Raw genomic sequence first — 89,368 nt, forward strand, 5'->3', positions numbered from 1 at the left:
GCCACGCTCGCCACCCAGGACCCCGAGGCGGCGGTGGCCGAATTACGAAGGGCCGTCGTTGATCTCGGACTGGTGGGCGCCCTCATCAACGGCCACACCCATGGCCGCTACCTGGACGACCCCGCCTATGGGGCGCTGTTCGACACCGCTGAGACGCTCGGTGTCCCGCTCTATCTGCATCCGACCACCCCGCACCCGGCGGTGATGGACGCCTGGTTCGCGCCGTACGTCGACCAGGGTCTGCACCTGGCGTCGTGGGGGTTCGCCGTCGAAGCGGGGACGCACGCGCTGCGGCTGATCTACTCGGGGCTGTTCGACCGCCACCCGAACCTGCAGATGATCCTCGGCCATCTCGGAGAGATGTTGCCGTTCACCGCTTTTCGCACCGATCGGTACTACGGGCTGGGCGGCTCGGGCGGCCACTTGCAGAAGCTGCCGTCGGAGTACCTGCGGAACAACTTCTACTTCACCACGAGCGGCAACTTCTCGCCTCCGGCCATGGCGTGCACGTTGTCGGTCATGGGCACCGACCGCGTCATGTTCTCGGTGGATTACCCGATGGACGACAATGTCGATGGGGCGAACTTCCTGGCGTCGTATCCGATGGACGAGCCGGACCGGCGCAAGGTGGGCTACGAGAATGCGTTGCGGCTCTTCGGAGATCGCATCCCGGCAATCGGCGGCTAGAGCGCGCGGCCCATCCAGCTCAGGTTGAGCGACCTGCCCACCTGGTTGAGTTGGCTGATGGCCTCCTCGATCCGCCGCCGCGGCACCTCGACCCGCCATTCCGGCATCCGGCCGGTCAGCTGCAAGGTTTCCGGACTGAAGCTGACGGACGTCGGCGTGAGTTCGCGGGGCAGCTTCGGCAGCTGAATCCGGTAGGCGGGCACGCGATTCGGCAGGTGCCACCGGGCTTTGCGCAGCGCGACCATCCTCGGTTTGATCAACAACGTCGACCCGTCGATGGTCGCGTCGACCTCGAGGTGACCGATGTCAGGCTTTCGGGCCCAACGGATTTGAGCGACGCCACCGGCGTCGATCTGGCCGAGCAGCCGCGGCGCGGCACGACCCGGCAGCGACGACGCCTTGTCGATCATCTCGTCGAGCGCCGTGGTGGACATTTCGATGGTCAGGTCGAGCGGTGCCGCAACCAGCACCGGCGTGTTGCTGGGTTTGATGTGCACGTTGTGCAGGAAGGCAGTGGCCTTGTCGAATTGCCATCCGTTCCAAACGATGTCGGACGCCGAGATGGAGACGTCGCCCAGTTGCCCGACCGACAGACTGCGCATGTCGAGATCGGCGTCGATCGCGGTGACCGTCAGCGTCATCTCGCCGGACTTGAGCTTGACGGTCATCCGGCGGCCGACGAGCTGCTTGCGCAACGTGTCGAACAGGCTCTTGTAGGCCCCGGCCGGCCCGCTGGTGAGCGCACTGCCCGCGGTCGATGACCAGAAGGACGACAGCGCGTCCAGCGGCTTGAACGCATCCCAGTTGGGGAGCGAGTCCCAGCTCGGAAACGAGTCCCAGGACGGGAACGGTCCGGAGTTCGCCATGATCAATCATCGCTACTGCGTCAACCGTCGGGACGTCGTGTGTGCCGCTCACCGGGATACCGGACTAGGCGGTGCCCAGCGACTCCCGGAAGCGACGGCCCAGAATTCCGCGCGCCGCGCGGGTCCAGGTGAACCCGACGTGCCCGGCGTTGACCCAGCGCACATGGTCGGCGTGCCACGAATCAGCCAGTGCCTCAGACTGTTCCACCGGGATCAGCCGATCCGCCCTGGCGATGAACAGCGTCCGGTCCCGTGGCGCGACGACCGTCGGCAGCGCCAATGGGGACACCACCTGGAAGACGGTCCGGGCGTCGTCGGACGCGATGACGTCCCGGTACTCTTCGGGCGGCCCGTGGTGGGTCAGCAGGGCCAACGGATCGGCGAACGGCAGCGCCGCGGCCACCGCGTCGAAGCGTTCCAGCCCGGCCAGCACGGTGGACAGGTAGCCACCGAGTGAAACGCCATAGAGGCCCACCGGGGCATCGGTGGTGCTGCGAATCCAGCTCACCAATCGGCGGACATCCCACACCGCCTGGGTGATGCCGTGCAGCATCGAGGTCAGATCCAGCGACAGCAGCTGTCCGTCGGCGGACTCGCGCCGAGGCCCGTGTAGCGGCGAAATCGGAAGTGCCACATTGTATCCGAGCTTGTGGTGCAGGTAGTTGGCCCAGAGTACGTTCAGGTCGAAACGTGACGACCCCATCCCGAAGCCATGCAGGATGACGACCCACGGGGCGGGGGAGTCGGGGCGGCGCAGCAGCCGGACCGTGACGGTGTCGTTGCGGTCATTGCCGGGCCAGCGGCCCGCGCCCAGTTCGAATGACCGGACGTCGAATTCCGATGTGAAGGACATCGACTCGTGGCGCAGCGGTCCGTTGTGGGTGCTCCAGTGCAGGACGTCGGCGTCGTTCAGCTTCGGCGGAGTGCGGTGGTACTTCGATGGTTTGGAGACCCAGCCGCGCCTCTTGAACATGGCCGCGGCCTTGTCCAAGTCGGCGGCGAGCCGTTCCGGAGCGGCTTCTGTCGGCAGCTTCGGCTGGCGCAGGCGCATGACGGCGAGCACGGCTTCGTCGATGGCGATGTGCGGGGCCACGGCCATGCGCTCGTTGATGTCCATGCACTCCGGACGGCTCACCATGGGCGGCTCGGGCAACTCATCGTTCCTCAGTCGGGCAGACACCATTGTCTCCTTGCTTGAAGTCGTCCCGCCCGCAGATGCGCGCCGATGGCCATCGGCGCGCACCCGCGTTGAGCTCAAACACACTGTCCTGACGGACGATTGGCTGGTCACCTGTTCAGTTATTGACCCATCACGTACTTGACGGTGGGGCCGGTGGTCCAGCCGCCGTCGACCGCGATCTCGGCGCCGGTGACGTACGAGGCAGCGCGGGAGAGCAGGTAGGTCACGACGCCGGCGATCTCGTCGGCCTCGCCGACGCGACCCATCGGGGTGTTGGGGTAGTTGCCCTCGCCCTGCTGGATGCCGACAGCAGCCGTCATCGGCGTGTAGGTCATGCCGGGGTGCACGGAGTTGACTCGGATCCGGTCGGTGCCCAGTTCGACAGCGGCGATCTTGCTGAGGCCACGCACCGCCCACTTGGAGGCGCCGTAGCCGGCGGTCAGGGCCAGGCCCATCAGGCCGGCGGCCGACGAGATGTTGACGATGGAACCGCCGCCGGCAGCACGCATCGGTGCGATGACGGCCTGGATGCCGTTGAAGACACCGACCAGGTTGACGTCGAGCACGGTGCGGAAGTGATCCAGGGGCTCGTGCTCGATGAATTGGCCGGTGGAGATGCCCGCGTTGTTGACCAGACCGGTGATCTTGCCGAACTCGGCGACCGTCAGTGCGACGGCGGCGTCCCACTGGGCGCGGTCGGTGACGTCGAGGTGCGCGTACCGGGCCGCGTCCCCGAGTTCGGTGGCCAGTTGCTTGCCCTCGTCGTCGAGGACGTCAGCGATGACGACCTTGCCGCCGCCGGCCGCGATGTGCCGGGCCATCGATGCACCGAGACCGCGTGAGCCACCGGTGACGATCGCCACCACGTCCGACAAGCTATCCGAATCTGCCATCGCAGCAACTTCCTTTCGACGTCGTCAGGGCGCGGATCGCTGTCGCGTCCGCCCTCGTGTGAAGGCAATCACATCTATTCGGCGCTGCCGGACGAACTCCCACCCGGTGGGACTGCGGCGTCTGCTTTTTGCTTGGCGGCCGGGGCGTCCTTCTTCGGTGCGGGCTCCACCCAGCCGGATGCGGCGAGCAGCCGGTCGAGTTCGGCCTTGGCGCCCTCGAGGATCTCCCACGGGTCTTCGACGAGGTCCGGATCAGCCTGAATACCGACGTCGACGTTGCCGCCGTAGCTGAAGACGGTGACGTTGATGCCCATGCCGACGGTGAGCGGACCGACCGGCACGATGTGCTCGATCTTGGCGCCGGCCATGTACAGCTGAAGCGGCGGGCCGGGCACGTTCGAGACGATGAGGTTGCTGGCCAGCGGCAGCTTGTCCTCGAGCTTGGCGGCGCGGAAACCCTTGAACACCAGGTTCAGCAGCACCGGCGGCGCAAAGTCGGTGAGGCCGATGGACTGGCCGGCCTGCAGGTCCTCGGCCAGGGCCTTGGCGCTGTTCATGCCGTTGTGGATGGCGGACAGCCGCTCGACCGGATCGTCCACGTCGGTGCACATCGAGGCGATCATGGTGTGCACGTGGTTACCGGGGGTTTCGTCGCCCGCGTCGCGCGTCGACATCGGCACGGTCGCCAGGACCGGGGTCTCGGGCAGTGCGTCGCGCTTGGTCAGGTAGGTGCGCAGTGCGCCGGCCACGACGCTCAGGATCACGTCGTTGACCTTGACGCCGAGCCCGTTCTTGACGTGTTTGATGTGGGCCATCGGCAGCGACGTGTACGCGAAGCTGCGGTGCGAGCTGAGCGCGCCGTTGAAGCTGGTCTTGGGGGCACTCATCGGGCGTGGCGGCGGATCGTCGCGCCGCAGGTGGCTGATGGTGGTCACCGCGTTGCGGACGGTCTGGCCCAGGTACTGGACGACCTTCGGCGGCGTGCTCGCAGCGGTCAGCGCGCCCTTGGCGAACAGTTCGAGGCTTGAGTGGCGCGTCTGCTCGCCCTCGTTGGGCAGGTCCACAATCGGCTTCGTGGCGTCCGGCGTCACGTCGCACAGGACCGACGACAGGCCCGCGCCGGACACACCGTCGACGATGGAGTGGTGGGTCTTGGCGATGAAGGCGACGCGGCCGCCTTCGAGGCCCTCGACGAACCAGCTCTCCCACAGCGGCTGGTTGCGGTTGAGCTGACGGGCCAGGATCTCGCCGACGACATCGGCGAGCTCTTTCTCGCCACCGGGAGCGGGGAGTGCCGCGCGGTGGATGTGGTAGTCGAGCTTGAACGCGGGATCGTCGACCCACACGGGCCGGTCCAGGCCCAGCGGAACCTCTTGGATCCGGCGCCGGAACGACGGCAGGTAGGGCAGGCGGCGATCCAGGTGAGCGCGGAGGTGCTCGAAGTCGAATCCCGGCGCGTCGCTGGGGTCCAGAATCATCAACCCCAGCGTGTGCTGAGGCCATTCGGTGCCCTCCATGGACAAGAACATGGCATCCATGCCGGACAAGCGCTTCACCGAAAACTCCCCTCGATATACCACGGACGTGTGGCGGCAATAACGTATCGACACGCGAGGGCTTTACGATTGCTACTTCCCAGTCAGCGAGATTGAAATTCGGCGCCTATCAGCGGTTCTCCGCTATTCAGCGGGTCGCTACCAAGTGAACTGAGTTAGTTGTTGCACTTTTCCTGCAATTGTCGAACAGACGTAAAACTGTCGCATTCGTGTGAAGAACGACAGCTTTATGTCTGTTCGCGAGAAAAGTCATGAATGCGCTTTCGCGAGGGTGATGCTCTGCTCGAACTGGAATATATTTTCCGGGTCGTACTTGGCCTTGATGGCGCGCAGCCGGTCGACATTGGCTCCCCAATACGCATATTCCCAGTCGGGCATCCCGGCGTTTGGGACATTGGTGTAGGCGCCGGTTATGAAGGGCTGCAAGGCTTCTCCGAACTTGGCGATCCAGGTCAGGCAGGTCGCCGTCAGTGGGTCAACGGATGCGGGAATGTCGCCGCGAACGCCCCACCCCGCGCCGGGTTCGGCGTAGAAGAGGGCGTTGCGGTGAGCGTAGGCCGCGCCGCCGCGTGGCTCGCTGATAGTGACTGCGCCACCCAGCGCATTGGTGAAATAGTTGCAGGTGGAGGTGGGCGCAGCCGCCATGTAGGTGCCGATGACCTGCACGGCCTCGGGCGGAAAAGGCTGAGAGATGAACTGTGACAAGAACTTCCAATTCGCGGCTTCGTCTTCGGCGGGTATCTGAAAGCCGGCGTACGTGCCGGCCCAATCCGCGGCCGTCGCCTCGACGCGGGGTGTGCCCACAGACAGGATCGGCGCCAGGATCTGCAGCGCCTCGGTCTCCGAACCGGACACGAGGACGCCGATCATCGAAATCTGGTCACGCAGGATCTCCAATTGAGTGGTGAGGCGATGATCCAGGAATGGTGCGCAGTGTTGCCATGCCTGGAAAACCGCCGGCAGGTCGTCGAGTCCGGACCACTTGGCGACGATGTAAATGGTCTGTGCCAGTGGATGAATCGCGTAGGTCAGTGACGTCACGATGCCGAAATTGCCGTTGCCGGCGCCCCGGAGGGCCCACAACAGATCCGGGTTGGAGTTCAGGTCGGCGGTAACCGACTCGGCGCCGCCGGTACCTGAGGCGACGACGACCTCAGCGGCGACCAGGTTGTCGCACGCCATCCCGAAGGCCCGGGTGAGTAGCCCGAAGCCGCCGCCGAGCGTCGCGCCGACCAGCCCGACGGTGCCCTCGGTTCCGGTCGCGGTGGCGAAGCCGGCCTCGCCCAGTGCGGCGACCGTCTCGGACTGATTGAGACCGGCGCCGACCGTGGCGGTCCTGGCCGCGGCGTCGACGGTCACCGACTTGATCTCGCTGACGTCGATCACCAGACCGTCGTCGACGGTGGACCAACCTTCGAGGCAGTGCCGTCCGCTGCGCGCGCGGACCGGCACACCGTGGTGGCGTGCCCACGCCAAAGCGTTGACGACATCTGTTGTTTCCCTGGCAAATACGATGGCCGCGGGCCGGTTGGTGTAGAGCAGATTGTATCCGGCGCACGCTGTGGCGTATTCGGCGTCATCCGCGCACACCACCCGTCCGGTGAGCGTCCCAGGTCGGGACGATAACGGGATCATCGGTCGGCCGCTGCCACGGCGAATTCGTCGATACCGGGCTCGGTGTCGAGCACCTCGCGATTGAAGACCAATATCTTGACGAAGTATCCGAGGCCGACGGCGATGAGGCCGAGCACGATGAAGCTGGGTACCCGCGCGGATTCGGGTGTCACGAGAACGAAGAGTGCGAAGACCACCCAGATCAGTGCGACGGCGGCGACGGGCAGTTCGAAGCGGCCCAGCCCGAACCCACCTTCCTTGTGTTCCAGACGTTTCCGGACGGCGAGGTACAGCACGACGATGGCTCCGTAGATCAGCGCCGGCAGGATCGTCGACGCAATGATCAGCTGGATGAGAGCCCCGCCGCGCAAGGTCACCATCAGCACCACCCCGACGATCAGAATCAGCAGGGTCGCGGGAACCGGTGTCTGGGTGCGTGGATTGACCCGGCGCATCAGCGCGTGGGCGGGGAAGCGGTCGTCACGTGCCATCGCGAAAACCTGCCTCGAGCACGCCGCCATCACCACCATGCCGGCACCGAACATGGCAAAGGCAATGCCGGCCAACAGGATTCGTTCGGTGAAGGATCCGAGCTGCTCGCGGACGATCATGGCCACCGGCGCACCACTGTGGCTCACCGCGCCGACGTCCTTGATCGCGATGGTCAGGGCGATGAGGAAGACCAGACCGGCCACACCCGCCGCAACGACCGACGCCACGATGGCGCGCGGCACGCTCCGGAACGGATCCTTGGCCTCCTCGGCCAGGTTCGCGGCCGAGTCGAAACCGACAAGCGTGGTGAGCCCCATGACCATGCCGGCCATCAACCCGCCGCCGACCGCGAAGTAGTCGGGGGAAGACGACGCGATTCCACGGCTGGTCAGGTTGTCGACATTGCTGTCGCCGGTGACGGCCATGACGATCCCCAGCGCGACCACGATCAGCACGATGATGGCGAGCTCCAGCCCCACCGCGCCGGAGGTGATCAGGCCGAGCAGGCGAGTGGAGGCGATGACCAGGATCGTCTGTGCGATCAACACCGCCACCGTGATCACCCGTGCGGTGTCTTCGCTGGCGGACATGCCGAGTAGCGGCATGACGGCCTGGCTGGCCAACGCGTTGTCCACGGCCACCACCGCTATCGCGAGGTACCAGAACGACAGCCAGCCGAACAACCAGCCGACTTTTGGATTGGCCAACCGCGACGCCCACTGATACGACGATCCGCTGAGCGCGATGCGGGCGGCGAACTGTGCGACCACGAGGGCCACCAGAGTCTGTCCGACGGCGACCAGCACCCACAGCCAGATGCCCACTGGGCCCGAAGTACTGAGGAGGTCGTCGTAGGTGCCGAATATGCCGACCGCCACCGACATGAAGGCGAACGAGACCGCGAAGACCTGAAAGCCGCCGAGGGTCCGTTTCAGCTCTGGTGTGTATCCGCAGTCGACACATTCTTCGTCGGCTGCGGTCTGGACCGCTAGTCGCTCGGTTGTCATGGCTTGCCCCTTCCGTGGCGCCGGCCGTAATTGTCGCCCTCGTCAACCTTGGATGTCGGGAAACCGCAGATGTCGGCAGGTATTGCCGGTCGTCGGTGGCGCGCGTCCCGCTGGCCGGCATCTCGATCGGCATCACGTTTCGTGATATCGGGTAGCCAATCCGTGACGAATCTTTGACCGAAATATTGACGCGCCGTACGGATTTCGGCGTTCGTCGGCCCATACCATGACGGAGTTCAACCATGCGGCCAGCGCACGAAGGGGTCGGATAGATGCGGGTGTTTGTACACGGTGTCCTTGCCGTGGTCGTGGTCGCCACGACCACCACTGGCGGCGCGCTCGGTATCGAGACGGCAGGCATTCGACTGCCACTGGGCTCGATCATCGAGTCGACGCAGCCGACGCAGGGCGTTCCGGTGGGCGTCGCACACCCGATCGTGGTGACGTTCAAGCGGCCGATCACCAACCGTGCGGCCGCCGAGCTGGCGCTGGACGTGACATCGACACCCGCGATGACGGGCAAGTTCGAATGGCTGGATAACAAAGTGGTGCAATGGGTTCCAGACGGTTTCTGGCCCGCGCACAGCACGATCAAGTTGACGGTCGGCGGTCAGCCGATGGCGTTGACGACGGGCCCGGCGGTCATCGGGACGGCTCACGTCGCCGATCACACCTTCACCGTCACGATCGACGGTCAGACTCCGCCGGACATGCCGGCGCCGCACCATCTTCCGCATCTCGGCGAGTCGGGCGTGCTGTTGGCGACCATGGGTCGGCCGGAGTACGAGACACCGCCGGGCAAGTACACCGTCTTGGCGAAAGACCGCAATGTACTTATGGATTCGAGCAGCGTTGGCATTCCCGTCGATCATCCGGACGGGTACATGACGGAGGTCGAGTTCGCGGTACGGATCAGCCAACGCGGGCTGTTCGTGCATTCGGCGCCCTGGGCCGTCGAGTCGATGGGCTTCGAGAACGTCAGCCACGGTTGTATTGGTTTGGCGCCCGCGGGAGCCGAGTGGTACTTCAACACCGTCAACGTCGGCGATCCCGTCATCATCGAGCCATAGCCTGCGCCGCAGGACAATTCGCGTTCTCGCGCCGCGTTGACCCTGAGGCCGCGGCGGTCGTCGCTCGCACAAGTGCGCCCTGAGTACAGGGTCACTAGGTGTGGGCTGCCGCCGTCGGTTGACCCTGAGGCCACGGCGGTCGTCACTCGCACAAGTTCGCCCTCAGTACAGGGTCAACGTGGGGTGACTGTTGACCTTGAGTCCACGGTGCTCGTCACTCGCACAAGTTCACCCTGAATACAGGGTCAACCCCCACAACGCACGAAGCACCCGAGCCGCGAGGGCTCGGGTGCTTCGGTGAAAGCGGTTGTGCAGCTAGATGATTCAGTTCTGCGGGCCCGGCTGGGTCGGCAGGTTCGGGGTCGGGCCGCCGGCGTCGACGGGACGTAGGGTGCGGGCTTCCTTGCCGTCGGCGATGCCGCCCATGTCCATCGGGATCGCGGCGGGAGCCGCGGCGATCGGGATCGGGGCGCCGAGCGGCAAGCCGGCGGGGATGGGCGGCACGACCGGAGGCACGCCTACCGGGACCGGCGGGACCACCGCAGGAACCGGCGGGACCGCGGCCGGGACCACCGGAGCGGCGGCCAGGGGGCCGATGATGCCCGACGATTCGACGGCGGGGGCGGCGCAGGGCGCGGCAGCTGCTGCCGCGGCGGGTGCCCCGGCTGCAGGCGCTGCGGCGCCCGTGTCGCACGCGTATCCGCCAGTCTTGAGTGGGACTGCCGCTGCAGTCGGGCTCACGGCCACGGCGGCAGCGCACACACCGGCGCTGGCAACTACTTTCACAGCGATTCGACCAAAGCTGATCATCACCGGCGTCTCCTTGAACGTGCCCTTAAATTACCAGCGCCGAAAATTTGCGCAGCTGAACCGTAGGGCACCGCGGGAGGCCGGTTCAAGACATGTTCTCAATCGGATGCGCGCTCGACATGGGACTGAGCTGCGACCGTGACCGCACCGTTTCAATCGCCTCAAAGTCCTCACAGAAAGGTCTCAGAGGGTAACGGGTTGGTACTGGAACCCGTTGTGGCGCCAGCAAACTCGGCGCCATGCCGAGTGAGGAAGTTACCGGGCGTCGGAGCTGTCGGCCAAGAGCCTGGTCAACTCGTCGTCGGCACGTCGCTCGACGAGGAGCGGTACGAAGTCCCGAATCGTGCTGCCGGCGAACTGCTCGCGCGCGCCGTCGATGACGGTAGTCACGCGAGCCGGAGGCAGGTCCGCAAACTTGGCCGTCAGGCGGCTCTCAATTTCGTTGAATACCTGTTCTTCAGTCTTGGCGGACACGCCGTCGATCCTTCTCGGCGGCGTTGACAGCTGTCAACGCAGATGGGGTGACGTGTAGGCGAACTAACAACTACGGGTGACGTGTGAGCCGCAGGAAATGTCGACGATGCCCCTACGGTTGTGAAGGGCGGCGGGCCGTTGGGTCCCGCCCTTCACCTGACTCATGCGGCGCCGGGAGGCCAGCATCAACAGTCTGCAGATCACCGAAGCGGAGCGACGGTGGTTCGGCGTGCGGCCGGAGTCGGAACGCGGTCCGGGGCACGACATTCCGCTGCAATAGCTATCGCTGTCGCAGCGCCCCGATGCCCTCATCCAGGGCGGCCTCCAGATAGGTGAGGTCGCCGGTGGCGAGCATGATCCCGACGCCGCCCTGGATGCCGGCCAGCAGCGCGGCCGCCGCGCGCTCGGGGTCGACGGTGCCGGCGATCTTCTCCTGCTGCTGCATTGCCGTGATGCCGGCGGCGATGGCGCCCCGCCACGAGTCGATCAGTTCGGTGGTGACGGCCTGCGCGCCGCTACTGGTGCGTCCGATCTCGGACATCAGCACGGCGATCGGGCAGTTCTGGCCCTGTCGGCGGTACCGCTCGACCACGATGTCCCGCCAGCGTTGCCAGGCGGCCCACGAGGTGAGCGAGCTCAGGTGGGGCTGCTGGTCGTCGAGTACCCGCTGCGATTCGAGGGTTGCGACAGCGAGCAGCAGCTGGTCTTTGCCGTGCGGAAAGTAATGGAAAATCTGGCTTTTCGAGGTTCGGGTACGTGCCATCACGTCTTCGATGGTGGTCTGCGCGACACCGCGTTCCCGGATTTCGGCTGCGGCGCCGTCGACGATCCGGGCACGGGTGGCCTGTCCCTTGGCCGTCAGTTTTTGGACTTGCAGGTCCATTTTGTCCCGTGCAGCATGTGGACTCATGAGTCCAGAACATACGCGATTGTCCGGCCGCACAGCACTTGTCACGGGTTCCACCGGAGGACTCGGAACGGCCATCGCACGCAGGCTGGCCGAGGAAGGCGCACATGTCGTGGTCAGCGGCCGGAACGCGGAGCGCGGTGCTCAGCTGGTGACGGCTATCCGTGCTTCCGGCGGCGAGGCGTCGTTCGTCGCGGCAGACCTGGCGGGTGGCGACGACGCGATCCGCGACCTCGCTGAACGCGCCACGGAGGCGGTGGGTGGGCGCCTTGACATCCTGGTGAACAACGCCGCCACGCTGCTGATGCCGACCCCGACCGGTGACATCGTGCCTGCAGTGCTGCGAGAGGCGTTCGAGGTCAACGTCTTTGCGCCATTCCTGCTCACCGGTGTGATCGCCCCGGCAATGGTGCGTGCTGGTGGCGGTGCCGTGGTGAACATCGGATCGATCACCGGGCTGCGTGGGGCGAGCGGGTCGGCGATCTACAACTCCAACAAGGCGGCGATCCATTCGCTCACCACATCCTGGGCCGACGAGTACGGACCGTTCGGGGTGCGGGTCAACGCGGTGGCCCCGGGGCCGATCGCAACCGAGCGGCAACAGGAGTTCGCAGACCACATCAAACCGGTGCTGGACCGGTTGCCCTCTCGGCGGATGAGCACACCGGAGGAGGTCGCCGCATCGGTGGCGTTCCTGGCCAGTGATGACGCCGCCAACATCCACGGCGCCGTCCTCAGTGTCGACGGTGGGTGGGCGGCCGTCTGACGCAACGCCGTGACCAGACCTCATCTCTGAAATCGATGTCAGCCATCAAAATCTATCGTTGGACACGATACGCATCAGCGGGTGAGATAGGTGCCGTGCGCCGCGGTGGTGAATCGTGGGCGGCCTACCGAGACGCTCTGGAAGGAACGACGAACCGTGAACGGCTTCAGCAGAAGACAGTTCGGCTTGATGGCGACGGCAGCGGTCGGCGCCGCGTCGCTGGCGGCCTGTGGGTCGTCGTCCGAGCAGCCGGCGGCCGTGAAGACGACGCCGCCGCCCGCACCGGAGCACAACCTGAATGCGGTCAAGCAGGTTCGCGCCGGCGACCTGAACGTCGGATACGTCGAAGCGGGGCCGGCAGACGGTCGGCCGGTCATCCTGCTGCATGGCTGGCCCTACGACATCCACAGCTACGCAGACGTTTCCGCGCTCCTGGCGGATCAGGGCTTCCGGGTGATCGTGCCGTATCTGCGCGGCTTCGGATCGACCCGCTTCCTGGCAGATGCGACGGTCCGGAACGGGCAGCAAGCTGCGCTGGCCGCGGACGTCATTGCCCTGATGGACGCGCTGAACATCCCGCGGGCGATCCTCGGCGGCTTCGACTGGGGCGGGCGGTCGGCGAATGCCGTTGCCGCGCTGTGGCCGCAGCGGGTCGCAGGTCTGGTTGCGGTCAGCGGGTACATCGTGGTCAATCGCGCGGCCAACCTGCAGCCGCTGGAGCCGCAGGCCGAGCTGGGGTGGTGGTACCAGTACTACTTCTCCACGCCGCGCGGTGAACTCGGCTACCGCAAGAACACCAAGGAGTTCAATCGCCTGATCTGGGAGAAGGCCTCACCGTTGTGGCACTTCACCGACGCCACCTACGGACTGAGCGCCGGGTCGTTCGACAACCCGGACCACGTCGCCATCGTGATCCACAACTACCGCTGGCGGCTCAGCCTGGCAGAGGGTGAAAGTCGTTACGACGCAGACGAACAACGCCTGCAGACCAAACCGCTGATCCATGTCCCCACCATCACGATCGGCAGCGACTTCGACGGTGCGGCGAAAGACGGCGCGGGATATCGCCCGATGTACACCGCGGCGTACGAGCACCGTGTCCTCGACGGCATCGGTCACAACGTGCCGCAGGAGGCGCCTACGCAATTCGCGAATGCCGTCATCGACGTCAGCCGGATGTAGTCGGCTGACGTCGGAATGACCGCCGTTCAAAGCAATTGACTGAAAGGAGCAAGACCGGATGGCGATCGTCGACGCAGTGGAAGCCCGATCGGCGCAGCTCGCGCCTGGGCCGAGTGGTTGGCTCACCGGCTGGCGGCTGACCTGGACGCTCGTGTTACTGATTGCCGTTGGCACGACCGCGGTTGCGGTTGTGGCGGGCGGCGTTGCCGGAGCCAACGAAGGCATCCGGATCACGGCACGCACCTCAGCGGTGCTGTTCCTTCTGGCGTTCACGGCGTCATCTGCATATCGGCTGTGGCCCAATAATTTCACCAGATGGGTGCGGACGAATCGACGCTATCTCGGCGTCGGCTTCGCGGGTTCTCATTTGGTCCACGCCGGGTTCATCGTCGCGTCTGTGGTACTGAGCAGCGAGCGGTTCAAAGCGGGTGTCGAGCGCACCCCGCACGCCGTCTATGCCCTCGACACCGTCGCCTACGGATTTCTCATCGCGATGACGGTGACCTCGTTCGACCGTATCGCCAAGCGGATGCAGTATGCGACCTGGCGGAGGCTGCACGTCACCGGAAACTATGTCATCTGGCTGACATTCTTCGTCGCGTACTGGCGTCGCGGGATCACCTACCCGCTGTTCTACGGACCGTTCTTGTTGATCATCCTGGCGGCCTTGGTGATTCGCGCCGTCGGCAAGTCCAGGCGCGCGTCGGTGCCTACTTCGCCAGGCTCCGGCTGATCACCAACCGCTGAATCTGGTTGGTGCCCTCGAAGATCTGCATGATCTTGGCTTCGCGCATGAAGCGCTCCACGCGGTAATCGCGGGTGTAGCCGGCACCGCCGAATACCTGGACCGCGTCGGTGGTGACCTTCATGGCAGCGTCGGTGGCGACCAGTTTGGCCACCGAGGCGTTGCGCGAGTACGGCAGCCCGGCATCGCGTCGGCGGGCGGCATCGAGGTAGGTGGCCCGTGCAGAGTCAACTGCCGCAGCCATGTCGGCGAGCAGGAAGCCGAGGCCCTGGTGATCGATGATCTTGCGGCCAAACGTCGTTCGTTCCTGGGCGTAGGCCACCGCCTGATCCAGCGCGGACTGGGCCAGGCCGACGGCGACCGCGGCGACACCGAGCCGGCCGGAATCGAGCGCGCTGAAAGCGATCGGCAGGCCCTGGCCTTCGGCGCCGATCAGGCGCTCGGCGGGCAGGAAAGCATCGTCGTAGTGCGCGGAGGTGGTGGGGACCGCGTGCAGGCCCATTTTTTCCTCAGGCCGGCCGAAGGACAGTCCCGGCGTGTCCTTCGGCACCAGGAAGCACGAGATGCCTTGGGAGCCTTCACCTGTGCGGGCGAACAGGGTGTAGAAGTCGGCCAAGCCGCCGTGCGTGATCCACGCTTTCGAGCCGGTGATGCGGTAGCCGTCGTCGGACCGGACGGCCTTGCAGGCCAGCGCCGCGGCGTCGGAACCGGCCTGCGGTTCGGACAGGCTGTAGGCACCGACCAGGGTGCCGCTCAGCATCTCCGGCAACCAACGCTGCCGCTGCTCGTCGGTGCCGAACGTCATCAACGGATGGCACGACAGGCTGTGCACACTGACCGCGATGGCCACCGAAGCCCACCGCGCCGCGAGCTCCTCGAGCACCTGGAGGTAGACCTCGTATGGCTGGCCTCCGCCGCCCCACTCCTCGGGGTACGGCAAGCTCAGCAGCCCGGCCTCGCCCAGCGTGGGGAACACCCCGTCGGGGTACGTCTCGTCCTTCTCGTGCTGGTCGACGATGGGGTCCAGCACCTTGTCGGCGATGTCGCGGGTGAGTTCGATGAGCGCGTGGGCTTCGTCGTTGGGCAAGAGGCGATCAACAGGCACCGGATACTCCACTAATACGTCAGGCAGTACTGAATTACCTCACACAGTACTGTTTGAGTAGTACTGAGTAAAGGGTCCGCAGTACTATGCCGTTGTGAGCGCGCGCACGTCCCCGGCATTCGGCACCCGCCGACGCACCGAGCTGTTCGACGCCCTGATCACGCTGTTCCTCGACGAGGGATTCGCGCACCTCACGCTCGACGACATTGCCGGGCGGCTGCGGTGCTCGAAGTCGACGCTGTACACCCTGGCCGGCAGCAAGGAACAGTTGGTCAGCGCCGCCACCGTGCAGTTCTTTCGCCAGGCGACCGACGAGGTGGAGCGACTCGTGGCCGGAGTCGATGGCGCCCGGGCCCGGATCACGGCCTATCTGTCGGCGGTCGGGACGGTGCTGGACGCCGCGTCCGACCAGTTCATGGCGGACCTCGACGCCTTCGCCCCAGCTCGCAGCGTCTACGAGAAGAACACCCAGATCGCCGCCGGCCGGGTGCAGGAGATGATCGCCGAAGGCGTCGAGAGCGGCGAATTTCGCGATGTCCACGCAGCTTTCGCCGCCGACTTGGCGTCGACCATGATGGTGCGCATCCAGCAGCGCCGGGTCCGCGAGAGTACCGGACTCGACGATGCCAGCGCGTATCGCGAGCTGGCCGCGATTCTCACGGCGGGGATCAATGCCTGACGCGTCGGCTTCAGCGTCACTGGCCGACAACTGGTTGATTGCAACTCGATAAGCACGGCCCAATAGCCCCATCAAGATCAGTAGCCTCGTGCGGTGGACCGCAGAACCGCTCTCAAGGTGCCGCTGCTGCTGGCAGCGGGTTCTGCCATGGCCGGATTCTCCGGACCGGCCCTGGCGTCTGCGGCCGGGGCCCGCTGGACGCCCGAGCGGGCCAACAGCTGGTACCAGGGGCAGGGCTGGCTGGTCGGGGGGAACTACATCACCTCCACCGCGGTCAATCAGTTGGAGATGTTCCAGTCGGGTACCTATGACCCCGGCCGGATCAACGCCGAGCTGGGTGCCGCCCGCTGGTTCGGGTTCAACACCGTCCGCGTCTTCCTGCACGATCTGCTGTGGGCGCAGGACCCGCAGGGCTTCTCGCAGCGGTTGACGCAATTCGTCAGCATCGCCTCGAGCAACGGCATCAAGCCGCTGTTCGTGTTCTTCGACTCGTGCTGGGACCCGCATCCAAAACTCGGCGTGCAGCGGGCCCCGACACCGGGCGTCCACAACTCGGGATGGGTGCAGAGCCCGGGCGCCGACCGGATCGGTGATCCGAATTACCGTGCCGTACTGCAGAACTACGTCACCGGTGTGCTGAACCTGTTCCGCAACGACAACCGCGTGCTCGGCTGGGATCTGTGGAACGAGCCCGACAACCCGGCCGCGGTCTATCGCAAGGTCGAGCGCAGCGACAAGATGAAGCTCGTCGCCGACTTGCTACCGCAGGTGTTCGCCTGGGCGCGAGCCGTCGACCCCGTGCAGCCGCTGACAAGTGGTGTGTGGCAAGGCAGTTGGGCCAACCCTGCGCAGCGCAGCGCCATCGCGTCGATCCAGCTGGACAACTCGGACATCGTCTCGTTCCACAGCTACGCCAAGCCGGCCGACTTCTCGGCCCGGATCGATGAGCTCGCGCCGATGGGCCGGCCCATCCTGTGCACCGAGTACCTGGCTCGCAATCAGGGCAGCACCGTCGAGGGTATTTTGCCAATTGCCAAGCAGCGCAACGTCGGTGCGTACAGCTGGGGGCTCGTGGCAGGCAAGACCCAGACCTACTTCCCATGGGATTCGTGGGACCACCCGTACCCGTCGGAGCCCAAGACCTGGTTCAGCGACCTGCTCTACCCCAACGGGCGGGCTTTCCGGGACAGTGAGGTCCTCACCGTCCGCAAGCTGACTGGGGCGCCCGGCCAGACCTAGTTCCTCATGCGATTTCGGCGTGATTCGTAGCGGCGAACGTTACGAATCACGCCGAAATCACCGGTCAGTGGGCCAGCAGCAGGATCAACTGGGCCTGTAGCTCACCGAACAGGAAGCCGAGGGTGGCGCCGAGCACGACGACGATCCACTCGTCATCTTTGAACGCCGGCCGCAGCAGGTTCTCGAACGACAGGGAATCCAGCAGCATCATCTTGGTCACCATGACGTTCTCCAGATCGAGGCGATCCCGCATGTATCCCTCGATGTAGGTGGACGTTTCAGGCAGCTTGTCGATGATCGAATCGGTGATCTGCTTCTTCATGTCCACGTACTGGCGGCCGCCGACGGACTTGATGATCTTGCCGGTGAAGCCCATCTGGGTGTCGATGGTCGCGCTGATCTCGGTGGAGATCATGTCGAAGAACCGGTCCGACGACGGACCGTTCAGCATGCTTTCCATGATGGCCTGGGGCGTGAAGATCTCCCGGGCCATGAGCGCCGCGTAGCCCTCGACGACCTGCGCGCGCTCGCGCTGGAAGACGCCCTGCCATTTGATGCCGAGGAAGACGTTCTTGCGCTCCAGTGGGCGGAAGATCATTTGCAGCGCAACGTAGTCGGTCAGACCACCGGTCAGTAGGCCGAACAGCGGCAGGGACCAGTGCCAGTTGGTGATGCCGAACACCACGGCCTGGACCAGACCGATCAGGAAGCCGAAGAGCAGGCCGGACATGATGAGGAACTTGAACGCCGGCTTGCCGATGTCCTGGAACACCGTGTTGAGCGTGACCTTGTCGCGCACCAGGTTGGTGACGACCATGTGCTTGATGTCGAAGATCTGGTCGACCTGGCCGCGCAGCTTGTCGAACATCGCGGCCATGGCCGTCGGGATGCGCTTCTCGACGTTCTTGACTACGACGTCCTTGAGTTGGTCGGGCGTAGCGCGCCAGACCTGCGGCTGGAACGACATCATGATGGTGTCGACCATCTCCGCCGACGTCTGCCGCAGTGGTTCGGCGAGTTCCTTGATCAGCTCGTTCGGATCGATCTTGTCGAACATCTCCTCGGGTTTGAGAATCTCCGAGGTCAGCGAATCCACCGCTACCGCAGCCATTTTCGGCGCGCGCTTGGGGATCTGGCCCTGCCAGCCGAGGTAGGGCGGGATGCCCTTGAATTCGACGGGATAGAACATCATCTTCAGGGCCATGATCTTGGTGATCCAGCCGACGAACGCCGCGCCCAGCGGGATGGTGACGTACACCCACCAGGGGTAGGCGAACGCGTTCGCCATGAGATTCTCCACCTGGCTGTCTCCCATCAGTCGCGTCCAGCGAGTAGCTGGACTACGTTAACCGGCGACTACGTGCGAGAAGACTAACGGGCACGTCAGATCCTCGGGCGCGGGATCGCGTATTTTGTTAACCCCGCTCGAACCGCCTGATAATTCGGTATTGCGTGCGGAAACTGCGCACAGAAACAGTCCGCTGTTCGCCGCTGAGTGCGGCGAAACAGCGGACGATTTCGCGGCGTGGCCTAGAGGTCGAAGACCGTCGACCCGTTTGCGGTGGAGTAGTCGATGTAGATCCGGTTGTGCAGGAACGGCATTGCGCCGGTGTTCATCAACTCGGCGTTGTAGGCGTCGGAGGTCACCACCGGTGTGTACGACGACGTGGTCTTGTACGAGTACAGCAGCGTGCCGTTGCTGTCGTAGACCGAGATGACGGTGCCGACGGGCACGGTGCTGCCCATGATCGTCGACGGCAGGGTGCCGGTGACGCCGCCGGAGTCGATCAGCAGGTTGATCGGCGTCTTCGACCCGTTGTTGATGCTGACGGAACCGATCACGTTCGGTGAACCCGACGTGGTGACGCGGGCCGGCAGCGGGTTGGGGCCGAAGGTCAGCGTCTTGGCGGCCTCGTCGATGTAGATGCCGTTCTTCAGTGCGCCGGGCAGGCCGGTGGTGACCAGCCCGGGGCCGGGGCCCACCGCGTTGGTGCCGACACCCAGGACACCCACGACGCCGTTGTTCTTCAGGAAGTTGGCGAACGCGGCCTGCTGCGTCGGGTCGGTGATGACGTCGACCGAGACGGGCGCCGTGACGATGCCGCTGCCGAAGTTCACCGTGGTGTTGTAGGTGTTGTAGTTGTAGGTCAGGCCGCCGCTGTAGGCGCCGGTGCCGGTACCCACCGAGTTGCCGAGGCCGGTCTGGCCGACGTTCTTGGCGTTGACCACCAGGCCGGACGATCCGGTGTCCACCAGCACCTTGATGCTCGGCCCGCCGTTCACCGAGATGGTGACGATCGGCTCGACGCCCGCGTACATGGACAGCGGGACCGAGGCGTAGATGCGGGCGTTGGTGGTGGCGTCGACGATGACGGCCTTGATGTCGCGATTCGCGGCCCAGTAACGCGCTGTCTTCAGCGCGGTCACGGCCTTGCCGACCAGCGCCTCGTTGTCCTTGAGTGCCTTCAGGGCTGTCGTATTGGTGGGATCTGCCGCGTAGGCGTCCATGAGGGTCTGCTGGTTCGCCTGGTACGTCGTGAGATAGGTGGCCGCCATCCTCAACTCGTACCGCGAGTACCCGTTGACCCAACTGGTGCCGAGGAGGGTGCGCGCCTGCGCGATCTCCGTCAGCGCGGTGTCGATGTACTCGTCCGCGGTTACGGTCTGGCCCGGCTGCCACGTCTCGGTGGGTGCCGGCGTGAGAGTCGCTGCGGCACTCGTCTTTTCCGTGGTGGTGGCCAGGGCGGGGGTAATGCCCAGCAGCTTGCTCACGGTCTTGGTCGTGCCGACCACGGCCCCGGCCAAGGACTCCTCGGTGGCCAGGGTGGCGGCGCCGAGTGCCTGGCCGACGGCGGCGAGCACCGAGAGCAGTCCGGACACGTTCGCGGGGATGGTCGGTGCCGCGACGCTGCTCAACGCCTTGGTGCTGGGAATGGAAGTGATTGTGGCCGAGGGCGTTTCGGCTGCGGCGACGGTGACGTGCGGGGTGCTGGGTGCTGTTGCTTCCGGTGCCGAAGCGGCGGCCGGCGTCACCGAGCTCGGCGCGTCCTTGGCCGCGGTGTCCGTGGTCGGCTTCACCGCGGCCGCGGTCTTCAGCGGATTCTTCGTCGACGGGGTGTTGGCTACTGCCTGGGCGGCGGCCGACGGGAGCTTCGCGACGGTCCCGGCATTGGGGGCGGTCGTCGACCGGCCGTTGTTCTCGGCCTTCGTGCGGCGATTGCGCGCCGGCTTCGCATCGTTGTCGGAATCCGCCGATGCGTCAGCCGAAGCATCGGTGTCCGAGGCGGCCTTGGTGTCCGACGCCGCCTTGGGGGACGTCGCGTCGGCCGCGGCAGCGGCGTCCTTCTTCTTGTTCTTGGTGTTCTTCTGCGCAGGTGGCTTCTTGGGCTGCGCCGGAGCTGACGAGGACGACGAGGAGTCCGAATCGGTGGACGGGGTGGCGCTTGCGACCGCCGCGCTCCCCAGCAGTGCCGCGCTGACGCCGACAGCGGCGACTCCCGTGCCCAGCCACGTCGATACGGCTAACTTCCGCGGCTGCGAACGACGGTGCGCACCAGGCATTTCGGATCCTCCAGAGTCACGCCGCGCGGCCTTCTGACCCCGGCAGATCAACCGCTGCTGCGGCATTACCGCATAGCAGTGTGGCAGACCGGCGTCGTGCCGCAGTACTACAGAAAATTAACAGTTGTGAACGACTGCCGCAGCGCTTCTGGCAAAGAATTTTGTTAACGCCGTCAATATTGTAAGGCGGCGGACAACGGGGATCCGCCGCCGGTAGGTAGTGCCGACTCGCTCTGTAGCTGTGCGCTGGATGAGAGGACTCCGGCAAATCGCCCACGGGTTACCATCCCTCGACGTAAATTTGCCTTGAGCGGTGACTTTCGTGTCGCACCGATGGCACTTTCGAGGGGGTTTCAGTGGCTGGACGGATCGGCAGACTCGGGCGCGGCTTAGCGCACCGGATGTTGACCGTGTTGATTCCGCTGGCGGTGTTCGGCGCGTATGCACTGCAGCCCGTGCAGCCCGTCTCGCATACCGCGGTGACGCCGACAGCGGAGATTGTTTCGGCGCCGTCGACCATCGGGATGGCTGACTCCAGCCTGTATGGGATGTCGCGGCAAGACATCGACACGACTTTGGACATGCTGCAAGCCATGGGAGTGGAGAACGTCCGGGTCTACATCCCCTGGGTGTACACACAGCCGCTGCCGAATCAGTACAACTGGGCGCCGATCGACGACATCATGAATGCGGCGAAGGCTCGCAACATGGGTGTCCTCGCGATGGTCAACAGCACGCCGGTGTGGGCCGGGACGGCAGGGAACTTCCCTGGGGCGAAGACGCCTGACCCGGTCGCCTACGCGAATTTCATGACTCAGGTCGCCACCCGCTACGGCAAGACCATCTCGGCGTACGAGGTGTGGAACGAGGTCAACTGCGTCTGCTTCTACGACCCGATCTCGCCGGCCAGCTATGCCCAACTGCTGCAGGCTGCCTACCCGGCCATCAAAGCGGCCGACCCCACGGCGACGGTCATCGCAGCCGGGCTCGGCAGCGTCTTCACCGTGAACGGAATCACCATGAACCCGGTGGATTACGTGAACGCGATGTACGCCGCCGGCGCCAAAGGCTTCTTCGACGCCCTCGCGTTCCATCCGTACCAGGAGACGTTGAAATTCTCCGACGGTGAGGGTGTGCCACTCTCGCCGCTCACCCAGATTCAGAAGATCTACGACCTCATGGCGGCGAACGGCGACGGGGCTTTGAAGATCTGGATCACCGAGTACGGCGTGCCGACCGATCACGTCAGCGAACAGACGCAAGCCGACTTCATCAAGAACCTCATCGAGACCTGGCAGACGATGTCCTTCGGCGGGCCGCTCTTCATCTACACCACCCGTGACGACCAGCCCGGCAGCGGCAAGTTCGGCGTCTTCTATGCGGACTGGATCCCCAAACAAGCCGCCTTCGTCATCGCGCAGGAGATCCTGCGGCTCAATGGTGTCGGAGGTGTTGAGGGCATCCTGGCCCGGGTGTTGGCCGGAGTGCGGCTGGCGATCGGGGCGGTTGTGGACGTGGCCGTCAACATTGGCCAAGCAGTGGTGAAAGTCGTCGACGCCGCGTGGAATGCGTTTGTCGACGTCACCAAGGCGGTGACGCAAGCCCTGGTCAACACGGTCAAATGGGTCACCAACGCCGTCGTGCAGGGCGTGAAATGGGTTGCGAACACTGCGGTCGACGTGACGAAGGCTGTGGTCGCCGGTATCTCGAACGTGATCAAGAAGATCGGCGACATCATTCGTCCGTCGGCATCGGTCGCCGCAGTGAACCCGACGGCAGCGCTGAAGGCAGTGGCAGCCATGAAAGAGGTTGCGACGGAGCTGGATTCGCCGAAGGCCACCGCGGCCACCAAGTCCGCAGCCGCCCAGGCCGACCTCAAGGTTGCGCCGGGCAAGGGAACCGGGGTGAAGGACGCCGGCAGTCAGGATGCCGTGAAGGTGCCGGCCGCAGAGCCTGCCAAGGAACCTGCCAAGGAGCCGACGAAAGAACCGGCGACCGAGCCTGAGGTGAAGCCCGCGGACGCGAAGAACCCGGCGAGCGGGGAACCCGAGGCGAAGACGCCTGACGCCAAGGACGCGGTCAAGCCGGAGTCCGAAGGCAAAAAGCCTGCGGGTCAAAAGGATTCGAAGGATCCGACGTCTGACGCGCCGAAGGGCGACAAGGGCGCGAAGCCCGGCCAGCACAAGGGCGGCGACGACAAGGCGGCGAACAGCGCGGCGTCCGGCGACAGTCCGAAGGGCAAGGCGCCGAAGTCGCCGTCGAAGCCGAAGTCCAAGCCAAAGCCGGCGAAGACCGCGGCGGCCACGGGCGAAACTGCGCAGGGCGCCAAAGCCGACCAGAACTGAGCTACTGCGGGGCCACACACAGTAGGTTTTGGCTCAGGGCGATTCAATCCGGGTGAACCGAAGCAATTGCGTTGAGTCGACCTGCATCTTCGGTTATTGACGACGTCACATGCGACTTCTTTTGCGTTGACAGCAAACTGGTGCCTTCCTAACGTCCGGGCCAAGCTCTACGAAAATTGGCACTGGGAGGCAGCTTGTGGCGCAAACGCTTCAGTCGTCTCCGCGCGCCTCCGCGGCCTGGGCGCGTCCCGCTGTGGCGGTTGGCGATTTCATCGTCCTGACCGGCGAGACGTTCGCCGCGATGCTGCGTCCGCCATATGCCTGGCGTGAGCTGATCGAGCAGATCTGGTTCGTCGCCAGGGTCTCCGTCGTCCCGACGGTCGTGCTGTCGATTCCGTACACGGTGCTGATCGTCTTCACGCTCAACATCGTGCTGATCGAGGTAGGTGCCGGCGACCTGTCCGGTGCCGGCGCCGCGCTGGCCTCGGTGACGCAGGTGGGGCCGGTGGTCACCGCGATCGTCGTGGCCGGTGCCGGTTCGACCGCGATGTGTGCCGACCTTGGCGCGCGCACCATCCGGGAAGAGATCGACGCCATGAAAGTCATTGGTGTCAACCCGATTCCGGCATTGGTCGTGCCGCGCGTCCTGGCCGCGACGTTCGTTGCGGCGATGCTCTATTCGATGGTCGCCGTCGTCGGCCTGGCCGGCAGCTACTTCTTCGTCGTCTATATCCAGCACGTGACCCCCGGCGCGTTCATCGCGGGGATGACCCTGCTGACGGGCCTGCCCCAGGTGATCGTCTCCCTGGTAAAGGCGTTGCTGTTCGGTCTGTCGGCCGGCCTGATCGCGTGCTACAAGGGGCTTTCGGTCGGTGGCGGCCCGACCGCGGTGGGCAACGCGGTCAACGAGACCGTCGTCTTCTCCTTCATGGCGCTCTTCCTCATCAATATCCTGGCAACCGCGTTCGGCGTGAAAGTCGCGCCATGACAACCGATGTGGATGTCGACCGCCCATCTCAGCTCAGCGAACTGGCGGGCCAGGCGATCGCGGCGACCCGTCGGCTGGGGGAGCAGACGGCCTTCTACGGCAGCGCGCTGGCCGCCACAGGGGACGCCGTCCGGCGGTATCCGGGCGAGGTGCTGCGGCTGATCGCCGTCATGGGTATGGGTACCGGGGCCCTTGCCGTCATCGGCGGCACCGTGGTCATCGTCGGGTTCCTCACCTTGTCCACCGGCGCGTTGATCGCCGTCCAGGGCTACAACACCCTGTCCAACGTCGGTATCGAAGCCCTCACCGGCTTTTTGGGCGCCTTCCTGAACGTGCGCTTCATCGCGCCGGCCACCGCCGGGGTGGCACTCGCCGCCACGATCGGCGCCGGTGCGACGGCACAACTGGGCGCCATGCGCATCAATGAGGAGATCGACGCCCTGGAAGTGATGGGCATCCGGGTCGTCACGTACCTGGCCGCGACCCGGATCGTCGCCGGTGTGGTGGCGGTCGTCCCGATCTACACCGTCGCGGTGCTGATGTCGTTCCTGGCCACGCGCTTCGGGACCACAATCATCTACGGCCAGTCGCGCGGCGTCTACGACCACTACTTCACGACGTTCCTGCACCCGAACGACCTGGCATGGTCGTTCTTCGAGGCACTGGCCATGGCCGCCGCGGTGATGGCGGTGCACACCTACTACGGCTTCACCGCCACCGGTGGGCCGGCCGGTGTCGGCGAGGCCGTCGGCCGCGCGGTACGCACCTCGATCACCGCGGGCGTCTTCATCCTGCTGACCATCACGCTGTCCGTCTACGGGCAGTCCGGCAACTTCCACCTGGCGGGCTGAACCGAATGGCGAAGGGCGCTAACGGAACTCGGCGTGAACAGATCGACCCGATCTGGTGGGCGCCGGTGCTGGTGATCGTGGTCGTGGTGATGACCACGATGACGTGGCTGCTGTTCTCCGGCTCGCTGCGGGGATTCGTGCCGTTGACCCTGGTTTCGGATCGGGCCGGTCTGGTGATGGAAGACGGTGCGAAGGTGAAACTGCGGGGCGTGCAGATCGGCGAAGTGGAATCGATCGGCAGCCGCACCGACACTGCGGGACACGTACTTTCGAGCCTGAAACTGCGGATGGACCCCGGTCCCTTCGCGCAGCTGCCCAGCAACGTCGAAGCGCAGATCAGGTCCAGCACCGCGTTCGGCGCCAAGTATGTCGAACTCAACGTGCCCCCGACCGGTCCAAGCGGAGGCCACCTTCGGTCAGGTGCAGTGCTGCAGTCGCGGAATGTGACCGTCGAGGTCAACACGGTGTTCGAGAACCTGCAGTCGGTGGTCCAGGTGATCGACCCGACGAAGCTCAACTCGGTGCTCTCGGCGGTGGCCGAATCATTGCGCGGCAAAGGCGACGTCATCGGACAAGCCATCACCGACGCGAACCAGGTACTGCTGGCGGTGAATCCGCGCATGGAAACGGTACGCCGGGACTGGCAGTTGTTCGGCCAGACCGCGCAGGCGTATTCGACTGCGGCGCAGGACATCGTGTCCACCCTGGACTCGTTCTCGACGACCGCCACCACCATCGCGGGGCAGTCGAAAGAACTCGACGGACTCCTGTTGTCCGCCGTCGGATTCTCCCGCTCGGGCATCGACACCATCGGCGCGAACCAGACCAACCTGGTGCTGGCGACGAACCTGCTGAGGCCGACCACCGCGCTGCTCGACAAGTACTCGCCGACCTACACCTGCTTGTTCCAGGGCGCCCAGTGGTTCCTGGACCACGGCGGTCGGTATGCCATGGGCGGCAACGGGAAATCGGTGATCATGGATGCCGCGCTGCTGGCCGGTGCCGACCCCTACCGTTTCCCCGACAACCTGCCGGTCGTCAATGCCAGCGGCGGACCGGGCGGCAAACCGAGCTGCGGTTCGCTGCCCGACGTCAGCAAGAACTTCCCGGTCAAGTATCTGGTGACCGACACCGGTTTCGGTGACGGATTGGATATGCGGCCCAACCCGGGCATCGGATTCCCTGGCTTCGCCAACTACTTCCCGGTGACCAAACCACAACCGGAGCCGCCGCGAATCCGGTACCCCGGTGGCCCGGCGCCAGGGCTGCCAGGGGTTGAGATGGGTGAACCCCAACCCGATTCGGGGTCACCGTGAGAAGCCGCATCCGCGGGACCGTCACCCGCGTCGTGATCTTCACCCTGGTCAGCCTGCTCTTCATGTTCGGCCTGCTGACGGTGTTCGGGCAGTTCCGATTCGATTCGCGCGCCACCTACCAGGCGGTGTTCACCAACGTCTCGGGTCTGAAGGGCGGCAACTTCGTTCGCATCGCCGGCGTCGAGGTCGGGAAGGTCAAGAGCCTCGCCCTGCACAAGGATGGCACCGTCACCATCGACTTCGCCGTCGACCGGCAGCTGACCCTGACTGAGGGCACCACGGCGACGATCCGCTACGAGAACCTGATCGGCGACCGCTACCTGTCGCTCGACGAAGGCCCAGGGTCGGTGCGGAAACTCCTTCCGGGCCAGACGATCCCGTTGTCCCGGACCGCGCCAGCCTTGGATGTCGACGCGCTCATCGGAGGCTTCCGGCCACTGTTCCGTGCACTCGATCCGGACCAGGTCAACGCGCTGAGCGGCGAACTGCTTCGGGTGTTCCAGGGCCAGGGCGGCACCATCTCGTCGGTGCTGGCCCAGACCTCGGCGCTGACAACGACATTGGCCGGTCGGGATCAGCTCATCGGTGAGGTCATCACCAACCTCAACACCGTGGTGGGCACCTTCGCCGCCCGCGACACTCAGTTCGCCGACGGCTTGGACAAACTCTCGCAACTCGTCCAGGGCCTGGCCGAACGCAAGTCCGACATCGCCACCGGGGTCGCCAACATCAACGCGGCGACAAAATCAGTGGCAGATCTGCTGACCGCGGCTCGTGAACCCATCAAACAGACTGTGCAACAGACAGATCGGGTGTCGGGGCAGATCATGGCGGACCACGACTACGTCGACGACCTGGTGAGGACGCTGCCCGACGCATACCAGATCCTCTCGCGCAACGGGCTGTACGGCGACTACTTCGGCTTCTACCTCTGCGACGCGCTGCTCAAGCTCAACGGCAAAGGCGGACAACCCGTGTACGTCAAGGTCGCCGGCCAGGATTCCGGGCGGTGCACACCGAAATGACGCGAAAAAGGTTCAACATCAAGCCACTAGCCGAACGCAACCGGTTGGCGGTCGGTGCGACCGGCATCGTGTTGATCGTCGCCATCGTCGCCGCCGCATTCAGCTACGACAAGATCCCGTTCATCAAGGGGACGTCCGACTATCAGGCGTACTTCGCCGATGCCGGCGGCATCAAGACAGGCAGCGACGTACGGGTGTCGGGACTCGGGGTCGGGCGCGTCTCGGGAATCCATCTGGAGGGCGCCAAGGTTCTGGTCGATTTCACGGTGCGTGACGGCGTCGAACTCGGCGACCGCACCGAGGCCGCGATCAAGACCGAAACAGTGCTCGGTACCAAGGTGCTGGAGCTGACACCCCGGGGCGACCGAAACCTGGCCGGTCCCATCCCGATTGAACGCACCACGTCGCCGTACGATCTGCCCGCTGCGCTGGGTGACCTGACCACCACGATCAGTGGCCTGGACACCACCCAGCTGTCGTCGGCGCTCAAGACGCTGGCGCAGACCTTCCAGAACACCCCGCCCGATCTGAAACTGGCGTTGGAGGGCGTGGCGCGCTTCTCCGACACCCTCGGCACCCGCGATGCGAAGCTGCGCCGGCTACTCGCCGATGCCAACAAGGTCACCGGGGTGCTGGCGAAGCGCAGCGACCAGATCGCACGACTGGTGGTGAACACGGACGCGCTGCTGAGCGAGATTCTGTCGCAACGCAACTCGGTCGAGACGCTGATGGTCAATGTCAGCGCGGCCACCCAGCAGCTGTCCGGTCTGGTCAAAGACAATCGGACGCAACTCAAACCCGCCGTCGACAAGCTCAACGGCGTACTGGGCATCCTCGACAACCGCAAGAAGGAACTGCAACGCACGCTGTACCTGCTCCGCCGGTACGCAATGTCGTTCGGCGAAGTGCTGGGTGCGGGACCGTTCTTCAAAGCGTCACTGGTCAACCTGTTCCCGGGACAATTCGATCAGCCGTTCGTCGACGCGGCGTTCTCCGACCTGGGACTAGACCCGAATGTGCTGCTGCCGTCGCAACTGACCGAGCCCGGCGCCGGCCAGCCCGGTATCCCGCCCCTGCCGACGCCCTACCCACGCACCGGTCAAGGGGGACCGCCGAATCTGTTTCTGCCCGATGCGATCACCGGCAATCCGGGAGATCCGCGCTACCCGTATCGCGAGCCGTTGCCCGCACCCGCGCCGGGTGGTCCGCCGCCCGGACCGCCGGCGCTGGCCCCGGCTCCCGGTGAGGTGCCCGCACCGACCGTCCCGCCGCCCACCCCGCTGCCGCCGTCGAGCCATTCGCCCAGCGGTTCACCGGGCGTGGTTTCGGACCCGGTCTCCCCGGTGGGAGGGCGGTGACGATGGCAGTCGACCTCGGTACGAAAGAACCTCGCGGACGCGGGATTTGGCGGATCGCCATCGCAGTGAGTCTCGCTGTGACGCTGACCGTCGCGGTCACCGGACTGGCCCGATCCTGGTGGGTCACCGCCACGACGAGCACCTACGTGGCGTACTTCGCGAACACCAACGGCCTGTACACCGGCGACGACATCCGGATTCTGGGCGTCACCGTCGGCACAGTCGAAAAGATCGAACCGCAGCCGCGTGCCGCCAAGGTCACTTTCTCGGTGGACTCGCAATACGCACTGCCCGCCGACGTCCGCGCCGCAATCTTGTCGCCGTCACTGGTCAGCGCTCGGGCGATCCAGTTGGTGCCCGCCTACACCAGCGGCCCGAAGCTCGCCGCGGGGTCCACCATCGCATTGGATCGCACCGTGGTGCCGGTGGAGTGGGACGACTTCCGCCAGCAACTCGAGAAGCTGACGGATTCGCTGCAACCGACCAGCCCCGGCGGTCCCAGTACGGTAGGCGAATTCATCAACAGCGCCGCGGACAACCTGCGTGGCCAGGGAGACACCGCACGCGACACCGTGATCAAGCTGTCCCGCGCGATGTCGGCGCTCGGCGACCACAGCACCGACATCTTCAGTACCGTCCGCAATCTGCAGATGCTGGTGTCCGCACTGTCGTCGAGCAGCGACCTGCTCGCGGACTTCAACACCAACATGGCCGCCATCACCACCGCGTTGTCGAGTACGCCGAACAACATCGCCGACGCGACACGCAATCTGGACACCGCGGTCAAGGATCTGCGCGGGTTCATCGCGGAGAACCGGGAGGCGCTCGGGACCACCTTCGACCACCTGGGCGCGATCACCACGGCACTCAACGACAGCCGCACGGACCTCAAACAGGTCCTGCACATCACGCCGACGGTGTTCCAGAACTTCACCAACATCTACGACCCCGCGCAGAGCGCCATCACCGGCATCCTGGCGCCGGTCAACTTCGCCGACACCGTGCAATTCCTCTGTGGCGCAATCCAGTCCGCGGCGCGGGAGAACTTCGCTCAGTCGGCCAAGCTGTGCGTGCAGTATCTGGCGCCGATCATCAAGAACCGGCAGTACAACTTCCTGCCGATCGGCGGGAACCCGTTCGTCGGTGCAACTGCCCGGCCCAACGAAGTCACCTACAGCGAGCCGCGGCTGCGACCAGGCGGGGCTCCGCCCCAAGAGGCCCCGACGCCGGGTCCGCTGCCGGCAGAGGCGCCCGCGCCCGCGGCCGCGCCGACCGACCCGAGCCAGGGACTGGCCGGCCTCATGGTGCCGCCGCAAGGGACACAGCCATGAAGCGACTCGTGACCGTGATGCTCATCCTCGTCAGCGTGCTGGTGCTGCCGGGATGCCAATGGCGGGGCCTGAATTCACTGACGCTGCCCGGCACCGTCGGCGACGGACCGGGCTCGTATGTGATCCAAGCGCAGTTGCCCGACGTCGTGGTGATCCAGCAGAACACCCGGGTGCGGGTCGGCGACGTCAACGTCGGCAACGTCACCAAGATCGAGGTGCAGGACTGGCACGCGCTGGTCACCATGCGGATCGACGGAGATGTCCACCTGCCCGCCAACACCACCGCGAAGGTCGGGCAGACCAGCCTGCTCGGTTCGATGCACATCGAGCTCAGCCCGCCCACCAACGAGCCGCCGCAGGGACAGCTGACAAGCGGCGCGGTGATCCCATTGTCCAGGGCCGCAACGTATCCCACCACAGAGCAGGCCCTCGCGTCGGCGTCGATCCTGCTCAACGGTGGCGGGTTGGCTCAACTCCAGGAGATCAACCAGACCTTCGCGAAAGCGTTGGCCGGGCGTGAGAACGACATGCGCAGCCTGCTGACCCAGCTCGACACGTTCATCGCCCGGCTCAACGCCCAGACCGACGACATCATCTCTGCCACAGAGAGTCTGAACTCCCTGGTCGGCCAGGTCGCGGCGAACCAGCACACCGTCGACAAGGCGCTGACCACCATCCCGCAGGCATTGGCCGTGCTGGCCGAGCAGCGCGCGAACCTCGCCAACGCGATCGACGCCGTCGGACGGTTCGGCGCTGTTGCCTCGTCGACCGTGACGCAGACCAAGGAGAGCCTGGTCGCGAATCTGCGGAGCATGGTGCCCGTGCTGCGGTCGTTGGCCGATTCAGGGCCCGCGCTGACCAAGGGACTGGACTTCCTGTCGACCTACCCGTGGGTGAAGAGCAATCTGGGCAACTGGTTCCGGGGCGACTTCGCCAACATCACGATGGTCATCGACCTGACTTTGAGCAGGCTCGACAGCAGCCTGTTCACCGGAACCCGGTGGGAAGGCAACCTCACCGAACTGGAGATGCAGTGGGGCCGCACCATCGGTCAGATGCCCAGTCCATACACCGCGGGTAATCCACTGATCGCTCCCTACCACTTCGGGGGGTACTGACATGTTGCGTCTGCGCTTGTCCCGCACCGTCTGGACCCAGCTGGCGATCCTCGGTGCCGTCACCGTAGTTGCGTGCAGCGTCATGGCATTCGGGTTCGTGCACGTGCCGACGTTGCTCGGGTACGGCCGCTACACGGTGACCGTCGAACTGCCCGAATCGGGTGGCCTGTATCCGACATCGGTGGTCACCTACCGCGGCACCGAGATCGGCCGGGTCAGCGCGGTCGATGTCACCGCGGGCGGCGTCCGCGTCGAGCTGAACCTCGACTCGTCGATCAAGGTGCCTGCGGACGTGTCGGCCGCGGTCCACAGCCGCTCGGCCGTCGGCGAGCAGTTCGTCGAATTGATCCCTGCGGCAGGCCAATCCGGCAGTGGAGCGGAACTGCGTAGCGGCGCGACCATCCCGGTCGCGAAGGTACGAATTCCGCCCGACATCGGCAACCTGCTCGATGCCACCAACCGGGCGTTGGAAGCCATCCCGCAGGACAATCTGCGTACTGTCGTCGACGAAGCCGACAAGGCGGTCAGCGGGCTCGGGCCCGAGTTGTCGCGCATCGTCAACGGCTCGACGGCGCTGGCCATCGAGGCCGGCAAGAACGTCGGCCCGATCACGCAGCTGATCGACCAAAGCCCCGCGGTGCTGAACTCCCAAGTGCAGACCGCGGATTCGATCGCGACCTGGGCGCAGCGGCTGGCCTCGATCACGGGCCAGTTCAAAGCTCAGAACGTCGCATTCGCCGAACTGCTGAAGCTGGGGCAACCGACCCTGGACGAGGGCCGGGCCCTGTTCGACAGGTTCGCCCCCGCGCTACCGCTGTTGCTGGCCAACATGGTGAGCCTGGGTGACATCGCGATCACCTATCGGCACGACATCGAGCAACTGCTGGTGTTGTTCCCGCAGGGCACCGCGCTGATGTCGGCGATCGCCGTCGCCGACTCGGACCTCAAGACGCCCTACCGAGGCATCTATCTGGACTTCAAACTGAACATGAACCTGCCGCCACCGTGCAACACCGGGTTCCTGCCGATCAAACAGCAGCGGATACCCAGCGAGGTGGACTACCCGGAGCGGCCGGCCGGTGAGCTGTACTGCCGGGTGCCGCAGGATTCTGATCTGAATGTTCGCGGCGTGCGGAACATTCCGTGCGAGAACAACCCCGCCAAGCGGTCACCGACAGTTGAACTCTGCGAGAGCAACGAGCCGTACGTGCCCCTCAACGACGGTTACGTCTGGAAGGGCGACCCCAACGCCACCCTGACGGGTCAGGGGGTTCCGCAGTACGCACCGGGCACCGATCCACGGCAGCGTCCCGGTGCTCCGCCCGGACCGGCACCACCGGTGGCCTTCGTGCCCTATGACCCCGCGACCGGCGGGTACGTGGGTCCGGACGGCAAGCCGTACACCGACTCAGACCTGGCCGCCACCACGAAAGGCAAGACATGGCAGAGCATGCTGACGCCGAACAACTAGACGCAATTGCCGATCTCAGCGACACAGTCGACGAGACGGAAGTAGCGGCCAAATCGTCCTTGCGGCAACGGTTGCCGCGTATCTCACCCGTGGTTGCGGTCGGGCTGACGCTGGTGGTCGCCGTCGGTGCCCTGGTGGGCTGGCTGGGTTTGCGCGCTCACCAGGCGCAGGAGGGGCAAGCGCTGAAGAACTTGTACGTGCAGACCGCGCGCCAGGCAGCACTGAACCTGACCACGATCAGCTACACCGAGGCGGACACCGACATCCGGCGAATTCTCGATTCATCCACCGGTGCGTTCCGGGAGGACTTTCAGCGTCGGTCGGAGCCGTTCGTCGCCGTGGTGAAACAGGCCCGATCGAAATCCGAGGGCACAGTCACCGAGGCCGGCCTGGAGTCGGCGACCGGTGATGGCGCACAGGTGCTTCTCGCGGTATCGGTGCGAACGTCGTTGGCCGAGGCGCCGGCCGGACCACCGCGAAACTGGCGCATGCGGATCAGTGTCGCGAAAGACGGTGCCGGCGCGAGGATCTCCAACGTCCAGTTCGTGTCGTGAGACACCGGACGATCAGGGCAACGTGAAGGACAGATCATGACAGTGGACATCGAAGAACGCCCCGTATCGGTCGAGGCGGCCGAAGTCGTCGAGGCCGAACCTGCGGTAGTGCAGAGTGATTCGGGGAAACCGTGGGCGCGGTGGGTTGGGGTTGCGCTGGCGGCCGTGGCAATGCTCCTCGCCGTCGGTGCGGGATACCTGAAATGGCAGGATGATTCGGTGCGGCTGGCGCAGACCGCGGCCACCGAGTCGGTGCGGGTGGCCAGCGAGGGCACCATCGCGATGCTGTCCTACCGCCCGGACACCGTCGACACGGAACTCAAGGCCGCTGCTGACCGCCTGACGGGAGGCTTCCGCGGCGAGTACACGAAGCTGGTTGACACCGTCGTGGCCCCTGGGGCCAAGCAGAAGCACATCTCGGCGGTAGCGACGGTGCCTGATGCCGCGTCGGTTTCGGCTACCGAAAATCATGCGGTGGCACTGGTTTTCGTGAACCAGACCACCACCATCGGCAATGATGCTCCCACCGGTTCGACGTCGACCGTGCGGGTGACTCTCGACAAGGTGCACGATCGATGGCTGATTTCGCAGTTCGACCCGGTGTGATCCCCGGGATTCTGGTCGTGGTCGCCGCCGGATTCGGGTGGACGGCGCCGTCGGCCCTTGCCGATCCGGTGACGTACGTCAACAGCGTGAACGCGCGACCCGGCTTCAACTTCCCGAGCGGCGAGGCCGCCATCGTCTACGGGCGCGGCGTGTGCGACAAGATCTCCGCGGGCCGTAGCTATGCGCAGATCATCGGTGACATCAAGGTCGACGTCACGGGCGGCGACGAAGGCCAAGCCAATTACCTTGTCGGACAGGTTGCCAACGAACTGTGCCCCGAACTGATCGGGCCGCTGCGCGATTCCGCGGCCAACTACCGGCCAGGGGCACAGTGAGTACCCGGTTGGCCGGGGTGATCCTGGCGGTCTTCGCGTTCGGCGCCGCGCTGCCTGCGGTGGCCCACGCCGACAACTCCCGCCTGAACAACAGCGTGGTCGCGAACGTCTTCACGATTCAGCACCAGGCCGGGTGCACGAACGATGTCGCGGTCAGCCCGCAGCTGCGGCTCGCGGCGGAGTGGCACGCCAACGACGTGCTGAACAACCGCGACCTGGACGGTGACCTCGGCTCAGACGGGTCGACCCCGCAGACGCGGGCCCAGGCTGCTGGCTTCCGGGGCAAGGTGTTTCAGACGGTGGCGATCAACCGGTCGATCGCCATCAACAACCTGGACGTGCTCAACCAGTGGTACTACGACCCGCCGACCTACGCGATCATGGCCAACTGCGCCAACACGGTCATGGGTGTGTGGTCGGAGAACAGTTTCGACCGCTCGGTGGTCGTTGCCGTCTACGGTCAGCCGGGGGCGTAGAGACTCACCGTCTGGGTCTTGCCCTTGAGCGGGACTGCCGGTCTGGGCACGGTGGCCGCACGCGCCGTGGGGCTCAACAGGTCCCAGGTGTGCTGGCTCAGCAGGATCGTGTCGCCGGTCTGCCTGGTCGCCGATTCGACGCGGGCCGCGACGTTGACCGGATCACCGATGACCGTGAAGTCGAAGCGCCCGGAGCCGCCGAGGTTTCCCGCGACGACTGTGCCCGAGTTCAACCCGATGCCGACGTCGGGATCGCCGTTGCGGTCATGCAGCGCCGCGGCGATTTCGCAGGCTGCTGCCAGGGCGCGGTCGGCATGGTCCGAACAGCGCTGTGGCACACCGAAAACCGCCAGCAGCCCGTCGCCGATGAACTTGTCCACGTACCCGCCGTGCTTCCCGACGATCGGCACGACGGCTGCGAACAACCGATTCAGCATGGCGACCACGTCCCGTGCCGGTCGCTGTTCCGAGTATCCGGTGAACCCACGTACGTCCATGAACAGCGCGGTGACTTCCACTTCTTCGCCCTCTGCCAGCCGACCGCCGTCGTCGGCGAGGATGTGCTCGACGATCGCGGGATCGTGGTAGGTGCCGAATGCGCTCCGAATGCGTTCTCGTTCGGCGAGGCCTTCGGTCATGGCGTTGAATCCCGTTGCCAGTAGTCCGATTTCGTCGGTACTGGTGATCGGCACCCGGACGGTGAAGTCACCGTCACCCACCCGGTCAGCGGCCCGGCGCAGATCGCGGAGCGGCTCGGTAACCGAACGGGTGACCAACAGCAGCAGCGGCGCGGCGATGGTCAGCGAAATGACCACGGACAACCCGACGCCGATGGCCAGGGTCCGGATGGTGTGCGGCCCCACGATGCCTGCGACGATCGTGCCGGCCACGACCGCAATCAGTGGAATGGTGCCGAGGAGCCGGTACGCCAACCCGACTCGAACTCGGACCCGGTCACCGAAATCCGTGACGTGCCGGCTGATGTCGGCCAAGACCGGACGCATCATCTGTTCGGTGAGCATGGATCGCAACACCAGCCAGTAGAAGCGGAACAGTATGGCGCCAGGGATGAACAGCAGGAATCCGATCGCCGGTAGATGCTGCAGACGGATCAGCACGGCGACCCACAACAGATTCAGAGCGGCGATGAAGACCAACGACACCGGCCGCAGCATCGGCGTCACCGGCATCTCGGCCGCCGTCCGCCACATCTCGGCGGCCTCTGCGGGGTCCGGATCGTCGAACCAGCGCTGCAATTTACGCAGTTGCGGTGCGATCGCCGCATACGTCAACAGGTCGTCGATCAGATACACGGTCGCGCCGACGCTCGTGAGAATCACCAGGTCGGTGCCGGTCAGGTCGGGCGCGAACAACCGGACGAACTGCGGTCCGGCCGCTACCCAGATCGACGAGACACTGATGTAGACGAGCAGGATCGCCCGCCGTTGCAGACGGATGCCACCGCGAAGGTACGGCCGCGCCAAGAGGCGCAGCAGTACCAGGCGGCCTGGCGGGTCGTAGGTGGTCAAGGCGCCCTCCGGCTCAGGAGTGTGTGCCCATCTTCCCGTGGCCGCCCGCGGTTTGTCCTCGATCTAGACCAGGTCGCGGAGCTCTTCGATGAGCTTGACGCGGTCGGCGGTCGTCGCGCCCATCGGCACCACGTTGAGCACCGTCACGCCGGACTCCCGGAACGCGGCCACGCGTTCCTTCACGAATTCGCGGCTGCCGATCAGCGAGATGTCCCGAACCAGTTCGTCGGGAACGACTTTCGCCGCGCCGTCCTTGTCGCCGGCCAGGTACAGCTCCTGGATGCGGTCGGCTTCGGCGCCGTAGCCGTACTTGGTCGCCACGTTGTGATAGAAGTTCTTGCCCTTGGCGCCCATGCCGCCGATGTACAGCGCGATGTGGGGCTTGATGAATTCGCGCATTCCCTCGACGTTGTCGCCGATGGCGAGTGCCGGTCCGGCGTAGATGTCCATGGGCGGCAGCGTCGCGTCGCGCTTGGCGTACCCGGCCTCGAGGGCGTCGCCCCAGACGTCCTTGGCGCGTTCCGGCAGGTAGAAGATCGGCTGCCAGCCTTCGGCGATCTCCGCGGCCAACTCGACGTTCTTCGGGCCGAGTGCTGCCAGCAGCACCGGAATGCGTTCGCGCACAGGGTGGTTGATCAGCTTGAGTGACTTGCCGAGCCCGGTGCCCTGGCCCTCGGGCAGCGGGATGGTGTAGTGCTTACCCTGGTAGGCGAGTCGCTCACGGCGCCACACCTGCCGGCAGATTTCGACGACCTCGCGCGTACGCCCGATCGGGTTGTCGTAGGGCACGCCGTGGAAGCCCTCGATCACCTGCGGGCCCGAAGCGCCGAGGCCCAGGATGTACCGGCCTTCGGACACGTAGTCGAGGCCGGCGGCGGTCATGGCCGTCAGGGTCGGGGTGCGCGTGTAGAGCTGCAGGATGCCGGAGGCCAGTTCCACCCGCTCGGTGGCGGCGGCCAGATAGCCGAGTGCGCTGACGGCGTCGAAGGAGTACGCCTCGGGGACGAAAACAACGTCCAGTCCGGCTTTTTCGAGGTCGGCGACCTCGGCCACGACCTCCTTGAAGCCGCCGGCGTAGTTGATGCCCAGACCGATCTTCATGTCACTGCTCCTTCGCGGCGAGGGCGGCGATCTCTTCGGCTGCTTCGGCTTGGATTTGTGGGAACTGGGCGCCCATCGCCTCCGACAGGGCCTGGGCGCCGGACAGCGGCCGGACCATCACCATGAAGTCGTCGATCAGGCCCTCGTCGTTCACGTGGATGAAGTCGCATCCGGTGATCTTCTTGCCGCCCACGGTGGCCTCGAAAACCAGTGCGTGGCTGCTGGTTTCGGAGTCGTTGATCTCGCGGACGTAGCGGAAGTCCTCGAAAACCCGCATCACACCGCGCAGGATGGCTGCGGTGATGGGCTTACCGGGATAGGGCTTGAACGCAACGGGGCTGGTGAACACCACGTCGTCGGCCAGACAGGCCACCATGGCGGCGGGGTCGTGGGTCTCCACGGCCTTGCGGAATGCCTGCATCGCATACCTCGCATAGTCAATTTGTTGATTAGGTATCGGTGACGCTAGCGGGACAAGCTCAGCATGTCTATATGTGACTAATCACTTTGTTGACTACTAGACTCACGGGCATGGCTCTGCGCGACGCCGTCTTGGCGGCCCTGCTCGACAGTGAGGCCTCGGGATATGACCTGGCCAAGGGCTTCGACGCGTCCGTTGCCAACTTCTGGATGGCCACCCCTCAGCAGCTGTACCGGGAGCTCGACCGCCTCGCAGCCGACGGGCTGATCGAGGCCCGGGTCGTGGAACAGGAGCGGCGGCCCAACAAGCGGATGTTCACGCTGACTGATGCCGGCCGGGCCGCGGTATATGAGTTCACCGAAGCGACGCCCAAGCCGCTGGCCATGCGCGATGACTTGCTGGTCCAGGTGTCAACCGTCGACAGCGGCAACGATGTGGCGGTGTGCGCGGGTCTGCGGGATCGAATCCAGTGGACCACAAAGCAACTCGAACTCTATGAGCGAATCCGCGCACGGATATTGGGTGGCCGTAGCGAGGCGGTGTTCTTGGCCGAGGCGGATCGGGTGGGGCCCTACCTGACGCTGATGCGCGGTATCTCGTTCGAGCAGGAGAACCTGCGGTGGGCGCAAACGGCCCTGGCGGTCATCGAGCGGCGGCAGCCGCGGCGTTAGCATCGGGTATGCCCGTCTGGGAGCTGGGTCCGGCGCAGATGATGGTCGTCGGCACCTTCGGCGACCTGGACCTTCACCACCATCCCGCGGTGCAGGTCGGCGTCGGTTTGACCGGCCCGCTGACTGTCCGGACGGACGATGTCGCGGCCCGGAGCGGATACGTCGTCGTCATCGCGAGCGGCGCCGGTCACGCGGTCTGGTCCGAACCCACCGATCAGACGTTGGCGCTCTACCTGGCGCCGCACAGCTGGCCCGGGGCGGCACTGCACGCCTTGAGTCTCAGCGAGTCCCGCGACGGCATCTGGTTTCCGTCCGGCGGTCAGCAGTTGGCGCGCGCCGTCGAGTCGGCGCTCGATGCCGGCCCGGAAACTGCCGCCGCATGTTTGGTCGACAGTCTGTGCGGTGCCCCCGAGGAACAGCCGGGACTTCATCCCCAGCTGAGGCAGGCAATGGACCTGATCTACAGCGGAACAACTGATTCCGTGGATCTGGCATCGGTCGCCCATGAGGTGGCGGTGTCGCCCGACTACCTCGGTCGCCTGTGCCGCCAGCAGACCGGGGTGTCCTTCTCGGCAGCCACCCGCTGGGCCAGACTGATTTCCGGGCTGAAGCATCTCGCCGATGGCGAACAGGTCACCGATGCCGCACACCTGGCGGGATTCGCCGACGGGTCCCATGCCAACCGGGTGTGCCGCGAGATGACCGGCGCCGCGCCGTCGGAGATCGCCCGGGCGCTGCGGAATTCGACGGATCCGTCCAAGCAGTGATGGCACCGGCGGCTCCATACTCGAAGCACCCTACGAGGAGGAGACCGCAATGCCGGTGATGTCCAAAGTCGAGCGGGCGTTCTGCTGCGGGGCCATGTGGCGAACCACCACCCGTGCCGTCCTCGACATGCTGCCCACCGATCGGCTGGGGGAGCAGCTGCTCGAAATCGGTTCGGGCAGTGGCGCAATAGCGGAGGGGCTGTCGTCGGCGCGTCCCGGCGTGTCGATCACGGCGACTGATCTGGACCCCGTCATGGTCGACGCGGCGACGCAACGACTGAAGGACAATCCGCAGGTCACGGTGCAGCGCGCCGATGCCACCCGCTTGCCGTTCGACGACGATGAATTCGATTCGGTGGTCAGTTGCCTGATGATGCACCACGTCATCGAGTGGGAGGCCGCGGTCGCCGAGATCGCCCGGGTACTCAAACCCGGCGGATTGTTCGTCGGCTACGACCTCACGCGGACACCGGTCGCCACTGTGGTTCATCGGGTGGATCGGTCGCCGTTCCGGCTGTTGAACCCCGATGAGCTGGTTGCCGAGGGGCGGAGCAATGGGCTCCGTATCGATACGAGTACCAAGGTGTTTGGGCATGTGATGCAGTTCAGTGCCACCAAGACCTGACGGTGAGTAGGTTGGTCTGCAGTCGGCGGGGGAGGAACACATGCGGGGTCTGGTCAACTGCGGAGCGGTACTCGCGGTGGCAGTGCTGGCTGCGGGCTGCGGCGGCGGGTCTACGCAGTCCAGCCCAGCCACCTCGTCCGCCAAGCCGGCGACCTCGACGGCACCGCCACCGCCGGCGATCGTCGCCCCGGCGCAGCTGAAGCCGGGGGCCTACCCGACCAAGGCGCATGAGCCGTACGGCACCGCGGGTGCCCCGGAGGTCGGCGCGAAGGTCGAGGCGCAACAGCTGGCCGGCTACGTGGTAGGGCCGTGGGAGGTCGACAGCACCCTCACCGAGCCTTATCTGTCAACGTATTTCGTGATCGATGCGCCGGGTGCGCTGGCTCAGTTCGGACCCGAGAGCATCGCCTCCGCTGCCGGCCGGCACAACTTCATCGACGGGTTCGCCTCGGCGCGGGAGTCCGCGACCAAGTCCGTGTTGATCAACGGTGTGCTGCGGTTCGCCGGACCGGCGGATGCCACCGCCGCGGCCAGCGAGATGAATACGGCGGCGCTGCAGCTCAAGATCCGCGGCGCGGAGCCGAAACCTGTTGCACTCCCCGAGCATCCGGATGCGTTGGCGTCGACGTACGACGTCGATTCCCGTGGCGCGAAGGTGACCACCGCCCGGTCGTTCACGGCGCGCGGCCCGTACGTGCTGATCCAGCTGGCGCAGTCGACAGGCGGTCCGGATCCGGCCATCGCGTTGGTGGCCAAGGCGATAGCGGCCCAGGTCCGTGCGATCGAGCCGTTCAAACCGGCGGCTGAACTGGCTGCGGTGCCGGTCGACCCGACGGGACTCCTGGCGTTGACATTGCTGACCGATGCGCCCCGCAACTCCCAGAACGCCGTCTACTCCGGTACCGGGGCCCTGCACTTCCAGAGCAACCCGATCACGTCGAGCAAGGTGTTCCAGGACAACGGCGTGACCGGGTTCGCGCGGGGGAAGACCAGTGTGTATCAGGCCAAGGACCCGTTGTCAGCGGTGAACGTGGCGAACGCCTTCGGTAAAGAGGTGTCGGTCGACGGGACCGAGACGGCCGATCCGGTGCCGGCACTGACGCTCAGCCGCTGCATCTTGTTGGCCAACCCGAAGCAGTTCTACTGTGTCGCGCCGGCAGGCAATTACGCCATCGAGGCGCGTGGCGCCGAACTGAAAGACGTGCACGAACAGGTTGCCGCGCAATACATTCTGTTGACAGCTAAGCCTTAGCGGAGCCGTTCAGCGACAGGCCGGTGGTCGACTGCAAGAGGCAGATGACCGTGCTCGGTAGCGGCGTGTGTCCCGTCCGGTCCATGTTGGAGTCGATCAGGTAGGTCGAGGTGTACCCGCCGTTCTGGCCGGTGTACTGCGTCAGACCCGCCGCGCACCGCTGATCGGCGACACCGGAGACGGCGTCGTTGACCGCGACGCTGGCCCGGAGGAAGACCTCGGCGATATGTGGTGCGGAACAGTCGACCAGGGTCACCTCCACGACGCTCGGGTCGGTGGGCGGGGGCGTGTTCAGGCAGTCGCCGACCTGCAGATCGACCCACTTGGCCTGCCGCGCATTCGGTTTGATCGGCACGATGGGGACCGGTGAGGGTGACGGGGCCGCGGTCGTGGTCGCGGCGGGCCCAGCGGGCGCTGTGCTCGCAGTGCTCGGCGATGGTGTCGCCGACGTATTCGAACCACAGGCCGCGAGCAGCGACATTGCCGCGACCTGCCACACGAGCCGATGTGGGCGAACGGTCATGCTGATCATATTAGTGCTTCGGGGCGGCAATCATGTTGATATCCAACGTGATTGCCGTGGCGTGAAGGTCACCTGCTCTGGCCGGATCGGATTCCGAATATGTCGGCCAGCACCCCCGACAGCGTCGCGGCCGGATCAGGGGGCAACGTCTCGGCACGCCACGCGACGAACGCATCCGGTCGGATCAGCAGGGCGCCGTCGGTTTGCAAGCCGGTCGCGGCGAGCCACGCCGGCCGATCACTTGCTGGAATCGTCTGCACAGCAACGCCTTCCGGTGCAGCACGATGCCAGCTGCCGGTGTCGTCCGAGGTCAGGAGGGCGCACTCGGTGCCGACGAGATCCAACGTGGAAACGCGGCCGCCTTGCAGCCACACGTGTGGCATCCGGGTACCCGGCTGTCCGCGCAACTCGGTGACGAGCTCGGGTTGCCCCCCGCTGGGTGGGGTGTCGGCGATGACGGCCGTCGACCGGTACCGATACCCCGCCAACAGCGCGAACATCGGCTGTTCTTCGTCGACGTCGAAGCCCGAGGGGGCATCGAAGTCCAGGGTCGCGAGGATCGGTCCGGTCAGCGACTGCCGGCTGCTGAACATCCCTACCGGATGCCGTTCGTCGTGATAGGTGGCCAGGAGTGCAGGGTCGGCGCGGCCCTGCAGCGCAGCGGCCAGTTTCCAGGCCAGATTGTCGGCGCTCTGGATCGCGACGTTGGCGCCACCGGCCCGGAAAGGCGGCATCGCATGGGCGGAATCGCCGACGAAGAAGGTGCGGCCGCACAAGAATGACGCGGCCACCCTTTGGTGCGGCTGCCACGGTGCGACGTCGATGATCTCGATGTCGATCGGCTCGCCCACTGCCGCCAGGATCAGGTCTCGGCAGCGTTGCTCGGTGAACTGGTCGGCGGACTGCCCACGCTGCGGAAAGTAGGTGGTGATGAACAGGCAGAGATCACCGTCCGCCGGGACGAAGATGCCGTCCACCCTGGTGTTTTTCACTTGCACGCTGGCACCGTCGCCGAGGTGCGGGACGAACTGGAGCCAGGGGCCGCGGAAGTAGATGAACACCACGTAGATCGGCAGCGTGTCGAGGCCGGTCGTGTGGACGCCAAGGGTGCTTCTGATGCTGCTGTGTACACCGTCGGCGGCGACAAGGTAGTCGGCGCGTATCGCGGTTCTCTGGCCGGACGCGATGTCACGCAGCACAGCGCTGACTCCCGATGCGTCCTGGTCGAGGGACGCCAGTTCGGTGCCGTACCGGACTTCGCCGTCACGATTTCTGATGTGGCGCAGAAGGATCGGCTCCAGCCGACTCTGTGGACAGTATTGGACCACCGGTTCAGGGCTGAGGTGGTCCAGCCCGGCGAAGATGGCGCCGATGTCGAGGGCGGGCAGTTCTTCCGAACTGTTCAGGGCCGGCTTGATCACCATGTCCGCGGTCTGGGCGCCGACCGCGTGCACCTCGGCGGACAGTCCCAACCCGCGCAAGATTTCCAGCGTGCGGAAACTCAGGTTGCGGGCCTTCGGATAGCGGAAGAGCTCTGGCCGCTTCTCGACGACGAGGGACTCGACGCCGTGCTTGGCCAGCAGGGCGGCGGTCGCCAGCCCGGCCGCACCGGCTCCGACGATCAGGACGGGCGTGCGTTGGGTAGTCATCGGGGCCTCCCGAGTTTGAATGGAACTAAATAGTTCCGTTCAACGGTGACACGGTTTCCGGCCAGGTGCAAGCCCTGACGGTCAGGAAGGCGACGCAGTGGCCAGCGGCAGCACCACGTCGTCCAGCACCCGCCGGACGTAGATGCGGTCGATGGGGCGCCCGGAGATCATCCGCAGGATGTTGAGCCCGAGGACTGCGTCGGGCAACAGCGTCAGATCGCGCGCGGTGGAGATCTCACCGCGGGCGACGGCCCGATCGAGGATCGAGCGCAGTACTTGGCGCGGCACGCTCAGCACCAGATCGTCGAGGGCTGCCGACAGTACGGGGTCGCGCATCGCGGCCGTCGCGACACCGACCACCACGCGAATCGTGTCAATGTCCTTGGCGTCGTAGTCGGGAACAGCATCCACCAAGGCGTCCAGGTCGCCGCGCAACGAGCCGGTGTCGGGGGCGGGTGGCGTCCCGAGCGAGCGCCGCCAGTGCGCGATGGCCTGTGCCACGACCTCGCCTTTCGACGACCAGCGCCGGTAGATCGCCGCCTTGCCGACCCCGGCGCGCGTCGCCAGGTCATCCATCGTCATCCGGTCGTAGCCCAGCTCGGTGACTGCCGCCAGGGTCGCGTCGAGGATCGTGGCCTCCAGCGTCGGATCCCAGCGACCGGCCGCACGCTTGGGGGCTCGACTGGTCGGCATGGGACGCTCCTGGTTTCAGCGGAACAAGACAGTTCCGCAACTGTAGAGCGACTCCCCGTCGATGTCCGCGATCTCGCCAGCCTCTCTGCGTCGAACGCCGGCGATGATCGGCCGATACCATCGCAGTACCCGCGAATCCAGGAGGCCGGCATGCCCGAATACACCGTCGGTGACTACCTGCTGGACCGGCTCGCTGAACTCGGCGCCACCGAGATATTCGGGGTCCCAGGTGATTTCAATCTGGAGCTGCTCGACCATGTCATCGCGCATCCGGATATCCGGTGGGTCGGCAGCGCCAACGAACTCAACGCCGGATACGCCGCCGACGGCTACGGGAGGCTGCGGGGGATGGCGGCGCTGATCACCACGTTCGGCGTCGGGGAACTGTCCGCCGCCAACGCGATCGCGGGCAGCTACGCCGAGCACGTGCCGGTGGTCCACATCGTCGGCACCCCATCCATCGACGTCCAAGGCTCCCGCCGGGTGATCCACCACTCGCTCGGGGATGGCGACTTCGACCACTTCCTGCGTATCGCCCGCGAAATCACCTGCGCACAAGCCAAACTCGTGCCGGCCACCGCCACTCGGGAGATCGACCGGGTGCTGTCCGAGGTGCATGAGCGCAAACTGCCCGGCTACCTGATGCTGGCCACCGACGTTGCCCGGTTCCCCGTCGAACCTCCGACCGGACCCCTGCCGCGGTACACCAGTGGCACCAGCCCGCGGGCGCTGTCGCTGTTCACCGCGGCCGCTGCCCGCCTCATCGGCGAGCATCAGCTGACGGTGCTGGCCGACCTCCTCGTGCATCGACTGGAAGCCGTGCCGCAGCTGGAGGCACTGCTGGCGGCCGACGTCGTCCCGCACGCCACGCTGATGTGGGGCAAGAGCCTGGTCGACGAGTCGGCGGCCGAGTTCCTCGGCATCTATGCGGGCACCTCCAGTCAGGAGTCGGTCCGCCGGGCCATCGAAGAGGCCCCGGTGCTGGTCACCGCCGGGGTTCAGTTCACCGACATGGTGAGCGCATCGTTCACACAGCAGATCGACCCCGCGCGGACCATCGACATCGGCCCCAACCAGAGCGTCGTGGCGGGTGAAGTCTTTGCACCACTGGACATGTCAGCGGCGCTCGACGCGATCACCGGCATCCTGAAGGGCCGCCCCACCCGGTCGCCGGCGGTGCCCCAGCCCGTGCCTGATACGTCTGACGCGGTGCTGACACCGGATCAGCCGCTGACGCAGAAAGCTCTGTGGGACAAGGTTTGTGGCGCCCTCACCCCGGGCAATGTGGTCTTGGCCGAGCAGGGCACGTCCTACTACGGCATGGCCCGACACCGACTGCCCAGCGGCGTGGCGTTCATCGGTCAGCCGCTATGGGCGTCCATCGGCTACACGCTGCCGGCCGCGCTCGGCGCGGGCCTGGCCGAACGGAACCGTCGTCCGGTGTTGCTGATCGGGGACGGTGCCGCACAGTTGACGATTCAGGAACTCGGCCAGTTCGGGCGCGAAGGCGTGCCCGCGGTGGTGATCCTGGTGAACAACGACGGCTACACCGTCGAGCGGGCGATCCACGGTCCCACGGCCCCGTACAACGACATCGTCAGCTGGCGGTGGCGCGACATTCCGGCAGCGCTCGGCATCCGAAACCCGTTGTCCCACCGGGCCACCACCTGCGGAGAGTTGGACGCCGCCTTGGCCGACGCGGCAGCACACCCGAACGATCTGGTCTTCATCGAAGCCGTGGTGACCGCGCTGGACGTGCCGCCGCTACTGGAGGAACTCGCCGAGGCAATCGCCAAGGCGAACGAGGCTACTTAGCTCCCAGATAGGCGTCGGCCCAGGCGCCGATGATCCGTCCCGCTCGCTTGGCCTGGCCAGGTCCGGTGAGCAGGTGCTCGGTGCCCTCCAGCGAGACGAAGCTGCGCGGGTGCCGGGCAGTCCGGAAAATCTCACTGGCGTTCTCGATGCCCACGGTGTTGTCGGTCGGCGAGTGCAGGATCAGCAGCGGCAGGTGCAGCTCCTTGATCTTGCTGTGGAGCTTGGCCGCGCGGACATCCTCCACGAAGTCGCGCTTGAGGGTCAGTTCACGCCCGCCGACCATCCACTGTGCGCTGCCGTTCGCGAGCACGCAGTCGAGGATGTCGTCGTACTGCTTCTCGACATGCGACGGGTCGATGGGTGCACCGACGGTCACCACCGCGCGGACTCCGGGAGCCTGCCGCGCCGCGGACAGGACCGACGCCCCGCCGAACGAGTGCCCGACCAACAACGCCGAAGGCGTGCCGCGCTCGGTCATGAACTTGCACGCCTCGATGACGTCGTTGGTCTTGTGGGTGAAGGACCCGTCGCCCCAGTGGCCTTCCGAGTCGCCCAGCCCGATGGCGTCGAAGCGAAGCATCCCGATGCCGTCGGATGCCAGCTGCTTGCAGATGCGTGCCGCGGCGGGGGAGTCCTTGCCGAGCGTGAAGCCGTGGGAGAAGACGCCCCAACCGCGCGGGGTGCCTTCAGGTAGGTCGATGATCCCGGCCAGCATAGGGCCGGTGGAACTCTGGAACTTGACGCGTTCAGCCACGGGACGGGTTTATCACGTGTGGCAAGCCGGACGTGGCCGATTCTTTGCTGGAGGCCATCGGTAGGGTGGAGGTTTCACGGGAAACACGGCCTGCGGGTCGTAGCGGTCAGTGACGCCTGCGCCCCGTATGTAGTCCTGAGATCCGGAGCAGAGTCGTGACCCTGAACACCATCGCCTTCGAACTGGTCCCGCCCAATATTGAGCGCGGTCCCCAGTTTGCGGTCGACGAGGCGCACAAGGTGCTGCTCAACGCCGCGGCCGTCGGCCTCGAGGGCCGTATTCGGCACGTGATGATCCCGGGGATGATCGAGGAAGACGGCGATCGGCCCATCGAGATGAAGCCGAAGATGGACGTCTTGGATTTTTGGCAGTTGATGAAGCCTGAGCTGGCGGGGATGCGTGGGTTGTGTACCCAGGTGACGTCGTTTTTGGATGAGGATGCGCTCGGCAAGCGGCTGAGTGTGCTGCAGGATGCGGATTTCGATGGCATCGCGTTCGTGGGTGTGCCGCGCACCATGAGCGACGGCGACGGTACGGGTGTGGCCCCGACCGATGCGTTGACGATCTACCGAGATCAGGTGCCCAACCGCGGTGTCATCCTGATTCCGACGCGTGACGGCGAGCAGGGGCGCTTCAATTTCAAGATCGAGCAGGGCGCCACGTACGGGATGACGCAGCTGCTCTATTCGGACACCATCGTGGGGTTTTTGAAGGAGTTCGCTGCGACCACCGAGCATCGGCCGGAACTTCTGCTGTCGTTCGGGTTTGTGCCGAAGATGGAGTCCAAGGTCGGTTTGATCAATTGGCTGATCCAGGATCCGGGTAATCCGTTGGTGGCCGCGGAGCAGGAGTTCGTGACGCGGCTGGCGGGTGAGGAGCCGGCGGTCAAGCGGTCGTTGATGCTCGATCTGTACAAGCGGGTCATCGATGGGGTCGGTGAGTTGGGTTTCCCGATCAGCATCCATCTGGAAGCGGCGTATGGGGTGTCCAAGCCGGCGTTTGAGACGTTCGCGGCGATGTTGGACTACTGGGCACCCGACCAGCCCTAGCCTTCTCCGGCGAAACCGCGTTTCGGCAGACCTTGGGCGCTCAGAGGGAGCGGTTGCGGACCATGGTGAGTTTTCGACGGTTGATGCGCCACCCTTCGCCGGTGCGAACCAGTTCGTCGTCGTAGAAGCCGGTCGCATTGACGTCAGATGTCTTGTGTGGCTTGGCGTCTCGGGCAATCAGCAACACGTCGACGTAAGTACGGGCGGTGGCGGTATCGCCATCGATTTCGATGGCGTGATTGCTCAGCCGGTGCAGCGTGTGCTCGAACGGCACGTGCACCTGGATCATGTAGTCCGTGACGCCATCGACTCCATGCCACGACCCGATCTGGCCGTAGTCCAACACGCAGTCAGCGGTGAACACGGAGCGAAACAATGGCCAGTCCTGCCGGTCGATGCCGGTGGCGTACCTGGTCAGCAGGTCGATGATGTCTTCGCGGTCGGCCATGGGGTTCTCCATTCGGGTGCGCAACGGGCGGCGACTTTGAGACTACGTAGCTGCACCCATGCCTCCGGACGAACGGACAGCATCGGCGGGCGTCATACCGCTTGGCATTGAGGGAGTCCTTGGTTCCGCACGATGCGCGGTGTCGCGCGCCCCGCTGGCCGGATCCGGGCGGGGCGCCGGGCTTTCGGCACGGTTTGTCGATGACTGTGGAGTACCGCCGGCGGTCTGCTGCGCGCTGATCGACGTCGCCGGTTGCGACCGCGGTATGGCGCCAGGCGCCATCCGCTGCGCGGGGCTCACCGGAGCGGTAGAGATGCGGCCGTCATTGTTCTGCGCGCTGAGTGAACTGGTCGGCTCGGGGCGGTCGATCACGGGGCCGGGATGGGGTCCCTTCGCCGCGGACGGCGCAGCCATCGCGATGGACAGAGCCGATAGTCCGACGGCGCCTGCGGCTATGACGCGAACGACGGAGTGGTGGAGCTTGTGCTGACCCCGGGTGCGCGAACTGGCGCTGGTGTGGTCGGTGCCTGTGGTGTTCATGTCATCGCCTTTCGTCCAATACTTGCTCGAACAAGTACTTTGGAAAAGCTATTCCAACAGGGACTATTATCTGGATCAGTTCAGTTATGATGGTTGAACAACTAACTGACTAGGGAGTGCGTTGATGGCAACGGAGAGCGCGGACGGTGGGGAGACCTGTGAGGCGCTGGCATCGCCGACGGCGGCCCGCAGCGGCCCGGTCAGTCATGCGGTCTTCCAGCTCACGCGGCTGACCCGAACGATCGTTGCGACGCTGCTGCGCCCGCTCGGTCTGTATCCGGGCCAGGAGCTGGTGATGATGTACCTGTGGGACCGCGGCCCGCTGCGGCAGACGGATCTGGTGCGCCTCACCAGCTCCGACGCCCCCACGATGACGCGCATGATCCAGCGACTGGAGCACGCCGGGTTCGTGCGTCGTTTCCCGAGTCCCGAGGACAAGCGTGCCCACCTGGTGGAAGCAACGCCCGCCAGTCGCGGATTGCAGCAACAGATCGAAGACGTGTGGAGGCAGCTCGAGGAGATGACCGTCGGCGGTCTGAACGATCAGGAGCGGGACACGGTTCTGCGCGTCGTCGAAGGTCTGGGGCATCGGCTCGCCGGTGCCGCGTTGGGCTCCGGCCGCGATCTCCTCGCCCCGTGATGTCGGAGTGTGTTGCTGCTTGCTGAAACTGGTTCAGCCCCAGCCTAATTGGCTGTCTGGTCGGTCGTCGTGGTGGTGTTGTGGACCATCATGTAGGACGACGTGAGCGCGGCGAGTTCATCGAGGAATTCGTCATGGTCGATCGCGGGACGGTCGAGCACATATCGGATGGTCAGATGCTCGACAGCGCGGACGGCGATCCAGACTCGGGTATCGGCGTGGCGGGTGGGCTCTGGGCGCATCCGCAGATGGGCGATCGCGAGCTCACCGACGCGCTGTTCGAAATCGGCGATCTTGCTACCCAGGCCGAGCCGGGGAGTGTGTTCGATGAGCGCCCGGAGCATCTCGGGTTGATCCATCATTGCGTCGAGCAGAATCGCGATGAGTTCGCGCAGGGAGCTGACGTCTTCGGGTTGGCCGACCTGCGCCACGAGGCGCGTGGTCACCGTGCGCAGGACGTGGTCTGTGTAGTCATCGATGATCGCCGCGATGATGGTGTCTTTGTTGGGAAAGTACTGGTAGAGGGACCCCGGACTGATACCGGCGACCTCCGCGATCCGGTTCGTCGTGGCTCCGTCGTATCCGCGATCGATCAGCACCTGCCGACCGGCGCCGAGGATGCGGTCAACCATCAAACGCGAGCGTTCCTGTCGCGGTGTACGTCGCGGAACCCCTGACGTGCTGTTCATCGGGCTGTCACGACACGAATTGTATGCGAGTAAATGCTCGTGTCAGCATTTGAACATGGCCCCATCGACTCAAGAACAACGGCGTTCTGTTCCCGCTCGGCATCCTGAGCAGCCCCGCGATGTCCCGGCTTTGGTGCGGACGCTCGTGCTGCTGCTGGGTATCGGCAACCCCAACGCCGAGCAGTGGGAGCGGCTCGGTCAGCGGCTCACGGTCGGCGACGAGCCGGCGGATCGCCTCGTCGAGTGGATGGTGACCACCGGGACACAGCAGGCCCGGACCCTGTTTGATCTGGCCCTGGCCGAGGGCATCACCAACGTGCCCGATGCGCCGGAGCCGTTGCGGGAGTTCTTCACTCAGATCGAGGACACGCCGGACTGGGTCGACCGCGACAAGTTGCGTATCGGTGCGCGGACCTTGCGCCGAGGCGGCGCTGATGGGATGTACATCGCGCGCGATGTGTCACTGCTGGGCGGCTATCAGTTCTCCGGCTTCAACAAGACGCTGCTGCGCACCGGTGCTTTGGAGAAAGGGTCCAACAAGCGTTTTGCTGAGACCATGCAGTGGGCCCTGGATGTCATCGCCGAAGATGGCCTGGAACCGCTCGGGGTGGGTTACCGGTCCACGGTCCGAGTGCGGCTGATCCACGCGTTCGTGCGCCGCCATGTCGCGGCGATGCCGGACTGGCGAGCCGACGAATGGGGTATGCCGGTCAACCAGACCGATATGGCCGCCACCCTGGTCGGCGCGCTCATTGCGCCGCCTGCCGCATCCATCGGCATGGGATTTGTGTTCTCGCCGGCTGAACTTGACGGTCTTGCGCACCTGACCCGGTATGTCGGGTGGTTGATCGGTGTGCAGGATGAGTGGCTGCCTCGCAGCTTCCGTGACGGCGTCCGGATTCTGTATCACACGCTCACCGCATTGGCCGAGCCCGACGAATCAACGAAGCAGTTGGCGATGCCGATGGCTGAGGACCCGCTGGCCTGGCACTACCGCGTCCTACCGGGCTTGCGTCGCCGCATCGCACAGGTCCAGCACCTGTCTGTCACCAGTGCCTTCCTGGGACCACGCGCGATGCGGAACCTGGGCCTGACTTACGTGCTGCCGTGGTACCCGGTAGTGCGCATCCCGGTAAACCTGGCTCTCAGTGTGGCCGCCCTGACCCTGCCCGGTGCAATGGCCCGCGCTGACGTTCGTGGGCAACGCGAGCAAGAAGCGTTGCTACGCACCATGATCGGCGACAGCGCGACAACGATCGGAGAATCGGCCGCGCACGTCAGCCGTGTTGCATGACAGCGGGCGTTGCTGCGAATTCGAAGAGTGCCAGGGTCCTCGATCTCTGAAGCCAACCGACCGTGCTGCAGGTCACCACCTATCCTGGGACTGGTGTCCGACCTTCAGCTGCGCGATCTGCGTGACCGTCTCGATGGGCTGACCATCCGTGACGCCGCGCGGCTCGATCGCCGGCTGAAGAATCTGCGAGGCGACACCCCCGAGAAGATCGCAGAACAGATCGCCGCGGCGGAGGGCGTGATCGCCGGCCGTCTCGCGGCGGTGCCGGCCATCACCTACCCGGACCTGCCGGTCACCGACCGGCGCGCGGAGATCGCCAAGGCCATCACCGAGAACCAGGTGGTGATCGTCGCCGGCGAGACCGGGTCGGGCAAGACCACGCAGCTGCCCAAGATCTGCCTGGAACTCGGCCGCGGCATCCGCGGCACCATCGGGCACACCCAGCCGCGCCGGCTGGCGGCCCGCACCGTGGCGCAGCGCATTGCCGACGAAACCGGCACCCCGCTGGGCGGCGCCATCGGCTACACGGTGCGCTTCACCGACCAGGCCAGCGACTCGACCCTGGTCAAACTGATGACCGATGGCATTCTGCTCGCCGAGATTCAGAGGGACCGGCGGCTGCTCCGGTACGACACCCTGATCCTCGACGAGGCCCACGAACGCAGCCTCAACATCGACTTCCTGCTCGGGTATCTGCGCGAGTTGCTGCCGCGGCGCCCCGATCTCAAGGTCATCGTGACGTCCGCGACCATCGAGCCGGAGCGCTTCGCCAAACACTTCGGCGGAGCCGAACATGGACACAGTTTCGACGCCCCGATCGTCGAGGTCTCGGGCCGCACCTACCCGGTCGAAATCCGTTACCGGCCACTGGAAGTCCCCGTCGCTGCTGACGACAGTGACGATCCCGACGATCCTGACCACGAGATCGTCCGGACCGAGACGCGCGACCAGACTGAAGCGATCGTCGACGCGGTGCGCGAACTGGAATCCGAACCGGCCGGCGACGTACTGGTGTTCCTGTCCGGCGAACGTGAAATCCGGGATACCGCAGAGGCATTGCGTGACGCGCTATCCGGCGACGTGTTCCCGACGGAGATCCTGCCGCTGTACGCCCGGCTACCCACGGCGGACCAGCAGAAGGTCTTCAACGCCAAACCGGGTGGCCCGCGCCGGATTGTGTTGGCCACCAACGTCGCCGAGACGTCTCTGACTGTCCCGGGTATCCGGTACGTGGTCGACCCGGGCGCCGCCCGCATCTCGCGCTACAGCCGGCGCACCAAGGTGCAGCGGCTGCCGATCGAACCGATCTCACAGGCCTCGGCCGCCCAGCGGTCCGGCCGGTCCGGCCGTACGGCACCCGGTGTGTGTATCCGCCTGTATTCGGAGGACGACTTCGCGTCTCGGCCCCGGTACACCGATCCGGAAATCCTGCGCACCAACCTGGGTGCGGTCATCCTGCAGATGGCGGCCCTTGGACTGGGCGACATCGAGGCGTTCCCGTTCCTGGATGCACCGGACGCGCGCAGCATCCGCGACGGCATCCAATTGCTGCAGGAATTGGGCGCTTTCGACGCGAAGGGTGCCATCACGGACGTCGGTCGCCGGCTGGCCCGGCTGCCGTTGGACCCGCGGGTCGGCCGAATGATCCTGCAGGCCGACACCGAAGGCTGCGTGCGCGAGGTGCTGATCCTGGCGGCCGCGCTGTCGATTCCCGACCCGCGGGAACGGCCGTCGGACCGGGAAGAAGCGGCCCGGCAGAAGCATGCCCGCTTCGCCGACGAACATTCGGACTTCGTGTCCTACCTGAACCTGTGGAACTACCTGCGCGAGCAGCGGAACCAGTTGTCCGGCAGCGCGTTCCGTCGCATGTGCCGCGACGATTTCCTGCACTATCTGCGGATTCGCGAATGGCAGGACCTGGTCGGCCAATTGCGCAGCATCGCCGGCGATCTCGGCATTCGGGAGTCCGGTGACGATGCAGACCCGGCGCAAGTACACACCGCGCTGACCGCCGGGCTGCTGTCGCACGTCGGGTTGCGGGAAGGCGAGACGCGGGATTACCAGGGCGCCCGTAACTCTCGGTTCGTGTTGGCGCCGGGCTCGGTGCTGACCAAGAAGCCGCCCCGCTGGATCGTCGTCGCGGACCTGGTGGAAACCAGCCGGCTGTTCGGCCGCATCGCGGCTCGTATCGAACCCGAGACTGTCGAGCGGGTCGCCGGAGATCTGGTGCAGCGCACCTTCAGTGAGCCGCACTGGGATGCCCGCCGTGGTGCCGTCATGGCGTTCGAACGGGTGACGCTCTACGGGCTGCCGTTGGTACCTCGCAGGCGGGTTGGATATGCGCAGGTGGACCCGGTGGTCGCGCGCGAGCTGTTCATCCGGCACGCGTTGGTCGAGGGGGACTGGCAGACGCGGCACCATTTCTTCCGAGACAACACGCAGTTGCGTGCCGAACTGGAGGAGCTGGAGGAACGCGCCCGCCGCCGTGATCTGCTGGCGGGCGACGACGAGGTCTACGCCTTCTATGACCAGCGCGTGCCCGAAAGTGCCGTGTCGGCGCGGCATTTCGATGCCTGGTGGAAGAAGCAGCGGCATGTGACGCCGGACCTGCTGACCATGACCCGCAGCGACCTCCTGCGTGCGGACACCGATGCCGATCAGCCTGACAGCTGGCAGACGGGCGACTTGTCGCTGCCGCTGAGCTACCGGTTCGAGCCGGGGGCTGCTGATGACGGTGTCACGGTGCATGTCCCGGTCGAGGTGCTGGCCAGGCTCGGGGGCGATGGTTTTGCCTGGCAGGTGCCTGCGCTGCGTGAGGAGTTGGTGTCGGCGTTGATCAAGTCGCTGCCCAAGGATTTGCGGCGCAACTTCGTGCCGGCGCCCGACACGGCACGGGCGGTACTGCCGGACCTGAACCCCGGCGACGGCTCGCTACTCGAGGAATTGCAGCGTGAACTGCGCAGGCGCAGTGGCATTCTGGTGCCGATCGACGCTTTCGACCTGAGCAAGATTCCCGATCACCTGCGGGTCACGTTCGCAGTCGAGAAAGACGGCACCGAGGTGGCGCGCGGCAAGGACCTGGGTGCGCTGCACGACAAGCTGGCCGGATCGGTGCGGCAGGCGGTTGCCGGTGCCGTTGCGGGCGATCTGCAGCGGACTGGTCTGAAATCCTGGCCCGAAGACCTCGCCGAATTGCCTCGGACAGTGGAGAGCTCGGCCGGCGGCCACACGGTGCGCGGATTCCCGGCATTCGTGGATACCGGTGCGGCGGTGGATATCCGGGTGTTCCCGACGGTGGCCGAACAGGCCGCGGCCATGGGCTCGGGGCTGCGACGGCTGCTGCGGCTCGCCGCACCGTCGCCGGTCAAGGCAGCTGAACGCGGGCTGAATCCTCGTGCGCGACTTGCGCTGTCGAGTAATCCAGACGGTAGCCTGGCCGCGCTGCTGGAGGATTGTGCTGACGCCGCGATGCGGGTGTTGGCGCCCAAACCGGTCTGGACTGCCGCTGAATTCGCGTCGCTACGTGACGCGGTCGCAGCCAAGTTGGTCCCGACGACGCTCGACGTCGTCGGCCGCGTCGAGCGGGTGCTGACCGCCGCGCATGCGGCGCAGGTTGCCTTGCCCGACAAGCCATCTGCCCTCCAGGCCGACGCGGTCGCCGACATTCGGGCGCAGCTGGCTCGGCTGTTGCCTGTGGGATTCGTTGCGGCTACGGGTGTCACGCACCTCGCCGATCTGACCCGGTACCTGACCGCGGTCGGCCGGCGGCTCGAGCGATTGCCCCAGGCTCCGGCCGCGGACCGCGAACGGATGGATCGGGTCTATGCCGTCGAAGACGCATACGACGAACTGCGGCAGGCACTTTCACCCCTACGCTGCCAGGGCGACGACGTCCGCGACATCGCCCGGCAGATCGAGGAATTGCGCGTCAGCCTCTGGGCCCAGCAGCTGGGCACCCCGCGGCCGGTCAGCGAGCAGCGGATCTACCGGGCGATCGACGCCGTCGTCCCGTGATTTGTGCACGATTTTCCGCGGTCGGCGCGGAAAATCGTGCACAAATCCCTCAGGAAGGTGAGGTGGGGGCATCCGCGATCTTGACCAGCTGCACTTCGGGCCGGTCCGGCACCTGATCGGTGAGGAACCACCGGAATGCCAGAATGCCCTGCGGATAGCCCAGAGTGGTCAATGAATTCGGGTGCGCGGTGGTGCCGCCGGACAGGACTACCGTCACCGTGCCGTCCGAGTTGGGCACCGCGCTGTACCCGTTGACCGAGCTGCGGGCGTCACGGACACCGGGGTTAGCCATGAACTGGTTCCACACCACCAGGTTCCAGAACCGGCACGCCGGCGGTCGATGGGTGATGACGAGTGCTTCGTCCTCGGCCAGCACGAAGCTGCCGTAGGAATAACAGGCATCGCGCGCCGACCAGCCGAAGTTTGCGTCCGGCACTTGGTAGGGCGCGGCGAATTCGTTGGCCGAGTGGGCGACGGAGTGGCCCAGGGAAGTCTCGTCGGGCCGGGTGCCCACCGGCATCGGCATGATGGCGAACAGTGTGCGGAGCCAGGTGGCGCTGGCCCGTAGCGCGGCAGCGGTGGCAACGTCGTTGTGCCGCAACGGCTCAGGTGCGTCGAGTGCCTCAATGTGCCAGGTGGCCGCGCGGCCGGTGTCGGGGTCTGCTTGATAGTCGCGGGTGAAGAAGACCGCGGCGTCGGGCAACGGCCCGATCTCGAAGGAGAAGTTGCCCTCGTCGTCGAAATCCATGTCGTCGTCCCGGATTATCGCCACCACGCGGTTGGACCAGGCGCCAGGGGAGGGTTCGTTGTACGCGGTCAGTGACAGATAGACGCTGTCACCCTTGTTGCCGCTGATCCGGTAGCGGCCCTGCGGGTCGATCGGGCACATGTAGTAGTGCGCGTCGGTGTTGTCGCCGCCCCAGCGACGGTCATGCCGGAACGGTGAATTGACCACGATGAACTGTGGCCGGCCGGGCTCGGGATACAGGTAGCAGTCGAGCGCCACGCCGAGTCCGGTGGCGAGCATCCGGTAGCCGTCGGCCACCTGTCGGTCGTCGGTGACCGCGCGTGGACCCTCGAGGAATGAGGTGTCGAGCTCGCGAATGGTGTCAAGGAGTTCCCGCCAAGCGGCAGCGGATTCGGTCATGCGCCAATACCTTTCAGAATCAATGTGGTGTTGCGGTCGATCCAGTCGTCATCGGGGGCAGCGCCCCGCGTGAGTGCGGCTAGCAGTGCGATACCGGTGATGACCTCGGTCAGGTCAGCGGAGGTGACGTCCGCGCGGAGTTCGCCGCGCGCTGCGGCGGCTGCGAGGCGGGCGTGCAGTTCGGGTCCCAATGCATCGGCGAACCGGTCCAGCAGAGCGCTGTGCAGGGTGGCGTCGGCGGTCATTTCGCCGAGCAGTCCGGGTAGGGCGGCGCGAGCCGCGGGAGTGCTGAACACTGCAACGGTGCCGCGGACCATGGCCCGGACATCGCCGGCCAGCGACCCGGTGTCGGGCAACTCGGTGGCGATGCCGGCGGGGAACACGGCCTCGTGGACGAGATGTGCCTTGCTGGGCCAGCGCCGGTAGATCGCCGGCTTGCTGGTGCCGGCCTGCTTGGCGATGGCGTCCACCGACAGCGCGGCATAACCCACTGCGCCGAGCAGCTCTGCCGTGGCGGTGAGCACCGCGTTGTCGATGCGTGAATCACGGGGGCGGCCAAGTTCTTTCATCATTACGAAACTCATAGTAACATAAGTAGTGTGACTGACACCACAGATGTAGTCCGGCTCGATGACCTGGCCGAACCCACTTTCACGGCCGAGGCGCAACAGTTCCGCGACATGATGACGATGATGGCGCCCGACTGTCCGCTCGACGCGGCTGCGCTGCACGCCAAGGCGAGTATTGACACCGGGCTCGACGACTTCGGCCCCGCCGACTACCGAGAGCGCCTCGACGTGCTGCTGGCCGCGCTCCGGGAGATCGATGGCTTCAACGGCCCCGGCATCGTGAACTTCTACAGTCAACTACTGCAGCTGCTGAAGAACCGGCTGCTGCTGACCGATCTGTTGAAGCGTCACCCCGAGATTCACGATATCGACCTACTGCCACCAGTCGTGATCGTCGGGCTGCCACGCACCGGCACGACGCACCTGCACAACCTGCTGGCTGCCTCCGGGACCTTCCGGACTCTGCCCTATTGGGAGTCGATGGAGCCGTTCCCGCTGGCTTCCGAGATCGGTATCGAGCCGGACCCGCGGCGCACTCGGATGGACGTCGCCGTCAGCGTGATGAACATCGTGATGCCGCACTTCCCGCTGATGCACGAGATGACCACCGACCATGTGCACGAGGAAATTCAGTTGCTGGCCAACGACTTTTCCACGATGTACTTCGAGACCTTGGCGGACGTCCCCGCCTGGCGTGACTACTACGAATCCCACGACCAGACGCCGCACTACCGGCACATGGTGACCCAGCTGAAGGCCTTGCAGTTCCTGCGCGGTGGCCGGCGCTGGTTGCTCAAGTCGCCGCAGCATCTCGAACAACTACCGGTCCTCAACGCCGAATTGCCCGGCGTGGTCGGCGTTTTCACACACCGCGATCCGGTGCCGGTCGTGCTGTCGATGATCGCGATGATCACCTACTCGGCGCGTATGCACCGCAGCCCGGTTCCGGTCGAACACATCGCGGCGTACTGGGTGCAGCGGCTGGAGCACATGCTCGCGGGCCTGGTCCGTAACCGGGAGATCATCGGCCGGGACCGGTCCATCGACATCCGCTTCGACGATTTCATGGCCGACGATCTCGGCGCCGCAGAAAGCGTGTTCGCCCTTGCGGAGGAACAACTTTCGGAAGTCGAACGCAGCAAGATGGCGGATTACCTGGCCGCTCATCAGCGCGGCCGGCTGGGCCGGGTCGAGACGTCTTGCGAGATGTTCGGGCTCGACCCGGATGACCTGTTGGCCCGCTTCGCGCCCTACACCCAGCGGTTCCTCAGCTAGGGCTGCTCCATGGTCACCGGATCGGCCAGGGGCACCACCAGGTGCGAGGCGTGGATACCGCCTTGGGAAATCCGGTAGACCCCGCCGGCCAGTGCTGCCCGCTGCGGGCGGGTCGGCACGAGATGCGGGAAGTCGTAGGTGGTGACGGTCAGCCGTAACCGGTGGCCCGGGGCGATGATTGCAGCCGTGGGAAAGATCTCGATGTCGTAGCGGGTCAGCTCACCGGGGACGACGGGCTCGGCCGCCGCCTTGGTGCTGAAGTGTTGCGGCCGCAGCACCGTCCCGTCGGGCAGCACCCAGCTCCCCTCGGGATCGAGGGCACGGTGTGAACCGAGGAGCGCGCCTTGCGTCAGCGGCCGGCTGACGCCGTCAGGGGAGAGGTCGTCGAGGTGTGCGACCCACAGGGTTTCGGTGCGATCTGCAGTGGCGAAGATCGTCAGCCCAACCGGCCCGGCCAGCAGTTGTTCGGTGTCGAACGCCTCGCTGGTGTAGGTCAGGGCCTGGCGCTGCAGCCGGGTGTTGTCCTGGTCGTAGCGGACGCTCCGGCCCGTCTGCGAGACCATGAAACTGCCCATGCCGAGGCTCCACTGCTCCAGGCTGCGCCCGGAAACCGGTCCGCGAGAGAGGTATTGCAGCGTGGCGGTCGACTCGTCGGTCGACGGCGTGGCATGCAGGCCGCCGCCCAGACCGAGGTAAAGCCGGGCCGGTCTTGCTTCCGGGAACGGATAGGCGTTGGTGCGGAACCACTTTGAGCTCCCGATGGCCCGGAACCGCACGGGCTGACCGGTGACGGCCGCGGTGCCGTCGTCTTTGAGCCAGTAGTCGAACCAGCGCAGCTGCAAGGCCTGCAGATGCTGGCCGTCGAGATCCGAGACGTGATACCACGGGCCGGCCATCAGCTGGAACTTGTCGGAGACCGGCTGGTCGGCAGTCATGGCAGCGCCGGCGGGGCGGCCGGCGAAAGTGTTCTGCAGTGCCGCGTAGTTCAGCGGCGCACCGCGTTGAAATGCGTCATGCCAGCCGGCCACGAGAAACACCGCGACGCCGTTCTCGGCGATCTTCGGCACCACGTCCGCTGGGCGCATGGTGTCCCAGAAGGCGCCATCGAATGCGGTATCGCCGCCGGCCACCGCGTTGTCGATCAGGCTCTTGAAGTAGGTGCGCTGGTCGCGGCCCCGCTGCCGCACGGCGGAAATGCCGCCGGCCCTGGGCCTTTCATGTCCACCGCGATGCGCGAACTCCAGCGCCGGGTTGATCACGTTCAACAGCGAGTAGGTGGCGCCGTAGGCGCGGACCGTACGCATGTGCGGGACGCCGCCCATGGTGACGACGTCGCGATAGAAGTCGTTGGCGGCCATCGCCGGGAAGATCGCCTTCAGCGGCGAGCCGGGTCCCACTGCGGATGCGGTCATCAGCTGGTTGATGGCCAGATACGAGATGCCGAACATGCCGACGCGGCCGTTCGAGTTGGGCAGCGCCGCAGCCCAATTGACCAGATCGACGCCGTCCTGGACCTGCTCGGGTCCCAGCATCTCGAAGGAGCCGCCCGACACACCGGTGCCCCGCACGTCGGCCATCACCTCGATGTAGCCACGGCGAATCAGATACGGTGTTGCGCCGCCGCCGATTTGGGCAGCCGGAGGGGGTGCCTTCTTGCCGTACGGCGTCATCGACAGCAGCACGGGGAAGGGCCCGGCAGCGGGCTCGCCCGTCCCCGGATCGGTCGGATAGTGGATATCCACCCGCAGCGTGATGCCGTCACTCATCGGCACCGCCACGTTGTGGTGGACACCGATGCCGTACTGCGCCGGCGGGGCTTCCCACGATGGCAGTAGCGGCGATGGACTGGTCTTGCGTGTGCGGGTGGCGGCCCAACCGGCTATGGCCTTGATACGCGCCCCCACGCCTGCTGTCTCGACGTTCGTCTCCACGCCTCGACCGTACGCCGAACCCGAAAGAAGTTATGGCTTCGTGACGGAACCGTGTCTGGGCGCTCGCGAGCGTTCCCAGGGTCGGTCCGTAGCATCCAATCAGTGACCAGTAGTCCGTGTGAAAGAGACGACGAGGCCAAGGGCGTCGGCTGCATCTCGCGCCGGCGCATGCTGAGAATGGCTGCAGCGGCGCCGGTCCTGGTCGGTATGCCTGCCATCGCGTCGTCGCTCACCGCTCCGGTGGCCAGAGCGACCAACCTGGCCGGCGCAATCGTGTTCCTCGACCCCGGCCACAACGGGGCCAACGATGCGTCGATCACCAAACAGGTACCCACCGGCCGCGGCGGTACCAAGGACTGCCAGACCAGTGGCACCTCCACCAACGCAGGTTTTCCCGAGCACACCTTCGCCTGGAACGTGGTGCTGCTCATCCGGCAGGAGCTCATCAATGCCGGAGTGCAGGTGGGTCTGTCGAGGGACAACGACGATGCGTTGGCCGCGTGTGTGGACCAGCGGGCGGCGATGGCGAACGCCTTGCACCCCAACGCCGTTGTGTCGATTCACGCTGACGGGGGTCCCCCCGGCGGCCACGGATTCCACGTCAATTACTCCGCGCCTCCGCTCAACCAGGTGCAGGCCGGCCCCTCGGTCAGATTTGCGCAGATCATGCGCGATCAACTGGTGGCCGGGGGCATGACGCCGGCGACGTACATCGGCAGCAACGGTCTGTACGGCCGAGCCGACCTGACCGGCCTGAACCTCGCGCAGTACCCGTCGATCCTGGTCGAGTGCGGCAACATGAAGAATCCGCAGGATGCGGCGCTGATGTCGTCACAGCAGGGTCAGCAGGGCATCGCCAACGCGGTCGCCCGCGGCATTGCCGCGTTCATCCAGGCGAGCTAGAGCTCGGCCAGCGCGACACCGGTGACACCGGGGCCCAGTTGCGCCAGCTCGCGGTCGGTCCCTTCGGCAAGGTTCAGCACACGGATACCGCCGGTGCGTAGCTCACTGACGTAGTAGGTCACATAGTCGGCAGTGGCCACACCGATCGCCTCCTGGTACCCGCGGGCCAGGATTTCGTGGACCCCGACCGCAGGCTGGACCTGACCGCGATTGAGCGTGTTGCCGTCCGGTTCAGCGCCGCGGTCCGTCCAGACCAGGCGCCCCGAGTCGTCCAGATCCAGGTCGATGGGCTCGGGGAGGTCCTGCCACAGCAGCTCGATGTCGTCGCGGTCAAGGGCCGTGCGGCCCACCGGAATATCGGTGCCGCACCGGAAGATTCGGCCCTGACCGGCGTCGGGCGCGCCCTTCTGCGTCCAATAGACCAGGCGATTGACCGGGTCGACAGCGATACCCACGCAGTGATTGCGCGCATCCTGCGCGTCGGTTCCCGCCACCACCAGCGTCTCCAGGCCGGAACCGTCCAGCCGGCAGCGCAGCACCTGCATGCCTTCGCGGTCGCACCAGTAGAGCAACCCCGCGTCGAAATCAGCCGTCAACTGCTTGCCCGTGGTGAACGCGCCCCGCGGCACGATGGTCCGCCGGTCCGAGCCGTCCAGATTCACCCGCTCGAGCGATCCGTTGCGCGTGAAGAAGGTGGAGAAGGCACCGCGTCCGGAGTCCGGGTCGGGAGTGCCCATGTTCGTCCAGTAGATGTGGCCCCGGGCCTGGTCGACGACGATGCCGTCGGGCGTCTCATCGACATCGGCGACCAGCGTCCGGACCTGCGAACCGTCCAGCGACACGGCCTGAATCTCGCGCTTGGCGATGTGCAGCACCAAAAGTTCGGTCATGCCCCGGATTATTCAGCGGGGTCGCTAGCGTTGTGTGACCGGAGTATTCATTGGAGGCTGATTGTGCACATTGATCTGACCGGTAAGACCGCCCTGGTAACCGGATCCACCCAGGGCATCGGACTGGCCATCGCCGAGGGACTGGGTGCCAGCGGCGCCCGCGTCGCAGTGAACGGACGCAGCGAGGAACGAGTCCAAGCGGCCGTAGCCGAGCTGACCGGCAAAGGCCTCGCCGATGTCGTCGGCGTCGCCGCGGACGTCACCACCGCCGAGGGCGTAGCTCAACTCACACAACAACTTCCGGATGTAGACATCCTGGTGAACAACCTCGGCATCTTCGGGTCGACCCCGGCCCAGGAGATCACGGACGACGAATGGCGGCGGTATTTCGAGGTCAACGTGCTGTCCGCGGTCCGGCTCATCCGCACCTACCTGCCGGGGATGACGGAACGCGGCTGGGGTCGCATGATCCAGATCGCCAGCGACTCGGCGATCGTCATCCCGGAGGAGATGATCCACTACGGCACGTCCAAGACCGCGCTGCTGGCGGTGACCCGCGGTTTTGCCAAGGACGCGGCGGGCACCGGCGTGACGGTGAACTCGGTGATCGCGGGCCCGACGCACACTGGCGGTGTCGAGGACTTCGTGTATCAACTGGTCGACAAGAACCTGCCGTGGGACGAGGCGCAGCGCGAGTTCATGATCAAGTACCGCCCACAATCGCTGCTACGCAGGCTGATTGAGCCCGAAGAGATCGCCAACATGGTGGTCTACCTCAGCTCGGAGCAGTCCTCGGCCACCACGGGCGCCGCGGTCCGCGCCGACGGTGGCTACGTCGACTCGATCCTGCCCTGACGTGCGCAAACGCGTCGTCATAGCCGGGCTGGGGGACAGCGGCATCCTCGCGGCCGTCCGGCTGGCCCGGCACGCCGATGTCGTCGGCATTTCGGTCAAAGACGGGCTGGTCAGCGGGCAGGAACTCGGCATGCGGGTGTCACGGCCGCAGGACTGGGCGCGTGACTACTTCATCGGTTTCCGCCGGTTCCGGGGCCTCGATCCGGTGCGCATCGTGCACGGTGCCTTGACTGGTGCCGATCTGAACGCACGCACGGTCACGGTCGTGGCTGCGGACGGCACCGAGACCATCGAGCCGTTCGACGTGTTGCTCATCTCCACCGGAACCACCAACGGGTTCTGGCGCCGGCCGACGCTGCAATCAGCCGACGACGTCGCGGCAGACCTGCGGGACACCCACGAGCGGTTGGCCGGTGCCCGGCGCGTCGCTGTGGTGGGTGGCGGTGCCACGGCGGTGAGCAGCGCGGGGAACCTGGCTCGCACCTGGCCCGACAAAGTGATCGACCTGTATTTCCCTGGCGCCCAGATACTTCCGGGCTACCACTCCGGAACCCAGGTACGCGTCGCGCAGCGGCTGGCCGAACTCGGCGTCCGGCTGCACCTCGGGCACCGCGCGATCCTGCCCCCGGATCGCGACGAAATAACCACCGGACCAATCGAATTCAGTACCGGCCAACCGGACGCCGACGTTGATGCGGTGCTGTGGGCCGTCGGCCGGGTGCGGCCCAACACCGCGTGGCTACCGTCGGAGATTCTCGACGACGACGGCTTCGTCACCGTCACCCCGGAGCTGACGGTCCCCGGCCATCCGGGTGTTTTCGCGGTCGGTGACGTCGCGGCCACTGATCCGCTCCGGACCTCGGCCCGCAATGGCGGCGGTGCACTGGTGGCACGAAACATCCTGGCCCAGTTGAAGTCTGGCAAACTGCGCAGCTACCGGCCGCCGTCCGTGCGCTGGGGTTCGGTGCTCGGCCCGCAGCCCGACGGACTCGAGGTTTTCACCCCGTGGGGGCAGGCGGTCCGGTTCCCGGCCTGGACGGTCGACCGGGTCCTGCAACGCTTCGTCGTGCGGCGTCAGCTGTACCGGGGTGTACGCGACTGAAGACTGTTGACCCTGTAACCAGGGCGCAGGCCACTCGAGAGAAGTCGCCGTAGCCGCAGGATCACCGGAACTCACCAGGTGTCGACGAATCCTCTCCGCGGAGGCAGGCCCGCCGGCTCGGCTGTCGCCAGCGTCGCCGCGATCAATGACCGGGTCTCGGCGGGGTCGATGACGTCGTCGATCTCGAACATCGACGCCGAATTGAGTGCCGCGGCATTGGCTTGCGCGGCCGCGGTGGCATCTCGCACTGCCTGCTCGCGGGCGTCGTCGTCGGCGATGGCTTCGAGTTCCTTGCGTAGCCCGAGCCGCACTGCGCCTTCGAGTCCCATGGGCCCGAGATGCGCGCCCGGCCACGCCACTGTCAGAAGCGGCTCATGCAGGCTGCCGCCGCACATCGCTTGCGCGCCGAGGCCGTAACCGCGGCGCAGGATCACCGCGATCAGGGGTACCCGTAGTGCCGCGCCGGCGACCAGCAGCCGTGACCCGCGCCGGACCAGCGCTTCGGCCTCGGCCGCGGGGCCGACCATGAATCCCGGGCAGTCGACGAGGGACACGACGGGAATCCCGAAGGCGTCGCAGAGTTGGAGGAAGCGGGCCGCCTTGTCGGACGCCGCCGCGGTGATGGCCCCGGCCATGACCATGGTGTTGTTGGCCAGTACCCCGACTGGCCGGCCCTCGATGCGGGTCAGCGCGGTCACCAGCTCGGGGGCGAACTTCTCCCGCAGGAACGTGATCGAGCCCTCGTCGGCGAGCGTCTCGATGATCGGCGCGACTCGGTAGGCGCGCCGGGCGCGCTCGGGAATGATTGTGCGCAAGGCATTTTGGTCCGGTGCGATGCCCGGGGTGCCGGGTCCGCGGAAATAGCCGAGCAGTTGTCGGGCAACAGAGACCGCCGCCGCCTCGTCGGGCACCACCACGTCGACGACGCCATTGGGTGCCTGCACTGAGATCGGGCCGACGGCGTCCGGTGCGATGTCACCAAGGCCGCCGCCGGCGATCATCGCCGGGCCGCCCATGCCGATCGACGTGTCCTCGGTGGCGACGATCAGATCCGAACAGCCCGCGATGACGGCATTGCCGGCGAAGCAGCGGCCCTTCACCACCGCGATCCGCGGCACCACGCCGGACAGCCCGGCCCACAGGGCGAACGCGCGGACATCCAACGACGACACCGTCGGATGGTCGGTGTCGCCGGGGCGTCCACCGCCGCCTTCGGCGAAGAACACCGTGGGCAGCTTCATCCGCTCGATCAGCTCGAACAGCCGGTCCTTCTTGAGGTGCCCGAGGGCGCCCTGCGTGCCGGCCAGCACGGTGTAGTCGTAGGACAGCACCGCGCACGGCTTGCCGTCGACATGGGCGGTACCGGCGACGAGACCGTCGGCCGGAGTGCGCGCGATCAGGTCGTCGAGTTCCCGGCGCGCCCGCTGGGCGGCGATGGCAAAGCGTCCGTACTCGACGAAACTGCCGGCATCGACCAGGTCGTGGATGTTCTCGCGGGCAGTCCGGCCGCCGGCGTCATGTCGGCGCTGTACGGCGTCCGGCCGGGCTGCGTCCTCGGTCAGTCTGCGGCGCCGCAACAGTTCGGCGTGATCGTCGCGGAACGGTACTTCGGGCATTGGGCCGGGCATGGGGACAGCCTGCCAGGCGCCCTGGGTGGGGGTGGTGCATGATCGAGCCATGCAATCGACAGCAACCACCACTGTTGCCCGCCCGATCGACGTTGTTTGGGCGACCCTGATCGACCACGAGGGCATGTCCAACTGGGGCCCGGGCGTCAGCGTGACCATCGATCAGCCCGGTACCCCCGAGCCGAACGGCCTCGGCGCCGTCCGGCGTATCTCGGCGCCCGGACCGGCACCGGCGATCGTCGAAGAGGTCGTGACCTTCGACGCTCCCCACGTGTTCGGCTACAAGGCCCGCTCGGGCGTCCCGTTCCCGGGCTACTCGGGTGAGGTGCGGCTGACCCCTGAGGGCTCGGGCACGCGCATCGACTACACGCTGAACTCGACCGCGTCCTTCCCTCCGGTGAAGCTGGCGCTGACGGCCATCAACCAGGTGCTGCTGCGCCTGTTCGCAAAGGCCGCTTCCAAGGCTTAGTCCCCGCCCATCGGCCAGTTATCGCACGCGAATCTTGAAAACCCGTGCGATAACTGGCCATTCGGCGTCTAGTGGATTTCCGCGGCGATCGCGTCGAGCAGGGCCGGGTACCGGTTGGCCTCAGGATGACCACCGGGCTTGCCGCTGCTGACCACGGCGGCGGCAAGGCCGCGGGCCGGGTCGGCCCATACCGCGATGTTGCTCAGCCCGGTGTGTCCGAAGGCTGCGGGCGCATTGCGGCCGAAGGGGCCGAATCGCTTGGAGCCCAACATGTATCCGGTGCCCCAGCGCATCGGCATCAACCCCACCGCGATGTCCGGCCGCAGCCGCCGGCATTCGGTGGTCGCGGCGCGCAGGGTTTCCGGCTTCAGTACCCGGATCCCATCGAGTTCCCCACCGCGGCACAGCATTTCGGCAAAGCGCGATAGTTCGACAGCATTCGACACCGTGCTCGACGACGGCACCACACTGGTCAGGAAGTCCGGGGTGTTGCTGAACGGGATGATCTGGCTCGGGGTGCCGCCGACGGCCTTCTTGAACGCCGCCGCCATCGGTGCGGGCAGCGGCTTGCCGGTGACGTGGCTCGGTGCGACCAGCGGAACGTCTTCCGGCGCAACGCCGTAATTGGTCCAGCGGAAGCCCAGCGGTTCGAGGATCTCGGTGGCCAGGATGTCCCGGATGTTGCGACCCGTTGCGGCCGAGACGATCTCGCGGATCAGCGGCCCCCACGTGAGGCCGTGGTACATGTGGACCAGGCCCGGCCGGTAGATCGGCCGGAGATTGCCCAGCATCTCGCGGGCGTAGTCGCTGTCGTTCATCCGCTTGAGATCTGGGCGCGGGCCGGTGGCCAGCGGAACCCCGGCGCTGTGGGTGACGACGTGCCGCACGGTGGTGCGGTCCTTGCCGTGGCTGGTGTACGTCGGCAGGTAGTCGCAGACGCGGGCGTCCAGATCGAGCTCGCCGCGCTCGACGAGCATGTGCACCACCGTCGTGCTGATGGCCTTGGCCGCCGAGTACACGCAGAACGGGGTGTCGACGCCGACGGGGATCTTCTCGGCGTCCACCGGATCGTCCGGCCCGTTGCCCCAGCCGTGACCGATCGCGCGGTTGAGCACCACCCGGCCGTTCTGGCGCAGACAGACCTGGATGGCCGGGTGCATGCCGGCCGCGTACCAGTGCTGTGCCGCCTGCCAAATGCGTTCCACTGCTTGCGGATCGACGCCGGTGTGGTCTTCGGATCCGATGGCCGTCACCGAATCCAGGTCGGCAGGGACCCGAATGCGGCCCGTCTGGGGTTCGGTCATGCGTCCTTCCGATGCAGGACGGCCGCGAGGTGGTGGCGCAGCGGGATGCCGACGGCGGCCATCCGGATGTTGTAGCTCAACGTGTCTCCGTCGAGGCGGAACCAACGACGCAGCGCGTCAACCTCTTTCGCGGAGTCGGTGCGCCCGATGTCGGTGGTGGCCAGATCCAGCACGAACTCGTCGTCGGTGCTGAGCGTGCCCTGTAGGACCTCGGTGATGCCGGTGGGATGCGCGAGCACCCACTCGATGCGTCCGGGCGCGGGCACCCGCAGGTAGCCGGTCTCGGCGTGCAGCGGACGTCCGTCGTCGGCCGCCCGGGTCTTCTGGCTGTAGGCCAGGAAGGGCTTTCCGACATGGCCGAAGGTGACCTCTTCGAGGTAGTCGAACGACGCGATGGTCGGATATTCGCCGGAGCCGGTGCCCGCCCAGGTGCCCAGCAGCGGGGCCAGGACCGCGACGTCGGGATGCAGATCAGGCATGGCCGGCTACTTCGTTCCGACGGTCAGCAGATCGGACACGATGAGCGACCACGCCGGCCGCTTCACCCGGTGCTGTTCGGAGACGGTGAACCCGGCGCCTTCGAAGAGCGCCTTCATCTCCGCGGGCGACGGATTGTGGGCGGGGTTGAGGATGTGCGACGACAGCGCATGCAGCGGCAGCACCTGCCGCGGGCTGATGGTGGTGACGGCCGCGATACCGCCCGGTTTGAGGACCCGGTGGAACTCGCGCAGCGCGGCAGGCTGATCGAACCAGTGGAACGCCGACGTCGTGACGACCGCGTCCAGGGCGCCGTCGTTGAACGGCAGCTCCTCTGCAGGTGCGGTGAGCCAGTTGACCTTCGAGGACCGGGCCTTGGCCTGGGCCAGCATGCCCTCGGACATGTCCACCCCGGTGACGACGGCATTGAGCTCACGCTGGATCCGGTCAGCGAAAATACCGGTGCCGCAGCCGATATCGGCGATGGTCAGGGAATCGTGTGCGCGCAGCTGGGCCAAGACCTCGTCCTGGGCGGGTTGGTAGACGACACGCTGCAGCACCTGGGTGTCGTAAGCGGGAGCGGCGAAGCCCCAGAAACGGGTGACGGTGTCATTGAATCCCCGGCGTTGAACCATGGTGCTCAGCCTAGGCGGGATCGTGGATAGATACGCTGCCGCTTTATGAGTTCCACTGCGCCCAGCTGGATTGCCCAGCTCCTCGACTTCGCGCGCGACGGCGACACCTTCATCGCGCCGCAGCCGACCGACGGACCGGGACGGTCCCTGTTCGGCGGGCTGATCGCCGCACAGGCGCTCGGCGCGGCGGGCCGCACCGTCGAACCGGACAAGCTGCCGCAGTCACTGCACCTCTACTTCGTCCGCGGCGGTCAATACGGCATCGACGTGGAGTTTCACGTGGAACGAACCCGGGACGGCCGGTCCTTCGACACGCGGCGCGTCACCGCGAAGCAGAACGGCAAGACGATCCTGGAGATGATCGCGTCGTTCCACGTCCCCGAACCCGGTGCCGACTGGCAGCGCCCGGAAGTCCTGGGCGTCGAGTTCGACGTGGCAGTGCCGAAAGCGCCGAGCCTGACCGTCGCCGACTTCTTCGATATTCGGGTACGGCCCGAAGACGTCGGAGCCTTCGCGGTGCCCCCGTTCTGGATCCGCACCAAAGACGAGATCGAGGACGACGCCTTGATCCGGGCGTGCACGCTGACCTTCATGTCCGACTTCGGGCCGGTGCCTGTCACGCGGCCCGACGGCACGGATCTGCGTCAGGGCTTCGCCGCCAGCCTGGACCACGCGGTGTGGTTCCACCGGCCCTTCGTCCCGCGGGACTGGCACCGCTACGAGGTCACCCGGCTGAACAACACCGACTCCCGCGGGCTGGTGACCGGAGCCCTGTACGACACTGGTGGGGTGCTGATCGCCAGCACCAGCCAGGAAGCCCTGTGGCGGCTGTAGTCCGGAGAAGATGATGACTGCCCCGACGCCGACCTGCTATCGGCATCCCAGCCGCCCGACGTACGTGAGCTGCAGCCGCTGCGCACGACCCATCTGCCCGGACTGTATGACCGCAGCCGCCGTCGGCCAGCAGTGCCCGGAGTGCGTCAACGAAGGCAAGCGGTCGGTGCGTCAGGCCCGGACCCACTTCGGCGGACGGATCACCCAGGGCGCGCTGGTCACCTACACGCTGATCGCGATCAACGTGGTGATGTTCGTGCTGCAACACACCTCGACGCAGATGCAGCAGGACCTGGTGCTGTGGCCGCCCGCCGTGGCCGACGGCCAGTACTACCGCCTGGCCTCGTCGGCCTTCCTGCACTACGGCCTGGCGCACATCGTGTTCAACATGTGGGCGCTGTGGGCCGTCGGGCCGCAGCTGGAACAGTGGCTGGGGCGCTTGCGTTTCGGGCTGTTGTACGGCCTCAGCGGCCTGGGCGGCTCGGTGCTGGTGTACCTGCTGTCGCCGCTGAACTCGGCGACGGCCGGCGCGTCGGGCGCGATCTTCGGCCTGTTCGGCGCGACCTTCGTGTTGTTCCGCCGGCTGCAGCTCGACGTCCGCGGGATCGTCGGCCTGATCGTCATCAACCTGGTGATCACCTTCGTGCTGCCCGCGGTCAGCTCGCAGTCGATCAGTTGGCAGGGTCACGTCGGCGGGTTGGTCACCGGCACCCTGGTGGCGGCGGTCTTCGCGTATGTGCCTGCGCGGCAACGACTCCTGGCGCTGATTTCGGTGACCGCGGTGCTGCTGGTGCTGTTCGCCGGGCTGACGATGTGGCGCACCCAGGCCTTGCTGACGATGTTCAGTTGATCCCGGGGTAGGGCAGCAGCGCCATCTCCCGGGCGTTCTTGATCGCGGTGGCAACCTGCCGTTGCTGCTGGACCGTCAGGCCCGTCACTCGCCGAGACCGGATCTTGCCGCGCTCGGAGATGAACAGCCGCAGGTTGGCCGTGTCCTTGTAATCGAGCTGGTCCACGCCGAGCTTGGTCAGCATGTTCTTGACCGGACGCTTCGCCTCGGTCGGTCGCCGGGTGGGTTTGCGCTTGGCCATCACCAGCTCGCTTTCCGGATGCCGGGCAACTGTCCTTCGTGCGCCATCTCACGCACCCGGACACGGGAGAGGCCGAACTTGCGCAGATGGCCGCGCGGACGGCCGTCGACCGCGTCGCGGTTGCGCACCCGCACCGCGCTGGCATCGCGTGGTTGGCGGGCCAGCTCCCTCATGGCGGTGGACTGCTCGTCGACAGTGCTCGACGGGGACTTGATGATTGCCTTGAGCTCGGCCCGGCGCTCGGCGTAGCGGGCGACGGTCAGCCGGCGCAGCTCGTTCTTGGCGATCTTGGATTTCTTGGCCATGGTCAGCGCTCCTCTCGGAAGTCGACGTGCTTGCGGACGATCGGGTCGTACTTGCGCAGCACCAACCGATCGGGATCGTTGCGCCGGTTCTTGCGGGTGACGTATGTGTAGCCGGTGCCCGCGGTGGACTTCAGCTTCACCACGGGACGAATATCGGTGCGGGACATCTAGATTCGCACTCCGTCCCGGCGCAGCCGGGCCACCACGGCTTCGATGCCGTCCCGGTCGATCACCTTGATGCCCTTGGCGCTGACCTGGAGCCGGACGCTCCGGCCTTCCGAGGGCAGGTAGTAGGTCTTGCTCTGGATGTTCGGGTTCCACCGACGCGAGGTGCGCCGGTTGGAGTGCGAAACCGTGTTGCCGAAGCCGGGCTTGCGCCCGGTGACCTGGCAGTGCGCTGACATGCTCCATCCTTAATGAAAATCATTTTCGACAAGTGCCGGTCGCCACTGTAGCGTGACGACAACAGAATTGAAAATGATTGTCGATAAGGGGTGGCGATGAGGACGCCGGTGATCGTCGTGGCTGGTCAGGGACCGACCGGACACGTGACCGAGGAACTAGTGAAAGTGCCGGGCACGGTGCTCGTGGAGCACCAGTTCGACGGTCACGTCGTGCGCCGTCGCACCATCACGGCACCGCACGGCATCGTGAACGAGACGGAAGCTGCCCTGGAACTGGCCCACGGCTGCGTGTCCTGCACCGTCCGTAACGACCTGCTGATCTACCTGCGCCTGCTGCACCGGCGCGACGACGTCCACCGGATCGTCGTCCACCTGGAGCCGTGGATGGAACCCGAGCCGATCTGCTGGGCCATCAACCACGTTCGGGTGCACGTCGGTCCCGGGTACATCGACGGACCGGCCGCCCGGGACGTGGCGATCGCCGGCGTGGTGACGTGCATCGAGGCCGCCGACTGGCTCACCGACGCGCTGGGCGACGACGAGCTGCCCGACGGCCGGACCGTCGCGCAGGTGGCGGTGGGACAGACCGAATTCGCCGACGTGCTCATGATGACGCACGCCGAACCCGTCCTGCTCGCGGTATGCCGCCGGCTGGCGCCGCGAGCGCAGCTCATCACCGAGCCCGCCTTGGTCGATCAAGCGTTGCGCATCGTGTGGCCGGACGCCCGGCTGGGCCGCGCGGACGAGCCGCACGGGCCGCTGCTGGCCGGGCAGCCCAGCCTGAATCCCGAAGGGCCCGTTCAGCTTGTCGAGTTCAACTCGCGCCGGCCGTTCCACCCCGAGCGTCTGCACGACGCCATCGATCACCTCCTGGATGGCGTGATCCGGACCCGCGGCCGGATGTGGCTGGCCAACCGGCCCGACCACGTCATGTGGCTGGAGTCGGCCGGTGGTGGCCTGCGCGTCAGCAACGCCGGCCGATGGATCGCCGCGATGACCGTCAGTGAAGCGGCCTACCTGGACCGCGAGCGCCGAGCCCTGGCAGACCTCATGTGGGACAACGAATTCGGCGACCGACACACCGCGATGGCGATCCTGGTGTGCGGCGCGCGGCCCGCTGACGTGACCGCCGCGCTGAACGACGCCCTACTCACCGACGAGGAATTCGCCGCGCAGGACGCCTGGTCCGGCTACCCGGATCCGTTCGGCGACTGGCACCAGGAGCCGTGCACGACCGGCGACGTCACCGTCGTCGGCGATGGCACCGATCACGGCATGGCGTGAGATGTTCCGGACTCGATAGCCAAACGCCTTGATAACAAGGCGATCACGCCGCGCGTTGGTCACCGGGGTGGCGTCGGCCCGGCGTTAGTTTTCACTCGTGTTGGCGACTCTGGTTGGCAGGAATTTCGGCGTGAAACTGCGGCGACTCGCGGTGGCGGCTGTCGCCGCCCTGGCGGTCCCGGGAATGGCGATGCCCGCGGCGGTGCCGCAGGCGCACGCTGCCGCGAAAGCGGTTGAGGTGCTGAACATTCCGTCACCCGCGATGGGGCGCGACATCAAGGTTCAGTTCCAGGGCGGTGGGCCGCACGCGGTGTACCTGCTCGACGGTCTGCGCGCCCAGGACGACGCCAGCGGCTGGGACATCAACACCGCCGCGTTCGAGTGGTACTACCAGTCGGGCGTCTCGATGGTGATGCCCGTCGGCGGACAGTCCAGCTTCTACACCGACTGGTACCAGCCCGCGACCAACTCGGGCGGCGTCACCACCTACAAGTGGGAGACGTTCCTGACCCAGGAGCTGCCGGCCTGGCTCGCGGCGAACCGCGGCGTGCAGCCGACCGGCAACGCCGTCGTCGGTCTGTCGATGTCGGGTGGCTCGGCGCTGACCCTGGCCACCTGGCACCCCGCGCAGTTCATCTTCGCCGGCTCGCTCTCGGGCTTCCTCAACCCGTCGCAAGGCCTGTGGCCCACCCTGATCGGCTTCGCCATGAAGGACGCCGGCGGTTACAACCCGACCCAGATGTGGGGCATCGCCAGCGACCCGGCGTGGCGGCGCAACGACCCGACCGTCAACGTCCAGCAGCTGGTGGCCAACAACACCGCCATCTGGGTGTACTGCGGCAATGGCACGCCGTCCGACCTCGACACCCCGGGTGACATGGGAATTCTGTACAGCGCCCAGTTCCTGGAGAACCTGACGATCAGCTCGAACCGGGACTTCCAGAAGGTGTACCAGCAGGCCGGTGGCCGCAACGCGGTCTTCAACTTCCCGAAGGACGGCACTCACAGCTGGGGCTACTGGGGCCAGCAGCTGCAGGCCATGAAGCCTGACCTGCTGCGCGTGCTGGGTGTGGGTGCTCCGGTTCCGCCGCCGGCCCCTGCGCCTGCCCCGGCTCCTGTGCCCGCGCCTGCCGCGGTCCCGGCGCCGGTTGCGATGGCAGCACCTGTTGCGGCCCCTGCGGCTGTGCCTGTTGCCGCTCCTGCCGCAGTTCCCGCTGCGGTTCCGGCCGCGGTCCCGGCGCCTGCTGCGGCGGCTGCCCCGCCGGTCACCGGCGGATTGGTGCTCGCGCCGACGGGCTAGATCGGCAAGACTCAGGGGTCGGATTCGACTCCTGAAAGGGCGGGACAACCGTGCAGACCACGATCATCCACGGGCCGGGCGACATTCGATTCGAAGAGCGCCCTGATCCGCAGATTCAGTCACCGGGCGACGCAGTGGTCCGGGTGGTGCGGACCTGCGTCTGCGGTTCGGACCTGTGGCCGTACCGCGGGGTGCGCCCGACGCCTGCGCCGCATCCGATCGGACATGAGTTCATCGGGATCGTGGAAGCTGTCGGCGCCGAGGTCAGGAATGTGCGCGTCGGGGATTTCGTCATCTCGCCGTTCACCGACAGTGACGGCACCTGCGTGCACTGTCGCAACGGGATCACCACCTCGTGCGTCAACTTCGGGGTGTGGGGCGGCACCGCCAAGACCGGCGAGCCGCTCGACGGGGCCCAAGGACAGTACGTCCGGGTGCCCTTCGCCGACGGCACTCTTGTCGCAGTGCCGGAATCGCCTGACGCAGAACTGTTCCCGCACCTGCTGACCCTGGCCGACGTCATGTCGACCGGCCACCATGCGGCGCGATCCGGGAACGTCCACCCCGGCGCCACCGTGGTGGTCGTGGGCGACGGCGCCGTCGGGCTGTGTGCCGTGCTTGCCTCGAAACGCCTTGGTGCGGAACGGATCATCGTGATGTCGCGGCACGAAGACCGGCAGAAGTTGGCCCGGACCTTCGGCGCCACCGACATCGTTGCCGAACGCGGCGACGATGGCATCGCGGCCATCGAGGAACTGCTCGGCGGTGTCGGGGCCGACTCCGTGCTCGAGTGCGTCGGCACCAAGGATTCGATGCACCAGGCACTCGGGGCGGTCCGTCCCGGTGGCTATCTGGGCTTCGTCGGCGTGCCGGCCGGCGCGCCCGAACTGCCGATGCAGCAACTGTTCAGCACCAACATCCACGTCGCGGGCGGCATCGCGCCCGTCCGCCCCTACCTCGACGAACTGCTGCCCGACGTGCTGTCCGGCGCCATCGAGCCCGGCCTGGTTTTCGATCTCGCACTGCCACTTGCTCAGGTGGCCGACGCGTACACGGCGATGGATCAGCGCACGGCCATCAAGGTTCTGCTCGAGCCCTGATCAGGCCGGTCGGACCAGATGGTCCTCGCCTCCCACGTACACGGTGTCGCGCAGGTCGCGTCCGGCGGCGGCGATGGTGATCGCGGTGGCGAATTCCTCGATGGTCGTCAGCGGTCCCTGGCTGCGGCGGGCACCGACCGCCTCGGGATCGCGACGTTCGTACAACCGGGCGATGATCGTGCCTTCGATCATGTCGCCGGAGACGACGGTGAATCCGATTCGGCACCGGTCGAATTCGGGGCGTAGTGCCCGTAGCGCGTCTTCACCGGCCCGCTTGCTGGCGGCAATCGGCACGTAGTCGTCGGGCACGGGCAGGTGCGGATAGCAGTGGGCCTCGTGGCTGGTGACGAACACGATCTGCGCACCGGCGGGCATCAGGGGGAGAGCCAGGTCGACGAGCCGCAGCTGCGCGTCGCGGTTCAGCCGCATCGCGTAGTCGGGCGCGGCGCCGAACTCGAGGCCACCGGAGGCGTTGAGCACCAGCATGTCCAGGCGCCCGAATCGGCTGTCGATCCGGTCGATCATGGCTTTGGCGGCAGCGGCGTCGGACACGTCGGCGCCGATCGTGGAGGCTTGCCCGCCGGCCGCGCGGATGCCGTCGACGACGGCGTTGGCGCGTTTGGCCTTCTCCCGATAGTTCACCAGGACATGGGTGTCCGGCTCGGCGAGCTGTTGAGCCACGGCGGCTCCGATGCCGCGGGAAGCTCCGGTGACGAGCGCGATCCTGGGGTGCATGGCTTCGACCGTACCCCAAACTTAAGAAAGATAAGAGAAATCTAAGGCAACGGTAAATGTGTTGTCGGGCGCTTTGGCTGGACGCGGCTCGCGACTGGGACGGACAGTCCCGCTCGACTACCCTTTGGGCGTGACGTTTCCGGTGACGCCTGTGGCGCGGTACGCGGCCACGCTGATCGGACGCCTCCGTTGATCGAACACGCACTTGTGGTGCTGTTCGCACTGTGCGCGGCCGTCTGCGCCGCCGTCGGCATCGTGGTGCGCCAGCGCGCGACCATCGACGTGCCGCCCGAACATGGCGTCAGCGTCGTCATGCTGTCGACGCTCCTGAGCCGGAGACTGTGGTGGGCCGGCACCGGCGCGGCCGTCGCCGGCTATGTCTTCCAGGCCCTGGCCCTGGCGCACGGATCCCTGATGTTGGTCCAGCCACTGCTGGTCTCGGCATTGCTCTTCGCACTGCCGCTGAGCGCACACCAGGCGCACCGCCGGGTGACCCGCGGCGAATGGTTGTGGGCCGGATTGCTGACCATCGGGCTCGCCGGATTCGTCGTCCTGGCCCGGCCTGAGCGCGACGAGCACCTGGCCTCACCAGGGGTTATCGTTCTGGTCGCCGCAGTGTGCGCCGCTGTGATCGTCGGCTGCGTGCTGTTGGCAGTGCGGTGCAGCGGCTGGCAGCGTGCGGTTCTGCTGGCCGTCGGTGTCGGCGTGCTGTTCGGTGTCGTCGCCGTGGTGACCAAGATCTTCATGGCGATCCTGCAGAACCGGGGCTGGCTTGGCTTGCTGACGACGCCGGCGCCATACCTGCTCATCATCTTGGGCGCGGTGGCGACCGTGCTGCAGCAGTCCGCGTTCCATGCCGGCGCGTTGCAGACCTCGGTGCCGACCATGCTCGTGCTGGAACCGGTGGTGGCCGTTCTCCTCGGTGCCCTGGTTCTCGGCGAGGGCTTCGACACAACTGGAGTCGAGGCCGTCGCGCTCGTGGCGGCCATCGGCGCCATGGCGGCGGCGACCATTGCCCTCGGTCGAGACGAAGGCGCGTACGAAACGCAGGCGGGCGCGAAGGTGGCGCCGCCGATCGCACCGCAGCAGGTGCAACCGACCTCAGAACGCTGACCTCAGCGGTGTGGTTTGTCACACAGCCGACTCGGGCATATCGTTAGTTTTGCTAACGTTGTATATGGCGACGCTGGTGAACTAATTGATGAGGTTGTTATGTCGAACGAAGAAACCGCACTTACTGACGAGCTGACGCAGCGCATCGCTGACCTCTGCGCCACCGACCCGCAACTTGCCGCCGCCCGGCCCCTCGCCGCTGTCGGCGCCGCCCTCGACGAGCCCGGAATCCGGCTGCCCGACATGATCAGCGCGGTCATGGCGGCCTACGCCGACCGGCCCGCTCTCGGGCAGCGCGCCGTCGAATACGTCGCCGATGACGCCGGCCGCACCGTCTCCCGGCTGCTGCCGCGCTACGACACCATCACCTACGGCGAGGCCTGGCGGCAGATCAAGGCCATCGGCAACGCCCTGCTCACCGGACCCGATGCCGTCGTCGCCGGCGACCGCGTCGCCATGCTCGGTTTCACGAGCGCCGAATTCACGATCATCGATACCGCGCTGGCGCGCGCCGGCGTCGTCGCCGTCCCGCTGCAGACCAGCGCACCCGCCGAGCAGCTGCGCCCCATCCTCGACGAGACCGAGCCCGTCGCCTTGTTCGCCGACGTGAAGTTCCTGGACGAGGCCGTCGAATTGGTCTCGGGCTCGGGTGCTGCCGTCAGGCGCGTGTTCGTATTCGACCACCACGCCCAGGTCGATGACGACCGCGAGGCCGTCGAACGGGCCGCGACGCAGTTGGCAGAGCGCGGCATCGTTGTCGAGACTCTTGCCGATCTGGTGACGCGCGGCACCGCGCTCCCGACCGTCGAGCCCGTCGTCTCAGCGGATCCGGACCCGCTGCTGGTCCTGATCTACACCTCCGGCAGCACCGGCACCCCCAAGGGCGCCATGTACCCCGAGCGGCTCGTCGCCAACGCCTGGCGGACCGGGCTGACGCATCAGCAGCCCGCGCTGCCGTCGATAGTCCTGAGCTTCCTGCCGATGAGCCACATGATGGGCCGCGGCACCGTCTACCGCACGCTGGCGCACGGCGGCACCGTCTACTTCGCCGCGAAGAGCGACCTGTCCACCCTGCTGGAGGACATCGCGCTGGTCCGGCCGACGCAGATGACGTTCGTGCCACGGGTCTGGGAGATGATCCACCAGGAGGTACAGAGCGAGGTCGACCGCCGGGTGATGGACGGCGTGTCCGAACAGCAGGTGCTCGACGAACGCAGCGTCAGCCTGATCGGTGGGCGGCAGCTCGTCGCGATGACCGGGTCGGCTCCGATCTCGCCGGAGCTCAAGGCCTGGGTGCAGAAGTTCCTCGGGCTGGAGCTGATGGAGGCCTACGGCTCGACCGAAGCCGGCGGCGTCATGATCAGCGGCCACTTGAGCCGCCCGCCGGTGATCGACTACAAGCTGATTGACGTGCCCGAGCTCGGCTACCTGTCGACCGACCGGCCACACCCGCGTGGCGAATTGCTCTTGAAATCAACAGATTTGATCCCGGGCTACTACAAGCGGCCCGACGTCACCGCTGACGTCTTCGACGTGGACGGCTTCTACCGCACCGGCGACATCGTCGCCGAGCTCGGCCCCGATCACCTGCAGTATCTGGATCGCCGCAACAATGTGCTGAAGCTGGCGCAGGGCGAGTTCGTGACGGTGTCGAAGCTCGAAGCGGCCTTCGGCACCAGCCCGCTGATCCGTCAGATCTACGTGTACGGCAACAGTTCTCGCTCCTACCTGCTGGCGGTGATCGTGCCTACCTCGGAAGCTTTGAGCGGCGCCGGCGTTCCGGAGGCCTTGCGTCCCGAACTGGCCGAAGCACTGCAGACAGTGGCCCGCGAGTCCGGGCTGCAGTCGTACGAGATTCCCCGCGACTTCATCATCGAGACCGAACCGTTCTCACTGGAGAACGGGCTGTTGACCGGTGTGCGCAAGCTGGCCTGGCCGAAGCTGAAGGCCCGCTACGGCGCCGAGTTGGAGCAGCTGTACACCGAACTGGCCGAAGGCCAGGCCGCCGAACTGCGCGCGCTGCGTTCGTTGCGGGCGTCCGACGCGCCGGTGCTCGAGACCGTGCTGCGCGCTGTCGGCGCCACGCTCGGAGCGGCCAGTTCCGACGTCGCGGGCGACGCCCACTTCACCGACCTGGGCGGAGATTCGTTGTCGGCGTTGACCTTCGGCAACCTGCTGGAGGAGATCTTCGAGGTCGAGGTGCCGGTCGGCGTGATCGTCAGCCCGGCCACCGACCTGGCGGGTGTGGCGGCCTACATCGAAGGGGAGCGCGCGCCCGGCAGCAAGCGGCCGACGTTCTCGACGGTGCACGGCCGCGGCGCCACCGAGGCGCGCGCCGCAGACCTGACGCTGGACAAGTTCATCGACGCCGCGACATTGGCCGCGGCACCGTCGCTGCCCGGGCCGGTGTCCGAGGTACGGACCGTATTGCTCACGGGCGCAACCGGATTCCTGGGTCGCTACCTGGCGCTGGAGTGGCTGGAGCGGATGGACCTGGTCGACGGCAAGGTCATCTGCCTGGTCCGTGGCAAGTCCGACGCCGACGCCCGGGCCCGCCTGGACGCGACGTTCGACAGCGGCGATCCGAAGCTGCTGGAGCACTACCGGTCGCTGTCCGACCACCTTGAGGTCATCGCCGGCGACAAGGGCGAGGCCAATCTCGGTCTGCCGCCGGAGGTTTGGCAGCGACTGGCCGACACCGTCGACTTCATCGTGGACCCGGCGGCGCTGGTGAACCACGTGCTGCCCTACAGCGAGCTGTTCGGGCCCAACGCGCTGGGCACCGCCGAACTGATCCGGATCGCGTTGACCACGCGGATCAAGCCGTTCGCCTACGTCTCGACCATCGCGGTCGGCGGCGGCGTGGCGCCCGGCAAGTTCGTCGAGGACGCCGATGTGCGCGTCATGAGCGCGGTGCGGTCGGTCGACGACAGCTACGCCAACGGCTACGGCAACAGCAAGTGGGCCGGCGAGGTCCTGCTGCGCGAGGCCAATGATCTTTGCGGCCTTCCGGTTTCGGTGTTCCGCTGCGACATGATCCTGGCCGACACGACGTACGCGGGTCAGCTCAACCTGCCCGACATGTTCACCCGCATGATGTTCTCGCTGGTGGCCACCGGCATCGCGCCGTACTCGTTCTACGAGCTGGCTTCCGACGGCAAGCGCCAGCGCGCCCACTACGACGGGCTGCCGGTCGAGTTCGTCTCCGAGTCCATCTCGACGCTGGCCGTGCAGGTCGCGGCCGGTGCGTCCGACTCGACGTTCGAGACGTACCACGTGATGAACCCGTACGACGACGGCATCGGCATGGACGAGTTCGTCGACTGGCTGATCGAGGCTGGGTATTCCATTGCCCGCGTTGATGATTACGCCGACTGGCTGGCCAGGTTCGAGACGGGTCTGCGCGGCCTGCCGGACCGTCAGCGCCAGGCGTCGCTGCTGCCGCTGCTGCACAACTACCAGCAGCCGAGCTACCCGGTGCCGGGGTCCATCGCCCCGGTGGAGCGGTTCCGGGCCGCGGTGCAGAACGCGAAAATCGGTGCGGACAAAGATATTCCGCACATCGGTGCGCCGGTGATCGTCAAGTACATCACCGATCTGCAGCTGCTCGGCCTGCTCTAGGCCAACCGGGTGATTTGTGCACGATTTTCCGCGATGGCCGCGGAAAATCGTGCACAAATCACAGGGAACTGGCAGGAAATCGCCGGAACAACGGCGACCGCGCCAGCGTCATTCAATTAGTGGGGATGCAACGGGGCGTACCCATTCGATATTTCGATTTTTCGTGAGGTTTCTTCATGTCGATTGACCATGCCGACAGCGCTCTTGCCCGCCGGATCACCGAATTGTCCGCCAACGATCCGCAGTTCGCCGCGGCCATACCGCTCCAGTCGGTGGCCCAGTCGGTCGAAAAGCCCGGCATGCGACTGCCCGAGATCGTGAAGACAGTTCTCGAGGGCTACGCCGACCGGACCGCCCTCGGCCAGCGCGCCGTCGAGTTCGTCACCGAGAACGGCCGCACCGTCGCGAGGCTGCTGCCGAAATACGACACCATCACCTACCGCGAACTGTGGGACCGCATCCGCGCCGTCGCTGCCGCGCTGCACGCTGACGGCGTCAAGGCCGGCGACCGGGTCGCCATCCTCGGCTTCACCAGCACCGACTACACCGTCATCGACACCGCGCTCGGACAGATCGGCGCCGTGTCGGTGCCGCTGCAGACCAGCTCCGCGGCGTCGTCGCTGCTACCGATCGTCGCCGAGACCGAGCCGGTGCTGATCGCGGTGAGCGCGGGCTACGTCGCCGACGCGGTCGAACTCGCGGTCGGTGGCCCCGCCCCGGCGCGGTTCGTGGTGTTCGACCACCACGCCGAGGTCGACGACGAGCGCGAGGCTGTCGAGGAGGCGCGGGCCGCGCTGTCGGGTCTGAACGTCACCGTCGAGACTTTCGGCGAGGTACTGGCCCGCGGCCGCGACCTGCCGTCCGTCCCGACTCCGGTCTTCGATGAGGCCGACCCGCTGACCCTGCTGATCTACACCTCCGGCTCGACCGGTGCCCCCAAGGGCGCGATGTACCCCGAGAGCAACATGACGAGCTTCTGGCGGCGGGCAAGCTCGGCGTGGTTCGGCCCGAGCGAGGCGTCGATCAACCTGGCCTTCATGCCGATGAGCCACGTCATGGGCCGCGGCATCCTGTACTCCAGCCTGGCCAACGGCGGCATCGTCTACTTCGCCGCCAAGAGCGACTTGTCCACTCTCCTCGACGATTTCGCGCTGGCGCGCCCCACCGAGCTGAACCTGGTGCCCCGCGTCTGGGAGATGCTGTACCTGGAATTCCAGAGCCGCGTCGACAAGCTCGTCCCGGCTGGTGCCGGCGAGGCCGAGCGCGACGGCATCGAACAGCAGGTGATGGCCGACATGCGGGAGAACCTGATCGGTGGCCGCTACATCAAGGCGATGACCGGCTCGGCGCCCATCACCGACGAGCTCAAGGCCTGGGTCGAGAAGTTCCTCGGCATCCACGTGCTGGAGGGCTACGGCTCCACCGAGGCCGGCATGGTCTTCTTCGACGGCGTCATCCAGCGCCCGCCGACCCTCGACTACAAACTGGTCGACGTGCCCGACCTGGGCTACTACCTGACCGACCAGCCGTACCCGCGTGGTGAGTTGCTGGTGAAGACCGAGTACCTGTTCCCGGGCTACTACAAGCGGCCCGAGGTCACCGCGAGCGTGTTCGACGAGGACGGTTTCTACCGCACCGGCGACGTGGTCGCCGAGATCGGCCCGGACCAGATCCAGTACGTCGACCGTCGTAACAATGTGCTGAAACTGGCGCAGGGCGAGTTCGTCACGCTGGCCAAGCTGGAAGCGGCATTCAGCAACAACAGCCCGCTGGTCCGGCAGATCTACGTCTACGGCAACAGCGCCCAGCCCTACCTGCTGGCCGTGGTGGTGCCGACCGAAGACGCCTTGGCGCGTTGGGATTCCGCTGAACTGAAGCAGCGGATCAATGACTCGCTGCAGGAAGTGGCGAAGGCCGCCGAACTGCAGTCCTACGAGATCCCCCGCGATTTCATCGTGGAGACCGAACCGTTCTCGTTGGAGAACGGATTGCTGACCGGCATCCGCAAGCTGGCGTGGCCGAAGCTCAAGGCGCACTACGGCCCGGCGCTGGAAGACCTGTACGTGAGTCTTGCCGCGGGACAGGCCGATGAGCTGCGCGCGCTACGTCAGCACGGCGCCGAGGGCCCCGCGCTGCCGACCGTCATTCGCGCGGCCAGTGCACTGCTCGGTGCGTCCGGCGAGGTGTCGGCAGACGCCCACTTCACCGATCTCGGTGGAGACTCGTTGTCCGCGTTGACCTTCGGCAATCTGCTCGAAGAGATCTTCGGCGTCGAGGTGCAGGTCGGCATCATCGTCAGCCCGGCCAACGATCTGGCCGTGCTGGCGGCATACATCGAGAACGAACGCAGCGGTGGCGCCAAGCGGCCCAGCTTCAGCTCGGTGCACGGCAAGAACGCCGTCGAGGTGCGCGCCGCGGACCTGACGCTGGACAAGTTCATCGACGCTCAGACGCTGGCGGCGGCACCGTCGCTGCCGGCGCCCGCGTCGGAGGTGCGGACTGTACTGCTCACGGGCGCAACGGGATTCCTGGGCCGCTACCTGGCGCTGGAGTGGCTAGAGCGGATGGACCTGGTCGACGGCAAGGTGATCGCCCTGGTGCGCGCCAAGTCCGACGAAGAGGCTCGTGCCCGTCTCGACGCCACCTTCGATTCCGGTGACCCGAAGCTGCTGGCGCACTACCAGGCGCTGGCCGCCGACCACCTCGAGGTGATCGCCGGCGACAAGGGTGACGAGAATCTTGGTCTGCCGCAGGAGGTTTGGCAGCGGCTCGCCGACGAGGTCGACGTGATCGTCGACCCGGCGGCGCTGGTGAACCACGTGCTGCCGTACAGCGAACTGTTCGGACCCAACGCGCTCGGTACCGCCGAACTGATCCGCATCGCCCTGACCACTCGGCAGAAGCCGTACATCTACGTCTCGACCATCGGCGTCGGTGATCAGTTGGCACCGGGCACGTTCACCGAAGAGGCGGACGTCCGCGTGATGAGCGCGGTGCGTGCCGTGCACGACGGGTACGCCAACGGTTACGGCAACAGCAAGTGGGCCGGCGAGGTGCTGCTGCGTGAGGCCAATGATCTTTGCGGCCTGCCGGTTTCGGTGTTCCGCTGCGACATGATCCTGGCCGACACCAGCTATGCCGGACAGCTCAACCTGCCCGACATGTTCACCCGCATGATGTTCTCGTTGGTGGCCACCGGTATCGCCCCGTACTCGTTCTACGAGCGGGACGCCGAGGGCAAGCGGCAGGCCGCGCACTACGACGGGCTGCCCGTCGAGTTCATCGCCGAGGCCATCGACACCCTGGGCGTGCGGCCCGCAGGCGAGTTCGTCACCTATCACGTGATGAACCCGCACTCCGACGGCCTGGGCATGGACGAGTTCGTCGACTGGCTGATCGATGCCGGGTATTCCATTGCCCGCGTTGATGATTACGCCGAATGGCTGGCCCGCTTCGAGACCACCCTGCGCGCCCTGCCGGACCGGCAGCGCCAGGCGTCACTATTGCCGCTGCTGCACAACTACCAGAAGCCGGAGCACCCGCACAACGGGTCCATCGCCCCGGTGGTGGTGTTCCGCGAGGCGGTGCAGGACGCAAAGCTGGGCCCGGACAAGGACATTCCGCATGTCACTGCGCCGGTGATCGTCAAGTACATCACCGATCTGCAACTGCTCGGCCTGCTCTGACCCGGTGATTTGTGCACGATTTTCCGCGGCTGCCGCGGAAAATCGTGCACAAATATTCAGGCGACTTGCCTGAATCGCAGGGCATTCCGAATTTCGGTGAGCACTCGGTCGGGATATTCGGTCAGGTCGAGCCAGGTGAACCGCAAGACCTGGTAGCCGAGCAGCGAAATGATGTTCTGCCGCTTTCGGTCGTTCTCGAAGTCGTCGGCACTGCTGTGAAAGGCCCACCCGTCGACTTCGATGGCAAGTCTTGTCGCCGGGAAAACGACGTCAACCTTGTATCCAGCAACGGGAAAATTGGGCTTCCATCCGGTGATCTTGTTGCGGCGCAGTAATTTTACGAGTAGACGCTCGGCTTCAGAGCGGGCTCCGTCTTCGGCGGACATCAGCAGTATCCGAGCCGCGGGTGAACCGTGCCGTCCTTTGTTGCGCAGGTGCGCATCCCAGAGATGTTTCAGCTCGACGTGCCGCTGCAACGCCGTGTCCATCAGCTTGGCGCCACCTCCACGGCGTGCCGCGGCTTCGATGACAGTCAGTGGGAGTGCCGTGACGCGCAGTCCACCGCGTTCGATGGTGTCCTGCGACAGCAGGTCGCGGCGTCGGACCCGAATGCCGTCGCGCTTGCGATGATTGCTGACCTTCGGCACGGTGACTTCCACCGTCTCCGGCGGGTAGTGAGTGACGCCCAGCCACCACGCGGCGGCCAGTCCGCTGGCGGTTGCAGTGGGGCCGTAGGACCACACTGCACTGCGTATGCGGGCTGCGTCGCTGAACGGACGATCGTCGACGAAAAACACTCCGGGGGCGCATCGCAGCCAGTGGCCGGAGCGGACCCGGCGGCTGATGGCGTCATCGCTGATCCCGGCGGTCAGGGCTTGGGCGCGGGTGATTACGCCATCGTGGCGGCGAAGGTAGTCATCAAGCACACAGATTCGGACGTATGCGGCGGCCCCACGGTTCCATCAGCTGCGATTTGTGCACGATTTTCCGCGGCAGCCGCGGAAAATCGTGCACAAATCGCTCAAGGGCAGAGGGCTAGGGAGCGATCAGGACACCGGCATCGGATGCGGCGTGCTGCAGTTCGTAGATGTCCAGGTCACCCCAGTCGTTGATCGGCCCGGTGTAGGAGCCCAGCCAGGGCACCACACCGGGATCCGGCGCGACGCCCAGGTTGTAGGCCTGCATGCCGGGCAGGTGGTGTTCGAAGAAGTTACCGAGGATGTCGACGGCGAAGATGATGTCGTTGATCGGGTTCGGGCCCCACAGCGCGGACGCATTGAACAGCGGATTCGCTGCCTCCGGGTCACCGATCATCACGATGTTGCCGTAGTGCGGCTTGCTGCCGCCGGTGGGGTCGTAGGCCGGCATGAACGGCTGCAGCCCCGGCAGGTCGGTGGAGAAGTACGCCGCGGTGTCGCCGTAGGTCTCGATGTTGACGAAGTTCGAGTTGATGCCGTTGCCGGGGACCGACGTGTTGAGGCCGGGGCCCTCGAAGCCGATGCCGCCACGGCCCGTCTTCTGTGCGACGAACTGGGCTTCCCAACCACCCAGCGAGTGGCCGGTGACGAAGATGTCGTCGGTGGTGTAGCCCTGTTCGAGGGCCGCGGCTTCGACCTTCCGCTCGAACGCCAGTGAGTCCCAGAACGCCTGCGGCGTGGTGTGGGTGAAGATGACCTGCATGTCCGTGAAGATCTGCGACAGCGCGATCAGCGGATGGAACAGCAGATTGGTGCCACCCGTCGTGCCCTGGTAGGCGACGATGATCTGGCCCTCCGGCGTCACCCAGGCCTTGCCGACGGCGCCGGACAGTGGATTGAAGGTCTGCATCTGAAAGCCGTTGACAGTGAACGGTTTCAGATCACCCGGTTGGGCCCCGAGCACGTAGGCATTGGCCGAGGCATTCAGGAACTGCTCCACCGTCGGGGTGTCGCCGCTGGTCGGGCCGGTGTAGGTGAGTTCGGGCACCACGGGCTTCGAGGTCGGGGTCTTGCTCAGCCCGAGCATGTCCTCGATGCGCCGGAACCCCGCGAACAGCGCCTCGGAAATGGGCGACCAGTTGAACGGGCTCTTCGGGCCGGTCTGCGCGACCGTCAGGTCCAGCGCCTGCAGGACGGTGTTGATGATGCGTCCGGGCAGCTGGATGATCTTGGCGATCGGGTTCAGCGGCTGCGGTGGCGTCGGTGTTGTCAGGGTGCCGACGGTGTTGTTGGTGGCGGACAGGGCCGCGAGGCGCGTGGTCGGTGCGGGCGTCTTGGCCGGTGCGGGGGTATTGGTGGCAGCGGCCGGCGGCGTGGCCGCGGTGGCGTTGACCGCGGCGTCCTTTGCGGGGGCGTCCTTGGCGGGGGCGGTCGCGGTGGCCGGCTTGAGCTTCGGTGCCTTCTTGCCGTCGCCGGCGGGCTTGATCGAGTCGGAGCCCTTTTGCACGACAGGGGGTTTCGCCGGCTTGGTGGCGGGCTTGACGTCCGGCTTTGTGTCCGGCTTGGCCTCCGGCTCCGCGCCTGACTTGGCGGGGTCGGTGGCCGACGTATCAGTGGCGGTGTCTTGCTTGGTGTCGGACTTGTCAGCGTCCTTGCTGGTGTCCTTGCCGGTCTTCTTCCCGGGCTTCTTCGTGTCCTTCTTGTCCGTGTTCGCCGGCTTGGGCTTGGCGGGGCCGGGCTTCTGGGGTCCGGCTTGGCTGGTCGGGCTGCCGTTCGAATCGTTGGCCCCGGTCTCGGCCCAGGCAACGTTTTGGCTGGTCGCGGCCGCGATACCTACGGCGGCGGCAAGCACCGCGAGGCGGTATCGATTGGATTTGCGCTGACTGAGCCCCGACTGTGTCCCCACAGGTGTCCCCTTTGACATCCCAGGTGCCCGCTGACGCGCGCACGAATCTGACGACACTATGACATCGGGTGATGTCAGTCACGATCAGGTTTGCCAAATGCCTGGATCACTGCGCGAGATCAGCGCACCCGTGCTGCCGCCGCCTCCGGCATCGGCTCGTACCTGGCGAAAGAACGGGTGAACGACCCGGCGCCGTGGGACAACGACCGCAGTTCGATCGGGTACCGGGTCAGCTCGATCTCGGGAATCTCGGCATCGATGCCGGTGCAGGAATCGCCGGCGGTGTCGGTGCCCAGCACGCGGCCGCGCCGTCCCGAGAGGTCACTCATCACCGCGCCGACCATTTCGTCGGGCACCACGATGTGCACGCTGTCGATGGGTTCGAGCAGATTCACCGACGCGGCAGCAGCCGCCTCGCGCAGCGCCAACCCGCCCGCGAGCTGGAAGGCGTAGTCCGACGAGTCAACGCTGTGCGCCTTGCCATCCAGCAGCGTGACGCGGATGTCGACCATCGGGTAGCCGCAGATGCCCCGATCCATCTGGGCGCGAACGCCTTTCTCCACGCTCGGGATGAACTGGCGCGGCACCGCACCGCCGACCACCTTGTCGACGAACTCGAACCCGGCGCCTTCGGGCAGCGGCTCGACGGTGATGTCACAGACCGCGAACTGTCCGTGCCCGCCGGACTGTTTGACGTGTCGGCCGTGTCCTTTCGCGTTGCCGCCGAACGTCTCTCGGAGCGGTACCCGCAGTTCCGTGGTGTCGACCGCGACCCCGAACCGTCGGGACAGCGCGTCGAGCACCACCGCCGAATGGGCTTCGCCCATGCACCACAACACGATCTGGTGGGTATGCGGATTCTGCTCGATGCGCAGCGTCGGGTCCTCGGCGGACAGCCGGGCCAGCCCCACCGACAGCTTGTCCTCGTCGGTCTTGGCGTGCGGCACGATCGCCATCGGGAGCAGCGGCGCCGGCATGGTCCACGGCCGGCACACCAGCGGGGAAGCCTTGTCCGACAAGGTGTCTCCGGTCTCGGCGCAGGTCAGTCGTGCGATGGCGCAGATGTCCCCGGCGATCACCTCGGGAGCCGGCCGCTGCTTGCGGCCCAACGGAAACGACAGTGCCCCGACGCGCTCGTCCTCGTCGTGGTCCTCGTGCTCGGCGCACCCGGCGGCCGAATCGGCGAATGAATTGAAATGGCCCGACACGTGAACCGTCGTGTCGGGCCTGATGGTGCCGGAAAATACCCGGACCAAACTGACCTTGCCGACATACGGATCCGACGTCGTCTTCACCACCTCTGCCAACAGAGGTGCGGCCGGATCGCAGGCGGGCGCGGGCTTTTCCACACCGGCCGGCGTGAACACCTGCGGCGGCACATGCTCTGGGGGAGAGGGGAATCCGCGGGCGATGACATCGAGCAATTCAGCTGCCCCGGTCCCCGTCGTGCTGCACACCGGGATCACCGGGAAGAACGAACCGCGGGCCACCGCGCGCTCGAGGTCGGCAACCAGCACCGCGTTGTCGATCTGTTCGCCGCTCAGGTACCGCTCCATCAACGTTTCGTCCTCGGACTCCTCGATGATGCCCTCGATCAGGGTCGCGTCGTCCGCCAACAGGGAGACGAGCCCGTCGCCGTCGGGCAGATACAGCGGAATCACCTTGTCCCCGAAGGATTCCTGCGCCGACTCCACGGCGCCGGCGAAGCTGGCGCGCGCATGGTCGAGTTTGGTCACCACGACGGCGCGCGGCATCCCGACGTCGGCGCATTCCCGCCACAAAGACCTGGTGGCAGCGTCCACCACGTCGTTGGCCGCCATCACGAACAACGCACAGTCGGCAGCCCGCAGCCCGGCCCGCAACTCACCGACGAAATCGGCATACCCCGGAGTGTCCAACAGATTGACCTTCACCGGCCCGTGCTGCAATGAGGCCAGCGCCAACCCGACCGACCGCTGCTGCTCGAGTTCGGCAGGCTCGTGGTCGCAGACCGTGGTGCCGTCGAGCACCGTCCCCGCCCGCGTCAGCACGCCCGCATGCAGCAGCAGCGCCTCGACCAGAGTGGTCTTGCCGGAGCCAGATGGCCCCACCAGAACCACATTTCGGATCGACGCCGGACTTTCCGCGCTGGGCGCGGCGCCGGATGAGTTATTCGACTTGTCCGCCATGGCGTGCCCCTATCGACGACTCACGTCCACCATGCTCCTGTCGCGACCGTCGGCACAAGACTCAGGTACAAGACTCAATACACTGGCCGCACTCCTCAACGCGGCTCGTGCCTCGCCGCTTGATCGTCGTACGACTCAAGCGTGCCAGGAACTCCATCTGGTGATCGCGACCCGGATCACCGGGCCGTCCAGCGCCACCCGGTCGTACTGGTGGTACTTGGCCCGCAGCAGCGAGTAGCCGATCGCCATCTCGTCGCCGCTCGGGTGCACCGTGGCGTTGCCGTCGGCGCGGGCCCACCAGAGCTGGGACCAGTCGTCGTCGTAGTCCTCGGCGAGCAGGCTCACGCGCGGGTTGGCTGCGATGTTGTCCAGCCGCCGCAGATGCTGCGTCGACTTCCTCTTGGCATCCACAGCCGTGTAGAGCAGGTCCCCACTGACCGCGAAGACGACCGGAACCACATGTGGCTGGCCTTCGGCGGAAACCGTGGCCAGCACCGCGACAGGCGCGGCGGCGAACTCGGCGGCGGCGTCGGACATCAGCGATGCCGCGGGTTCGGGGCGACGCTCATGGGCATCCGGGTCACGTTGATCTCGGGTGGGCGGGTAGGTGCGGCCGGCTCGGCCGGCGGGTGGTAGAC

The 89,368-nt window shown here is 66.2% G+C and carries 80 protein-coding genes (1 of these 80 cut by a window edge); 42 read left to right on the top strand and 38 right to left on the bottom strand.

The window, feature by feature from the left end:
- Window positions 1-687: the 3' portion of an amidohydrolase family protein gene (locus A7G45_RS06500; protein ID WP_260935089.1), read on the top strand. It extends 294 nt beyond the left edge of the window; 687 of the gene's 981 nt are visible here — the last part of the coding sequence; its start codon lies beyond the left edge, outside the window; the stop codon is at window positions 685-687.
- Here the strand turns inward: A7G45_RS06500 and A7G45_RS06505 are convergent.
- The 6 genes from A7G45_RS06505 to A7G45_RS06530 form a co-directional block, all read right to left on the bottom strand.
- Window positions 684-1,553, bottom strand: a complete 870-nt coding sequence (locus A7G45_RS06505; RefSeq protein ID WP_260935091.1) for a hypothetical protein — start codon at window positions 1,551-1,553, stop codon at window positions 684-686. The two genes, A7G45_RS06500 and A7G45_RS06505, sit on opposite strands and share 4 nt — an antisense overlap.
- Before the next feature lie 64 nt (window positions 1,554-1,617).
- Window positions 1,618-2,733 carry an alpha/beta hydrolase gene (locus A7G45_RS06510; RefSeq protein ID WP_260935093.1) on the bottom strand — a complete coding sequence of 372 codons (1,116 nt, stop codon included), beginning with the start codon at window positions 2,731-2,733 and terminating at the stop codon, window positions 1,618-1,620.
- A 119-nt stretch (window positions 2,734-2,852) separates the two neighbouring features.
- A complete protein-coding gene (locus tag A7G45_RS06515) occupies window positions 2,853-3,626 on the bottom strand; it encodes a glucose 1-dehydrogenase (RefSeq protein WP_260935095.1) in 774 nt (257 codons plus the stop codon).
- A gap of 74 nt (window positions 3,627-3,700) precedes the next feature.
- Window positions 3,701-5,182, bottom strand: a complete 1,482-nt coding sequence (locus tag A7G45_RS06520; protein WP_260935096.1) for a WS/DGAT/MGAT family O-acyltransferase — start codon at window positions 5,180-5,182, stop codon at window positions 3,701-3,703.
- A 249-nt stretch (window positions 5,183-5,431) separates the two neighbouring features.
- The gene (locus tag A7G45_RS06525) at window positions 5,432-6,817 is read right to left on the bottom strand and encodes an FAD-binding oxidoreductase (RefSeq protein ID WP_260935098.1); all 1,386 of its coding nucleotides are present in this window, start codon (window positions 6,815-6,817) and stop codon (window positions 5,432-5,434) included.
- Window positions 6,814-8,295, bottom strand: a complete 1,482-nt coding sequence (locus A7G45_RS06530) for an APC family permease (protein ID WP_260935099.1) — start codon at window positions 8,293-8,295, stop codon at window positions 6,814-6,816. Before A7G45_RS06530 ends, A7G45_RS06525 begins: the two co-directional genes overlap by 4 nt.
- A 272-nt stretch (window positions 8,296-8,567) precedes the next feature.
- Between A7G45_RS06530 and A7G45_RS06535 the strand changes: the two genes are divergently transcribed.
- Window positions 8,568-9,365 carry a L,D-transpeptidase gene (locus tag A7G45_RS06535; protein WP_043391739.1) on the top strand — a complete coding sequence of 266 codons (798 nt, stop codon included), beginning with the start codon at window positions 8,568-8,570 and terminating at the stop codon, window positions 9,363-9,365.
- Window positions 9,366-9,689: 324 nt separating this feature from the next.
- On the opposite strand, the gene A7G45_RS06540 is transcribed toward A7G45_RS06535, so the two are convergent.
- The 3 genes from A7G45_RS06540 to A7G45_RS06555 all read right to left on the bottom strand — a co-directional run bounded on the left by A7G45_RS06540 (window position 9,690) and on the right by A7G45_RS06555 (window position 11,532).
- The gene (locus tag A7G45_RS06540; protein WP_043391742.1) at window positions 9,690-10,175 is read right to left on the bottom strand and encodes a hypothetical protein; all 486 of its coding nucleotides are present in this window, start codon (window positions 10,173-10,175) and stop codon (window positions 9,690-9,692) included.
- 255 nt (window positions 10,176-10,430) lie between these two features.
- The gene (locus A7G45_RS06545; protein ID WP_043391743.1) at window positions 10,431-10,649 is read right to left on the bottom strand and encodes a three-helix bundle dimerization domain-containing protein; all 219 of its coding nucleotides are present in this window, start codon (window positions 10,647-10,649) and stop codon (window positions 10,431-10,433) included.
- Between the two features lie 280 nt (window positions 10,650-10,929).
- A complete protein-coding gene (locus A7G45_RS06555; RefSeq protein ID WP_071288617.1) occupies window positions 10,930-11,532 on the bottom strand; it encodes a TetR/AcrR family transcriptional regulator in 603 nt (200 codons plus the stop codon).
- Between the two features lie 25 nt (window positions 11,533-11,557).
- Between A7G45_RS06555 and A7G45_RS06560 the strand changes: the two genes are divergently transcribed.
- From A7G45_RS06560 to A7G45_RS06570, 3 genes are all read left to right on the top strand, one after another.
- Window positions 11,558-12,322 carry an SDR family NAD(P)-dependent oxidoreductase gene (locus A7G45_RS06560; protein ID WP_260935103.1) on the top strand — a complete coding sequence of 255 codons (765 nt, stop codon included), beginning with the start codon at window positions 11,558-11,560 and terminating at the stop codon, window positions 12,320-12,322.
- 189 nt (window positions 12,323-12,511) lie between these two features.
- The gene (locus tag A7G45_RS06565; RefSeq protein ID WP_260935105.1) at window positions 12,512-13,504 is read left to right on the top strand and encodes an alpha/beta fold hydrolase; all 993 of its coding nucleotides are present in this window, start codon (window positions 12,512-12,514) and stop codon (window positions 13,502-13,504) included.
- A 58-nt stretch (window positions 13,505-13,562) separates the two neighbouring features.
- Window positions 13,563-14,237 (top strand): hypothetical protein, encoded by a 675-nt coding sequence (locus A7G45_RS06570; protein ID WP_260935107.1) that lies wholly within the window; start codon window positions 13,563-13,565, stop codon window positions 14,235-14,237.
- On the opposite strand, the gene A7G45_RS06575 is transcribed toward A7G45_RS06570, so the two are convergent.
- Window positions 14,215-15,354: an acyl-CoA dehydrogenase family protein gene (locus A7G45_RS06575; protein ID WP_260935109.1), complete on the bottom strand. Its 1,140-nt coding sequence runs from the start codon at window positions 15,352-15,354 to the stop codon at window positions 14,215-14,217. The genes A7G45_RS06570 and A7G45_RS06575 overlap by 23 nt on opposite strands.
- Before the next feature lie 94 nt (window positions 15,355-15,448).
- Between A7G45_RS06575 and A7G45_RS06580 the strand changes: the two genes are divergently transcribed.
- A complete protein-coding gene (locus A7G45_RS06580; protein ID WP_260935112.1) occupies window positions 15,449-16,033 on the top strand; it encodes a TetR/AcrR family transcriptional regulator in 585 nt (194 codons plus the stop codon).
- 147 nt (window positions 16,034-16,180) lie between these two features.
- Window positions 16,181-17,272, top strand: a complete 1,092-nt coding sequence (locus A7G45_RS06585; RefSeq protein ID WP_276554980.1) for a cellulase family glycosylhydrolase — start codon at window positions 16,181-16,183, stop codon at window positions 17,270-17,272.
- A gap of 64 nt (window positions 17,273-17,336) precedes the next feature.
- On the opposite strand, the gene A7G45_RS06590 is transcribed toward A7G45_RS06585, so the two are convergent.
- Together A7G45_RS06590 and A7G45_RS06595 are read right to left on the bottom strand one after the other, a co-directional pair.
- Window positions 17,337-18,560, bottom strand: coding sequence for a DUF445 domain-containing protein (locus A7G45_RS06590; protein ID WP_043392006.1), 1,224 nt, complete (start codon window positions 18,558-18,560; stop codon window positions 17,337-17,339).
- 242 nt (window positions 18,561-18,802) lie between these two features.
- Window positions 18,803-20,833 (bottom strand): PecA family PE domain-processing aspartic protease, encoded by a 2,031-nt coding sequence (locus tag A7G45_RS06595; RefSeq protein WP_260935117.1) that lies wholly within the window; start codon window positions 20,831-20,833, stop codon window positions 18,803-18,805.
- A 410-nt stretch (window positions 20,834-21,243) separates the two neighbouring features.
- Between A7G45_RS06595 and A7G45_RS06600 the strand changes: the two genes are divergently transcribed.
- From A7G45_RS06600 to A7G45_RS06660, 13 genes are all read left to right on the top strand, one after another.
- A complete protein-coding gene (locus A7G45_RS06600; RefSeq protein ID WP_260935119.1) occupies window positions 21,244-23,178 on the top strand; it encodes a cellulase family glycosylhydrolase in 1,935 nt (644 codons plus the stop codon).
- Window positions 23,179-23,479: 301 nt separating this feature from the next.
- Window positions 23,480-24,166 (top strand): MlaE family ABC transporter permease, encoded by a 687-nt coding sequence (locus A7G45_RS06605; protein WP_234884465.1) that lies wholly within the window; start codon window positions 23,480-23,482, stop codon window positions 24,164-24,166.
- Window positions 24,163-25,017: an ABC transporter permease gene (locus A7G45_RS06610; RefSeq protein WP_071289102.1), complete on the top strand. Its 855-nt coding sequence runs from the start codon at window positions 24,163-24,165 to the stop codon at window positions 25,015-25,017. Before A7G45_RS06605 ends, A7G45_RS06610 begins: the two co-directional genes overlap by 4 nt.
- 5 nt (window positions 25,018-25,022) lie before the next feature.
- Complete coding sequence (locus A7G45_RS06615; protein ID WP_260935126.1) at window positions 25,023-26,333, top strand: MCE family protein; 1,311 nt, start codon at window positions 25,023-25,025, stop codon at window positions 26,331-26,333.
- The gene (locus tag A7G45_RS06620) at window positions 26,330-27,358 is read left to right on the top strand and encodes an MCE family protein (protein WP_260935127.1); all 1,029 of its coding nucleotides are present in this window, start codon (window positions 26,330-26,332) and stop codon (window positions 27,356-27,358) included. Before A7G45_RS06615 ends, A7G45_RS06620 begins: the two co-directional genes overlap by 4 nt.
- Window positions 27,359-27,375: 17 nt before the next feature.
- Complete coding sequence (locus A7G45_RS06625) at window positions 27,376-28,716, top strand: MCE family protein (protein WP_377041988.1); 1,341 nt, start codon at window positions 27,376-27,378, stop codon at window positions 28,714-28,716.
- 2 nt (window positions 28,717-28,718) lie between these two features.
- A complete protein-coding gene (locus A7G45_RS06630; protein WP_260938020.1) occupies window positions 28,719-30,047 on the top strand; it encodes an MCE family protein in 1,329 nt (442 codons plus the stop codon).
- The gene (locus A7G45_RS06635; protein ID WP_260935131.1) at window positions 30,044-31,165 is read left to right on the top strand and encodes a virulence factor Mce family protein; all 1,122 of its coding nucleotides are present in this window, start codon (window positions 30,044-30,046) and stop codon (window positions 31,163-31,165) included. The genes A7G45_RS06630 and A7G45_RS06635 overlap by 4 nt, the downstream gene beginning before the upstream one ends.
- A 1-nt stretch (window position 31,166) precedes the next feature.
- A complete protein-coding gene (locus A7G45_RS06640) occupies window positions 31,167-32,636 on the top strand; it encodes an MCE family protein (protein ID WP_260935132.1) in 1,470 nt (489 codons plus the stop codon).
- A complete protein-coding gene (locus tag A7G45_RS06645) occupies window positions 32,606-33,190 on the top strand; it encodes an Rv1363c family protein (RefSeq protein WP_260935134.1) in 585 nt (194 codons plus the stop codon). Before A7G45_RS06640 ends, A7G45_RS06645 begins: the two co-directional genes overlap by 31 nt.
- A 36-nt stretch (window positions 33,191-33,226) precedes the next feature.
- Complete coding sequence (locus A7G45_RS06650; protein WP_260935136.1) at window positions 33,227-33,796, top strand: hypothetical protein; 570 nt, start codon at window positions 33,227-33,229, stop codon at window positions 33,794-33,796.
- Window positions 33,766-34,131 carry a DUF732 domain-containing protein gene (locus tag A7G45_RS06655; RefSeq protein ID WP_260935137.1) on the top strand — a complete coding sequence of 122 codons (366 nt, stop codon included), beginning with the start codon at window positions 33,766-33,768 and terminating at the stop codon, window positions 34,129-34,131. The genes A7G45_RS06650 and A7G45_RS06655 overlap by 31 nt, the downstream gene beginning before the upstream one ends.
- Complete coding sequence (locus tag A7G45_RS06660; protein ID WP_260935140.1) at window positions 34,128-34,607, top strand: CAP domain-containing protein; 480 nt, start codon at window positions 34,128-34,130, stop codon at window positions 34,605-34,607. The genes A7G45_RS06655 and A7G45_RS06660 overlap by 4 nt, the downstream gene beginning before the upstream one ends.
- Here the strand turns inward: A7G45_RS06660 and A7G45_RS06665 are convergent.
- The 3 genes from A7G45_RS06665 to A7G45_RS06675 all read right to left on the bottom strand — a co-directional run bounded on the left by A7G45_RS06665 (window position 34,592) and on the right by A7G45_RS06675 (window position 37,658).
- Window positions 34,592-36,136: an adenylate/guanylate cyclase domain-containing protein gene (locus tag A7G45_RS06665; protein ID WP_260935142.1), complete on the bottom strand. Its 1,545-nt coding sequence runs from the start codon at window positions 36,134-36,136 to the stop codon at window positions 34,592-34,594. The two genes, A7G45_RS06660 and A7G45_RS06665, sit on opposite strands and share 16 nt — an antisense overlap.
- A 63-nt stretch (window positions 36,137-36,199) precedes the next feature.
- Window positions 36,200-37,237, bottom strand: a complete 1,038-nt coding sequence (locus tag A7G45_RS06670; protein ID WP_260935143.1) for an LLM class F420-dependent oxidoreductase — start codon at window positions 37,235-37,237, stop codon at window positions 36,200-36,202.
- A gap of 1 nt (window position 37,238) precedes the next feature.
- Complete coding sequence (locus A7G45_RS06675) at window positions 37,239-37,658, bottom strand: nuclear transport factor 2 family protein (RefSeq protein WP_260935145.1); 420 nt, start codon at window positions 37,656-37,658, stop codon at window positions 37,239-37,241.
- A 110-nt stretch (window positions 37,659-37,768) separates the two neighbouring features.
- Here A7G45_RS06675 and A7G45_RS06680 point away from each other — a divergent pair, with 110 nt between their 5' ends.
- The 4 genes from A7G45_RS06680 to A7G45_RS06695 are packed head-to-tail and all read left to right on the top strand — an operon-like array spanning window position 37,769 to window position 40,973.
- Window positions 37,769-38,329: a PadR family transcriptional regulator gene (locus A7G45_RS06680; protein ID WP_043391796.1), complete on the top strand. Its 561-nt coding sequence runs from the start codon at window positions 37,769-37,771 to the stop codon at window positions 38,327-38,329.
- Between the two features lie 8 nt (window positions 38,330-38,337).
- Window positions 38,338-39,096 carry a helix-turn-helix domain-containing protein gene (locus A7G45_RS06685; protein WP_260935147.1) on the top strand — a complete coding sequence of 253 codons (759 nt, stop codon included), beginning with the start codon at window positions 38,338-38,340 and terminating at the stop codon, window positions 39,094-39,096.
- A gap of 49 nt (window positions 39,097-39,145) precedes the next feature.
- A complete protein-coding gene (locus A7G45_RS06690) occupies window positions 39,146-39,721 on the top strand; it encodes a class I SAM-dependent methyltransferase (RefSeq protein WP_260935148.1) in 576 nt (191 codons plus the stop codon).
- A 40-nt stretch (window positions 39,722-39,761) separates the two neighbouring features.
- A complete protein-coding gene (locus A7G45_RS06695; RefSeq protein ID WP_260935150.1) occupies window positions 39,762-40,973 on the top strand; it encodes a DUF7373 family lipoprotein in 1,212 nt (403 codons plus the stop codon).
- On the opposite strand, the gene A7G45_RS06700 is transcribed toward A7G45_RS06695, so the two are convergent.
- From A7G45_RS06700 to A7G45_RS06710, 3 genes are all read right to left on the bottom strand, one after another.
- A complete protein-coding gene (locus A7G45_RS06700; protein ID WP_260935152.1) occupies window positions 40,963-41,496 on the bottom strand; it encodes a hypothetical protein in 534 nt (177 codons plus the stop codon). The genes A7G45_RS06695 and A7G45_RS06700 overlap by 11 nt on opposite strands.
- Before the next feature lie 68 nt (window positions 41,497-41,564).
- On the bottom strand, window positions 41,565-43,145 hold the full coding sequence (locus A7G45_RS06705; RefSeq protein ID WP_260935154.1) for an FAD-dependent monooxygenase: 1,581 nt from the start codon (window positions 43,143-43,145) through the stop codon (window positions 41,565-41,567).
- 81 nt (window positions 43,146-43,226) lie between these two features.
- On the bottom strand, window positions 43,227-43,838 hold the full coding sequence (locus A7G45_RS06710) for a TetR/AcrR family transcriptional regulator (RefSeq protein WP_260935156.1): 612 nt from the start codon (window positions 43,836-43,838) through the stop codon (window positions 43,227-43,229).
- Window positions 43,839-43,988: 150 nt separating this feature from the next.
- Between A7G45_RS06710 and A7G45_RS06715 the strand changes: the two genes are divergently transcribed.
- Window positions 43,989-45,653 (top strand): alpha-keto acid decarboxylase family protein, encoded by a 1,665-nt coding sequence (locus A7G45_RS06715; protein ID WP_260935158.1) that lies wholly within the window; start codon window positions 43,989-43,991, stop codon window positions 45,651-45,653.
- On the opposite strand, the gene A7G45_RS06720 is transcribed toward A7G45_RS06715, so the two are convergent.
- Window positions 45,646-46,407 carry an alpha/beta hydrolase family protein gene (locus tag A7G45_RS06720; protein ID WP_043391812.1) on the bottom strand — a complete coding sequence of 254 codons (762 nt, stop codon included), beginning with the start codon at window positions 46,405-46,407 and terminating at the stop codon, window positions 45,646-45,648. The two genes, A7G45_RS06715 and A7G45_RS06720, sit on opposite strands and share 8 nt — an antisense overlap.
- Before the next feature lie 155 nt (window positions 46,408-46,562).
- Between A7G45_RS06720 and A7G45_RS06725 the strand changes: the two genes are divergently transcribed.
- Window positions 46,563-47,456 carry a mycobacterial-type methylenetetrahydrofolate reductase gene (locus A7G45_RS06725; protein ID WP_308204030.1) on the top strand — a complete coding sequence of 298 codons (894 nt, stop codon included), beginning with the start codon at window positions 46,563-46,565 and terminating at the stop codon, window positions 47,454-47,456.
- A 40-nt stretch (window positions 47,457-47,496) separates the two neighbouring features.
- Here A7G45_RS06725 and A7G45_RS06730 read toward each other — a convergent pair whose 3' ends face one another.
- Complete coding sequence (locus A7G45_RS06730) at window positions 47,497-47,904, bottom strand: nuclear transport factor 2 family protein (RefSeq protein WP_043402276.1); 408 nt, start codon at window positions 47,902-47,904, stop codon at window positions 47,497-47,499.
- Window positions 47,905-48,568: 664 nt separating this feature from the next.
- On the opposite strand from A7G45_RS06730, the gene A7G45_RS06735 reads away from it, so the two are divergent.
- Window positions 48,569-49,084, top strand: a complete 516-nt coding sequence (locus A7G45_RS06735) for a MarR family winged helix-turn-helix transcriptional regulator (protein ID WP_260935163.1) — start codon at window positions 48,569-48,571, stop codon at window positions 49,082-49,084.
- A gap of 44 nt (window positions 49,085-49,128) precedes the next feature.
- On the opposite strand, the gene A7G45_RS06740 is transcribed toward A7G45_RS06735, so the two are convergent.
- On the bottom strand, window positions 49,129-49,716 hold the full coding sequence (locus A7G45_RS06740; protein ID WP_260935165.1) for a TetR/AcrR family transcriptional regulator: 588 nt from the start codon (window positions 49,714-49,716) through the stop codon (window positions 49,129-49,131).
- Window positions 49,717-49,828: 112 nt separating this feature from the next.
- On the opposite strand from A7G45_RS06740, the gene A7G45_RS06745 reads away from it, so the two are divergent.
- Both A7G45_RS06745 and hrpA read left to right on the top strand, forming a co-directional pair.
- Window positions 49,829-51,067 (top strand): oxygenase MpaB family protein, encoded by a 1,239-nt coding sequence (locus A7G45_RS06745; protein ID WP_260935166.1) that lies wholly within the window; start codon window positions 49,829-49,831, stop codon window positions 51,065-51,067.
- A 93-nt stretch (window positions 51,068-51,160) separates the two neighbouring features.
- Window positions 51,161-55,081 carry an ATP-dependent RNA helicase HrpA gene (gene hrpA, locus A7G45_RS06750; RefSeq protein WP_260935168.1) on the top strand — a complete coding sequence of 1,307 codons (3,921 nt, stop codon included), beginning with the start codon at window positions 51,161-51,163 and terminating at the stop codon, window positions 55,079-55,081.
- A 49-nt stretch (window positions 55,082-55,130) separates the two neighbouring features.
- Here the strand turns inward: hrpA and A7G45_RS06755 are convergent, their stop codons facing one another.
- Both A7G45_RS06755 and A7G45_RS06760 read right to left on the bottom strand, forming a co-directional pair.
- Window positions 55,131-56,228 (bottom strand): hypothetical protein, encoded by a 1,098-nt coding sequence (locus A7G45_RS06755; protein ID WP_260935170.1) that lies wholly within the window; start codon window positions 56,226-56,228, stop codon window positions 55,131-55,133.
- The gene (locus tag A7G45_RS06760; protein WP_260938023.1) at window positions 56,225-56,800 is read right to left on the bottom strand and encodes a TetR/AcrR family transcriptional regulator; all 576 of its coding nucleotides are present in this window, start codon (window positions 56,798-56,800) and stop codon (window positions 56,225-56,227) included. Before A7G45_RS06760 ends, A7G45_RS06755 begins: the two co-directional genes overlap by 4 nt.
- 108 nt (window positions 56,801-56,908) lie before the next feature.
- Between A7G45_RS06760 and A7G45_RS06765 the strand changes: the two genes are divergently transcribed.
- On the top strand, window positions 56,909-58,072 hold the full coding sequence (locus A7G45_RS06765) for a sulfotransferase family protein (RefSeq protein ID WP_260938025.1): 1,164 nt from the start codon (window positions 56,909-56,911) through the stop codon (window positions 58,070-58,072).
- On the opposite strand, the gene A7G45_RS06770 is transcribed toward A7G45_RS06765, so the two are convergent.
- On the bottom strand, window positions 58,069-59,868 hold the full coding sequence (locus A7G45_RS06770; RefSeq protein WP_260938027.1) for a CocE/NonD family hydrolase: 1,800 nt from the start codon (window positions 59,866-59,868) through the stop codon (window positions 58,069-58,071). The two genes, A7G45_RS06765 and A7G45_RS06770, sit on opposite strands and share 4 nt — an antisense overlap.
- A gap of 312 nt (window positions 59,869-60,180) precedes the next feature.
- On the opposite strand from A7G45_RS06770, the gene A7G45_RS06775 reads away from it, so the two are divergent.
- Window positions 60,181-60,906: an Rv3717 family N-acetylmuramoyl-L-alanine amidase gene (locus tag A7G45_RS06775; protein WP_377041989.1), complete on the top strand. Its 726-nt coding sequence runs from the start codon at window positions 60,181-60,183 to the stop codon at window positions 60,904-60,906.
- Here A7G45_RS06775 and A7G45_RS06780 read toward each other — a convergent pair.
- Complete coding sequence (locus A7G45_RS06780) at window positions 60,903-61,796, bottom strand: hypothetical protein (protein ID WP_260935172.1); 894 nt, start codon at window positions 61,794-61,796, stop codon at window positions 60,903-60,905. The two genes, A7G45_RS06775 and A7G45_RS06780, sit on opposite strands and share 4 nt — an antisense overlap.
- 63 nt (window positions 61,797-61,859) lie before the next feature.
- Between A7G45_RS06780 and A7G45_RS06785 the strand changes: the two genes are divergently transcribed.
- Together A7G45_RS06785 and A7G45_RS06790 are read left to right on the top strand one after the other, a co-directional pair.
- Window positions 61,860-62,651, top strand: a complete 792-nt coding sequence (locus tag A7G45_RS06785) for an SDR family NAD(P)-dependent oxidoreductase (RefSeq protein ID WP_260935174.1) — start codon at window positions 61,860-61,862, stop codon at window positions 62,649-62,651.
- A gap of 1 nt (window position 62,652) precedes the next feature.
- Window positions 62,653-63,753 (top strand): FAD-dependent oxidoreductase, encoded by a 1,101-nt coding sequence (locus tag A7G45_RS06790; protein ID WP_260935176.1) that lies wholly within the window; start codon window positions 62,653-62,655, stop codon window positions 63,751-63,753.
- A 71-nt stretch (window positions 63,754-63,824) separates the two neighbouring features.
- Here A7G45_RS06790 and A7G45_RS06795 read toward each other — a convergent pair whose 3' ends face one another.
- Entirely contained in the window at window positions 63,825-65,369 is a 1,545-nt protein-coding gene (locus tag A7G45_RS06795; protein WP_260938031.1) for an acyl-CoA carboxylase subunit beta, read from the bottom strand.
- Window positions 65,370-65,430: 61 nt separating this feature from the next.
- Between A7G45_RS06795 and A7G45_RS06800 the strand changes: the two genes are divergently transcribed.
- Window positions 65,431-65,850 carry an SRPBCC family protein gene (locus tag A7G45_RS06800; protein ID WP_260935178.1) on the top strand — a complete coding sequence of 140 codons (420 nt, stop codon included), beginning with the start codon at window positions 65,431-65,433 and terminating at the stop codon, window positions 65,848-65,850.
- A 68-nt stretch (window positions 65,851-65,918) separates the two neighbouring features.
- Here A7G45_RS06800 and lipE read toward each other — a convergent pair whose 3' ends face one another.
- Genes lipE through A7G45_RS06815 form a run of 3 tightly spaced genes read right to left on the bottom strand, consistent with a single transcriptional unit; the run spans window position 65,919 to window position 68,266 of the window.
- The gene (gene lipE / locus A7G45_RS06805; RefSeq protein ID WP_260935179.1) at window positions 65,919-67,154 is read right to left on the bottom strand and encodes a lipase LipE; all 1,236 of its coding nucleotides are present in this window, start codon (window positions 67,152-67,154) and stop codon (window positions 65,919-65,921) included.
- Window positions 67,151-67,633: a peroxynitrite isomerase gene (locus A7G45_RS06810; protein ID WP_260935180.1), complete on the bottom strand. Its 483-nt coding sequence runs from the start codon at window positions 67,631-67,633 to the stop codon at window positions 67,151-67,153. Before A7G45_RS06810 ends, lipE begins: the two co-directional genes overlap by 4 nt.
- A gap of 6 nt (window positions 67,634-67,639) precedes the next feature.
- Window positions 67,640-68,266 carry a class I SAM-dependent methyltransferase gene (locus tag A7G45_RS06815; protein WP_260935182.1) on the bottom strand — a complete coding sequence of 209 codons (627 nt, stop codon included), beginning with the start codon at window positions 68,264-68,266 and terminating at the stop codon, window positions 67,640-67,642.
- Window positions 68,267-68,311: 45 nt separating this feature from the next.
- On the opposite strand from A7G45_RS06815, the gene A7G45_RS06820 reads away from it, so the two are divergent.
- Both A7G45_RS06820 and A7G45_RS06825 read left to right on the top strand, forming a co-directional pair.
- The gene (locus tag A7G45_RS06820) at window positions 68,312-69,100 is read left to right on the top strand and encodes an acyl-CoA thioesterase (protein WP_260935183.1); all 789 of its coding nucleotides are present in this window, start codon (window positions 68,312-68,314) and stop codon (window positions 69,098-69,100) included.
- 13 nt (window positions 69,101-69,113) lie between these two features.
- Window positions 69,114-69,950 carry a rhomboid family intramembrane serine protease gene (locus A7G45_RS06825; RefSeq protein ID WP_260935185.1) on the top strand — a complete coding sequence of 279 codons (837 nt, stop codon included), beginning with the start codon at window positions 69,114-69,116 and terminating at the stop codon, window positions 69,948-69,950.
- Here the strand turns inward: A7G45_RS06825 and rpsR are convergent.
- From rpsR to rpmB, 4 genes are read right to left on the bottom strand one after another with little or no spacing between them, the layout of a single operon-like run.
- Window positions 69,943-70,191, bottom strand: coding sequence for a 30S ribosomal protein S18 (gene rpsR / locus A7G45_RS06830; protein ID WP_260935187.1), 249 nt, complete (start codon window positions 70,189-70,191; stop codon window positions 69,943-69,945). The genes A7G45_RS06825 and rpsR overlap by 8 nt on opposite strands.
- Window positions 70,191-70,496, bottom strand: a complete 306-nt coding sequence (gene rpsN / locus A7G45_RS06835) for a 30S ribosomal protein S14 (protein ID WP_260935189.1) — start codon at window positions 70,494-70,496, stop codon at window positions 70,191-70,193. The genes rpsR and rpsN overlap by 1 nt, the downstream gene beginning before the upstream one ends.
- 2 nt (window positions 70,497-70,498) lie before the next feature.
- Window positions 70,499-70,663: a 50S ribosomal protein L33 gene (gene rpmG / locus A7G45_RS06840; protein ID WP_260935191.1), complete on the bottom strand. Its 165-nt coding sequence runs from the start codon at window positions 70,661-70,663 to the stop codon at window positions 70,499-70,501.
- Complete coding sequence (rpmB, locus tag A7G45_RS06845) at window positions 70,664-70,900, bottom strand: 50S ribosomal protein L28 (RefSeq protein ID WP_043985481.1); 237 nt, start codon at window positions 70,898-70,900, stop codon at window positions 70,664-70,666.
- Between the two features lie 96 nt (window positions 70,901-70,996).
- Here rpmB and mrf point away from each other — a divergent pair, with 96 nt between their 5' ends.
- From mrf to A7G45_RS06860, 3 genes are all read left to right on the top strand, one after another.
- Window positions 70,997-72,184 carry a ribosome hibernation factor-recruiting GTPase MRF gene (mrf, locus tag A7G45_RS06850; RefSeq protein WP_260935193.1) on the top strand — a complete coding sequence of 396 codons (1,188 nt, stop codon included), beginning with the start codon at window positions 70,997-70,999 and terminating at the stop codon, window positions 72,182-72,184.
- A 184-nt stretch (window positions 72,185-72,368) separates the two neighbouring features.
- Window positions 72,369-73,484 (top strand): esterase family protein, encoded by a 1,116-nt coding sequence (locus tag A7G45_RS06855; RefSeq protein WP_260938033.1) that lies wholly within the window; start codon window positions 72,369-72,371, stop codon window positions 73,482-73,484.
- A gap of 50 nt (window positions 73,485-73,534) precedes the next feature.
- A complete protein-coding gene (locus tag A7G45_RS06860) occupies window positions 73,535-74,584 on the top strand; it encodes a zinc-dependent alcohol dehydrogenase family protein (RefSeq protein WP_260935195.1) in 1,050 nt (349 codons plus the stop codon).
- Here A7G45_RS06860 and A7G45_RS06865 read toward each other — a convergent pair whose 3' ends face one another.
- Window positions 74,585-75,319 (bottom strand): SDR family oxidoreductase, encoded by a 735-nt coding sequence (locus A7G45_RS06865; RefSeq protein ID WP_260935197.1) that lies wholly within the window; start codon window positions 75,317-75,319, stop codon window positions 74,585-74,587. It abuts the gene before it with no gap.
- Between the two features lie 189 nt (window positions 75,320-75,508).
- On the opposite strand from A7G45_RS06865, the gene A7G45_RS06870 reads away from it, so the two are divergent.
- The 3 genes from A7G45_RS06870 to car (A7G45_RS06880) all read left to right on the top strand — a co-directional run bounded on the left by A7G45_RS06870 (window position 75,509) and on the right by car (A7G45_RS06880) (window position 83,739).
- Entirely contained in the window at window positions 75,509-76,432 is a 924-nt protein-coding gene (locus tag A7G45_RS06870; protein WP_260935198.1) for a DMT family transporter, read from the top strand.
- Window positions 76,433-76,531: 99 nt separating this feature from the next.
- Entirely contained in the window at window positions 76,532-80,053 is a 3,522-nt protein-coding gene (gene car / locus A7G45_RS06875) for a carboxylic acid reductase (RefSeq protein WP_260935200.1), read from the top strand.
- 176 nt (window positions 80,054-80,229) lie between these two features.
- A complete protein-coding gene (gene car / locus A7G45_RS06880) occupies window positions 80,230-83,739 on the top strand; it encodes a carboxylic acid reductase (RefSeq protein WP_260935203.1) in 3,510 nt (1,169 codons plus the stop codon).
- A gap of 56 nt (window positions 83,740-83,795) precedes the next feature.
- Here the strand turns inward: car (A7G45_RS06880) and A7G45_RS06885 are convergent, their stop codons facing one another.
- The 4 genes from A7G45_RS06885 to A7G45_RS06900 all read right to left on the bottom strand — a co-directional run bounded on the left by A7G45_RS06885 (window position 83,796) and on the right by A7G45_RS06900 (window position 89,267).
- Window positions 83,796-84,665: a PDDEXK-like endonuclease domain-containing protein gene (locus tag A7G45_RS06885; protein ID WP_260935205.1), complete on the bottom strand. Its 870-nt coding sequence runs from the start codon at window positions 84,663-84,665 to the stop codon at window positions 83,796-83,798.
- 109 nt (window positions 84,666-84,774) lie between these two features.
- Window positions 84,775-86,562, bottom strand: coding sequence for a hypothetical protein (locus A7G45_RS06890; RefSeq protein ID WP_260935207.1), 1,788 nt, complete (start codon window positions 86,560-86,562; stop codon window positions 84,775-84,777).
- 119 nt (window positions 86,563-86,681) lie between these two features.
- A complete protein-coding gene (locus tag A7G45_RS06895) occupies window positions 86,682-88,730 on the bottom strand; it encodes an elongation factor G (RefSeq protein ID WP_260935209.1) in 2,049 nt (682 codons plus the stop codon).
- 135 nt (window positions 88,731-88,865) lie between these two features.
- Window positions 88,866-89,267 (bottom strand): TIGR03668 family PPOX class F420-dependent oxidoreductase, encoded by a 402-nt coding sequence (locus A7G45_RS06900; RefSeq protein ID WP_260938034.1) that lies wholly within the window; start codon window positions 89,265-89,267, stop codon window positions 88,866-88,868.
- Between the last annotated feature and the right edge of the window lie 101 nt (window positions 89,268-89,368).

The sequence above is a fragment of the Mycolicibacterium llatzerense genome (genome assembly GCF_025331195.1).
GTDB lineage: Bacteria > Actinomycetota > Actinomycetes > Mycobacteriales > Mycobacteriaceae > Mycobacterium > Mycobacterium llatzerense.

Coding starts and splice junctions, on each gene's coding strand:
- A7G45_RS06505 (WP_260935091.1), bottom strand. CDS start 1,553: ATGGCGAACTCCGGACCGTTCCCGTCCTGGGACTCGTTTCCGAGCTGG.
- A7G45_RS06515 (WP_260935095.1), bottom strand. CDS start 3,626: ATGGCAGATTCGGATAGCTTGTCGGACGTGGTGGCGATCGTCACCGGT.
- A7G45_RS06525 (WP_260935098.1), bottom strand. CDS start 6,817: ATGATCCCGTTATCGTCCCGACCTGGGACGCTCACCGGACGGGTGGTG.
- A7G45_RS06530 (WP_260935099.1), bottom strand. CDS start 8,295: ATGACAACCGAGCGACTAGCGGTCCAGACCGCAGCCGACGAAGAATGT.
- A7G45_RS06535 (WP_043391739.1), top strand. CDS start 8,568: ATGCGGGTGTTTGTACACGGTGTCCTTGCCGTGGTCGTGGTCGCCACG.
- A7G45_RS06540 (WP_043391742.1), bottom strand. CDS start 10,175: ATGATCAGCTTTGGTCGAATCGCTGTGAAAGTAGTTGCCAGCGCCGGT.
- A7G45_RS06555 (WP_071288617.1), bottom strand. CDS start 11,532: ATGGACCTGCAAGTCCAAAAACTGACGGCCAAGGGACAGGCCACCCGT.
- A7G45_RS06560 (WP_260935103.1), top strand. CDS start 11,558: ATGAGTCCAGAACATACGCGATTGTCCGGCCGCACAGCACTTGTCACG.
- A7G45_RS06565 (WP_260935105.1), top strand. CDS start 12,512: ATGGCGACGGCAGCGGTCGGCGCCGCGTCGCTGGCGGCCTGTGGGTCG.
- A7G45_RS06570 (WP_260935107.1), top strand. CDS start 13,563: ATGGCGATCGTCGACGCAGTGGAAGCCCGATCGGCGCAGCTCGCGCCT.
- A7G45_RS06585 (WP_276554980.1), top strand. CDS start 16,181: ATGGCCGGATTCTCCGGACCGGCCCTGGCGTCTGCGGCCGGGGCCCGC.
- A7G45_RS06590 (WP_043392006.1), bottom strand. CDS start 18,560: ATGGCGAACGCGTTCGCCTACCCCTGGTGGGTGTACGTCACCATCCCG.
- A7G45_RS06595 (WP_260935117.1), bottom strand. CDS start 20,833: ATGCCTGGTGCGCACCGTCGTTCGCAGCCGCGGAAGTTAGCCGTATCG.
- A7G45_RS06605 (WP_234884465.1), top strand. CDS start 23,480: ATGCTGCGTCCGCCATATGCCTGGCGTGAGCTGATCGAGCAGATCTGG.
- A7G45_RS06610 (WP_071289102.1), top strand. CDS start 24,163: ATGACAACCGATGTGGATGTCGACCGCCCATCTCAGCTCAGCGAACTG.
- A7G45_RS06615 (WP_260935126.1), top strand. CDS start 25,023: ATGGCGAAGGGCGCTAACGGAACTCGGCGTGAACAGATCGACCCGATC.
- A7G45_RS06630 (WP_260938020.1), top strand. CDS start 28,719: ATGGCAGTCGACCTCGGTACGAAAGAACCTCGCGGACGCGGGATTTGG.
- A7G45_RS06635 (WP_260935131.1), top strand. CDS start 30,044: ATGAAGCGACTCGTGACCGTGATGCTCATCCTCGTCAGCGTGCTGGTG.
- A7G45_RS06640 (WP_260935132.1), top strand. CDS start 31,167: ATGTTGCGTCTGCGCTTGTCCCGCACCGTCTGGACCCAGCTGGCGATC.
- A7G45_RS06645 (WP_260935134.1), top strand. CDS start 32,606: ATGGCAGAGCATGCTGACGCCGAACAACTAGACGCAATTGCCGATCTC.
- A7G45_RS06650 (WP_260935136.1), top strand. CDS start 33,227: ATGACAGTGGACATCGAAGAACGCCCCGTATCGGTCGAGGCGGCCGAA.
- A7G45_RS06655 (WP_260935137.1), top strand. CDS start 33,766: ATGGCTGATTTCGCAGTTCGACCCGGTGTGATCCCCGGGATTCTGGTC.
- A7G45_RS06670 (WP_260935143.1), bottom strand. CDS start 37,237: ATGAAGATCGGTCTGGGCATCAACTACGCCGGCGGCTTCAAGGAGGTC.
- A7G45_RS06675 (WP_260935145.1), bottom strand. CDS start 37,658: ATGCAGGCATTCCGCAAGGCCGTGGAGACCCACGACCCCGCCGCCATG.
- A7G45_RS06680 (WP_043391796.1), top strand. CDS start 37,769: ATGGCTCTGCGCGACGCCGTCTTGGCGGCCCTGCTCGACAGTGAGGCC.
- A7G45_RS06685 (WP_260935147.1), top strand. CDS start 38,338: ATGCCCGTCTGGGAGCTGGGTCCGGCGCAGATGATGGTCGTCGGCACC.
- A7G45_RS06690 (WP_260935148.1), top strand. CDS start 39,146: ATGCCGGTGATGTCCAAAGTCGAGCGGGCGTTCTGCTGCGGGGCCATG.
- A7G45_RS06695 (WP_260935150.1), top strand. CDS start 39,762: ATGCGGGGTCTGGTCAACTGCGGAGCGGTACTCGCGGTGGCAGTGCTG.
- A7G45_RS06700 (WP_260935152.1), bottom strand. CDS start 41,496: ATGACCGTTCGCCCACATCGGCTCGTGTGGCAGGTCGCGGCAATGTCG.
- A7G45_RS06705 (WP_260935154.1), bottom strand. CDS start 43,145: ATGACTACCCAACGCACGCCCGTCCTGATCGTCGGAGCCGGTGCGGCC.
- A7G45_RS06710 (WP_260935156.1), bottom strand. CDS start 43,838: ATGCCGACCAGTCGAGCCCCCAAGCGTGCGGCCGGTCGCTGGGATCCG.
- A7G45_RS06715 (WP_260935158.1), top strand. CDS start 43,989: ATGCCCGAATACACCGTCGGTGACTACCTGCTGGACCGGCTCGCTGAA.
- A7G45_RS06730 (WP_043402276.1), bottom strand. CDS start 47,904: ATGGCCGACCGCGAAGACATCATCGACCTGCTGACCAGGTACGCCACC.
- A7G45_RS06735 (WP_260935163.1), top strand. CDS start 48,569: ATGGCAACGGAGAGCGCGGACGGTGGGGAGACCTGTGAGGCGCTGGCA.
- A7G45_RS06740 (WP_260935165.1), bottom strand. CDS start 49,716: ATGGTTGACCGCATCCTCGGCGCCGGTCGGCAGGTGCTGATCGATCGC.
- A7G45_RS06745 (WP_260935166.1), top strand. CDS start 49,829: ATGGCCCCATCGACTCAAGAACAACGGCGTTCTGTTCCCGCTCGGCAT.
- A7G45_RS06755 (WP_260935170.1), bottom strand. CDS start 56,228: ATGACCGAATCCGCTGCCGCTTGGCGGGAACTCCTTGACACCATTCGC.
- A7G45_RS06760 (WP_260938023.1), bottom strand. CDS start 56,800: ATGATGAAAGAACTTGGCCGCCCCCGTGATTCACGCATCGACAACGCG.
- A7G45_RS06765 (WP_260938025.1), top strand. CDS start 56,909: ATGATGACGATGATGGCGCCCGACTGTCCGCTCGACGCGGCTGCGCTG.
- A7G45_RS06775 (WP_377041989.1), top strand. CDS start 60,181: ATGGCTGCAGCGGCGCCGGTCCTGGTCGGTATGCCTGCCATCGCGTCG.
- A7G45_RS06780 (WP_260935172.1), bottom strand. CDS start 61,796: ATGACCGAACTTTTGGTGCTGCACATCGCCAAGCGCGAGATTCAGGCC.
- A7G45_RS06795 (WP_260938031.1), bottom strand. CDS start 65,369: ATGCCCGAAGTACCGTTCCGCGACGATCACGCCGAACTGTTGCGGCGC.
- A7G45_RS06800 (WP_260935178.1), top strand. CDS start 65,431: ATGCAATCGACAGCAACCACCACTGTTGCCCGCCCGATCGACGTTGTT.
- lipE (WP_260935179.1), bottom strand. CDS start 67,154: ATGACCGAACCCCAGACGGGCCGCATTCGGGTCCCTGCCGACCTGGAT.
- A7G45_RS06810 (WP_260935180.1), bottom strand. CDS start 67,633: ATGCCTGATCTGCATCCCGACGTCGCGGTCCTGGCCCCGCTGCTGGGC.
- A7G45_RS06815 (WP_260935182.1), bottom strand. CDS start 68,266: ATGGTTCAACGCCGGGGATTCAATGACACCGTCACCCGTTTCTGGGGC.
- A7G45_RS06820 (WP_260935183.1), top strand. CDS start 68,312: ATGAGTTCCACTGCGCCCAGCTGGATTGCCCAGCTCCTCGACTTCGCG.
- A7G45_RS06825 (WP_260935185.1), top strand. CDS start 69,114: ATGACTGCCCCGACGCCGACCTGCTATCGGCATCCCAGCCGCCCGACG.
- rpsR (WP_260935187.1), bottom strand. CDS start 70,191: ATGGCCAAGCGCAAACCCACCCGGCGACCGACCGAGGCGAAGCGTCCG.
- rpsN (WP_260935189.1), bottom strand. CDS start 70,496: ATGGCCAAGAAATCCAAGATCGCCAAGAACGAGCTGCGCCGGCTGACC.
- rpmG (WP_260935191.1), bottom strand. CDS start 70,663: ATGTCCCGCACCGATATTCGTCCCGTGGTGAAGCTGAAGTCCACCGCG.
- rpmB (WP_043985481.1), bottom strand. CDS start 70,900: ATGTCAGCGCACTGCCAGGTCACCGGGCGCAAGCCCGGCTTCGGCAAC.
- mrf (WP_260935193.1), top strand. CDS start 70,997: ATGAGGACGCCGGTGATCGTCGTGGCTGGTCAGGGACCGACCGGACAC.
- A7G45_RS06855 (WP_260938033.1), top strand. CDS start 72,369: ATGGCGATGCCCGCGGCGGTGCCGCAGGCGCACGCTGCCGCGAAAGCG.
- A7G45_RS06865 (WP_260935197.1), bottom strand. CDS start 75,319: ATGCACCCCAGGATCGCGCTCGTCACCGGAGCTTCCCGCGGCATCGGA.
- car (WP_260935200.1), top strand. CDS start 76,532: ATGTCGAACGAAGAAACCGCACTTACTGACGAGCTGACGCAGCGCATC.
- car (WP_260935203.1), top strand. CDS start 80,230: ATGTCGATTGACCATGCCGACAGCGCTCTTGCCCGCCGGATCACCGAA.
- A7G45_RS06895 (WP_260935209.1), bottom strand. CDS start 88,730: ATGGCGGACAAGTCGAATAACTCATCCGGCGCCGCGCCCAGCGCGGAA.
- A7G45_RS06900 (WP_260938034.1), bottom strand. CDS start 89,267: ATGTCCGACGCCGCCGCCGAGTTCGCCGCCGCGCCTGTCGCGGTGCTG.